The 114,233-nt window shown below is 72.1% G+C and carries 102 protein-coding genes, 5 tRNA genes, 2 pseudogenes and 1 riboswitch (2 of these 110 cut by a window edge); of the genes and pseudogenes, 30 read left to right on the forward strand and 79 right to left on the reverse strand.

Annotation, left to right across the window (positions count from 1 at the left end):
* The 4 genes from ACF1A5_RS20860 to rlmN all read right to left on the reverse strand — a co-directional run.
* Positions 1-349 carry the start of an ABC transporter ATP-binding protein gene (locus ACF1A5_RS20860; protein WP_392194351.1) on the reverse strand. It extends 671 nt beyond the left edge of the window, so only the first 349 of its 1,020 coding nucleotides appear in the window; the start codon lies at positions 347-349; its stop codon lies off the left edge, out of view.
* Positions 350-1,951 (reverse strand): ABC transporter permease, encoded by a 1,602-nt coding sequence (locus ACF1A5_RS20865; protein WP_392194497.1) that lies wholly within the window; start codon positions 1,949-1,951, stop codon positions 350-352.
* A 56-nt stretch (positions 1,952-2,007) separates the two neighbouring features.
* Positions 2,008-3,084, reverse strand: a complete 1,077-nt coding sequence (locus ACF1A5_RS20870; RefSeq protein WP_392194352.1) for a thiamine ABC transporter substrate binding subunit — start codon at positions 3,082-3,084, stop codon at positions 2,008-2,010.
* 92 nt (positions 3,085-3,176) lie between these two features.
* Positions 3,177-3,284, reverse strand: a riboswitch (TPP riboswitch).
* 85 nt (positions 3,285-3,369) lie between these two features.
* On the reverse strand, positions 3,370-4,476 hold the full coding sequence (gene rlmN / locus ACF1A5_RS20875; RefSeq protein ID WP_392194353.1) for a 23S rRNA (adenine(2503)-C(2))-methyltransferase RlmN: 1,107 nt from the start codon (positions 4,474-4,476) through the stop codon (positions 3,370-3,372).
* Positions 4,477-4,775: 299 nt separating this feature from the next.
* Between rlmN and ACF1A5_RS20880 the strand changes: the two genes are divergently transcribed.
* Positions 4,776-5,189, forward strand: coding sequence for a hypothetical protein (locus ACF1A5_RS20880; RefSeq protein WP_392194354.1), 414 nt, complete (start codon positions 4,776-4,778; stop codon positions 5,187-5,189).
* Between the two features lie 265 nt (positions 5,190-5,454).
* Positions 5,455-6,750: a PP2C family protein-serine/threonine phosphatase gene (locus tag ACF1A5_RS20885; protein WP_392194355.1), complete on the forward strand. Its 1,296-nt coding sequence runs from the start codon at positions 5,455-5,457 to the stop codon at positions 6,748-6,750.
* 125 nt (positions 6,751-6,875) lie between these two features.
* Here the strand turns inward: ACF1A5_RS20885 and ACF1A5_RS20890 are convergent, their stop codons facing one another.
* From ACF1A5_RS20890 to rpsB, 5 genes are all read right to left on the reverse strand, one after another.
* Positions 6,876-8,057 (reverse strand): phosphatidate cytidylyltransferase, encoded by a 1,182-nt coding sequence (locus ACF1A5_RS20890; protein ID WP_392194356.1) that lies wholly within the window; start codon positions 8,055-8,057, stop codon positions 6,876-6,878.
* Complete coding sequence (gene frr, locus ACF1A5_RS20895) at positions 8,057-8,614, reverse strand: ribosome recycling factor (RefSeq protein ID WP_356191161.1); 558 nt, start codon at positions 8,612-8,614, stop codon at positions 8,057-8,059. The genes ACF1A5_RS20890 and frr overlap by 1 nt, the downstream gene beginning before the upstream one ends.
* Positions 8,615-8,821: 207 nt before the next feature.
* On the reverse strand, positions 8,822-9,580 hold the full coding sequence (gene pyrH, locus ACF1A5_RS20900) for a UMP kinase (protein WP_392194357.1): 759 nt from the start codon (positions 9,578-9,580) through the stop codon (positions 8,822-8,824).
* Between the two features lie 203 nt (positions 9,581-9,783).
* Complete coding sequence (tsf, locus tag ACF1A5_RS20905; RefSeq protein WP_356191738.1) at positions 9,784-10,620, reverse strand: translation elongation factor Ts; 837 nt, start codon at positions 10,618-10,620, stop codon at positions 9,784-9,786.
* 151 nt (positions 10,621-10,771) lie between these two features.
* A complete protein-coding gene (rpsB, locus tag ACF1A5_RS20910; protein ID WP_392194358.1) occupies positions 10,772-11,695 on the reverse strand; it encodes a 30S ribosomal protein S2 in 924 nt (307 codons plus the stop codon).
* A gap of 350 nt (positions 11,696-12,045) precedes the next feature.
* On the opposite strand from rpsB, the pseudogene ACF1A5_RS20915 reads away from it, so the two are divergent.
* A pseudogene (locus tag ACF1A5_RS20915) lies at positions 12,046-12,669 on the forward strand (M23 family metallopeptidase); the annotation flags it as partial.
* Between the two features lie 293 nt (positions 12,670-12,962).
* On the opposite strand, the gene ACF1A5_RS20920 reads toward ACF1A5_RS20915, so the two are convergent.
* The 17 genes from ACF1A5_RS20920 to ACF1A5_RS21000 form a co-directional block, all read right to left on the reverse strand.
* Complete coding sequence (locus tag ACF1A5_RS20920; protein ID WP_392194498.1) at positions 12,963-13,520, reverse strand: TetR/AcrR family transcriptional regulator; 558 nt, start codon at positions 13,518-13,520, stop codon at positions 12,963-12,965.
* Between the two features lie 263 nt (positions 13,521-13,783).
* Entirely contained in the window at positions 13,784-14,620 is an 837-nt protein-coding gene (whiG, locus tag ACF1A5_RS20925; protein ID WP_392194359.1) for an RNA polymerase sigma factor WhiG, read from the reverse strand.
* Positions 14,621-14,893: 273 nt separating this feature from the next.
* Complete coding sequence (dprA, locus tag ACF1A5_RS20930; RefSeq protein WP_392194360.1) at positions 14,894-16,054, reverse strand: DNA-processing protein DprA; 1,161 nt, start codon at positions 16,052-16,054, stop codon at positions 14,894-14,896.
* The gene (locus ACF1A5_RS20935) at positions 16,051-17,676 is read right to left on the reverse strand and encodes a YifB family Mg chelatase-like AAA ATPase (protein ID WP_392194361.1); all 1,626 of its coding nucleotides are present in this window, start codon (positions 17,674-17,676) and stop codon (positions 16,051-16,053) included. The genes dprA and ACF1A5_RS20935 overlap by 4 nt, the downstream gene beginning before the upstream one ends.
* A complete protein-coding gene (locus ACF1A5_RS20940) occupies positions 17,676-18,038 on the reverse strand; it encodes a YraN family protein (RefSeq protein WP_392194362.1) in 363 nt (120 codons plus the stop codon). Before ACF1A5_RS20940 ends, ACF1A5_RS20935 begins: the two co-directional genes overlap by 1 nt.
* A gap of 130 nt (positions 18,039-18,168) precedes the next feature.
* Positions 18,169-18,477: a DUF2469 domain-containing protein gene (locus tag ACF1A5_RS20945; protein WP_003993268.1), complete on the reverse strand. Its 309-nt coding sequence runs from the start codon at positions 18,475-18,477 to the stop codon at positions 18,169-18,171.
* A gap of 56 nt (positions 18,478-18,533) precedes the next feature.
* Positions 18,534-19,010: an NUDIX hydrolase gene (locus ACF1A5_RS20950; protein WP_392194499.1), complete on the reverse strand. Its 477-nt coding sequence runs from the start codon at positions 19,008-19,010 to the stop codon at positions 18,534-18,536.
* A gap of 91 nt (positions 19,011-19,101) precedes the next feature.
* The gene (lepB, locus tag ACF1A5_RS20955; protein WP_392194363.1) at positions 19,102-19,884 is read right to left on the reverse strand and encodes a signal peptidase I; all 783 of its coding nucleotides are present in this window, start codon (positions 19,882-19,884) and stop codon (positions 19,102-19,104) included.
* A gap of 181 nt (positions 19,885-20,065) precedes the next feature.
* Positions 20,066-21,076, reverse strand: coding sequence for a signal peptidase I (lepB, locus tag ACF1A5_RS20960; protein WP_392194364.1), 1,011 nt, complete (start codon positions 21,074-21,076; stop codon positions 20,066-20,068).
* On the reverse strand, positions 20,964-22,058 hold the full coding sequence (gene lepB / locus ACF1A5_RS20965) for a signal peptidase I (RefSeq protein WP_392194365.1): 1,095 nt from the start codon (positions 22,056-22,058) through the stop codon (positions 20,964-20,966). The genes lepB (ACF1A5_RS20960) and lepB (ACF1A5_RS20965) overlap by 113 nt, the downstream gene beginning before the upstream one ends.
* Positions 22,051-22,866, reverse strand: a complete 816-nt coding sequence (gene lepB, locus ACF1A5_RS20970) for a signal peptidase I (RefSeq protein ID WP_392194366.1) — start codon at positions 22,864-22,866, stop codon at positions 22,051-22,053. Before lepB (ACF1A5_RS20970) ends, lepB (ACF1A5_RS20965) begins: the two co-directional genes overlap by 8 nt.
* 45 nt (positions 22,867-22,911) lie before the next feature.
* Positions 22,912-23,262, reverse strand: a complete 351-nt coding sequence (rplS, locus tag ACF1A5_RS20975) for a 50S ribosomal protein L19 (protein ID WP_356191714.1) — start codon at positions 23,260-23,262, stop codon at positions 22,912-22,914.
* 134 nt (positions 23,263-23,396) lie between these two features.
* A complete protein-coding gene (trmD, locus tag ACF1A5_RS20980; protein WP_392194367.1) occupies positions 23,397-24,230 on the reverse strand; it encodes a tRNA (guanosine(37)-N1)-methyltransferase TrmD in 834 nt (277 codons plus the stop codon).
* Positions 24,230-24,778 (reverse strand): ribosome maturation factor RimM, encoded by a 549-nt coding sequence (gene rimM / locus ACF1A5_RS20985; protein WP_392194368.1) that lies wholly within the window; start codon positions 24,776-24,778, stop codon positions 24,230-24,232. The genes trmD and rimM overlap by 1 nt, the downstream gene beginning before the upstream one ends.
* A gap of 81 nt (positions 24,779-24,859) precedes the next feature.
* Entirely contained in the window at positions 24,860-25,099 is a 240-nt protein-coding gene (locus ACF1A5_RS20990; RefSeq protein WP_030612780.1) for an RNA-binding protein, read from the reverse strand.
* A gap of 5 nt (positions 25,100-25,104) precedes the next feature.
* Positions 25,105-25,527: a 30S ribosomal protein S16 gene (gene rpsP / locus ACF1A5_RS20995; RefSeq protein ID WP_392194369.1), complete on the reverse strand. Its 423-nt coding sequence runs from the start codon at positions 25,525-25,527 to the stop codon at positions 25,105-25,107.
* A gap of 369 nt (positions 25,528-25,896) precedes the next feature.
* Entirely contained in the window at positions 25,897-26,493 is a 597-nt protein-coding gene (locus tag ACF1A5_RS21000; protein ID WP_356191701.1) for a hypothetical protein, read from the reverse strand.
* Between the two features lie 644 nt (positions 26,494-27,137).
* Here ACF1A5_RS21000 and ACF1A5_RS21005 point away from each other — a divergent pair.
* Positions 27,138-27,995 (forward strand): SAM-dependent methyltransferase, encoded by an 858-nt coding sequence (locus ACF1A5_RS21005; RefSeq protein ID WP_392194370.1) that lies wholly within the window; start codon positions 27,138-27,140, stop codon positions 27,993-27,995.
* A 25-nt stretch (positions 27,996-28,020) separates the two neighbouring features.
* Here ACF1A5_RS21005 and ftsH read toward each other — a convergent pair whose 3' ends face one another.
* The 6 genes from ftsH to ACF1A5_RS21035 form a co-directional block, all read right to left on the reverse strand.
* On the reverse strand, positions 28,021-29,964 hold the full coding sequence (gene ftsH / locus ACF1A5_RS21010) for an ATP-dependent zinc metalloprotease FtsH (protein WP_392194371.1): 1,944 nt from the start codon (positions 29,962-29,964) through the stop codon (positions 28,021-28,023).
* A 138-nt stretch (positions 29,965-30,102) separates the two neighbouring features.
* The gene (gene ffh, locus ACF1A5_RS21015; RefSeq protein ID WP_356191694.1) at positions 30,103-31,650 is read right to left on the reverse strand and encodes a signal recognition particle protein; all 1,548 of its coding nucleotides are present in this window, start codon (positions 31,648-31,650) and stop codon (positions 30,103-30,105) included.
* Between the two features lie 81 nt (positions 31,651-31,731).
* The gene (locus ACF1A5_RS21020) at positions 31,732-34,188 is read right to left on the reverse strand and encodes a [protein-PII] uridylyltransferase (RefSeq protein ID WP_392194372.1); all 2,457 of its coding nucleotides are present in this window, start codon (positions 34,186-34,188) and stop codon (positions 31,732-31,734) included.
* Positions 34,189-34,213: 25 nt separating this feature from the next.
* The gene (locus ACF1A5_RS21025) at positions 34,214-34,552 is read right to left on the reverse strand and encodes a P-II family nitrogen regulator (RefSeq protein ID WP_007493361.1); all 339 of its coding nucleotides are present in this window, start codon (positions 34,550-34,552) and stop codon (positions 34,214-34,216) included.
* Positions 34,549-35,889 carry an ammonium transporter gene (locus ACF1A5_RS21030; protein ID WP_392194373.1) on the reverse strand — a complete coding sequence of 447 codons (1,341 nt, stop codon included), beginning with the start codon at positions 35,887-35,889 and terminating at the stop codon, positions 34,549-34,551. The genes ACF1A5_RS21025 and ACF1A5_RS21030 overlap by 4 nt, the downstream gene beginning before the upstream one ends.
* A 357-nt stretch (positions 35,890-36,246) precedes the next feature.
* On the reverse strand, positions 36,247-37,731 hold the full coding sequence (locus ACF1A5_RS21035; RefSeq protein ID WP_392194374.1) for a hypothetical protein: 1,485 nt from the start codon (positions 37,729-37,731) through the stop codon (positions 36,247-36,249).
* A gap of 447 nt (positions 37,732-38,178) precedes the next feature.
* Between ACF1A5_RS21035 and ACF1A5_RS21040 the strand changes: the two genes are divergently transcribed.
* On the forward strand, positions 38,179-38,844 hold the full coding sequence (locus ACF1A5_RS21040) for a bifunctional DNA primase/polymerase (protein WP_392194375.1): 666 nt from the start codon (positions 38,179-38,181) through the stop codon (positions 38,842-38,844).
* A gap of 204 nt (positions 38,845-39,048) precedes the next feature.
* On the opposite strand, the gene ftsY is transcribed toward ACF1A5_RS21040, so the two are convergent.
* The gene (ftsY, locus tag ACF1A5_RS21045; protein ID WP_392194376.1) at positions 39,049-40,263 is read right to left on the reverse strand and encodes a signal recognition particle-docking protein FtsY; all 1,215 of its coding nucleotides are present in this window, start codon (positions 40,261-40,263) and stop codon (positions 39,049-39,051) included.
* A 219-nt stretch (positions 40,264-40,482) separates the two neighbouring features.
* Here ftsY and ACF1A5_RS21050 point away from each other — a divergent pair, with 219 nt between their 5' ends.
* A complete protein-coding gene (locus tag ACF1A5_RS21050) occupies positions 40,483-41,937 on the forward strand; it encodes a cytosine permease (protein WP_392194377.1) in 1,455 nt (484 codons plus the stop codon).
* A 117-nt stretch (positions 41,938-42,054) separates the two neighbouring features.
* A pseudogene (locus tag ACF1A5_RS21055) lies at positions 42,055-42,450 on the forward strand (LLM class flavin-dependent oxidoreductase); the annotation flags it as partial.
* 134 nt (positions 42,451-42,584) lie between these two features.
* On the opposite strand, the gene ACF1A5_RS21060 reads toward ACF1A5_RS21055, so the two are convergent.
* The 4 genes from ACF1A5_RS21060 to ACF1A5_RS21075 form a co-directional block, all read right to left on the reverse strand.
* A complete protein-coding gene (locus ACF1A5_RS21060) occupies positions 42,585-44,003 on the reverse strand; it encodes a sugar porter family MFS transporter (RefSeq protein WP_392194378.1) in 1,419 nt (472 codons plus the stop codon).
* A gap of 273 nt (positions 44,004-44,276) precedes the next feature.
* A complete protein-coding gene (gene smc, locus ACF1A5_RS21065; protein ID WP_392194379.1) occupies positions 44,277-47,831 on the reverse strand; it encodes a chromosome segregation protein SMC in 3,555 nt (1,184 codons plus the stop codon).
* 209 nt (positions 47,832-48,040) lie between these two features.
* Entirely contained in the window at positions 48,041-48,244 is a 204-nt protein-coding gene (locus tag ACF1A5_RS21070; RefSeq protein ID WP_018567931.1) for a hypothetical protein, read from the reverse strand.
* Positions 48,245-48,632: 388 nt separating this feature from the next.
* Entirely contained in the window at positions 48,633-48,914 is a 282-nt protein-coding gene (locus tag ACF1A5_RS21075; RefSeq protein ID WP_392194380.1) for an acylphosphatase, read from the reverse strand.
* Between the two features lie 169 nt (positions 48,915-49,083).
* On the opposite strand from ACF1A5_RS21075, the gene ACF1A5_RS21080 reads away from it, so the two are divergent.
* The 3 genes from ACF1A5_RS21080 to ACF1A5_RS21090 all read left to right on the forward strand — a co-directional run bounded on the left by ACF1A5_RS21080 (position 49,084) and on the right by ACF1A5_RS21090 (position 51,105).
* Positions 49,084-50,460 (forward strand): CAP domain-containing protein, encoded by a 1,377-nt coding sequence (locus ACF1A5_RS21080; protein ID WP_392194381.1) that lies wholly within the window; start codon positions 49,084-49,086, stop codon positions 50,458-50,460.
* Between the two features lie 21 nt (positions 50,461-50,481).
* A complete protein-coding gene (locus tag ACF1A5_RS21085) occupies positions 50,482-50,601 on the forward strand; it encodes an SDR family oxidoreductase (RefSeq protein WP_392194382.1) in 120 nt (39 codons plus the stop codon).
* Positions 50,602-50,709: 108 nt separating this feature from the next.
* Entirely contained in the window at positions 50,710-51,105 is a 396-nt protein-coding gene (locus tag ACF1A5_RS21090; protein ID WP_392194383.1) for a winged helix-turn-helix transcriptional regulator, read from the forward strand.
* A 234-nt stretch (positions 51,106-51,339) separates the two neighbouring features.
* On the opposite strand, the gene mutM is transcribed toward ACF1A5_RS21090, so the two are convergent.
* The 8 genes from mutM to recG all read right to left on the reverse strand — a co-directional run bounded on the left by mutM (position 51,340) and on the right by recG (position 58,996).
* Positions 51,340-52,245: a bifunctional DNA-formamidopyrimidine glycosylase/DNA-(apurinic or apyrimidinic site) lyase gene (gene mutM, locus ACF1A5_RS21095; RefSeq protein WP_392194384.1), complete on the reverse strand. Its 906-nt coding sequence runs from the start codon at positions 52,243-52,245 to the stop codon at positions 51,340-51,342.
* Between the two features lie 141 nt (positions 52,246-52,386).
* Positions 52,387-53,226 (reverse strand): ribonuclease III, encoded by an 840-nt coding sequence (gene rnc, locus ACF1A5_RS21100; protein WP_392194385.1) that lies wholly within the window; start codon positions 53,224-53,226, stop codon positions 52,387-52,389.
* Between the two features lie 7 nt (positions 53,227-53,233).
* Positions 53,234-53,407 carry a 50S ribosomal protein L32 gene (gene rpmF, locus ACF1A5_RS21105; protein WP_003951102.1) on the reverse strand — a complete coding sequence of 58 codons (174 nt, stop codon included), beginning with the start codon at positions 53,405-53,407 and terminating at the stop codon, positions 53,234-53,236.
* Between the two features lie 2 nt (positions 53,408-53,409).
* The gene (locus tag ACF1A5_RS21110) at positions 53,410-54,054 is read right to left on the reverse strand and encodes a YceD family protein (RefSeq protein WP_392194386.1); all 645 of its coding nucleotides are present in this window, start codon (positions 54,052-54,054) and stop codon (positions 53,410-53,412) included.
* A gap of 303 nt (positions 54,055-54,357) precedes the next feature.
* The gene (locus ACF1A5_RS21115; protein ID WP_392194387.1) at positions 54,358-55,443 is read right to left on the reverse strand and encodes a cell division initiation protein; all 1,086 of its coding nucleotides are present in this window, start codon (positions 55,441-55,443) and stop codon (positions 54,358-54,360) included.
* A 109-nt stretch (positions 55,444-55,552) separates the two neighbouring features.
* A complete protein-coding gene (gene coaD / locus ACF1A5_RS21120; protein WP_392194500.1) occupies positions 55,553-56,032 on the reverse strand; it encodes a pantetheine-phosphate adenylyltransferase in 480 nt (159 codons plus the stop codon).
* Positions 56,033-56,058: 26 nt separating this feature from the next.
* Positions 56,059-56,646, reverse strand: coding sequence for a 16S rRNA (guanine(966)-N(2))-methyltransferase RsmD (gene rsmD / locus ACF1A5_RS21125; protein WP_392194388.1), 588 nt, complete (start codon positions 56,644-56,646; stop codon positions 56,059-56,061).
* Positions 56,647-56,779: 133 nt separating this feature from the next.
* The gene (gene recG, locus ACF1A5_RS21130; protein WP_392194389.1) at positions 56,780-58,996 is read right to left on the reverse strand and encodes an ATP-dependent DNA helicase RecG; all 2,217 of its coding nucleotides are present in this window, start codon (positions 58,994-58,996) and stop codon (positions 56,780-56,782) included.
* Positions 58,997-59,161: 165 nt separating this feature from the next.
* Here recG and ACF1A5_RS21135 point away from each other — a divergent pair, with 165 nt between their 5' ends.
* Positions 59,162-61,009, forward strand: a complete 1,848-nt coding sequence (locus tag ACF1A5_RS21135) for an HSP90 family protein (RefSeq protein ID WP_392194390.1) — start codon at positions 59,162-59,164, stop codon at positions 61,007-61,009.
* Positions 61,006-64,089, forward strand: a complete 3,084-nt coding sequence (locus tag ACF1A5_RS21140) for a tetratricopeptide repeat protein (RefSeq protein ID WP_392194391.1) — start codon at positions 61,006-61,008, stop codon at positions 64,087-64,089. Before ACF1A5_RS21135 ends, ACF1A5_RS21140 begins: the two co-directional genes overlap by 4 nt.
* Before the next feature lie 130 nt (positions 64,090-64,219).
* On the opposite strand, the gene ACF1A5_RS21145 is transcribed toward ACF1A5_RS21140, so the two are convergent.
* Positions 64,220-66,094, reverse strand: a complete 1,875-nt coding sequence (locus ACF1A5_RS21145; protein ID WP_392194392.1) for a DAK2 domain-containing protein — start codon at positions 66,092-66,094, stop codon at positions 64,220-64,222.
* A 266-nt stretch (positions 66,095-66,360) separates the two neighbouring features.
* Between ACF1A5_RS21145 and rpmB the strand changes: the two genes are divergently transcribed.
* A complete protein-coding gene (gene rpmB / locus ACF1A5_RS21150; protein ID WP_003993230.1) occupies positions 66,361-66,546 on the forward strand; it encodes a 50S ribosomal protein L28 in 186 nt (61 codons plus the stop codon).
* Positions 66,547-66,727: 181 nt separating this feature from the next.
* Here rpmB and thiD read toward each other — a convergent pair whose 3' ends face one another.
* Together thiD and ACF1A5_RS21160 are read right to left on the reverse strand one after the other, a co-directional pair.
* Positions 66,728-67,531, reverse strand: a complete 804-nt coding sequence (gene thiD, locus ACF1A5_RS21155) for a bifunctional hydroxymethylpyrimidine kinase/phosphomethylpyrimidine kinase (protein WP_392194501.1) — start codon at positions 67,529-67,531, stop codon at positions 66,728-66,730.
* The gene (locus tag ACF1A5_RS21160) at positions 67,531-68,496 is read right to left on the reverse strand and encodes a thiamine-phosphate kinase (protein WP_356191636.1); all 966 of its coding nucleotides are present in this window, start codon (positions 68,494-68,496) and stop codon (positions 67,531-67,533) included. Before ACF1A5_RS21160 ends, thiD begins: the two co-directional genes overlap by 1 nt.
* 206 nt (positions 68,497-68,702) lie before the next feature.
* Between ACF1A5_RS21160 and ACF1A5_RS21165 the strand changes: the two genes are divergently transcribed.
* Entirely contained in the window at positions 68,703-68,936 is a 234-nt protein-coding gene (locus tag ACF1A5_RS21165) for an Lrp/AsnC family transcriptional regulator (RefSeq protein ID WP_392194393.1), read from the forward strand.
* 20 nt (positions 68,937-68,956) lie between these two features.
* Positions 68,957-69,439 (forward strand): DUF3515 domain-containing protein, encoded by a 483-nt coding sequence (locus ACF1A5_RS21170; protein ID WP_392194394.1) that lies wholly within the window; start codon positions 68,957-68,959, stop codon positions 69,437-69,439.
* A gap of 40 nt (positions 69,440-69,479) precedes the next feature.
* Here ACF1A5_RS21170 and ACF1A5_RS21175 read toward each other — a convergent pair whose 3' ends face one another.
* From ACF1A5_RS21175 to ACF1A5_RS21185, 3 genes are read right to left on the reverse strand one after another with little or no spacing between them, the layout of a single operon-like run.
* The gene (locus ACF1A5_RS21175; protein WP_392194395.1) at positions 69,480-70,637 is read right to left on the reverse strand and encodes a D-alanine--D-alanine ligase family protein; all 1,158 of its coding nucleotides are present in this window, start codon (positions 70,635-70,637) and stop codon (positions 69,480-69,482) included.
* 59 nt (positions 70,638-70,696) lie between these two features.
* On the reverse strand, positions 70,697-71,707 hold the full coding sequence (locus ACF1A5_RS21180; protein ID WP_392194396.1) for an NAD(P)H-dependent glycerol-3-phosphate dehydrogenase: 1,011 nt from the start codon (positions 71,705-71,707) through the stop codon (positions 70,697-70,699).
* Positions 71,704-72,510 (reverse strand): lysophospholipid acyltransferase family protein, encoded by an 807-nt coding sequence (locus ACF1A5_RS21185; protein ID WP_392194397.1) that lies wholly within the window; start codon positions 72,508-72,510, stop codon positions 71,704-71,706. Before ACF1A5_RS21185 ends, ACF1A5_RS21180 begins: the two co-directional genes overlap by 4 nt.
* 190 nt (positions 72,511-72,700) lie before the next feature.
* Here ACF1A5_RS21185 and cofC point away from each other — a divergent pair, with 190 nt between their 5' ends.
* Both cofC and ACF1A5_RS21195 read left to right on the forward strand, forming a co-directional pair.
* Positions 72,701-73,351, forward strand: coding sequence for a 2-phospho-L-lactate guanylyltransferase (gene cofC / locus ACF1A5_RS21190; protein WP_392194398.1), 651 nt, complete (start codon positions 72,701-72,703; stop codon positions 73,349-73,351).
* Positions 73,352-73,360: 9 nt separating this feature from the next.
* The gene (locus tag ACF1A5_RS21195) at positions 73,361-73,564 is read left to right on the forward strand and encodes a hypothetical protein (protein ID WP_392194399.1); all 204 of its coding nucleotides are present in this window, start codon (positions 73,361-73,363) and stop codon (positions 73,562-73,564) included.
* A 100-nt stretch (positions 73,565-73,664) separates the two neighbouring features.
* Here ACF1A5_RS21195 and ACF1A5_RS21200 read toward each other — a convergent pair whose 3' ends face one another.
* The 4 genes from ACF1A5_RS21200 to leuC all read right to left on the reverse strand — a co-directional run bounded on the left by ACF1A5_RS21200 (position 73,665) and on the right by leuC (position 77,024).
* Positions 73,665-74,318: an HU family DNA-binding protein gene (locus ACF1A5_RS21200; RefSeq protein WP_392194400.1), complete on the reverse strand. Its 654-nt coding sequence runs from the start codon at positions 74,316-74,318 to the stop codon at positions 73,665-73,667.
* Positions 74,319-74,454: 136 nt separating this feature from the next.
* Positions 74,455-74,685, reverse strand: a complete 231-nt coding sequence (locus ACF1A5_RS21205; RefSeq protein ID WP_392194401.1) for a hypothetical protein — start codon at positions 74,683-74,685, stop codon at positions 74,455-74,457.
* 308 nt (positions 74,686-74,993) lie between these two features.
* Complete coding sequence (gene leuD / locus ACF1A5_RS21210) at positions 74,994-75,587, reverse strand: 3-isopropylmalate dehydratase small subunit (RefSeq protein ID WP_392194402.1); 594 nt, start codon at positions 75,585-75,587, stop codon at positions 74,994-74,996.
* Positions 75,588-75,590: 3 nt separating this feature from the next.
* Positions 75,591-77,024 carry a 3-isopropylmalate dehydratase large subunit gene (leuC, locus tag ACF1A5_RS21215; RefSeq protein ID WP_392194403.1) on the reverse strand — a complete coding sequence of 478 codons (1,434 nt, stop codon included), beginning with the start codon at positions 77,022-77,024 and terminating at the stop codon, positions 75,591-75,593.
* Positions 77,025-77,209: 185 nt separating this feature from the next.
* Here leuC and ndgR point away from each other — a divergent pair, with 185 nt between their 5' ends.
* On the forward strand, positions 77,210-77,926 hold the full coding sequence (gene ndgR, locus ACF1A5_RS21220) for an IclR family transcriptional regulator NdgR (protein WP_189900496.1): 717 nt from the start codon (positions 77,210-77,212) through the stop codon (positions 77,924-77,926).
* A gap of 161 nt (positions 77,927-78,087) precedes the next feature.
* Here ndgR and ACF1A5_RS21225 read toward each other — a convergent pair whose 3' ends face one another.
* Positions 78,088-78,573 carry a DUF4188 domain-containing protein gene (locus ACF1A5_RS21225; RefSeq protein WP_392194404.1) on the reverse strand — a complete coding sequence of 162 codons (486 nt, stop codon included), beginning with the start codon at positions 78,571-78,573 and terminating at the stop codon, positions 78,088-78,090.
* 170 nt (positions 78,574-78,743) lie between these two features.
* On the opposite strand from ACF1A5_RS21225, the gene ACF1A5_RS21230 reads away from it, so the two are divergent.
* Positions 78,744-79,394: a MerR family transcriptional regulator gene (locus ACF1A5_RS21230; protein WP_392194405.1), complete on the forward strand. Its 651-nt coding sequence runs from the start codon at positions 78,744-78,746 to the stop codon at positions 79,392-79,394.
* 68 nt (positions 79,395-79,462) lie between these two features.
* Here the strand turns inward: ACF1A5_RS21230 and ACF1A5_RS21235 are convergent.
* The 9 genes from ACF1A5_RS21235 to ACF1A5_RS21275 form a co-directional block, all read right to left on the reverse strand.
* Positions 79,463-79,535, reverse strand: a tRNA-Glu gene (locus ACF1A5_RS21235).
* A 28-nt stretch (positions 79,536-79,563) separates the two neighbouring features.
* Positions 79,564-79,635, reverse strand: a tRNA-Gln gene (locus tag ACF1A5_RS21240).
* 21 nt (positions 79,636-79,656) lie between these two features.
* Positions 79,657-79,729 (reverse strand) — tRNA-Glu (locus tag ACF1A5_RS21245).
* A 61-nt stretch (positions 79,730-79,790) separates the two neighbouring features.
* Positions 79,791-79,863: transfer RNA gene (locus ACF1A5_RS21250), tRNA-Glu, on the reverse strand.
* A gap of 40 nt (positions 79,864-79,903) precedes the next feature.
* Positions 79,904-79,975, reverse strand: a tRNA-Gln gene (locus tag ACF1A5_RS21255).
* Between the two features lie 91 nt (positions 79,976-80,066).
* On the reverse strand, positions 80,067-80,804 hold the full coding sequence (locus tag ACF1A5_RS21260; protein ID WP_392194406.1) for an HAD family hydrolase: 738 nt from the start codon (positions 80,802-80,804) through the stop codon (positions 80,067-80,069).
* A gap of 106 nt (positions 80,805-80,910) precedes the next feature.
* Entirely contained in the window at positions 80,911-82,395 is a 1,485-nt protein-coding gene (gltX, locus tag ACF1A5_RS21265) for a glutamate--tRNA ligase (protein ID WP_392194407.1), read from the reverse strand.
* Complete coding sequence (locus ACF1A5_RS21270; protein ID WP_392194408.1) at positions 82,388-83,173, reverse strand: fumarylacetoacetate hydrolase family protein; 786 nt, start codon at positions 83,171-83,173, stop codon at positions 82,388-82,390. The genes gltX and ACF1A5_RS21270 overlap by 8 nt, the downstream gene beginning before the upstream one ends.
* Before the next feature lie 170 nt (positions 83,174-83,343).
* A complete protein-coding gene (locus ACF1A5_RS21275) occupies positions 83,344-83,532 on the reverse strand; it encodes a hypothetical protein (protein WP_392194409.1) in 189 nt (62 codons plus the stop codon).
* Positions 83,533-84,131: 599 nt separating this feature from the next.
* On the opposite strand from ACF1A5_RS21275, the gene ACF1A5_RS21280 reads away from it, so the two are divergent.
* The 8 genes from ACF1A5_RS21280 to ACF1A5_RS21315 all read left to right on the forward strand — a co-directional run bounded on the left by ACF1A5_RS21280 (position 84,132) and on the right by ACF1A5_RS21315 (position 94,646).
* Entirely contained in the window at positions 84,132-87,851 is a 3,720-nt protein-coding gene (locus ACF1A5_RS21280; protein ID WP_392194410.1) for a nitrate- and nitrite sensing domain-containing protein, read from the forward strand.
* A gap of 9 nt (positions 87,852-87,860) precedes the next feature.
* Entirely contained in the window at positions 87,861-88,274 is a 414-nt protein-coding gene (locus ACF1A5_RS21285; RefSeq protein ID WP_003973453.1) for a roadblock/LC7 domain-containing protein, read from the forward strand.
* A 111-nt stretch (positions 88,275-88,385) separates the two neighbouring features.
* Complete coding sequence (locus ACF1A5_RS21290; protein ID WP_019058642.1) at positions 88,386-88,784, forward strand: DUF742 domain-containing protein; 399 nt, start codon at positions 88,386-88,388, stop codon at positions 88,782-88,784.
* Positions 88,765-89,340, forward strand: a complete 576-nt coding sequence (locus ACF1A5_RS21295) for an ATP/GTP-binding protein (protein WP_356194935.1) — start codon at positions 88,765-88,767, stop codon at positions 89,338-89,340. The genes ACF1A5_RS21290 and ACF1A5_RS21295 overlap by 20 nt, the downstream gene beginning before the upstream one ends.
* 399 nt (positions 89,341-89,739) lie before the next feature.
* A complete protein-coding gene (locus ACF1A5_RS21300; protein WP_392194411.1) occupies positions 89,740-92,991 on the forward strand; it encodes a nitrate- and nitrite sensing domain-containing protein in 3,252 nt (1,083 codons plus the stop codon).
* A gap of 10 nt (positions 92,992-93,001) precedes the next feature.
* A complete protein-coding gene (locus ACF1A5_RS21305; protein WP_030948713.1) occupies positions 93,002-93,415 on the forward strand; it encodes a roadblock/LC7 domain-containing protein in 414 nt (137 codons plus the stop codon).
* Between the two features lie 96 nt (positions 93,416-93,511).
* Complete coding sequence (locus tag ACF1A5_RS21310) at positions 93,512-94,084, forward strand: DUF742 domain-containing protein (protein WP_392194412.1); 573 nt, start codon at positions 93,512-93,514, stop codon at positions 94,082-94,084.
* On the forward strand, positions 94,065-94,646 hold the full coding sequence (locus ACF1A5_RS21315; RefSeq protein ID WP_026248371.1) for an ATP/GTP-binding protein: 582 nt from the start codon (positions 94,065-94,067) through the stop codon (positions 94,644-94,646). Before ACF1A5_RS21310 ends, ACF1A5_RS21315 begins: the two co-directional genes overlap by 20 nt.
* A gap of 214 nt (positions 94,647-94,860) precedes the next feature.
* Here the strand turns inward: ACF1A5_RS21315 and ACF1A5_RS21320 are convergent, their stop codons facing one another.
* The 3 genes from ACF1A5_RS21320 to ACF1A5_RS21330 all read right to left on the reverse strand — a co-directional run bounded on the left by ACF1A5_RS21320 (position 94,861) and on the right by ACF1A5_RS21330 (position 97,566).
* Positions 94,861-95,058 (reverse strand): acyl-CoA carboxylase epsilon subunit, encoded by a 198-nt coding sequence (locus ACF1A5_RS21320; protein ID WP_392194413.1) that lies wholly within the window; start codon positions 95,056-95,058, stop codon positions 94,861-94,863.
* Positions 95,059-95,114: 56 nt separating this feature from the next.
* The gene (locus tag ACF1A5_RS21325) at positions 95,115-96,710 is read right to left on the reverse strand and encodes an acyl-CoA carboxylase subunit beta (RefSeq protein ID WP_392194414.1); all 1,596 of its coding nucleotides are present in this window, start codon (positions 96,708-96,710) and stop codon (positions 95,115-95,117) included.
* Between the two features lie 340 nt (positions 96,711-97,050).
* Positions 97,051-97,566, reverse strand: coding sequence for a hypothetical protein (locus ACF1A5_RS21330; protein ID WP_392194415.1), 516 nt, complete (start codon positions 97,564-97,566; stop codon positions 97,051-97,053).
* A 261-nt stretch (positions 97,567-97,827) separates the two neighbouring features.
* Here ACF1A5_RS21330 and ACF1A5_RS21335 point away from each other — a divergent pair, with 261 nt between their 5' ends.
* Both ACF1A5_RS21335 and ACF1A5_RS21340 read left to right on the forward strand, forming a co-directional pair.
* Entirely contained in the window at positions 97,828-98,436 is a 609-nt protein-coding gene (locus tag ACF1A5_RS21335; RefSeq protein ID WP_392194416.1) for a YceI family protein, read from the forward strand.
* Positions 98,437-98,894: 458 nt separating this feature from the next.
* Positions 98,895-100,430: a DUF1254 domain-containing protein gene (locus ACF1A5_RS21340; protein WP_392194417.1), complete on the forward strand. Its 1,536-nt coding sequence runs from the start codon at positions 98,895-98,897 to the stop codon at positions 100,428-100,430.
* Positions 100,431-100,649: 219 nt separating this feature from the next.
* On the opposite strand, the gene ACF1A5_RS21345 is transcribed toward ACF1A5_RS21340, so the two are convergent.
* Entirely contained in the window at positions 100,650-102,047 is a 1,398-nt protein-coding gene (locus ACF1A5_RS21345) for a hypothetical protein (protein ID WP_392194418.1), read from the reverse strand.
* Positions 102,048-102,229: 182 nt separating this feature from the next.
* Between ACF1A5_RS21345 and ACF1A5_RS21350 the strand changes: the two genes are divergently transcribed.
* On the forward strand, positions 102,230-102,913 hold the full coding sequence (locus ACF1A5_RS21350) for an SLATT domain-containing protein (RefSeq protein ID WP_392194419.1): 684 nt from the start codon (positions 102,230-102,232) through the stop codon (positions 102,911-102,913).
* A 172-nt stretch (positions 102,914-103,085) separates the two neighbouring features.
* Here ACF1A5_RS21350 and cimA read toward each other — a convergent pair whose 3' ends face one another.
* The 10 genes from cimA to pruA all read right to left on the reverse strand — a co-directional run.
* Positions 103,086-104,690: a citramalate synthase gene (cimA, locus tag ACF1A5_RS21355; protein ID WP_392194420.1), complete on the reverse strand. Its 1,605-nt coding sequence runs from the start codon at positions 104,688-104,690 to the stop codon at positions 103,086-103,088.
* A 281-nt stretch (positions 104,691-104,971) separates the two neighbouring features.
* Positions 104,972-106,273 carry an MFS transporter gene (locus ACF1A5_RS21360; protein WP_392194421.1) on the reverse strand — a complete coding sequence of 434 codons (1,302 nt, stop codon included), beginning with the start codon at positions 106,271-106,273 and terminating at the stop codon, positions 104,972-104,974.
* Positions 106,274-106,331: 58 nt separating this feature from the next.
* Positions 106,332-106,937, reverse strand: a complete 606-nt coding sequence (locus ACF1A5_RS21365; protein WP_392194422.1) for a TetR/AcrR family transcriptional regulator — start codon at positions 106,935-106,937, stop codon at positions 106,332-106,334.
* Between the two features lie 9 nt (positions 106,938-106,946).
* Positions 106,947-107,987 (reverse strand): agmatine/peptidylarginine deiminase, encoded by a 1,041-nt coding sequence (locus tag ACF1A5_RS21370; RefSeq protein ID WP_392194423.1) that lies wholly within the window; start codon positions 107,985-107,987, stop codon positions 106,947-106,949.
* 24 nt (positions 107,988-108,011) lie between these two features.
* A complete protein-coding gene (locus ACF1A5_RS21375; protein ID WP_392194424.1) occupies positions 108,012-109,694 on the reverse strand; it encodes an urease subunit alpha in 1,683 nt (560 codons plus the stop codon).
* On the reverse strand, positions 109,691-110,371 hold the full coding sequence (ureA, locus tag ACF1A5_RS21380) for an urease subunit gamma (RefSeq protein ID WP_392194425.1): 681 nt from the start codon (positions 110,369-110,371) through the stop codon (positions 109,691-109,693). The genes ACF1A5_RS21375 and ureA overlap by 4 nt, the downstream gene beginning before the upstream one ends.
* 220 nt (positions 110,372-110,591) lie before the next feature.
* Positions 110,592-111,680 carry a branched-chain amino acid aminotransferase gene (locus tag ACF1A5_RS21385; protein ID WP_392194426.1) on the reverse strand — a complete coding sequence of 363 codons (1,089 nt, stop codon included), beginning with the start codon at positions 111,678-111,680 and terminating at the stop codon, positions 110,592-110,594.
* Positions 111,681-111,965: 285 nt separating this feature from the next.
* Positions 111,966-113,009 carry a 3-isopropylmalate dehydrogenase gene (locus tag ACF1A5_RS21390; protein WP_392194427.1) on the reverse strand — a complete coding sequence of 348 codons (1,044 nt, stop codon included), beginning with the start codon at positions 113,007-113,009 and terminating at the stop codon, positions 111,966-111,968.
* Positions 113,010-113,156: 147 nt separating this feature from the next.
* Positions 113,157-113,288 (reverse strand): hypothetical protein, encoded by a 132-nt coding sequence (locus ACF1A5_RS21395; protein ID WP_356187910.1) that lies wholly within the window; start codon positions 113,286-113,288, stop codon positions 113,157-113,159.
* A gap of 328 nt (positions 113,289-113,616) precedes the next feature.
* On the reverse strand, positions 113,617-114,233 hold the 3' end of the coding sequence (pruA, locus tag ACF1A5_RS21400; protein ID WP_392194428.1) for an L-glutamate gamma-semialdehyde dehydrogenase. Its footprint extends 1,015 nt past the window's final position; only the last 617 of its 1,632 coding nucleotides appear in the window; its start codon lies off the right edge, out of view; it ends in the stop codon at positions 113,617-113,619.

Below are 114,233 nucleotides of genomic sequence, written 5' to 3' on the forward strand. Positions count from 1 at the left end.
GCAACTCCCCCACACGTGAAGCTCGTTCGCTCTTCTCCGCGCCGCGCATCCGCAGCCCGAACGCGACGTTGCCGCCGACGTCCCGCTGCGGGAAGAGCTGGTGGTCCTGGAACATCAGCCCGACCTCGCGCCGGTGCGCGGCCACCCCGGCCTGGTCCCGTCCGTCGAGCAGCACCCGTCCGGAGTCCAGCGGCTGCAGCCCGGCCACCGCCCGCAGCAGCGTGGACTTGCCGCTGCCGCTGGGGCCGAGGACGCACACGATCTCGTGCTGTGCGACATCGAGGTCGACGGCGTCCAGGACGGGCCGCCCGCCGAGGCGGACGGTCACGGCGGCCAGGCTCAGCAGCATCTAGAACTCCCCGCTCCGGTCGGTGCGCAGCCGCTCCAGGACGAGCAGCGCGGCCGCGCACACCACCATCAGAATCGTCGACAGGGCCATCGCCTGGCCGTAGTTGAGGTCGCCGGGCCGTGCGAGCAGCCGGGCCACGGCGACCGGCAGGGTCGGGTTGTCGGGCCGCGCGATGAACACGGTCGCCCCGAACTCGCCGAGCGAGACCGCGAAGGCGAACCCGGCGGCGATCAGCAGCGCCCGGCGCACCATCGGCAGGTCCACCTCGCGCCACACCCGCCACGGCGACGCCCCGAGCACGGCCGCCGCCTCCCGCAGCCGCGCGTCCACCGCCCGCAGCACCGGCAGCATGGTCCGGACCACGAAGGGGACGCCGACGAGGGCCTGGGCGAGCGGCACCAGGAGCCAGGAGGACCTCAGATCCAGCGGCGGCTCGTCCAGGGCGATCAGGAACCCGAAGCCGACGGTCACCGCGGACACCCCGAGCGGCAGCATCAGCAGCGCGTCGAACCCGCGGACGATCCGGCCGGCGTCCCGGCGGGTGAGCGCGGCGGCGGCGAGAGCGCCGATCAGCACGGCGACGGCGGTGGCGGCGACCGCGTAGGACAGGGAGGTGCCGATGGCGGTGACCGGCGCCACCAGGAAGGTGCCGCCGTCGGCGTCGGTCAGCGCCCGGTAGTAGCCGAGGCCGGGTGCTTGCAGCGACCGCTGCACGAGCACCGCCAGCGGCAGCAGAAGCAGCACCACGACGGTGCCGAGGACGCCCGCGAGGAGCGCCCACTGACCGGCCCCGCGGGGTCGGCGCGCGGTCATGGAGGCGTCGACGAGCTTCAGGGCCGCCTCCCGCCGCCGTACGGTCCGGGCGTGCACGGCGAGGATCGCGCCGACCGCCAGGAACTGGACGACGGTGAGGACGGCGGCGGTGGACAGGTCGAAGATCTCGGAGGTCTGCCGGTAGATCTCCACTTCGAGGGTGGAGAAGGTGGGGCCGCCGAGGATCTGCACCACGCCGAAGGAGGTGAAGGTGAACAGGAAGACCATGAGCGCGGCGGCGGCGACCGCGGGCGCGAGGGCGGGCAGGGTGACCTTGCGCCAGGCCCGCATCGGTGAGGCGCCGAGCATCCGGGCGGCCTCCTCCTGCCGCGGGTCGAGCTGGGCCCACAGACCGCCCACGGTCCGTACGACGACGGCGTAGTTGAAGAAGACGTGCGCCAGCAGGATCGCCCAGACCGTGGTGTCCAGCCGTACGCCCCACAGCTGGTCGAGGAGCCCGCCGCGCCCGACCAGGGCGAGGAAGGCGGTGCCGACGACGACCGTGGGCAGCACGAAGGGCACGGTGACCACGGCGCGCAGGACCTGCCGGCCCGGGAAGTCGAGGCGGGCGAAGACGTACGCGCCGGGCAGCGCGACCAGCAGGGTGAGCGCGGTGGAGGCGCACGCCTGCCAGGTGGTGAACCACAGCACGTGCCGGATGTCGGGCTGCCCGAGCACGTCCACGAGCCGCCCCAACCGCCAGACGCCGTCGACCCGGAGGCCGCGCCGGACGATCGCGGCCACCGGGTAGGCGAAGAACAGCGCGAAGAACGCGACGGGCACGGCCATCAGGCCGAACCGCGCCGCGTTCCCCGTGCGCACCGGCGCACGGCCCTCGCGCGGGGTCACTTCAGTACGAGCGACGTCCACGACTTGACCCACTGGTCACGGTCGGCGGCGATCTTGCCGGGGGCCATGGTCTCGGGGGCCTTGGCGGGCGGGCCGTACCGGGTGAACTCGGCGGGCACCTTCGCGCCCCCGACCACCGGGTAGACGAACATGTTCAGCGGCATGTCCTCCTGGAACCTCTTGGAGATCAGGAAGTCGACGAGCGCCTTGCCGCCCTTGTCGTTCTTCGCGTTGCTCAGCAGCCCGGCGAACTCGATCTGCCGGAAGCAGGTGCCGGTGGCGACCCCGGTCGGGGCGGTCTTCGGCCGGGGGTCGGCGAAGACGACCTCGGCGGGCGGGGAGGAGGCGTAGGAGACCACGAGCGGCCGGTCGCCCTTGGCCTTCCTGCCGGCCGCGGAGCCGGAGAACTCCCCGTTGTAGGCCTGCTCCCAGCCGTCGACCACCTTGACGCCGTTGGCCTTGAGCTTCTTCCAGTAGCCGGACCAGCCACCGTCGCCGTACTTCGCGGCGCTGCCGAGCAGGAAGCCGAGGCCGGGCGACGAGGTGGCGGCGTTCTCGGTGACGAGCAGGTTCTTGTACGCCGGCTTGACCAGGTCGTCGAAGGACTGCGGCGGGGTCAGCTTGTGCTTGCCGAACCACTCCTTGTCGTAGTTGACGCAGATGTCGCCGTAGTCGATCGGGGTGACCCGGTGCTTTGCCCGGTCGAGCTGGTAGGCGGCGCCGACCTGGTCGAGTCCCTTGGCCCGGTACGGCTGGAACAGCCCGTTGTCGAGGGCGCGGGACAACAGGGTGTTGTCGACGCCGAAGAAGACGTCGCCCTGCGGGTTGTCCTTGGTGAGGATGGCCTTGTTGACGGCCTGTCCGGCGTCGCCGTCCTTGAGGACCCTGACCTTGTACCCGGACTGCTTCTCGAACTCCTTGAGGACGTTCTTCGACACGGCCCACGCGTCGTGGCTGACCAGGGTCACGGTCTTGGTGTCGCCGCCACTGCCGCCCGCGGAACCGTTCGACGATCCGCAGGCGGACAGCGTGACGAGGCCGAGCCCGACGGCCACGAAGGTCTTGGTGTGCACTGGATTTTCCTCCTGGGGTTGGCCAGGAAGAGACGCGGCCCTGCCCGGGTCCGGCGGACGGTGTCCGCGGGTTCCCGGGCAGGGCGCAACAGCTCGAGTGAAGACCGATCTCCCTACCCAGAATGACCCGGGCGAGGTTCGGAGGGTCTGCGGCCCGATTGCCGCACTCTCAGCGCTGTGGCGCTCCCCTGTCGGAATATGAAGATGTTGATATATGGACGGCCTCAGACTACCCCCCGTCCCGGTGGCACAACCCGCCCCGTCCCGGTGGCAGCCGTCCGGCCGCTACCTCTCCGTGGCGGCGAGCTGCCCGCACGCCCCGTCGATCTCCTGGCCCCGGGTGTCCCGGATGGTGACCGGCACACCGTGGGCGGCGATCGCCTCGACGAAGGCCTTCTCGTCCTCGGGCCGGGACGCGGTCCACTTGGAGCCCGGCGTCGGGTTCAGCGGGATGAGGTTGACGTGCACGGGCTTGCCCTTGAGCAGCCGCCCGAGCCGGTCCCCGCGCCACGCCTGGTCGTTGATGTCCCGGATCAGCGCGTACTCGATGGACAGCCGGCGCCCGGACCTGGCCGCGTACTCGAACCCGGCGTCCAGCACCTCGCGCACCTTCCACCGGGTGTTCACCGGTACGAGGGTGTCGCGCAGCTCGTCGTCCGGCGCGTGCAGGGAGACGGCCAGGCGGCACTTGAAGCCCTCGTCGGCGAACCGGTGGATGGCCGGGACGAGACCGACGGTGGACACGGTGATCCCGCGCTGCGACAGGCCCAGCCCGTCCGGCTCGGGGTCGGTCAGGGCCCGGATGGCGCCGACGACGCGCCGGTAGTTGGCGAGCGGCTCACCCATGCCCATGAAGACGATGTTCGACAGCCGCGCGGGGCCGCCCGGGACCTCGCCGTCGCGCAGGGCCCGCATCCCGTCCACGATCTGGTGCACGATCTCGGCGGTCGACAGATTGCGGTCCAGACCGGCCTGGCCGGTGGCGCAGAACGGGCAGTTCATACCGCAGCCGGCCTGCGAGCTGATGCACATGGTCACCCGGTCCGGGTAGCGCATGAGCACCGACTCCACGAGGGTGCCGTCGAACAGCCGCCACAGCGTCTTGCGTGTGGTGCCCTGGTCGGTCGACAGGTGCCGCACCACCGTCATCAGGTCCGGCAGCAGCGCCTCCCGCAGCTTGGCGCGCGCCCCGGCGGGGATGTCGGTCCACTGCTCCGGGTCGTGCGCGTACCGCGCGAAGTAGTGCTGCGAGAGCTGCTTGGCACGGAACGGCTTCTCGCCGATCGCGGCGACAGCCTCCTTGCGCTCGGCAGGAGTGAGATCGGCAAGGTGCCGCGGCGGCTTCTTGGCTCCGCGCGGGGCGACGAAAGTGAGTTCTCCGGGCTTAGGCATGGCGGTACCAGTGTCGCAGATCCAATCGGGTGACCTGGGGGTGTCGCCGGCGACGACCGTCGTCGGCAGTCGTCACCGGGCGACCTCGGAGGGCCAGGGACGGCCCGGGAAGGGAGCCGGCCGCGACGGCGCCTCTCCCGTGTCACTCGTCCGCGCCGTCGGGGGCGACGGCGGGCCGCCCTCCGCTGAGGCTGGGACCTGACAGGGGTGCGGCGCGCCGCATCTTCGGAATCCCACTGACCGGACGGATCGCGGCACGGCGGACCCGCTCCGCCGAGGAAGGGAGGAGGGGTCTGCGCATGACACACCGCATCGCGATGACGCCGGAGGCCGCCTGGCCGGCCAGGTGGGCGGGGGTTCTGCTGTGTCTCGCGGTGGCCACCGTCCATGTCGTGGACCAGGGCGGCATCACGGCGACGAGGGACCCCTACTACATCGGCGTCGCCTACCACGTCCTGGAGGTCGCGGCCGTGGTCGCCGCAGCGCTGCTCCTGGTCGGTCTCGTCCGGCTGGGATGGCTGCTGGCGATCGGGGTCGCCGCCGGCCCTCTGCTGGGGTACGTCCTCTCCAGGGGGCCGGGACTGCCCGGCTACACCGAGGACGTCGGCAATTGGACGGAACCGCTCGGGCTGGTCAGCCTGGCCCTCGAAGGTGCCCTGCTCCTCCTGTCGGTGCCGCTCGCCGTGCGAAGCCTGCGCCGCGGGTCCCGCTAGACAGCTCGTTGCGCCTTTGACGCAGTCTCGCCGTGACCACCCACGAGCGGTCACGCCGACCACTGCCGGCACGCCTCCTGGCCCCGATCCCGGCCTCGGGTGTGCGGGGCGTGCATCCGGGGACCGCGTATGCGCCGAATGCGTACGTATTGGGTTGATCGGCCCTTTGAGGTGCCGATCGGCCCCTTGTGGTGGTGAAGTCCACCGCGTTCCCTGGAGGGACGGCGGGTGGGGCGTACGGGACGTGCGGCTGGAGGTGGTCGGAGTGCGGGACGTCATCGGCAGACTGGCGGGTGCCCGCGTCTGGCGTCATCCCGCGACCGTCACGGTGGCGCTGTCGCTCCTCCCGGTGATCCTGCTGGTGGTGGACATGCTGACGCCGGAGGACGTCCGCTTCGGCGCGCTGATGGTGGCGGCGCCCGCCCTCGCGGCCGTCTTCTGCAGCCCCACCGGCGTCCTGGTGGTGATCGCGGTGACCCTGCCCTGTGTGGTCGGCGCGTCCGCGGCGAACGACATACTCGACAGGGCCAACTTCCCGGTGCAGCTGGGCACCATCACGCTGATCAGCGTGGCCGCCCTGGCAGCCAGCGCCGTGCGGATGCGCAGGGAGCGGGAACTGGCCCGGTCCCGCTGGGTCGCCCAGGTCACCCAGCGCGTCCTGCTGCGCCCGCTGCCGTGCCGGCTCGGCCCCTTCGACCTCGCCTCGCTGTATCTGGCAGCCGACGAGGAGGCCGCCATAGGCGGTGACCTGTACGCGGTCGCCCGCTGCGGCTCGTCCGCGCGGATCCTGCTGGGCGACGTGCAGGGCAAGGGGCTGGCCGCGCTGCAGATGGTCAGCTATGTGCTGAACGACTTCCGGCACTCGGTACGCCACGGCAGCCCGCTGCCGGACGTGGTGCGCGAGCTGGAGACGTCCTTCCGGGAGGAGATGCGCGAACTGTGCGAGGCGGCCGACACCGCCCCCGGCCCGGGCACCGCGCGGGACGCGGACAAGGTCGCCGGCGTTCCGTACGGCACCGACGTGGTGATCGGCGCGGGCGTCCCGTACGACGCGGACGCGATTCCCGGCGCGGGCAGCCCGCCCGGCGAGGAGTCGTTCGTCACCGCGGTCGTGGTGGAGCTGCCCGACGACGGCCCCATGCGCCTGGCGAATCTGGGGCATCCGCCGCCGCTGCTCCTGCACGACGGGACGGTCCGCGCCCTGGAACCGAAGGTGCCGGTGCCGCCGCTCGGCCTCGCCGACCTCAACGGCGGGGACGTCGTGGTGGAGGAGGCGGACTTCCCGCCGGGCGCCACCCTGCTGCTCTACACCGACGGGGTGACCGAGGCCCGCGGGCCGTCCGGCGACTTCTACCCCCTCGCCGACCGGCTGCGGCGCTGGACCGCCCTGCCCCCGGACGCCCTGCTGACCGCCGTCCACGCGGATCTGCGGCGGTACGTGGGTGGTGCCCGGCTCGCCGACGACGTGGCCATGGTGGCGGTCCGGCGCTCCCCCGCCGCCGTCGCCACCGCCCCGGACCCGGGCCCCGACGCCCTCACGGCCGCGCTCCTGGAGAACTGACACCGGCGGAGAGCCACGGACGGAGCCCGACGGAAAGGGGAAGGGACCCGCGGCCACGGCCTCGCGGGTCCCTTCCCTCATGCCTTCCGCACGTACGGGTACGTACGGGTACGCGCCGTCCTCGGTCAGCCGCCCCCGACGAAGAGCACCATCAGCAGCCACACCACGGGGGCGGTGGGCAGCAGCGAGTCCAGGCGGTCCATGATGCCGCCGTGGCCCGGCAGCAGTGTGCCCATGTCCTTGATGCCCAGGTCCCGCTTGATCATGGACTCGCCGAGGTCGCCGAGCGTGGCGCTGGCGGCGACCGCCAGGCCGAGCAGCAGACCCTGCCACCAGCTGCCGCCGTCGATCAGGAACTGCATGCACAGCGCCCCGGCCACCATGGCGAAGGAGACCGCGCCGACCAGGCCCTCGCGGGTCTTGCCGGGGCTGATGCGCGGGGCGAGCTTGTGCGTGCCGAAGCGCCAGCCGACGGCGTACGCGCCGGTGTCGCTGACCACGGTCAGCAACAGGAACGTCAGCACCCGGAAGGGGCCGTCCTCGGCGGTGAGCATCATCGCGACGAACGTGGCCAGGAACGGCACGTAGAACGCGGCGAAGACACCCGCCGTGACGTCCCTCAGATAGCCCTCGGGCGGTTCCGTCATGCGCCAGACCAGGACCGCGAGCGCGGTCAGCGCCATCGCGACCCAGGCGCCCTCGGCGTCCCGGACGTATCCGGCGACCACCATCGCGGCACCGCCGACCGCGAGCGGGACGAGCGGCGCCCTGATGCCCTTGCGCTCCTCCAGCCGCTTGGTCAGCTCCCACAGCCCCACGACGACCGCGACGGCGACGACACCGACGAACACGGCCTTGACGACGAACAGCGACGCGATGATCACGACACCGAGCCCGACACCGACTCCTATGGCAGCGCCCAGGTCGCGGCCCGCGCTCTTCTTCTGCGGTGCGGGCGGCGCCGGCTGCGGGGCGTCGGGCATGGGCTCCGGATTCTGCGACGCCGGCCCGGGGAAGGAAGACGTCTGCGGCGTGTCGTAGGGCCGCGGCCGGACTGCGTCGTACGGCTGCGGCTGCGGCGGGTCGTCGGGGCGGAACAAGGGGCCGCTCAGCCGCGCGGCCCCCCGGTCGTCATCCTGGATTCCGCCGTGAACGGGCACGTCGGGCACGACGGGCATGGGGCGAGTCTGCTGGGCGTTGTGCGCATCGTACGCGGGACCCGCCGGGACGGCCCCCTGCACGGGTCCCTGGTCCGCGGACCCCCAGTACCCGGCCTGTTGCGGCGCTCCCCAGGAAGAGTCGTTCATCAGACCTCGAGCAGCTCCGCTTCCTTGTGCTTCAGGAGCTCGTCGACCTGCGCCACGTACTTCGCGGTGAGGTCGTCGAGCTCCTTCTCCGCACGGCGGCCCTCGTCCTCGCCGACCTCGCCGTCCTTGATCAGCTTGTCGATCGCGTCCTTGGCCTTGCGGCGGACGGAGCGGATGGACACCTTGGCGTCCTCGCCCTTGCCCTTGGCCACCTTGATGTACTCGCGGCGGCGCTCCTCGGTGAGCTCGGGGAACACCACACGGATGATGTTGCCGTCGTTGCTCGGGTTGACGCCCAGGTCGGAGTCCCGGATCGCCTGCTCGATGTTGCGCAGCGCGCTCTTGTCGAACGGGGTCACGACGGCCATGCGCGGCTCCGGCACGGAGAACGAGGCCAGCTGGTTGATCGGCGTCGCCGCGCCGTAGTAGTCGGCCACGATCTTGTTGAACATCGCCGGGTGCGCACGGCCGGTGCGGATCGCGGCGAAGTCCTCCTTGGCGACCACGACGGCCTTCTCCATCTTCTCCTCGGCCTCGAGGAGGGTCTCTTCGATCACCACTTGCTCCTGCGTGTCTGTGAGTAGGCCCGGCTGCTGTTCCCTGTCGGGGCGGCGGCCGGCTGCGTCGCGTCTTCTTCCTGCACGGTTCCCGACCGGCAGGACATTGTCCATCCCCCGGCCGGGTCCGTCCCGCCCGTCCCCGGGCAGGTGCCGTTCCGCGGACCGGACGACTCCGGTCGGTTCCGGAACCGGATGGTTCTGCGGTCAGTCCCGGCTGCCGTGGTCGCCCACGAGCGTGCCGATCTTCTCACCCTTGACGGCGCGGGCGATATTGCCCTCCTTCAGGAGCTCGAAGACGACGATCGGGAGCTTGTTGTCGCGGCACAGCGTGACCGCCGTGGCGTCGGCGACCTTCAGGTCGCGCGTGATGACCTCGCCGTAGCCGAGCGAATCGAACTTCACGGCGTCCGGGTTGGTCTTCGGGTCGGAGTCGTACACCCCGTCCACGCCGTTCTTGCCCATCAGCAGCGCCTCGGCGTCGATCTCCAGGGCGCGCTGGGCGGCGGTGGTGTCGGTGGAGAAGTACGGCATTCCCATACCGGCGCCGAAGATGACCACGCGGCCCTTCTCCAGGTGCCGCACGGCGCGCAGCGGGATGTACGGCTCGGCGACCTGGCCCATGGTGATGGCGGTCTGGACCCGGCTGTCGATGCCTTCCTTCTCCAGGAAGTCCTGCAGGGCGAGGCAGTTCATCACGGTGCCGAGCATGCCCATGTAGTCCGAGCGGGCGCGGTCCATGCCGCGCTGCTGGAGCTCGGCGCCGCGGAAGAAGTTGCCGCCGCCGATCACGACCGCGATCTCGGCGCCGTCCCGGACGACGGCCGCGATCTCACGGGCGATGGCGTGCACCACATCGGGGTCCACGCCCAGGCCCCCACCGCCGGAGAAGGCCTCGCCGGACAGCTTCAGCAGAAACCGGCCGGGTACTTTGCCGTCGTCGCTCTTCTGGGCCTTGGTGGTCATGGAGATCCCGCCTCTTTTACGTGGTGCACATGCGAAGAAGGCCATTGCCGGTGGGGAGTGTTTCGCATCCCATGCGCGGCAATGGCCTCCTCGTCAGATCTGCTGTCGTCCGTCACGCGCGCGTGCGTTCGTGACGCATCCGCGAGCCACACGGACGACTGCTGTCGACCCTATCCGGGTCGGGCGTCCGTCGCGGTACGGACTCAGATGCCGACCTTGATGCGCGTGAAGCGCTTCAGGGTGACACCGGCCTCGTCCAGAACCTTCTGGACGGACTTCTTGTTGTCCAGGGCGTACGGCTGGCCGAGCAGGGTGGCGTCCTTGAAGAAGCCGTTCAGACGACCCTCGACGATCTTGGCGATCGCGGCCTCGGGCTTGCCCTCGGCGCGGGTGGTCTCCTCGGCGATGCGACGCTCGGACTCGACGACCTCGGCCGGGACGTCCTCCTTGGCGAGGTACTTCGGCGCGAAGGCGGCGATGTGCTGGGCGATGCCCTTGGCGACCTCGGCGTTCGGCTTGTCGAACTCGACGAGGACACCGATCTGCGGGGGCAGGTCGGGCATCGTGCGGTGCATGTACGCGGTCACGTAGCCGTCGGCGAACTGCGCGAAGCGGTCCAGGACGATCTTCTCGCCGAGGTTGGCGTTGGCCTCGTCCACGAAGGCCTGGACGGTCTTGCCGGCCTCGATCTCGGAGGCGAGCAGGGCCTCCAGGTCGGCCGGGGAGGTCTTGGCGACGTGCTCGGCGATCGCCGTGGCGGCGGCCTGGAACTTGTCACCCTTGGCGACGAAGTCCGTCTCGCACTTCAGCTCGACGAGGACGCCGGAGGAGTTGTCGTCGGCGATGATCGAGACCACGGCGCCGTTCTCGGCGGAGCGGCCCTCGCGCTTGGCGACGCCCTTCTGGCCCTTGATGCGCAGCGCCTCGACGGCCTTCTCGACGTTGCCCTCGGCCTCGTCCAGCGCCTTCTTGCAGTCCATCATGCCGGCGCCCGTGAGCTCGCGGAGCTTCTTGACGTCGGCGGCGGTGTAGTTCGCCATGAGTCTGTGAGTCTTTCTCGAAGTCTGGAAGATCGAAGATCAGGGGGTCTGCGGTTCCCATGGAGAGGGAGGCCGCTGACGCACCGCTGGCCTACGGGTGAACGGCGGGAGCGGACTTCATGTCGGCGCTCCCGCCGTCAACGCCGACGGGTCAGGCCTGCTCGCCCTCGGCGGCCGGAGCCTCCGTGGCGGGGGCCTCCGCAGCAGGGGCCTCGGCGGCGGGCGCCTCGGCAGCGGGCGCCTCGGCAGCGGGCGCCTCGGCAGCGGGCGCCTCGGCGGCGGCGGGGGCCTCCTCGGCCTTCTTCTCGCCCTCGAGCAGGTCGCGCTCCCACTCGGCGAGCGGCTCGCCCGCCGCCTTCTCGCCCTTGCCCTCGGCCGCGGCGCCGGAACGGGCGATGAGGCCCTCGGCGACGGCGTCGGCGATCACGCGGGTGAGCAGGGTGACGGAGCGGATCGCGTCGTCGTTGCCCGGGATCTTGTAGTCGACCTCGTCGGGGTCGCAGTTGGTGTCGAGGATGGCGACGACCGGGATGTTGAGCTTCCGGGCCTCACCGACCGCGATGTGCTCCTTCTTGGTGTCCACGATCCAGACGGCGCTGGGCACCTTCTGCATCTCGCGGATACCGCCGAGGGTCTTCTCCAGCTTGGCCTTCTCCCGGGAGAGGACCAACAGCTCCTTCTTGGTCAGACCGGAGGCCGCGACGTCCTCGAAGTCGATCTGCTCGAGCTCCTTGAGGCGCTGCAGACGCTTGTAGACGGTCGAGAAGTTGGTGAGCATGCCGCCCAGCCAGCGCTGGTTGACGTAGGGCATGCCGACGCGGGTGGCCTGCTCGGCGATGGCCTCCTGCGCCTGCTTCTTCGTGCCGACGAACATGACCGTGCCGCCGTGGGCGACGGTCTCCTTGACGAACTCGTAGGCGCGGTCGATGTACGACAGCGACTGGAGCAGGTCGATGATGTAGATGCCGTTGCGCTCGGTGAAGATGAAGCGCTTCATCTTCGGGTTCCAGCGACGGGTCTGGTGACCGAAGTGGACGCCGCTCTCCAGCAGCTCCCGCATCGTGACGACGGCCATGGCCGTATCTCCTTGAATTTCTCGGTTGTGCCGCGGATGCCGGACGGCTTCCGCGCCTGACGCCCACAACGCGCCGTGCCGCTGAGGACCGAGAGGCGCTGACACCGACCGTCTCCGGCCAGGATGTCGGGGCGTGCGAAGTCGACCCGGTGACCCGGATCGCCACCAGAAGTGTACGGGACCCGGGAGGCCCCGGGTGACGCCGCTGTCCACAACCGGTGGGTTGTCCACAGATCCCGGCCGTGATCGGCGGGGTGCGGGACGGTGGGCGCATGGATCACATGCGGACGAGGACGACGAGTCGGGCGGGCGGATCGCGGGGGTCGCGCCGATCGCTGCTCGGTGCGGTGGTGAGTGTGCTGGTGTCGGTGAGCGTCGTGGCGTCGGCGGGGTGGACGGCTTGGGCGGGTGGTGGCGGCGACGACAGCGGCGGTGGTGGCGGTAGGGGCGGCGGTCCGGCACCGCCGCCCGGGTCCGCGGCCACGGCGGATCCGGGCGCGTCGGTCCCGGGGGCGCCGGTCCCGGCCGTGGGGCGCGCGTGGCCCGTGGGCGTACGTCCTCCGGTCCTGCGGGGCTGGGAGCCGCCGGCGACGGTGTACGGCCGGGGGCATCGCGGGGTGGACCTCGGCGCGCCGGCGGGTGGTCCCGTACGGGCGGTCGCCGCGGGCCGGGTGCTCTTCGCGGGGCGGGTCGCGGGCCGCGGGGTCGTCTCCGTGGCACTCACGGGCACGGGAGAGCCGCCCTTGCGGACGACCTACGAACCGGTTCGGGCGTCGGTCGCCGAGGGCACGGAGGTGACGGCGGGCGAGGTGGTCGGCACGGTCGAAGCGACGGGTTCGCACTGCACGGCCCCGTGCGTGCACTGGGGCCTGCTCCGAGGCGACACCTACCTGAACCCCCTGAGCCTGCTCCCGCCGTGGCTGCTCCACCCGGGCCCGTCGAGACTGCTGCCGGTCCTGGGAGTGCCGCCGCCCCGCGCCGGGACGAGCACGGGAGCGGAAGGAGGGTCAGGGACAGGGGCGGGGGCGATGCCGCCGGCCCGGTGAGTGCTCCGCCAGGGGCGAGCGGCCCGGCGCGGAGGTGATACCGCCGGTCCGGTGAGTGCTCCGCCAGGGGCGAGGCTGGAGCGGGAGTCCGCCGGCCGCCCGCGGACTGCGGCGAGTGCTGCTCGGTGGGGACGGGTGCCGCGGGGCGAGGGACGACGGCCGTCGGGCGCTGGGCCGCGTGGGCGAGCGCGCGGAGGCGGTGCGGCCGGCGTCCGTGCGGGTCAGCCGCGTACGCCCCTGAGGGCCATGCTCACGGCTGCCTCCGCGATGGCCGCCGGATCCTCCGCCGCGCCCAGCTCGATCCGGCGCACGGCCGCGTCGACGACTCCCTGGAGCAGCATCGCCGCCAGCCGGGGCTGGGCGTGCCCCAGTTCGGCCAGCGCCTCGACGATCATGGCGATCAACCCACCGTGCGCGGCGCGGATCTTCTCCCGGGCCCCCGCGTCGAGCTCGCTCGCCGAGATCGCCACGACGGCTCGGTGCCGCCGGTCCCCGACCAGCTCCAGCTGCTTGCGGACGTACGCCTCGACCTTGGCCTCCGGGCCGGCCGCACGCTCCATCGCCGCCGAGACCTCCGCCGCCCACAGCGGGAAGTCGGCCGCGCACAGTTCCTCGACCACGGCGGCCCGGGACCGGAAGTACTCGTACACCGACGAGCGCGCCAGTCCCGTCCGCTCGGCCAGGGCCGGGAAGGTCAGCGCCTCCGTCCCGCCCTCGGACAGCAGGGTCCGCGCCGCGTCCAGGAGGGCGGCTCGCTGCATCGACCGGTGCTCGGCCACGGAGGCCGCTCGAATCCTTGGCACGTCGACCACTGTACGGACGCGCCCCGCACGGCGGGAGCGCCTTGGGACGACCCGCCCCGGGCTTCGCCCCGTTCACCCCGACGGGCGGGCGGGCGAGGGCACGACGGCCGGAAGGCCGGAAGGCCGGAAGGCCGGAAGGCCGGAAGGCCGGAAGGCCGGAAGGCCGGAAGGCCGGGACGTCCTGGGCGGCGGGTGGTACCGGCACCGACGGTGGGCGGACTTGGGGCGGCCGCTGGTGATCAGCGGCCGAAGCTCGCCAGTTTCGCCCGCAGCTGGAGCACCGACTTGGTGTGGATCTGGCTGACCCGGCTCTCGGTCACCCCGAGCACGTTACCGATCTCGGCGAGCGTGAGGCCCTCGTAGTAGTACAGCGTGACGACGGTCTTCTCACGCTCCGGCAGGGTGTTGATCGCCCGCGCCAGGAACCGCCGCAGCTCGCGGTCCTCGGCGACCTCCACCGGGTTGTCGGCGGCGGTGTCCTCCAGCGTGTCCATGAAGCTCAGCCCGTCCTCGCCGCCGACGTGCAGCAGCTCCTCCAGGGCCACCACGTTGGCCAGCGACAACTGACTGAACACGGCGTGGAGTTCGTCCACCGCGATGCCCATCTCGGCGGCCACCTCCACCTCCGTCGGCGTGCGCCGCAGCCGCGCCTCCAGGGTCGCGTAGGCCCGCTCCACGTTGCGCGCCTTCTGCCGGACCGACCGCGGGATCCAGTCCAGCGCCCGCAGCTCGTCGATCATCGCGCCGCGGATCCGCGTGATCGCGTAGGTCTCGAACTTGATCTCGCGGTCGACGTCGAACTTCTCGATCGCGTCGATCAGCCCGAAGACCCCGGAGGACACGAAGTCCGCCTGCTCCACATTGGGCGGCAGCCCCACGCTGACCCGCCCCGCCACGTACTTCACCAGGGGCGAGTAGTGCAGGATCAGCTGCTCCCGTAACCGGTCGTCCCCCGTCGCCTTGTACGACCGCCACAACTCGTCGAGCGTCGAGGGAGCGGGCGGCCGCACGCTGCCACCGTCGCGGGCGGCTGGGGGGATCGCCGCCCGGTCGGACCCGGAGGTGTGCTGGGGCATTCGTCGCCTTGTGCCGTTCTGCCGTGGAGTGCGGGAGCCTGGGTGAGGGTGTCGGTCTGGTGCCGGCATCGGGTTTCTGTGTCGGAATCCTCGTGAGCGTAGCGTGACTGGGGTGTCGCGGTGCGCGAACGGCGGGGCGCGAGGCGTGCGCAGATTCGTTCCGTTGGGTGTCCCGCGCCGGTCGCGCCCGTCACCGCCGGTGACCGACACCACTCTCAACTGCGGTGATTCCGCCAGCCGTCGGCATTCCCCCGGACGGCCGAACACGCTCGGTCAGCACTCGCTCCGCCCGGCTTGAACGGAGATCATCGCCTGGCGTGTCAACTTCCAGCCGTCGCCCTGTCGTTCGACATACCCAAGTGATCGGAGTTCGTACAGTCTCGCGATCGCGTCGTCCGGGGTGGTCCGGGCCCCGCGCGCGACCTCGGCCGCCGTGGCCGCACCGCGGCCGGGCAGGGCGGCCAGGACCTGCCGGGCGTCCGGTTCCAGCAGGTCACGGGGCAGCACCGGCCCGCGCCGGTCCGGTGCCAGCTCGCCCATGTCGCCGACCAGCTCGATCACCTCCGCGGCGTCCCCGACCAGTCCCGCTCCGTCGCGCAGCAGCTCGTGCACCCCGGCGGAGAGGACGCTGGTGGCCGGTCCGGGGACCCCCATGGTGTGGCGCCCCAGCCGCCGCGCCGCCCGCGCGGTGACCAGCGAACCGCTGCGGTAGGCCGCCTCGACGACCACGGTGCCGCGGGTGAGCGCCGCGATGACCCGGTTGCGGACCACGAACCGGCTCGGCGTCGGATGCTCGCCGGGAGGCAACTCCCCCACCACCAGGCCCTGTTGGGCGATGCGGGTGATCAGCCCGGTGTGCCCGCGCGGGTAGGGCCGATCGACACCGCAGGCCAGTACGGCGACGGTGGCGCCGCCCGCGCCGAGCGCGCCGCGATGGGCCGCACCGTCGACGCCGTAGGCCCCGCCGGAGACCACGACCCAGCCGCGCTCGGCCAGACCGGCCGCGAGGGTGGCGGCCATGTGGGCCCCGTACTCCGTGCAGGCCCGGGCGCCCACCACCGCGACCGAGCGCAGCGCCCATATCCGCAGGCTGGGCCTGCCGCGCACCCACAGCCCCGTGGGGCGCGCGTCCCCCAGGTCGTCGAGCTGCGCGGGCCACTCGGTGTCGCCGGGCCGCACGAACCGCACGCCGGCGCTCCGCGCCAGATCCAGATCCCGCTCGGGCGCGGCGCGGACGGCCCGCGCGCGCAGCCCCGCCCAGCGCTTGTCCGACACCCCGGCCGGGCGCGGGCCGTCCTCCCGCAGCCGGCGCGCCACCTCCACCGCCCCGAACTCGCGCACCCACCGCCCGCCCACCTCGTCCCCGGGTTCGAGGACCCGGCCGAGGAAGACCCGGGCGAGCAGTTCGGCGTCGGGGCCGTCCTCGGTGCTCACGTCAGCGCTCCGATCGCCATCGGGACGCCCCGCGGCACTCCGGTGCGCAGGTGCAGGGCCAGGGCGACGTCGGTCGCGTCGGGCCGGTCGTGGCCGACGAGGTCCGCCACGGTCCAGGCGACCCGCAGGACGCGATCGAGACCGCGGGCGGTCAGGACGCCGCGCTCCAGATTCCGGTCGGCCTCGTCCAGCGCGCCGGGTGCCGCGTGCCAGCGGTTGCGCAGCTCCCTCCCGGGCACCTCGCTGTTGGTGCGCCAGGGCGTGCCCGTGAGCCGTGCCGCCGCGCGTTCCCGGGCGGTACGTACCCGGTCGGCGACCGTCGCCGTGGACTCCCCGGCGGCGCCGCGCCGGCTGAGTTCGGCCCGGGTGACCGGGTCGACCTCGACCCGGAGGTCGACCCGGTCGAGCAGCGGGCCGGAGATCCGGCCCTGGTAGCGGCGGATCGCCGAGGGCGGGCACTCGCACAGGGAGTCGCGCAGCGAGAAACGCCCGCACGGGCACGGGTTGGCCGTGAGCACCATCAGGAACCGGGCCGGGAACCGCACGACCCCGGCGCTGCGGGCGATCACGACATGACCCGCCTCCAGGGGCTGGCGCAGGGCGTCGAGCACCCGGCCGCTGAACTCCGGGGCCTCGTCCAGGAACAGCACGCCCCGGTGGGCCAGCGACACGGCGCCGGGTCGGGCCACGCCGGGGCCGCCGCCGACCAGGGCCTGCATCGTGGCCGAGTGGTGCGGGGCGCAGTAGGGGGCCGTGTCGATCAGCGGTCTGCCGGGTGGCAGCAGTCCGGCCACCGAGTGCACCGCCGTGACCTCCAGCGACTCCGCGCGGCCGAGCGGGGGCAGGACGGCGGGCATCCGCTCCGCGAGCATGGTCTTGCCCGCGCCCGGCGGTCCCTCAAGGAACAGGTGGTGTCCCCCCGCCGCGGCGACCTCCACCGCCGTACGCGCCGAGGACTGGCCGACGACGTCGGCGAGGTCGTGCCCGTGGTCCTGCTGCGCGGCGCCCACGCTGTGCATGCCGGTGGCCGCGCCGGTGCCCGGCACGCGCAGGCCGGCCAGGAGCGGGTCCGGACGCCCCCGTTCCTCCGGCTCCTCCTCGGGGACGGGCTCGTCGGTCAGCACGGCGATCAGTTGCCGCAGGCTGCGGACGCCGAGCACGGAGACGCCGGGCACGAGCGAGGCCTCGGCGGCGGCGCACTCGGGTACGACCACCTGCTCGTACCCCGCGTCCGCCGCGGCCAGCACCGCGGGCAGGATGCCGCGCACCGGGCGGACCCGCCCGTCCAGACCCAGCTCTCCGATCATCACGATGTCGGCGAGGACCCGTGGGTCGATCCGCTCCGCGGCACCGAGCACCGCGCAGGCGACGGCCATGTCGAAACCGCTGCCGGCCTTCGGCACCGAGGCCGGGCTCAGCCCCACCGTGAGCTTCTTCTGCGGCCACTCGGCGCCGGAGTTCGCCACCGCCGCCCGCACCCGGTCGCGGCTCTCCGTCAGGCTCTTGTCCGGGAGGCCGACCAGGGTGAAGGCCGCGACGCCGGGTTCCAGGTCGGCCTGGACCTCGACGACCACGCCCTCGACGCCGACGAGGGCGACCGCACACGTTCGGGCGAATCCCATCAGGACACCCCCCGCGCGTGCTCGACCACGGGCGCGCCGCGCCGGGGCAGGACGATGCCGACCAGGTCGATGCGGACGCCGCCCGGAGGGGCCCCTCCGTGCGTGTGGATCCAGCGCTCGGCCAGGCTCCGCAGCCGCTCGGCCTTCTGCGGCGTGATGGCGGCCATCGGCCGGCCGAAGGCCCCCGCCCTGCGGGTCTTCACCTCGCAGACGACCAGGGCGTCGCCGTCCCGGGCGACGATGTCGATCTCGCCGGTCCGGCCGCAGCGCCAGTTGCGCGCCAGGACCGTCATTCCGCCCTCGGCCAGCCGTCGCGCGGCCAGCCGCTCCCCGTACCTGCCGAGTGCACTGCGTGCGTTCATGTCGGCACCACCTCCGGCGCCCACGGTCACGCATCCGCTCCGAAGGAGTGGATCTTGGTGGGCTACCCGGCGGTTGTGGACAACTCCGTCACTCACACGGGTGAGCGAGGCGAGAGACGGAGACCGGCGATCAACCGCTCGGCAGCTCCAGGTCGCTCTTGTTCAGCTCCTCGATGTTCACGTCCTTGAACGTGAGGACGCGTACCTGCTTCACGAAACGGGCCGGCCGGTACATGTCCCACACCCAGGCGTCCGCCATGGACACCTCGAAGAACACCTCACCCTGGACCGAGTGGACCTGCATCTCGTAGTCGTTGGTGAGGTAGAAACGCCGCTCGGTCTCGATCACGTATTTGAACAGACCGACGACATCGCGGTACTCCCGGTAGAGCTTCAGCTCCATCTCGGTCTCGTACTTTTCGAGGTCCTCGGCGCTCATGGCATGTTCCCCTTCAGCCGTGCGGTCCCCCCATTGTGCGCCAGTCCCGCGGAGCCCTAGACGATTTCCGTGTCCAGGGTTACGGGCCCGGCCGGCGGACCTTCGTCGAGCAGTGTGCTCAGCAGCTCGGCGAGTCTGGTCGGATACACCGTCTCATGCGCCCGGGTCAGTTCCCGGCACGTCCACCAGCGCGCTCCGGAGACACTGCGCCGCTCCAGCTCGGTGAGGGCCACCGCCGCGGTCGCCGTCTGGGTCGTACGGGCCAGGTAGTACCACTCGTCCTGGTCCCAGCGTCGGCCCGCGAACGGGAACGAGCACGTCCGGCGCCACAGCACCGGACCGAGCTCGACCTCGGTGATACCCGTCTCCTCCGCGAGTTCCCGGAGAGCGGCCTCCTCGCGCGTCTCCTCGCCCTCCAGACCGCCGCCGGGGGTGAACCACCAGTCGTCGGCCGGATCGTCCGGCTCGTGCCCGTGCAGCAGGAGGATGCGGTCCTCGGGGTCGAGCAGGACCACCCGGGCCACCCTCCGCAGCCCGCCGCCGTCCCCAGCCGGGTCGACCCCATTCTCCGACGCCGAAGCCGGTTCCGCCCCGCCCGTCGAGGCCGAAGGCGTGTCCGCCGCCTCAGCGGGCACCGGCGGGCTCCGTCCGGCCACGGCTCCGCGAGCCGCCCAGCAGCTTGGCGATCGGGCCGTAGGCGCCACCGGCGAGAACGAGGGCGGCCCCGACGACGATGAGGAGCACCATCGTGCGCAGCGGGCCGGGCTGGGACAGCGTGCCGAGTGCCTGGAAGCCCGAGGGACGCTCCAGCATGCCGTTCATGGGCCAGACGACGGCCTCGACCCGGGCGGTCACGGCGTCGCGGGAGACGGTGCCCTTCGCGGCGTCGGTGAGGTGGGCGGTGGAGTCCAGGGAGCCCTGCCGCTCGTCGCCGAGCAGGAACAGACGGCCCTCGGGCACCTTCACCGTCGGGAAGTTCGTGGCCTCGGCGAGACCGCCCTTCAGATAGGGCTCGTCGATCCGCTTGCCGTTGACGGTCAGCTTGCCCTGCTTGCAGCAGGAGACCGTGTCGCCGCCGACGGCGACCACGCGCTTGACCACGGGGGCGTTGGTCACCCAGGACTTGTCGGTGAAGACGACGACGTCGCCGCGGCGCACCTCGTCGCCTGCGACGCGCTGGGCCAGCACACGGTCGCCGATGTTGATGGTCGGCGTCATGGAACTGGTGGGCACGGTGTACGGGCGGTAGACCACCGCCGCCCACGCGAAGCCGGCGAGGAACAGCACCAGTCCCAGTGCCACCGCCACCCCGGACAACCGGTGTCCGGTCCTGCTGCCCGCCTGGCCCGTGCCGGTGCCTGTGCCGCCGCTGCGCGGGGCCGTACGCGTCGTGCTCTCGCCACCCATGGACCCGCACCCTACCGGGCGGTACCGGAACCGGGCAGCCCCTCTTCCGGTACCCGGGCCACAAGCTCCACAAGGGTTTCACGGGAAGGGGCCGCCGAAGCGGAAGCCCGGGACACGCGCATCCGCGGGGTCGCGGCGCCGGCGCCCCGCGGGCCCCGCCCAGGGCCCGAGGCCGGTCGGCTCAGCGGTTCCCTGCCGCCGTCGTGGTCCGGGCCTTCCAGGGCTCCGCCGCGCCGGTCCGCCTGCGCCGCCAGAGGACCACCGGAAGCACCGCGGTGAGCGCCACGCCCTGCGGGGCCACCGTCAGCGCGCCGGCCGCCGAGGGCTGCTGCAGTCCCTGCTGGTCGAAGGTGTCCGGTACCGGCAGGGTGCCCCAGCGGTTGATCGGCCAGGCCTTCACGATGGCGCGGCCGACGACCTCGTTCACCGGGACCATGCCGTGGTGCCTGTCGTTCTGGTTGTAGCGCGAGTCGCGCGAGTTCTGCCGGTGGTCGCCCATCACCCAGATGTAGCCCTTGGGCACCGTGACCTTGAACTGGCCGCCCTGGTCGTCCTGGCTGCACGGGGTGTTGCCCGCGTACACGTAGGCCTGCTCGTCGAGCGCCTTGCCGTTGACCTTGAGCGGGCCGGTGCCCTCGCACTCGACGGTGTCGCCGCCGACGCCGATGACGCGCTTGATGAGGTCCTTCTCCTCCGCGGACGGCATGAGGCCGATCCAGCTGAGGAAGGTCTGCAGCGCGTTGGGGCTGCTGGTCGGCTCGCCGGCCAGCCAGTCGTCCGGGTCGTGGAAGACGACGACCTCGCCGCGCTTGGGCTCGGAGCCGAACCACGGGGTCAGCTTGTCGACCAGGACGCGGTCGCCGCGCTGCAGGGTGTTCTGCATCGAGTCCGAGGGGATGGAGAACGCCTGCACGAGGAAGGTCTTGATCAGCAGCGCGAGCACCAGCGCGATACCGATCAGAATGGGCAGCTCCTTCCAGAAGGAGCGTGGCTTGTTCCGCTGCCGGGACCCGCCGCCGGTGCCCTGTTCATCGCTCTGGTTCTGCTCCGTCACCGTGCCGTCCTCGCGTGTTCCGGACTCACTCCCGGAGGTCACGGCGTTGTTCGCGGCGGACACCGCCGCTTCCACGGGACGTCCGCGGTGCTCCTCGCCGTCGTGTCCGGACCGTGCGCCAACCGCCACATCCCCCACGCCAACTCCTTACTCCGTGCCGCCGCCCGCACCGTGCCCGGCGCAGGCCCACCACTCCCATAACGAGCGGGAGTTCCGCAGGGGTCGGGAGCTGAACCGATCCGTTCGGATGGTCGGGATCAACCCTATGCGACAGCCGGGCGGCGGTGGTCGACCCGGCCGCCGCGTCGGACACCGAGGCGAAGGTCGGCGGTTCTTTCAGCGTGGTCCAGTGGCCCACCGGCCAGCCGATGAACATGGCCCGGCCGACCACGGAACTCTCGGCCACCGTGCCGCCGTAGGCGGTGTCCTGGTGGGCGCGGGAGTCGGCGGAGTTGCCCCTGTGGTCGCCCATCACCCACAGCCGGCCCGGGGGGACGGTGATGTCGAACCGCGCGTCGGACGGGGCGTTGCCCGGAAAGAGGTAGCCTCCCTCGTTCAGGGGAACGCCGTTGACGGTGACGCGTCCCTGGGCGTCACAGCACTTGACGTGGTCACCGCCGACGCCGACGACCCGCTTGATGAGGTCCTTCTCGTTGTCGGACGGCAGCAGGCCGATGAAGGTGAGCCCCTCCTTGACCTGCTTGACGACGACGGGGTCGTTCTTCGGCGGGGTCTGCTCGCCCGCCAGCCAGCCGCCCGGGTCGTGGAAGACCACGACGTCGCCGCGCTGGGGCTTGGAGCCGAACCACGGGGTCAGCTTGTCGACCAGGACGCGGTCGCCGATACGGATCGTCTGCTCCATGGAGCCGGACGGGATCACGAAGGCCTGGACGAGGAAGGTCTTCAGCACCAGCGCGATCAGGACGGCGACGCCGACCAGAAGCGGTATCTCCCGCACGGCGGAGCGCCTGCGCTTCCGCTTGACCTTGCGCTGGAGCTTGCGGCGCTCGGCCCGGCTGCGGCCGCCGACGGCCGGGGCGCCGGCGCGCCGGGCCCCGGTGGGCAGGAGGTTCTCGGCGGCGCCGACGGAGACGCCGCGTGGTTTGCCGCGGTTACCCATGCGCGCCGTCCGCGGTCCTCGGCCCTGCGGACGCGGCGGCGTGCCGCGGCGCGGACCCGGGTTCGTCCGCCGCGGCCACCGGCCCGCGCACGGGGGCGGGCGCGTCCGCCGCGGCGGGTACGCGCGCGTAGGCGCCCGGGCGGTGCAGGCGGGTCCAGTGGCCGAGCGGCCAGACGATCGCCTCGGCCCGGCCGATCACGGCACCGACGGGGATCATGCCGCCGCCGGGTGAGCCGAGGTGGTCACGGGAGTCGCGGGAGTCGCTGCGGTGGTCGCCCAGGACGAACAGGGTGCCGTCGGGCACGACGACGTCGAAGGGCACCGTGGAGGGGCTGTCGCCGGGGTGGAGGAACGTCGACTCGTCGACCGACCGGCCGTTCACCCGGATCCTCCCGTCCTTGTCACAGCAGACCACGTGGTCTCCCCCTACGCCCACGACGCGCTTGATGTAGTCGGCGTCCCCGAAGTACCCCGTGCCGTCGAACACGACGACATCGCCCCGCCGCGGCCCGGCACCGAAACGGTACGCCAACTTACTTACGAGAACGCGGTCCCCGATCCTCAATCGCTGCTCCATGGATCCGCTCGGAATCTGGAACGGTTGCGCGACGAAGGTGTTGAGGAGCAGCAGAGAGGCCAGACAGACGAACACGGTCAGGGTGATCCGCCCGCCCGGCAGCCAGCCCGCGACGCGTGACACCAACGGAAAACGCGACCGGTCCTCCGGTCCCTCGGTATCCGGGGTGTTGCCGGATCCACAGGGGCGGGAGGAGCGGTCGCGCTCAGTCGGCTGTGCTTCGGTGTCCATCGGGGCCAGATGCTATCCGGCCCCGCCGCGGACTCCGGGAGGCGCTCAGCTGTCGCGCTTCTCCTTGATCTTCGCGGCCTTGCCGCGCAGCTCACGGAGGTAGTACAGCTTGGCGCGACGCACGTCACCGCGGGTGACGAGCTCGATCTTCTCCACGATCGGGGTGTGCACCGGGAAGGTGCGCTCGACGCCGACAGAGAAGGAGACCTTGCGGACCGTGAAGGTCTCGCGGACGCCGGCCCCCTGGCGGCGGATCACCACACCCTTGAACTGCTGGACACGGGAGCGGTTGCCCTCGATGACGCGCACGTGCACGTTGACGGTGTCGCCCGGACGGAACGCGGGGACGTCCTCGCGCAGCGACGCGGCGTCGACGGAGTCGAGCAGGTGAGACATTTCGTCTGCTTTCTTCGCTGATGCCACAGGTCATCAACGGGAACTAGATGTTCGGGATGAGCGCTGTGCCCGTCGGGGCGGGCGTCGTGTCCCCCTGTGGCAGGGGCGCACGCCGGACGGCGCACAACAGCGGCCTATTCTTCCACGCCCCTGGTCCTGCGCCAAAATCGGCCGTACCGCTCCCCTTCCGGGTCCGGTTCCCAGCCCAGGATGGACAGCATCTCCCGGTCCTTCTTGTCGAAGGCCGCGGGGTCGCAGTGCTCGATGAGGTCGGGCCGGTTCGCGGTCGTGCGCTTCAGGGCCTCGTCGCGGCGCCAGCGGGCGATCTTCCCGTGGTGGCCGCTGAGCAGCACGTCCGGGATGTCCCGGCCGCGCCACTGGGGCGGCTTGGTGTGGACGGGGCCCTCCAGGAGGCCGGCCATGGCGCCGGGCGCGAAGGAGTCGTCCCGGTGGGACTCGGCGTTGCCGAGGACGCCGGGCAGCAGGCGGGCGACGGCCTCCGTGACGACCAGCACGGCCGCCTCGCCGCCGGCGAGGACGTAGTCGCCGATGGACACCTCGTACACCGGCATCCGGGTCGCGTACTCGTCCATCACCCGCCGGTCGATGCCCTCGTAGCGGGCCGGTGTGAAGATCAGCCAGGGGCGTTCGGAGAGCTCCACGGCGAGTTTCTGGGTGAAGGGACGGCCGCTGGGCGTCGGGACGATCAGGGCCGGCTCCCGGGCGCCCGTCTCGTAACCGTCGGCGAGGACCGTGTCCAGGGCGTCGCCCCAGGGCTCGGTCTTCATGACCATGCCCGGGCCGCCGCCGTAGGGCGTGTCGTCGACCGTGTGGTGCCGGTCGTACGTCCAGGTCCGCAGGTCGTGCACCCGCACGTCCAGTTGCCCGCGCGCGCGGGCCTTGCCGACCAGGGAGACGTTCAGCGGTTCGAGGTACTCGGGGAAGATCGTGACGACGTCGAGCCGCATCAGGACCCGTCCTCGTCCCGGGAGGACACGATCTCCGCCCTGTCGTCGATCAGGCCGGGCGGCGGGGCGACGACCGCCCGCTGCTCCTCCAGGTCGATCTCGGTGACGATCTCCTGCACGAACGGGATCATCACCTCGCTGCCGTCGGGCCGCTCGACGATGAACAGGTCCTGCGAGGGCAGGTGGGAGATCTCCGTGATCCGTCCGACCTCCGTGCCGTCCTCGGTGACCACGTCCAGGTCGATCAGCTGGTGGTCGTAGTACTCGTCCTCCTCCTCGGGCGTCTCGGCCGGGTCGACCTCGGCGATCAGGAGGGTGTTGCGCAGCGCCTCGGCGGCGTTGCGGTCGCGTACGCCCTCGAAGCGCAGGAGGAGGCGGCCGCTGTGGACACGGCCGGATTCGATGGTGAGCGGTCCGGCGGAGGCCGGGTCGGTGGCGAGGACGGCGCCCGGCCCGAGCCTGAGCTCCGGCTCGTCGGTACGCACCTCCACGGTGACCTCGCCCTTGATGCCGTGGGCGCGGCCGACGCGAGCGACTACCAGCTGCACTTCTACAGGTCTCCGTTCATACGACAGCGGGCCGGGGACGGCCCAGTGGCCCTCCCCGGCCCGAGCCGGTTGCGATAAGCGTCAGCGGACGTCGTCCACGTCGACGAGGTCGACCCGGACGCCGCGGCCGCCGATGGCGCCCACGACGGTGCGCAGGGCGCGTGCGGTGCGGCCGTTGCGGCCGATCACCTTGCCGAGGTCGTCGGGGTGGACCCGGACCTCGAGCACGCGTCCGCGACGCAGGTTGCGCGAGGCGACCTGCACATCGTCAGGGTTGTCGACGATGCCCTTCACGAGGTGCTCAAGCGCCTCTTCGAGCATGTTGCTCAGGCCTCGGTGGACTCGGAGGACTCGGCGGGGGCCTCGTCCTTCTTCTCGGCCTTCTTCTTCGGGGTGATCGCCTCACCCTTGCCCTCGTCCTCGCCGCCGAGAGCCTCGAACGACGGACGCGTGGCCTTCTCCTGCGGCTGCAGCAGCGGGGCCGGGGCGGGCTCGCCCCTGAACTTCTGCCAGTCGCCGGTCTTCTTCAGGATGGCGAGCACGGGCTCGGTCGGCTGGGCGCCGACGGAGAGCCAGTACGCCACACGCTCGGCGTTGACCTCGATGCGCGAGGGGTTCTGCACCGGGTGGTACAGACCGATCTCCTCGATGGCCCGGCCGTCACGGCGGGTACGGGAGTCGGCGACGACAATGCGGTAGTGAGGCGAACGGATCTTGCCCAGACGCTTCAGCTTGATCTTGACTGCCACGGGAGTGGGTTCTCCTGGTTTGACGTGGTGGGGCACTGCGGAAATGCCGCGTGGGGCTGCGGTACCCGAGTGGCCCGACGGACGCGTCAGCCGGAGGAGAGAGGGGTCCTGTGCGGCTGTCGAGTACAGCTTGCCATTGTGCCACACCCCAGGGGGGCCCTTTCCCCCGAGGGCCGGTAAGGGCAAGCGGGCATGCCTGAGGAGCACCCGGCGCCACGGCGACGGCCGTACGCCGGCTGCTCACCCCGGCACCCAGGGTGCCCTCCGCGCCCGCCCGTGCCGTCCCGCGGCACGAGCCCGCGCGGGACGGCGCGGGCCGGCCGGCCCCGCCGCAAGCACCGACCGCGGCTGCCACGAGCAGCCGCGGTGTCAGCTTGCCGCCGCGCCGACCACTTCGGGGATGCGGAACGGCTTCCCGCAGCCTCCGCACACGATCGGCGCCTGGGCCAGCACCGACGGGACGACCCGTACGTTGCGGCCGCAGTCACAGACCGCCTTGACCCGGACTCCGCCGCCGGAGGAGCCGTGGCGGGCGGCCGGGCCGCGGAAGCTGCGGGCGGTGTCGGCGGCGGTCGCCGCCGTGTGGGCCTTCAGCGCGCGCTGGAGGCGCTCGATCGTCGGGCGGTAGCGCCGCTTCGCCTCGGGGCTGAGCGTGACCAGGGAGAAACCGCTGCTCGGATGCGGCTCCTCGGGGTGGTCCAGGCCCAGCTCCTCGGCGATCGCGAGGAACCTGCGGTTGTGGTAGCGGCCGGCGCGCGAGGTGTCGCGGACTCCGCGCGCGGCGGCGATGCCGTGGACTGCCTCGTGGAGCAGTCGTTCGAAGGAGAGTTCGTGACCGCACGCGGACGACGACTCTCCGATCAGGGACTCAGGCGCGGCAAGGTCCGGCAGCTCGGGGTGGTACCGCTGAATGTCGGCCCACGCCTGTGCCAGCTCTGCGGCGAGAACAGGTGGTGTCGTGCTCACGTAATGACAACGAGCCTCGGTGCCGCTGTGTTCCTATTCCGGGGCATCCCAAATAATTTGCACGTACCCGTCAGTTGCCGCTGATGCGTGCTGACGAGGGCGGGTGCGCTGATCTGCGGAGAAGCCTCACAGCTCGTACCAAGCTGGTGCGTAGTTCCGCGTACGTCCCGCGCGTAGGAGATTCGTACGCTCCGGTGCGATGGCGACCGGGCGGTGCGCAAGAGGCGTTTCGGTCGCTCTCCGACCAGGAGGGGACACCTCCGTCAGCGCGCGCGACGACCGCGACGTTACCGGGTGCGCCGCCGGCGTGGGGCACCGCCCCGGGAACGGCGGGCGGACAGCACGGGGACCTTGGCCGAAACCGCGTGGCCGTCCCCGACCGCGCGAGGGGCCTCGGGGACAGTGCGTCTCGCGGCGGCAAACGCGACTCGACGTCACCGCGGCGTGTCCTTTTCAGGCCATTCGTATTACCGGAATGTGAAATATCGCCACTGGCATGTGCAACCCTCAAGCCGGGCCCCGCAACCCCTGGACGCACGGGAAGGCGCGGAGTTTGCTGGCCTACGGGAGTGCGAGCGCACTGCACGGGGGCCACAGGAATCGGGCACAGCGGCAACTCTCGTCGGCGATTGGGGCGCTTATCCATGACACCTACGCTCGTGCGACAGCACGTACGTCACGCGGGACGGTCGCCCCGCGTGGATCAGCGTGCACGCGCGCGTGACTGGTCCGAGATCCAGGAGCGGATGCTGGTTCCGCTCTACGAGTCCGTCTACGAACGTCTGGAAGTGGGCGCGGGCACGCGGCTGCTCGGGCTCGGCTGCGGCTCCGGGCTCGCCCTGCTGATGGCGGCGTCCAGAGGGGCGGCGGTGACCGGTGTCGACTCCGGCGGCCCCGAACGGCTCGCCCTGGCCCGGCAGCGGCTGCTGCCGCAGGCGTGGGACCGGCGCCCGCGCGCGGGGGTCCGGATCGTCCACGGGTCGCCCCGGGACGCCGCCGACGCGGAGGGCCCCGCGTTCACCGTGGTGACCGCCTTCGAGCCCATCGGGTGCCTGGCGGGCGACGCGGAGGGGATGGGCGAGCTGCTCGCCGCGGCGACCCCGCTCGCGGAGCGCGGGGCGGCGGTCGTACTGGCCGGCTGGGGCCCGCCGGAGCGCTGCGCCACGGCGTCCGTGCTGCGGGTGGCGGCGAGACTGGCCGACCCGCAGCGCGGTCCGAGCGGCTGGCGGCCCACCCTGCGGGACGATCTGGAGGAAGTGGCCCAGCGGGCCGGACTGCGGCCGGACGGGTCCGGCCGGGTCTCCTGCCCCTTCGGCTACGCCGACGTGGACAGCGCCGTGCGCGGCCTGAGGTCGACCGGGCTGTTCGACGCGGCGGACGGGGCGACCGACCAGCCACAGGTCGACAAGGAGCTGACGGAGGCGCTGCACGCGCACCGGCGGCAGGACGGCACGGTATGGATGCCGAACGTGTTCCGCTACCTGATCGCGCGAACCCCATGAGACCCGTGCCGGTACGACCTACGGACTAGGTCGTGTCCGCGTCCTTCTTCGCGTTCGTGCGCGGGATTCCGGCGATCCGGTAGGCGTCGGCCTCCTCCAGGGTCTCGTTCTCCAGCAGGGACTCCGTCAGGGCGTCGAGCTGCCGGCGGTGGACCCGGAGCTTGTGGCAGGCCTCGTCGTAGCACTCCTCGACGAGACGCCGCATCTCGTCGTCGATCACGTCCAGGGTCCGCGGGGCGGCCGACAGCCCGTACGCCTGCTGCGCGTCGCTCGGCAGGGCGGACAGCCGGCCCACCCGCTCGCTCATGCCCCAGCGGGCGACCATGCCGCGCGCGATGTTGGTGACCTGTTCCAGGTCGCTCTCGGAGCCCGTGGTGACCACCCCGTAGACCACGTACTCCGCCGCCATGCCGCCGAGGGCGCCGATGATGCGGCCGCGCAGGTACTCCTCCGAGTGCGCGTACCGCTCCGACTCGGGGGTCGAGAGCGTCACGCCCAGCGCCCGGCCGCGGGGCACGATGGTGACCTTGCGGACGGGGTCGGCGCCGGGCTGGAGCATGCCCAGCAGGGCGTGCCCGCTCTCGTGGTACGCGGTGCGCCGGCGGTCCTCCTCCGGCATCACCAGGGGCCGCTCGGCGCCCAGCTGCACCTTCTCCAGCGCCTCGGACAGGTCCGACTGGGTCACCGTCTCCTGCTTGCGCTTGACCGCGAGCAGGGCGGCCTCGTTGGCGAGGTTGGCCAGGTCCGCGCCGGTCATGCCCGGCGTCGTACGGGCCACCTGGGCCAGGTCCACGTCCGGGTCGAGCGGGATGTGGCGGGTGTGGATCGCGAGGATCGACTCGCGCCCGGCGCGGTCCGGCGGGGAGACGTTGACCACCCGGTCGAAGCGTCCGGGCCGGGTCAGCGCCGGGTCGAGGATGTCGGCGCGGTTGGTCGCCGCGATGACGACCACGCCCTCCGAGCCGGAGAAGCCGTCCATCTCGGTGAGGATCTGGTTGAGGGTCTGCTCGCGCTCGTCGTGGCCGCTCACCGAGGCGCCGCCGCCGCGGACCCGGCCGATGGTGTCGATCTCGTCGATGAAGATGATCGACGGCGCCACCTTGCGGGCCTCGGCGAACAGCTCCCGCACGCGGGAGGCGCCGACACCGACGATCATCTCGATGAACTCGGACGCGGAGGCGGAGAAGAACGGCACGCCCGCCTCGCCCGCCACCGCGCGCGCCAGCAGGGTCTTGCCGGTGCCGGGCGGGCCCGCGAGCAGCACGCCGCGCGGCATCTTCGCGCCCATCCTGCGGTAGGCGTCCGGATGTTCCAGGAAGTCGACGACGTCGTCCAGCTCGCCCTTGACCTCGTCGATGCCGGCCACGTCGGCGAACGTCGTGCGCTGGGTGCCCGGCCGCAGCTCGACGGGTTTCGGCGGGGTCTTGCGGCCGAGCATCCCGCCCGGACCGCCGAGGCCGCCGGGACCGAACCGCCGCGCGATGAAGATCCACAGCGCCACCAGCACCGCGATGGGGATCAGCGAGATCAGCAGGTTGGACAGGAGGCTGCGCTCCTGCACGACCGGCTGCGCGGTCACCGTCACCCCGTGGCTGCTCAGGCTCTGCCAGAGCCGGTCCTGCGCGAAGGCCGGGCGCTGGGTGCGGAACTTGGTGTACCGCGCGCCGCCGTCCGGATTGGCCCGCGCGGTCTTGAGCTCCCCCTGGATCGCGTCGCCCTTGGAGTAGATCCTGGCGACGTTGCCGGCGTCGACCTGCCGGCTGAACTCCGTGTACGAGACCGTCGGTTCGTTGCCCCGGTTGAAGTAGGTCAGCCCCACGTAGGCCAGCAGGAAGACCACGACCGCGGTGACGAGCAGGCCCCACCACCGCATCCTCCTGCCGCCCGGCCGCCTGGGTGTCTCCTCCGGGGTGCCCTCGGTGCGCCACGGCCGGTCGGGGCCGTCACGGCGCGGCGCGGCATCGCTCATACCTCGGACGGTACGGCACCCGCGGGGTCCCGGCACGCGCTGAGGGCGCTCCCCCGGGGACCCGCGGGGCCCCGGCACGCTTCGAGGGCGCCCCCGTGGACCGGGGGCGCCCTCGACGTCGTCGGGCCGCGGTGCGCGTCAGCCCATGAACTTCTTGAACTCGTCCGGCAGTTCGAAGTCCTGACCGCCCTGCTGCGGCAGCCCGAGGGCGCCGCCCTGGGCCGCGGCGGCGCGGCGGGCGGCCTCCTCCTGCTCCTGCTGCTTGCGCTTCATCGGGTTGCCGGAACGCTGCTTGCCCTTGGCCTTCTTCGGCTGCTTCTTCGTCCGGCCGGGGCCGCCGCCCATGCCCGGGATGCCCGGCATACCGGGCATCCCGCCGCCCTGGGCCATGCGGGACATCATCTTGCGGGCCTCGAAGAACCGCTCGACCAGGTTCTTCACGGCGCTGACCTCGACGCCGGAGCCCTTGGCGATACGGGCGCGGCGGGAGCCGTTGATGATCGTCGGGTCCTGGCGCTCGCCCGGGGTCATCGACTTGATGATCGCGGCGGTGCGGTCGACGTCCCGCTCGTCGAGGTTGTTGATCTGGTCCTTGATCTGGCCCATGCCCGGGAGCATGCCGAGCAGCTTGGAGATGGAGCCCATCTTCCTGACCTGCTCCATCTGGGCCAGGAAGTCGTCCAGGGTGAAGTCCTGGCCCTTCTTGGACGCCAGCTTGGAGGCCATTTTCTCGGCCTCTTCCTGGCTGAACGTCTTCTCCGCCTGCTCGATCAGGGTGAGCAGGTCACCCATGTCGAGGATGCGGGAGGCCATCCGGTCCGGGTGGAAGGCGTCGAAGTCGTCGAGCTTCTCGCCGTTCGACGCGAACATGATCGGCTTGCCGGTCATGTGCCGGATCGACAGGGCCGCGCCACCGCGGGCGTCGCCGTCGAGCTTGGAGAGCACCACGCCGTCGAAGCCGACGCCGTCGCGGAAGGCCTCCGCCGTGTTGACGGCGTCCTGACCGATCATCGCGTCGACGACGAAGAGGATCTCGTCCGGCGAGACCGCGTCCCGGATGTCCGCGGCCTGCTGCATCATCTCCTGGTCGATGCCGAGGCGGCCGGCGGTGTCCACGATCACGATGTCGTGGACCTTGGTCCGGGCGTGTTCGATGGAGTCCTTGGCGACCTTGATCGGGTCACCGACGCCGTTGCCCGGCTCGGGCGCGTACACGGCGACGCCGGCGCGCTCGGCGACGACGCTCAGCTGGTTGACCGCGTTCGGGCGCTGGAGGTCGGCGGCGACCAGCAGCGGCGAGTGGCCCTGCTCCTTGAGCCAGCGGCCGAGCTTGCCCGCGAGGGTGGTCTTACCGGCACCCTGCAGACCCGCGAGCATGATCACGGTGGGCGGCTGCTTGGCGAAGCGCAGGCGCCGGGTCTCGCCGCCGAGGATGGTGACCAGTTCCTCGTTGACGATCTTCAGGACCTGCTGGGCCGGGTTCAGGGCGCGGGACACCTCGGCGCCGAGGGCACGCTCCTTGACATTCTTGATGAACGCCCGGACGACGGGCAGCGCCACGTCCGCCTCGAGGAGCGCGATGCGGATCTCGCGCGCGGTGGCGTCGATGTCCGCCTCGGAGAGCCGTCCCTTGCCGCGCAGGTTCTTGAAAGTCGCTGACAGGCGATCGGAGAGAGTGTCGAACACGGCGCTCGCGGTCCTCGGGGTCGGGGATGGCTGGGAGAATCGCCCTCCAGGGTATCCCGGCCTGACAAAACCGGGTCACGGTCATGCGCGCAGCGTCTCCTCCAGCCGCCGTGCCACGGACGCCGCCTCCTCGCCCGGCAGCGGGAGACCCGCCGGACCGGTGACGTAGAAGGCGTCCACGGCGTTGGCGCCCAGGGTCGACACGTGCGCGCTGCGCACCCGGACCTTGGCGTCCTCCAGCGCCCGGCCGATGCGGAACAGCAGCCCGGGCGCGTCCTGGGCGCGGACCTCGATCACCGTGGCGTGCCGGGAGGCGGCCGGCGCGACCTTCACGCGCGCGGGGGGCGGCACCACGCCCCGGCGGCGCGGGTAGGCCGCGTCCCGTTCGGCGAGGCGGCCCGCGATGTCCAGGGAGCCGTCGAGGGCGCGCACGAGGTCGGCACGCAGCCGGGTGGCCTGGGGCAGGGAGCCGTACTCGGCGGCGACCCGCCAGTTCAGGAGCAGCACGGCGCCGTCGTCGACGTCGTGCGGGAGCTCAAGGGCGCGCAGCTCGGCCGTGCGGACGGTGAGCCGGTGCATCGCGAGGACACCGGCGACCGAGGGCAGCACGCCGGGCTGGTCGGGGACGGCGATGAGCAGTTCCACGCCGAGCGGCTCGGGCTCCCGCGCGGCGGCCGCCTCCCCGGTGGGCGGCTCGGTCTGGGCCCGCAGCGTCAGCACGGGGCCGCCGGTGCGGATCGCCTCGACGGCGAGCCGCTCCTGCTCGGCGGTGGGCGCGGCGGTGGGCTCGGGCTCGTCGGGCACGTCCCCGGCGAGGACCGCGGAGGCCCGCCGGACCAGGTCCGCGACCAGGGAGCCGCGCCAGGACGACCAGGCGGCCGGGCCGGTGGCGAGCGCGTCGGCCTCGGTCAGCGCGTGCAGCAGTTCCAGGGTGCTGTGGGTGCCGACCGCCTCGGCGACCGAGCGGACGGTGGCCGGGTCCTCCAGGTCGCGCCGGGTGGCGGTCTCGACGAGCAGCAGATGGTGGCGGACGAGGGTGGCGAGCACGGTCACGTCCGCGCGGTCGAAGCCGACCCGGGCCGCCACGTCCTTGGCGATGATCTCGCCGGCCACGGAGTGGTCGCCGGGCCAGCCCTTGCCGATGTCGTGCAGCAGCGCGGCGACCAGGAGCAGGTCGGGGCGGCTGACGCGGCGGGTCAGCTCGGAGGCGCGCACGGCGGTCTCGATCAGGTGCCGGTCGACGGTCCACAGGTGCACGGCGTTGCGCTGCGGGCGGCAGCGCACCCGCTCCCAGTCGGGCAGCAGGCGGGTGACCAGGCCCTCGGCCTCCAGGGCCTCCCAGACGTCGACGGTGGGACGGCCGGAACCGAGCAGGGTGACGAGCTGCTCGCGGGCCTCGGCGGGCCAGGGCGTGGGCAGCGGGCGCACGGAGGCCGCCATGCGCCGTACGGCGTGCAGGGAGAGCGGCAGTCCGGCCTGCGCGGCGGCGGCCGCGGCGCGCAGCGGAAGCACGGGGTCGCGTTCGGGGCGCGCGGCGCGGGCGAGCACCACCTCGCCGTCCTGCTCCACGACCCCCTCGGCCAGCGGCGACCGCTCGGCGCCCGGTTTCCCGCCTCCCAGCATGGCGCGCAGCCTCGGCCGCACCGCGCGCGACCTGAGCACCCGCCCCACCTCGCGCCAGGTGACGTCACTGGCGTACGAGATGACCCGGGCCGATTCGTAGACCTGCCGCAGCAGGGTGTCGGCGTCCAGCAGGCCCAGCTCGGCCGCGACCTGGTCCTGCTCCTGGAGCGCGAGCCGGTCGGTGGCGCGCCCGGTCGTCAGGTGCAGGGCGTCGCGCACGTCGAGCAGCCGTCGGCGGGCGTCGGCGAGGCCCTCGCGCGGGGCGTCGGCCAGCCAGGAGGCCGCCACGGCGCGCAGGGCGGTGGCGTCGCGCAGGCCGCCACGGGCCTCCTTCAGGTCGGGCTCCAGCAGGTACTGGAGCTCGCCCTGGCGTTCGGCGCGTCCGGAGCACAGCTCCTGGAGTTCGGGAAGACGTTTCGGCGCCTGGTTGCGCCAGTCGGCGAGGACCGCGGTGCGCAGGCCCGCCGTCAGGCCCAGGTCGCCCGCGATGTGCCGGGCGTCCAGCAGGCCCAGCTGGACCTTGAGGTCCTCGCCGGCCGTCCTGCGGGCCTCGGCCGGGGTGCGGACCGAGTGGTCGAGGTCGAGGCCGAGGTCCCAGACCGGGTACCACACGCGGTCGGCCAGGGCGGCTACCGCGCCGGAGTCGCCGCCGTCGTGCAGCAGGAGCAGGTCGAGGTCGCTGCGCGGGGACAGCTCCCCGCGGCCGTACCCGCCGACGGCGACCAGGGACACCCCGCGCAGCGCCCCGGCCCCGGAGGTGAACAGGCCGGCCAGCCAGTCGTCGGTCAGTTCGGCGAGGGCCGCACGGCGCGGCGGCCCGGACCGCGCCCCCTCGGTGAGGAGGCGCAGCCGGGCCGCCGCGTACCCGCCGGGTCCCGAGTCCTCTGCTTCGTTCCGCACGTTCGTACTCGTCACCCAGCGACTCCTGTCCTTCAGCCGTTCAGAGCGCGTCCGGGCCGCGCTCGCCGGTCCGCACCCGGACGGCCGTCTCGACCGGGAGGGACCAGACCTTGCCGTCACCGATCTTGCCCGTGCGGGCCGCCTTGACCACGACGTCGATCAGCTGCTCGGCGTCGTCGTCCTCGACCAGCACCTCGATACGGATCTTGGGCACCAGGTCGACGGTGTACTCGGCACCGCGGTAGACCTCGGTGTGTCCCCGCTGACGACCGTAGCCGCTGGCCTCGGTGACCGTCAGGCCGTGGACGCCGAAGGCCTGCAGGGCCTCCTTGATCTCGTCGAGCCGGTGGGGCTTCACGACGGCGGTGATGAGCTTCATGCGTCCACCTTCTTGCTCTGCGCGGCTGCCGGGGCCGGGGCTGCGACGGTGCCGATGACGCCGCCACCCGCACCGCTGAAGTCGTATGCGGTCTCGGCGTGCTCGGCCTGGTCGATGCCGGAGATCTCCTCGTCCTCGGCGACCCTCATGCCGATCGTCTTGTCGAGGACGAAGGCGAGGATCGCGGAGGCGATCAGGGAGTAGGCGAGGACCGCGAACACACCGGCGCACTGCTTCCAGAACTGGTCCAGGCCGCCGCCGTAGAAGAGGCCCTTGACGTCGGACTGGCCCTTGCCGCTGGCGAAGAGGCCGATCAGCAGGGAGCCGGCGATCCCGCCGACCATGTGCACGCCGACCACGTCGAGCGAGTCGTCGTAGCCGAACCTGTACTTCAGGCCGACCGCCATGGCGCACAGGACACCGGCGATGGCGCCGACCGCGATCGCGCCGAGCGGGGAGACGGCGCCGCCGGACGGGGTGATCGCGACCAGGCCGGCGACCGCTCCGGAGGCGGCACCCAGCGTGGTGAACGCGCCGTGCCGGATCTTCTCGTAGGCGAGCCAGGCGAGCATGGCCGCGCCGGTGGCGACCTGGGTGTTGACGAACATCAGCGGGCCCACGCCGTCGTCGTTGCCGAGCCAGGAGCCCGCGTTGAAGCCGAACCAGCCGAACCACAGCAGGCCCGCGCCGAGCATGACCAGCGGGAGGCTGTGCGGGCGCATCGGGTCCTTCTTGAAGCCGACGCGCCTGCCGATGACGAGGATCACGCCGAGTGCCGCCGCACCCGCGTTGATGTGGACCGCGGTACCGCCGGCGAAGTCGATCACCCCGAGCTCGAAGGCCCAGCCGCCCGTGCCCCAGACCCAGTGGGCGACCGGGAAGTACACGACCGTGACCCACAGCACGAGGAACAGGGACCACGCGGTGAACTTCACGCGGTCGGCCAGCGCACCGCTGATCAGGGCCGGTGTGATGATCGCGAACATCAGCTGGAACATGGCGAAGACGAAGACCGGGATGGTGTAGCCCGGCCAGAGGTCCGTCTTGCCGATCCCGCTGAAGCCGACGTAGTCGGCGGTCCAGCCGAGGAGCGAGCCCTTGTCGGTGCCGAAGGCCATCGAGAAGCCGTACAGCACCCACAGGACGGTCACTATGCCCAGGCTGATGAAGGACATCATCAGCATGTTCAGCGTGCTCTTGACGCGGACCATGCCTCCGTAGAAGAAGGCGAGGCCCGGGGTCATCAGCATCACCAGGGCGGAACAGATCAACATGAAGCCTGTGTTGGCGGACGACAGCTTGGGTGCGTCCGCCGCAAGCATGATGGCTGGTGCCATCGGCGTCTCCTCGTCGGTTGGTACGGCCCCGTGCGGGCGAAGCCTGAGCGGTGCGGTCTGTTGAGGGGTGGGCCGGTTATGCGCCCTGAGATTGGCGCAGCGCGGTTTCGGTCGACGCCCCTCGTTGTTTCGCCGCAGTGACGAAGGCGCCCTGCGTGTTACGCGTGGATGAATTGCGAGATGCCCGGCCGCGCGATCGTTATCGTGGCGCAACCTTCTCCGCGGGAAGGCAGCACCCTTCTCCGCGGCAAAAGGAACCGGCCGCGGCGGCCTTCCGATGACCTGGCATGGGGGAGCCGAGTCGGGCAGTTCGGGAGGGCCGGCCGCGGCCGGGGTCTGGTGGGTCCGGGTGGGGGGTCAGACCGCCTCGGCGGTCTCCGGCAGCTCGACGGCGAGCTGCTCGGTGAGATCGACGACCTCGGCGAGATCCCCGTAGTCGCGCACCGCGTTGTCGACGGTCTTGCGGATACGGGTGTTCACCCGCTCGGAGCGGACCTTCTTGGCGATCCGCATGGCCCGCGTCGCGTACTCCGTGCTCTGCTCGGGCTCGCGCCGCAGCAGGTGGACGGTGGCCATGCCGATCAGGTTCAGCGCGTACGACCGCTGGTGCTCAAGGTCGTCGGCGAAGAGCTGCACGGCCTTCTCCATCAGCGGCTCGGCCAGCGAGGCGTACGTGGGGCTGCGGCCGGCGACGTAGGCGAGGTCGCGGAAGGAGTGGGAGTTCTCGCCGTGCAGCTCGGCCTCGGAGAAGAAGCGGATCCAGTCGGGGTCCGGCTCGTCCCAGTCCCCGGCGTCGGCGAAGGAGTCCTCGGCCATCCGCACCGCCCGCTTGCACCGGCCGGGCTGGCCCATGTTGGCGTAGGCGCGGGCCTCCATCGCATACAGCATGGACTGGGTGCGCGGGCTCGCGCAGTCGCGGCTGCCGTACTGCGCGAGGTGGATGAGTTCCAGGGCGTCCTCGGGGCGGCCGAGGTGGATCATCTGGCGGCTCATGCTGGACAGCACGTAGGAGCCGAGCGGCTTGTCGCCGGCCTCCTTGGCGGCGTGCAGGGCGAGCACGAAGTACTTCTGCGCGGTGGGCTGGAGCCCGACGTCGTAGCTCATCCACCCCGCCAGTTCGGCCAGTTCGGCGGCGACCTTGAACAGGCGGCGGGTGGTGGCCTCGGGCTGGGGCTCCTGGAGGAGGTCGGTCACCTCGTGCAGCTGGCCGACGACCGCCTTGCGGCGCAGGCCGCCGCCGCACTGGGCGTCCCACTGGCGGAACATCACGGTGGTGGACTCCAGCAGCTCCAGCTCGGGCCGGGAGAGCCGGCCGGGGCGGCGGACGGCGGCCGGCGGCTCGGGCTCCTGGAGCGGGGCGGGCGGCGAGGGCACGAGCCAGCGCTGCAACGGCTCGATGAGGGACGGGCCCGCGGACAGGGCCAGCGAGCTCCCGAGGAAGCCGCGCCGCGCCAGCATCAGGTCGCTGCGCGAGAACTCGCTGAGCAGGGCCACGGTCTGCGGGCCCGTCCACGGCAGGTCGACCCCGATCGCGGAGGGCGACGGGCGGGCGGCGCGCAGGCCGAGGTCCTCCACCGACACCACACAGCCGAAGCGCTCGGAGAACAGCTCCGACAGGATCCTGGGAATCGGCTCGCGCGGGTTCTCCCCGTCCAGCCAGCGCCGTACGCGCGAGGTGTCGGTGGAGATGTGGTTGGCGCCCAACTGGCGTGCCCGGCGGTTGACCTGGCGCGCCAGCTCGCCCTTGGACCAGCCGCTGCGCACGAACCAGGAGGTGAGCAGCTCGTTGGGGCGCCTGTCCGCGCTCGCAGCGTTCGTCCCGCCACCGCCGTTGCCGCTCACTGGAACGCCCCCATCCCTGAGACCACTTGTCGCCGAGTGCGCCAAGCCCTATCAGAATGCCCGTCAATACGGCCGTCCGTCCGCCGCTTCTCACCCTTCGAACGGACTGCCGACTTGCCTCCGGCATACCCACGAGTGCACGTGCCCCAGGCCTCGCACACTCACAGTAATCCTACGATCACCCGTCCAGCCACAGCGATCCCGGAAACGCCACCATTCGCCACCCCTTCGAATGAACTCTCGGTGGCCGTGGCGCGATTCACTTGACATAGGACAACAGCGAGCGGGCGGAGCGGTGCACAGGAGGGCGCGCACCGCCGAACGCACCACCCAGGGCGCTGCCGGGCGCCGCCTGGACCCGGCCACGCCGGGGAGGGAGTGTGGACGGAGAGTCACGATCCGCTTCCGCCTCGTAACCATAGAGGCGCCGGAGCCGTTGGAGGGGGCATGGGGTTCACGATCGGCGGGATGCGCGAGATCCGCTCCGGCACGCGGCGGCGCGGCCGGTCGTACCGCTCGGCGGAGGAGTGCACGGCGGTGGCCGAGTACACCGGGCTGTGGGGCTGGCCCGTGGTGCGGGGCGCGCGGACCGCCGGCGGCGCCTGCTCCTGCGGCCGCGCCGACTGTCCCGCACCGGGGGCCCACCCCCTGGACTTCGCGCCCGAGATCCCGGCCGGGGCCACCCTCGACGAGGTGAGCAGGGCCTGGGCGGAGATGCCCGGGGCCGCGGTGATGCTGACGGTCGGACGCGCCTTCGACGTGATCGAGGTGGCCGAGCCGGCGGGGCGGGGCGCCCTGACCCGGCTGGAGCGCATGGGTCTCCCCCTCGGCCCGGTGGCCGCGACGCCGGACGGGCGCGCGCACTTCTTCGTCGCCCCCGGCGCCGCCGTCGAACTGACCGGGTTGCTCTACCGCATGGGCTGGGACGACCCCGGCTCCCTCGACCTGCGCGGCCTGGGCCCGGGCACGTACATCACGGCACCGCCCTCCGACCGGGGCGGCCTCGGCCCGGTGCGCTGGCTGCGCCCACCCGCCCTGGACACGGCCCAGCCCCCGGAGGCCCGCCTGCTCCTGGGCACCCTGGCCTACGTGGCGCACCGGTCTCGGGCGTAGCCCCGCAGGACGGCGGGGACCCGCCGGCTGCCCTTCCGGCCCACCGGCCCTTCCGACCCACCCCGTCCCGCTCCGGCACCCGGGAACCGCCCGCGAGACGGCACCCGCGGACGGGCACCCGTCCCGCACCCCCGGACACGGCGACGGCGCCCGCCCCCGACTGGACCCCGGGGACGGGCGCCGCGCGTGGGGCGACGGGTTCGGTCAGTCGCCGATCAGGGCGTCCACGAACGCCTCCGGCTCGAACGGCGCCAGGTCGTCCGCGCCCTCGCCGAGCCCGATGAGCTTCACCGGTACGCCCAGCTCGCGCTGGACCGCGACCACGATGCCGCCCTTGGCCGTGCCGTCGAGCTTGGTCAGCACGATGCCGGTGATGTCGACGACCTCGGCGAAGACACGGGCCTGCACCAGGCCGTTCTGCCCGGTGGTCGCGTCCAGCACGAGCAGCACCTCGTCGAGCGGGGCGTGCTTCTCGACGACGCGCTTGACCTTGCCGAGCTCGTCCATGAGACCGGTCTTGGTGTGCAGCCGGCCGGCGGTGTCGATGAGGACCACGTCGGCCCCCATCTCCTTGCCCTCCTTGACCGCGTCGAAGGCGACGGAGGCGGGGTCGCCGGCCTCCGGGCCGCGCACGGTGTGGGCGCCGACCCTTTCGCCCCAGGTCTGGAGCTGGTCGGCGGCGGCCGCGCGGAAGGTGTCCGCGGCGCCGAGGACCACGCTGCGGCCGTCGGCCACCAGGACCCGGGCGAGCTTGCCGGTGGTGGTGGTCTTGCCGGTGCCGTTGACCCCGACGACCATCACGATGCCCGGCTTGCTGGTGGGCGGCTCGGTCCTGACCGTGCGGTCCAGGTCGGTGCCGACCAGCGTGAGCAGCTCCTCGCGCAGCAGACCGCGCAGCTCCTCGGGGGTGCGGGTGCCGAGCACGCGGACGCGCTCGCGCAGCCGGTCGACGAGTTCCTGGGTGGGCTGCACGCCGACGTCGGCGGTGAGCAGCGTGTCCTCGATCTCCTCCCAGGTGTCCTCGTCGAGGTGCTCGCGCGACAGGAGGGTGAGCAGGCCCTTGCCCAGCGCGTTCTGCGAGCGGGAGAGCCGGGTGCGCAACCGGACCAGCCGGCCCGCGGTGGGCTCCGGCACCTCGATGACGGGTGCCGGGAGCAGGTCCTCGGCGGTGGGCGGCTCCTCCACGGCCACGGGAGCCGAGTCGCCCGGAAGGTCCACCTCCTCGATCGTTCGCCGCGGCTCTTCGCGCGGCGTCTCGGCCTCGTCGCCGACGTGCGGCTCGGCCGGGGGGGCGGTGATGTCGGGCGGCGCGGGGGGCGGCGGGGGCAGCGACTTTCTCCGTCGGCTGCCGACGATGAGCCCGCCGAGTGCGCCGAGCACGACCACGGCGATGACTACAGCAAGGATGACGGTTTCCATAACCCGTCCAGTATCAGCCATGGGTTGCGGCGACACCCTGCTTGTGCCTGCGCCGAGGAGACAAACACCACTTAAAGGCACGAGTCGGATCAAAGTACGATGGATCCTCTCGCGTCCACCCGCGTGGAGCCGCGACGTCCAGTCCCCCAGTCTCCCCGTCTCTCTCCCCACGACCGCACCTCCCCTGTCCCCACGACCGAGGCACGGAACCACTTTTTTATGCGCAAGACCGCCGAGACCGAAGGCGCCCTGGAGACCCGCGGCATCGAGCAGGTGCCCGACCACGACCGCACCGCCAGGACCCGCGAACTGTTCCCCACCTGGGTGGGTGCCAACATCAGCGTGCTGCTGCTCACGATGGGCGCGAGCCTCGTCGTGGCGTACCACCTCGACGTCTGGCAGGCGCTCGTCGTCGCCGCCGCGGCGCCCGTCGTGTCGTACGGGCTGGTGGGGCTGATCGGGATCGCGGGCAAGCGCGGCGGGGCGCCCGGCATGGCGCTGTCCCGCGCGGCGTTCGGGCAGCGCGGGAACCTGCTGCCCGGTTCGCTGATCTGGGTCGCCCGCTGGGGCTGGGAGACGATCAACGCGGTGACCGGCGCCTACGCGATGCTCACCATCCTGAAGATCCTTTTCGGGCTCGGCGCGAGCGGCGTGCTGGACATGGTCATGCTGCTGGCGTTCGTCGTCGCGACCTTCGCGATCTCCGGGCTCGGCATCAACGCCGTGCAGAAGTGCAACAAGTACGCGACCTACCTCTTCGGTCTCTTCTCGGTCCTGGTCCTCGGTCATCTGGTGGTGCGCACCGACTGGTCCGCGGTCGTCGGCCGGCCCGCCGGGTCCACGGCCGCGGTGATCACGGGCATCGGGCTGATCGCGGCGGGCGGTGTCAGCTGGATCCCGTCGGCGCCGGACTTCACCCGCTACCTGCCGCGCACCGCCTCGTCGAAGGCGATCGTGGGCACCACGGTCGGCGGCGCCGGCCTCGTCGTCCTGCCCATGGTGCTGATGGGCGCGGTGATGGCGGTCTCCACGCCGGACCTGGCCTCCGCCGCCGACCCGGTCTCCTTCCTCGGCGAGATCCTGCCGACGTGGCTCGCGGTGCCGTACCTGCTGATCGCCCTGATCGGGATGCTGCTGATCAACTCGATGTCCATGTACTCGGCGGGCTTCACCGCGCAGACCCTCGGCTTCCGGGTGCCGCGCCACTGGGCGGTCTCGGTGAACGCCGTGATCTCGCTCGCCCTCGGCGGTGTCCTGATGCTGGTGGCGACGAGCTTCCTGGGCTCGTTCATCGCGTTCCTGTCACTGCTCGCGGTGGCGTTCTCCGCCTGGGTCGGCGTCTTCGGCGCGGACATGCTGCGGCGCGCGGAGTACGACGGCCGTGCCCTGGCCGACACCACGCGCACCAGCGCCTACTGGTACCGGGGCGGCTTCTCCCCCGCCGCGGTGACCGCCTGGGCGGCCGGCCTGGGCGCGGGCCTGATGTTCACCACCTCCGACTGGTTCACGGGCCCGCTGGCCCGGAACAACGTCGTCGGCGAGTACGGCCTCGGCTGGGTCGCCACGATCGTGATCTCGGGCCTGCTGTACACGGTGCTGCCCAAGCCCGCGGTGGTGGCGGCGCCCGCCGGCACGCCGGAGCCCGCCGAGGAGCGGGCGGGCGTCGGCGCCTGACCCCGCCCCACCGGCCGGCCCCCGACCCGAACGGCACGTCCGCCGCCGAGATCGCAGTCGGACACTCCGTCAGTTGACGTCCCCCTGCACACCCGCCCGGTGACGGGGGACGTCGCCATGCCCGTCACGGCCGTCCGTTTCGACCTCGTCGAGACCGCCGGCACCCCGGCCTCGCTCAGCCCGTGCTGCCGGGCGGCCGCCGAGAGGGCCGCGTACGCCGGCGACCGCGGGATCGCCGTGGTGCTGACCGAGGAGCACCACGGGGTGGCGGACAACTGAGGGCGGCATGGCTGCCCTCGCCGTTCGCCCTCGCCGGTGCCGTGCTCGGCGCGACCCGGCGGCCCGCGGTCACGGTGGCGGCGGCGATCGGCCCGCTGCACGACCCGACGGGTGAGCCCTTCACCTTCCCGGGCCGTACCCACCGTGCGGGTCACCCCGCGCCCGTACTCGGACCCGCACCCGCGCCCGCACCTGGCGGGCGGACCCTCCCGGGCCGCCCCGAGGTCCGGCGCGGTCTGCGCCTGTTCCGCGAAGACGCACTGCCCCGGCTCGATGCGTGAGCCGGGGCAGTACGTCCTACGGGGTTCGAGGAGAGGGGCAGCGGGGACTTGGCCCGTCTCCTCGAGTCAGTGGGCCTCTGGCGAGGCTCAGCCCATCTCCTCCAGCGACTTGCCCTTCGTCTCCTTGACGAACTTCAGGACGAACGGGATGGAGAGCGCGGCGAAGACCGTGTAGATCACGTAGGTGCCGGACAGGTTCCAGTCGGCCAGCGACGGGAAGCTCGCAGTGATGGCCCAGTTGGCGATCCACTGCGCGGCGGCGGCCACGCCCAGGGCGGCGGCACGGATCTTGTTCGGGAACATCTCGCCGAGCATGACCCAGACGACCACACCCCAGGAGAGGGCGAAGAAGAGGACGAACAGATGGGCGGCGATCAGGGCGATCCAGCCCTGGGTGGCGGGCAGCTTGCCGCCGACCAGGTCGTGGGAGAAGGCCCACGCCTCCAGCGCCAGACCGAGGGCCATGCCGACCGAGCCGATGAGCGCGAGCGGCCTGCGGCCGACGCGGTCCACGAAGATCATCGCGATCACGGTGCCGAGGATGTTGATGATCGACGTGGTGAACGAGTAGAAGAACGAGTCCGTCGGGTCGACGCCCACCGACTGCCACAGCGTCGAGGAGTAGTAGAACGCGACGTTGATGCCGACGAACTGCTGGAAGACCGACAGGCCGATGCCGACCCAGACGATCGGCTTGAAGAAGAAGCCGCCGCCGAGCAGGTCCTTGAAGCTCGACTTCTCCTCGCGCTTCATGGCGGTCTCGATCTCGGCCACGCGGGCGTTCAGGTCGGCGTCCTTGCCCTCGACCTCGGCGAGGATCTCCCGGGCGCGGTCGCGCCGGCCGACGGAGATCAGGAAGCGCGGGGACTCGGGAATGGCGAAGGAGAGCAGCCCGTACAGGACGGCCGGGACGACCATCACGCCGAGCATGACCTGCCAGGCCTCCAGGCCCCACAGGTTGCCGCGCTGGTCGCCGCCGGCGGCGTTGAGCAGGCCCCAGTTGACCAGCTGCGAGATGGCGATGCCGACGACGATCGCGGCCTGCTGGAAGGAGCCGAGGCGGCCGCGGTACGCGGGCGGGGCGACCTCGGCTATGTAGGCCGGGCCGATGACCGAGGCCATGCCGATGGCGAATCCGCCGACGACCCGCCAGAAGGCGAGGTCCCACAGCGAGAAGGGCAGCGCGGAACCGACGGCGCTGACCGTGAAGAGGACGGCGGCGATCTGCATGCACCGGATGCGGCCGATGCGGTCGGCTATACGGCCGGCGGTCGCGGCGCCGACGGCGCAGCCGATGAGGGCGATGGCGATGACCTGGGCCAGCGCCGCGGAGCCGACGTCGTAGCGGTCCCGGATGGCCTCGACCGCGCCGTTGATCACGGAACTGTCGTAGCCGAAGAGGAAACCGCCCATCGCGGCCGCCGCCGCGATGAAGATGACGTGCCCGAGATTCTCGGGTTGAGCCGTCCTGGCTCCTGACTTGGGGGCCTGCGCTGTGCTGGTCACGTGTACTCCTCGGGCCACCGGCAACGCTGCCGGGGGTGGGGGGTCTGCCCTTCGGGTTCGTGAGACCTGAAGGTAAAAACAACGTTGCAGAGACTATGCCTTCAAGTTTCGAAGTCAATAGGGCAGACGCTGTGAGCTTCCCCGGAACGTGTGTCGGCCTTGTGTTCAAGTAGTGAACTCAGATGGGACTCTCGGCCCGTCTACCCGGAAGTCCCGGGGGCACACGGGGGCTCCGCGGCCGCCGGGGCGGGAGCACCCGAAGCGGGGCCGTGGTCAGCGCAGACGCTGGGAGATGACCTTCGACACACCGTCGCCCTGCATGGAGACGCCGTACAGCGCGTCGGCGACCTCCATCGTGCGCTTCTGGTGCGTGATCACGATGAGCTGCGAAGCCTCCTGCAGCTCCTGCATGATGCGGATCAGCCGCTGCAGGTTGGTGTCGTCGAGGGCGGCCTCGACCTCGTCCATGACGTAGAACGGGCTCGGCCTGGCCTTGAAGATCGACACCAGCAGCGCGACCGCCGTCAGCGACCGCTCCCCGCCGGAGAGCAGGGACAGCCGCTTGACCTTCTTGCCCGGCGGACGCGCCTCGACGTCCACGCCGGTGGTGAGCATGTTGTCGGGGTCGGTCAGCACCAACCGCCCCTCACCGCCCGGGAAGAGGCGGCTGAAGACGCCCTCGAACTCGCGGGCGGTGTCCCGGTAGGCCTCGGTGAAGACCTGCTCGACGCGCTCGTCGACCTCCCTGACGACCTGGAGCAGGTCGGCACGCGTCTTCTTCAGGTCCTCGAGCTGCTCGCTGAGGAACTTGTGGCGTTCCTCCAGCGCGGCGAACTCCTCCAGGGCCAGCGGGTTGACCTTGCCGAGCTGCTGGTAGGCGCGCTCGGCCGCCTTGAGCCGCTTCTCCTGCTCGGCGCGCGCGTACGGGCGGGGCCGGTTGCGCGGGTGCTCCGGGTCCTCCGGCAGCTGCTCCCCCTCGGCGGGCGGTGAGGGCGGCACCAGCTGGTGGGGGCCGTACTCGGCCATCAGCCCGGCCGGTTCGACGCCGAGCTCCTCCAGCGCCTTCGTCTCCAGCTGCTCGATCCGCAGCCGCTTCTCGGCGCCGAGCACCTCGCCCCGGTGCACCGAGTCCGTCAGCTTGTCGAGTTCGGCCTTGAGGTCGCGTCCCTCGGTGCGCGCCCGGGCGAGCTCCTGCTCGCGGCGGGCCTTGGCGGCCTCGGCGGCGGCCCGCTCCCGCTCCGCACGGCCCAGCGACACCTCGACGTGCGCGAGGAGCTGCCGGGCGCCGGAGGCGACGGCCTCGGCGACGGCCGCCTCGTGGCGCAGCCGGGCGCGCCGCTGCTCGGCGCGCGCGCGTGCCTCACGTTCGGCGCGGGCGGCCCGGTCCAGGGAGTCGGCCCGGCCGGCCAGGCCCTTGACCCGCTCCTCGTGGGTACGGGCCTGGAGGCGGGCCTCCATCTCTGTCTGGCGGGCGTTGGCGCCGTCGGCGGCGAGCCGGTCCCGTACGGAGGTGTCGGGCTCCTCCTCGATCGGCATCTCCTCGGCGACGGCGAGCCGTTCGGCGAGTTCCTCCACCTCCTGGCGGGCCTTGTCGAGCGCGTCCTGGGCCCGGGCGGCCGCCGCCGCCGACCGCTCGGCCTCGCCGGCCGCGCCGCGGGCCTGCCCGGCGAGCCGCCCGAGCTGCTGCGCGACGGCGGACTTCTCCCGGTCGGCGGCCCGGCGCCGTTCGCCGAGCTCCTCGACCAGCGCGGCGCACTCGGTGCGCTGCTCGGCGGCCCGGGCCTGGGCGGCGGTCAGCTCCTCGCACCGCACGGCCAGTTCCGCCAGTTCGGCGGCGGCCTCGTCGACGGAGGCCTGCACCTCCAGCAGGCTGGGGGCCCCGGCCGAGCCGCCCTGCGCGAAATGCGCCCCGAGCACATCGCCCTCGGCCGTCACGGCGGTCACACCGGGCCGCGCGAAGACCAGCTCCTCGGCGTCCTCCAGGGTGCCGACGACGACGGTTCCGCGCAGCAGCCGCCGTACCGCGGGCATCAGTTCGGCGGGGCCGCGGACCAGGTCGGCGGCGCGGGGCGGGCCGTCGGGACGCTCCTGCTCCGGTACGTCGTCGGGGGCGCCGGCGACGAGCAGCGCCGCGCGTCCGGCGTCCTGCTTGCGCAGCAGGCGGATCGCGTCCGCCGCCGCGGAGGGGGTCCGCACCGCGAGGGCGTCCGCGGCCGCGCCGAAGGCCGCCGCCAGCGCGACCTCGTGCCCCGGGGTGACCGTCAGCAGCTCGGCGGCGGGGCCCAGCAGTCCGGTGAGCCGGTCCCGGGCGCCGAGCAGCGCGCCCGTGCCGTCCTTGCGGCGCAGTCCCATGGCCAGGGCGTCGTGCCGGGCCTGGGTCGCCGCCCGGCTGCGCTCGGCGGCGGTGACCGCCTCGCGGGCCGCCGTGAGGCCGGCCTCCGCCGCGGCGAGCCGCTCCTTGGCGGCCTCCTGCCGTGCGGCGAGCTCCTCGTCGCCGGCGTCGAGTCCGTCGACCTCGGCCTTGAGCGCCTCGTACTCCTCCTGGGCCGAGCCGGCGCGGTCGCGCGCCTCGTCCCGTGCGGCGGCGAGCCGGTCGATCTCGGCCTGGGCGGAGGCGGCGCGCGAACGGGCCGCGCCGACCTGGCCGCTGAGCCGGGCGAGCCCCTCACGGCGGTCGGCGATGGCGCGGGCCGCGTCCTTCAGGCGCCGCTCCTCGAGGGCGAGCTCGCGCTCCAGCTCGGCGCGGTGGGCGACCGTGTCGTCCAGGGCGCGCTGGGCCGCCTCCAGGGCCGCCTCCAGTTCGGCCTCCTGCTCGCGGATGCGGGCGGCCTCGCGCTCCATGTCCTCCGGGTCGCGTCCGCGCCGCTCCTCAAGGGGCGCGGAGGTGGCGCTCTTGACCCGGGCGTCGGCCAGGGAGACGGTGCCGCGGACGCGTTCGGCGAGCTGGGACAGGTCGTACCAGGTCTGCTGGGCGCGCTGGAGACGCGGGGTGAGCCGCCGTACCTCGTCCTCGAGCCGGGCCTCGCGCTGGAGGGCACCGCGCAGGTCCCGCTCGGCGGCTTCCTTGCGTTCCTTGAGCGCGGCCTCGTCGGCGACCTCGGCCTGGAGCGCCTCCCGCAGCCGTACGAGGTCGTCGGCGAGCAGGCGCAGCCGGGCGTCGCGGAGGTCAGCCTGGATCACGGCCGCGCGGCGGGCCACCGCGGCCTGGCGGCCGAGCGGCTTGAGCTGACGGCGCAGTTCGTCGGTGAGGTCCTGCACGCGGGCGAGGTTGGCCTGCATCGCGTCCAGCTTCCGCAGCGCCTTCTCCTTGCGCTTGCGGTGCTTGAGGACGCCCGCGGCCTCCTCGATGAAGGCGCGGCGGCCCGTCGGGTCGGCGTGCAGGACGGAGTCGAGCTGGCCCTGGCCGACGATGACGTGCATCTCGCGGCCGATGCCGGAGTCGGACAGCAGTTCCTGGATGTCGAGCAGCCGGCAGGTGTCGCCGTTGATCTGGTACTCGCTGCCGCCGTTGCGGAACATGATCCGCGTGATGGTGACCTCGGCGTACTCGATGGGCAGGGCCCCGTCGGCGTTGTCGATGGTCAGGGACACCTCGGCGCGGCCGAGCGGGGGGCGCCCGGTGGTGCCGGCGAAGATGACGTCCTCCATCTTGCCGCCGCGCAGCGACTTGGCGCCCTGTTCGCCCATGACCCAGCTGAGCGCGTCCACGACGTTGGACTTGCCCGAGCCGTTCGGTCCGACGACGCACGTGATGCCCGGCTCGAACCGGAGCGTGGTCGCCGAGGCGAACGACTTGAAGCCGCGGAGGGTCAGGGCCTTGAGGTGCACGCCGCCGGACTCTACCCGCCGCCGATGTCCCGCTCCATGAACCCGCGGTTTCACCGGTGAACGTGCAGGGCACACCAAACGTTAAAGACGGTGAAAGGATGCACGGGGGCAAGAAAGAAAGAAGGGACGCCGAAGCGTCCCTTGCAACTCTGACAACTGAGCGGTTGATACGGGCAGCCCAACCACTGTGTCGGGGTGCGATGCAGTGATCAGGTGAGCGCAGGCTCCGCCTGGTGTGCGTCGACGCGCTCCATGATCCTGTCGTGAGAAGCGGCAGCCGCCAGCGCGTCGTTCTCCGCCTGGATGCGTACGAGTTCGGATTCCAGGTCCTGGACGCGCTGCTGGAGCCGTCGCATCTCGGCGAGGAGTCGAGGGTCGGAGCCGCCGACGTAACCGAGAAGCGCCTTTGCCATGATGGATGGTCCTCCACACTGAGTGACCGACCGAGCCGGTGTGGGTCGTGAGGGATTTGCACCCGGAGTGCTTGGCACTGTTGAGTTCGTGCTGCCGTTCATCCATGCCAAACAGCTAAGGTGCGCGGGTTTTCAGCGTCTCACCAAAAAGTTTGACGGTCAACACGATCACGCCCCGTATCGACGGGCGTCCCGGGGGCGCGCGGCCGGAAAGGCGGCGCGACTGCTCCTGCGGGGCCCCTCGGGGCGTGGCGATCATCCTGCCGTGCGGAGCGCGCCGCGGCAAGCCCTTCTCGGCAACGACCTGCCCTTTTCCGCTCCGGGCCTGCTTCCGGCAGATGCCCCCGGCACGCGACTCCGCTTCCGGGGTGCTCCGGGCGGGTCGGGCTCAGCGCTCGACGAACCCCTCGTAGTCGCCGCGGGGTGTGTCCCAGATCTCGGTGACTCCGTCGACGCGTCCGGGCGTGTCGCCGCCCTGGAGCCAGGCGAGCAGCCGCTCGCAGCCGTCGCGCGGGCCCTCGGCGACCACTTGGACCCGTCCGTCGCCGAGATTGAGAGCAAAACCACGCAGGCCGCCGATCTCCAGGGCCCGGGCCCGGGTGAACCAGCGGAAACCCACACCCTGGACGTGTCCGCGCACCCACGCGGTCATCCGTACATCCTCGCTCATGGGTGCAACCTAACGGGCCAATGTCTCCGGGGGCACTTCCTCCCTCCGCGCCATGCGGTACCGTCCCCACCCAATGAATCTCATATGAAACTCACTCGATCGAGTGAGTTGGGTTGACCCTGACGGCTCCGCGTCCGGGTCGACCGCTGGGGACGAGGAAGGCCAGGACATGGGACGCCACCGACATTCGGACTCGGACGCCGGCCGCGCCGCCAGGGGGACCACGGAGACATACGGCGCGTACCCGCAGGGCCAGGACGACCTCTGGGCCGCGTACCCGCAGGGCCACGACTTCCGGGATTCGTACTCGCCCGGCTACGACCTCGGGGGCCCGCACTCCCCCAGCCACGACTTCCGGGACGCGTACTCCCCCAGCCACGACCTCCGGGACCCGCACTCCCCCAGCCACGACTTCCGGGACGCGTACCCGCCCAGCTACGACCTCCGGGACGCGTACCCGCACGGAAGCGGCCTCCGGGACGTGTACGCGGACGGAAACGGCCTCCGGGACGTGTACGCGGACGACGACCGCATGGGCATCGCGCCCTACCTCAACCCGGACCTGTACGCCGACGCCTACGCCAAGGCCCAGGAGTACCTCTTCACGCCGAACGAGCCCCACGCCCGCTCCGCCGACACCGTGGCCTTCCCGGCCGAGGGCTTCTCCCCCGCGGAGGGTCCGCGCCGGGGCGGCGGGCACCGCCGCCGGAAGAAGGCCGCCGCCACGCCCGTACGCTCGGGCCTGCTCGGAGTCTCGGCCGCCGTCGCCATCGGCACGGTGGCCGTGGCGACCGGAGCGGTGCCAGGTCTGGACAACTACAAGCTGGGCGGCGGGAGCACCAGCGGCGCCGACGCGGTGCAGGCCGCGGGATCGCCGACGAACTCGGCCTCGGAGCAGGGCGGTACCTCGGGCAGCGCCCAGGACCGGACCGGGGGCTCGTCGACCAGCCGTGACGCGGACCGGGCCCCCGCGCCGGGGCAGTCCGCCTCCGGCTCGGCCTCGGCGTCGGCCTCCGCCGCGCCGTCGGCCCCGCCCACCGGGTCGCCGTCGGTGAAGCCGACCACGGCCGCGCCGAGCCGGACCAAGCAGCCCAAGCCCAGCACGCCGGCCCACAAGCCCCCCAAGGCGGGAAGCAAGAACCAGGCCCCCCCGGCGGCGGTCTCCCAGCAGGCGGCCGCCGAGGCGCAGGTGCTCGAGCTCGTCAACGAGGAGCGGGCGAAGGTGGGCTGCAGCCCGGTGACGGCGAACAGCGCGCTGACCGAGCTGGCGGAGAACTTCAGCAAGGCCATGGCCGACCAGGACTTCTTCGACCACACCGACCCCAGCGGCGCCTCGCCGTGGGACCGGGCCGCGACGCTCGGGATCACCGGCCTCGGCGGCGAGAACATAGCCCGGGGCCAGGCGGACGCGGCGGCGGTGATGGAGGCCTGGATGAACAGCCCCGGCCACCGCGCCAACATACTGAACTGCGACTTCAGGACCCTGGGCGTGGGCGTCCACTTCGGCTCCGGCGGCCCCTGGTGGACACAGGACTTCGGCTATTGAGATAGCCGCAGGTCAGGGGCCTTGGCACTCCGTTACGCGGAAGCGTCCGCGATCGCGGCCACCGTCGCCCACCTGGCGAGTCCGGACGGCCCGTGCATCACCGGAGCATCGATCCATGTCGACGGTGGCTTCACCGCCTGACACGCGAATCGACCCCGCAACCAAGCAGGGCCAGGGCCCGGCCGACTTGCGCTAACTCATGGTTAGCGCAAACTGCGGGGCAGCGCTGCGTTCGCGTACGCTTGGGGTATGAGCATCGCGCAGGAGTGTACGGAGGAACAGAACCTCCCTTACAACGTGTTCGCCAAGGCCTGTCCCTCGCGCGGCACGCTGGAGCACGTCACCGGCCGCTGGGGTTCGCTCATCCTCGGCGCGCTGCACGAGGGCTCCCTGCGCTTCAACGAGCTGCGCCGCCGCGTGGACGGCGTGAGCGAGAAGATGCTGTCCCAGACGCTGCACGCGCTGGAGCGCGACGGGCTGGTGCACCGCGAGGCCCAGCCGACGAACCCGCCCCGTGTGGACTACGAACTGACCCCTCTCGGCCACGAGGTCGCCGGGCGGCTGCTGGCCCTCATCCACTGCGTGGAGGGCCGTATGGACGACGTGCTGGCGGCACGCGAGGCGTACGACGCCCGCCGGGTCTAGGACCTGTCCGGCCGGTCCCGTCCAGGGCCTTTCTTTCGGATCAGGCCGGCTCGGGCCACGGTGCCTTCCGAGGTGCCCGAGCGGGGTCTGGTGCGTGCAACTGCAAGGCGGAGGAAGGAGTCGACGCGGAGCGTCGGCGAGTGACGACAACGCGGCTGGCGGTGCCCCTGCTCGAAGAGTTTGGGGGAGTGCGTGCCGGACCCGCAACCCACGGCAAGATCCGAAAGAGAGGCCCTAGCTCGCGGCGGGACCGTAGGGGCCGGGTGGGATGCGGACGGTCCTGAGGCGTTCGCGCGGTGCCCGCTGGCACTTCGGGCAGAAGTAGCTGGAGCGGTTCATCCACGGGCGGCGGCGCATCGGGGTGGCGCAGCGGCGGCAGGGCAGGCCCTCGCGGCCGTAGGCGTCCAGGGAGCGGTCGAAGTACCCGGACTCGCCGTTGACGTTGACGTACAGGCTGTCGAAGCTGGTGCCGCCCAGGGCCAGGGCCTGGTTCATCACGTCCCTGACGTGGCAGAGGAGTTCGGCCGTGCGCGGTCGGGTGAGGGTCGCGGTGGGGTGCTCGAAGTGGATGCGGGCCCGCCACAGCGCCTCGTCCGCGTAGATGTTGCCGACCCCGCTGATCAGCGACTGGTCCAGCAGCGCCCGCTTGATGGTGGTGCGCTTGCGGCGCAGCGCCCGGAGGAAGGCCTCGTCGTCGAAGAGCGGGTCGAGGGGGTCCCGGGCGATGTGGGCGATGACGTCGGGCAGCCCGTCGGGGGTGGTGTCGTGCAGCGAGAGCCCGCCGAAGGTGCGCTGGTCGACGAAGCGCAACTCGGTGCCGAGGCTGTCCGCGAACCGGATGCGGATGCGCAGGTGCTTCTCGGCGGGCGCCTCCCGCGGCTGGACCAGCAGCTGGCCGCTCATGCCGAGGTGGGCCAGGATCGCCTGGCCGGAGCCCTCCAGGGGGAGCCACAGGTACTTGCCGCGGCGGTGGGGCGTGCCGATGCGGTGGCCCTTGAGGCGGTGCGCGAAGTCGTCCGGGCCGGCGAGATGCCGCCGGACCGCGCGCGGGTGCAGCACCTCGACGTCGGCGACGGTCCGGTGGGCGACCCACCGCTCCAGGCCCCGCCGTACGACCTCGACCTCGGGCAACTCGGGCATGGACTCCCCCGTTCTCCGCGGGTCCGCGGCTGCGCGGCGCTCGGCCGCGGGGCCGCCGGCCCTCCTGTACGACCGAGCGCCCGGCCCCGGGCAGGGGCGGGCGCTCGGGTGCGCTGTGCTGCGGAAGCGGCGTGCGCCGGGTCAGGCGGAGGCCGACTCGGCGTCCGCGCTGTCCTCGGCGGCCGCGACGGCCTCGGCCGCCGCCTTGGCACGCTCGTCCGCCGCGGCCCGGATGGACCGCCAGGCGGACTCGGCGGCCTGCTGCTCCGCCTCCTTCTTGCTGCGGCCGGTGCCGGTGCCGTACGAGACGCCTCCGACGCGGGCGGCAGCAGTGAAGGTCTTCTCGTGGTCGGGGCCGGTCTCCGTGACCAGGTACTCGGGCACGCCGAGCCCCTCGGTCGCGGTGAGCTCCTGGAGGCTGGTCTTCCAGTCCAGGCCGGCTCCGAGGTTCGAGGACTTCTCGATCAGCGGATCGAACAGGCGGTGCACCAGCTCGGAGGCCGCGTCGAGGCCCTGATCGAGGTAGACCGCGCCGATCACCGCTTCCAGGGTGTCGGCGAGAATGGACGCCTTGTCCCGGCCGCCCGTGCCCTCTTCACCACGGCCGAGCCGGATGAAGGAACCCAGGTCGAGGCCGCGGCCGACCTCCGCCAGCGCACGCGAGTTGACCACCGCGGCCCGCAGCTTGGCCAGCTGGCCCTCGGGCAGGTCGGGGTGGGTGCGGTACAGCGTGTCGGTGACGACGAGACCGAGGACGGAGTCCCCGAGGAACTCCAGGCGCTCGTTCGTCGGCAGACCGCCGTTCTCGTACGCGTACGAACGGTGGGTCAGCGCACGCACCAGAAGGGCGGACTCGAGCTGGTAGCCGAGCCGCCCTTCCAGAAGCGTGTGGGACGAGGCCGTGTTGTCCGACTTTTTCCGGGCGGTTGGTTCCGCCTTGGCGTCATCCGCCTTCTTGGCAGTGGACACGGTGCCTCTCACCAGCCGCTCAGACCTCGAGGACCTGGCGCTTGTTGTAGGTGCCGCACGACGGGCACGCGATGTGCTGCTGCTTGGGCTCGTGGCAGCGCTCGCACGCAACCAGGGTGGGGACCGCAGCCTTCCACTGCGACCGGCGGTGGCGCGTGTTGCTGCGCGACATCTTCCGCTTCGGAACAGCCACGGCTACTTCTCCTGCTTCTCGTCGACGCCCGCTTCGGCGCCGCTCATCTCGTCCTTCTCGCCGTCTTCGAGTGAACCGGCGAGTCCCTGCAGTGCCGCCCAACGGATGTCGACGGCGTCATGGTGGTGCCCCGGGTCGTCCGCGAGCCGCGCTCCGCACTCGGAGCACAGTCCCGGGCAGTCTTCCCGGCACACCGGCTGCATCGGCAGTGCGAGCACCACCGCGTCACGCAGCACGGGTTCGAGGTCGAACAGGCCGTCCTCGAGGAAGAGCCTGTCCTCGTCGTCCTCGGCGTCGTCGCCCGGTTCCGCGATCACGCGGCCCCGGTCGTCGGCGTCAGGGTACGAGAACATCTCCTGGAAGTCCGCGTCGAGCTCCAGCTCGACCGGCTCCAGACACCTTACGCACTCCCCCTCGGCCTGTGCACGGGCGGTGCCGGTGACGAGCACACCTTCCATGACCGACTCGAGTCGGAGTTCGAGCTCCACCGGGGCGCCTTCCGGCACTCCGACGACCCCCTGGACGCCGAAGTCCTTGGGGGCCGGGATCGAGCGGGTGAGCCGCTGCAGCGCACCGGGACGCCGTCCCAGCTCGTGTGTGTCGAACACGAGTGGGTTGCGGTGGTCGAGGCGGGCTTTGGAGGCCATTCCTGCTTTCGATCTTCTGAGCTCAGAGGGACACTGCCCCACGGTGTCGCCGGGCAGCGCTGATCGCGGGCTTATGCGCGACCGAAGAGCCAGGATACTGGACCTTTCGCTGTCGGCCCAATCCGGGTGGGCGCTCCCGGCCCGCACAGACGTCACGCCGCGGTCCGCGGGTGGTCCCTGGGCGGCCGGTCAGCGGTCCCCGGGCGCTTGGGCCCTCTCTTTCGGATCTTGCCGGGGTCGCGGCGTCTGGCACCTCGGAAGGCACCGTCGCCCGGAGCCGGACTGATCCGAAAGAAAGGCTAGCTAGAGGCCGCGTTCCCGCTCGTAGGCTCGCATCTGCTCGGGCGTGATCATGCTGGTGTCGAAGAGGCTGGTCTCGTCGAGGGCGTAGCCCTGCCCCTGCTGGGCCTGGTGCGGCTGATGGGCCTGGTCCTGGGCCTGGTGCTGGTCGTACGCCCCCTGCCCGCCGTCGTACCCCTGATAGGCGTAGGGGTCGGCCTGCTGGTAGCCGTACGGGTCCGGCTGGGCGTACTCCTGCTGGTAGCCGCCGTAGACGTCCTGCTGCTGGTAGCCGTAGGCGGCCTGCTGGTCGTACTGCTGCGCCACGGCGGGCTGCGGCGGCACGGCCGGCTGCTGCGGCACGGAGGGCTGCTCGGCCGGGGTGTCCTGCTCGGCGAGGGCCGCGAGGTCGGCCAGGTAGTCGGCGTCGCTGGAATGCTGGAACGTCGTGGTGTCGTCGGCGAGGGCACCGAGGTCGTCGGTGGCGATCCGGCCGTGCAGCTTCTGCCGGCCGCGGCCGACCGCGTCCAGGGTCTTGGCGAGGACCGCCTCGAAGGCGCCCAGCTTGGCGTCGACGTACGCGTCCGCGTCGCGGCGCAGGGTGTCCGGGTCGTGGCTGCGCTCGGGGGCGTCCTCGTCCTCGTAGCCCTGCTCGTCGAGGCCGGGGCCGGTGCCGAGCAGCTTCTCGCGGCCGCGGCCGACCGAGCCGAGGGTCTTGGTGAGGACGACCTCGAAGTTGGCGAGCTTGGAGTCGACGTAGTCGTCGGCCTCGGCGCGGATCTCCTCGGCCTCGGTGCGGGCCTCGGTGAGGATCCGGTCGGCCTCGGCCCGGGAGCGGCGGGCGATCTCGGTGTCCGAGATCAGCGAACCGCGCTCGGCGTGCGCGCCGTCGATGATCCGCTCGGCCTCGCGCCGGGCCTCCTCCACCATCTGCTCGCGGCCGCCGATGAGCTCCTGGGCCTGCGCGAGCGAGCCGGGCAGGGCCTCGCGCACCTCTTCGAGCATCGCGAGCAGATCGGCGCGGTTGACCACGCACGAGGCCGACATGGGCATGGACCGGGCGCTGGAGACCGCTGAGACGATCTCGTCGAGCTTCTTCTGCACGTCCACCGTGTGCTCGCCACTCTCTACCGATGTGTTGGAGACGGACGGGACGACTGTACGGCCATGGTGCGGCCGCGGGACACCGGGTGACGGCCCGTCAGCTCCCGCCGGGCCCTCAGTCCTGCTTCAGGCGTTCGCCGAGCGCTGCGAAGACCTGCGGCGGCACCAGGTGGGAGACGTCGCCGCCCCAGGCCGCGACCTCCTTCACCAGGGAGGACGACAGGAAGCTGTAGGTGGGGTTGGTGGGCACGAAGAGGGTCTCGACGCCCGTGAGGCCGATGTTCATCTGGGCCATCTGCAGCTCGTAGTCGAAGTCGCTGACCGCGCGCAGGCCCTTGACGATGGCGGGGATGTCGCGCTGCTTGCAGAAGTCGACGAGGAGGCCGTGGAAGGCCTCGACCCGGACGTTCCCGAACTCGGCGGTGACCTGGCGGATGAGGTCCATCCGCTCGTCGATCTCGAACAGGCCCTTCTTGGACTTGTTGATCATCACGGCGACGTAGACCTCGTCATACAGCCGGGACGCGCGGGCGATGATGTCGAGGTGTCCGTTGGTGATCGGGTCGAACGACCCGGGACAGACGGCGCGGCGCACTAGTGATCCCTCGCTCTCCGGTCCGGTCATCGTGCGTCTTCGCACGTAGAGGCGGCGCGACCGTACCAAAACGTTCCCTCGCCGTAGCGACGGGCCCGGACCGCCTCGAAGCCGTCCGGCCACCGGAATTCGCCGCCTCTGGTGCTGCGCTCCACGGTGACGAGGGCTTCCTCCGCGAGCCACCCCTGGGTGCGGAGTGTGAGCAGAATCTCGCGAAGATCGTCGTCGGAGACGGCGTACGGCGGATCGAGGAAGACGATGTCGTACGGCTCGGCCGGGGGCGGCGACTGGACGATCTGTTCCGCTTTGCCCGCCCGCACCTCGGCGCCGGGCAGGCCGAGGGACTTCACGTTCTCCCGGACGGTGCGGGCGGCGCGGGCGTCGGCCTCGACGAGGAGGGTGTGCCCGGCTCCCCGTGACAGTGCCTCCAGGCCCACCGCGCCGGAGCCCGCGTACAGGTCGAGGACGCGCTCGCCGCGCAGCGGGCCGCCGAGCAGGGACTGCCAGGTGGAGAAGAGGCCCTCGCGTGCGCGGTCGGAGGTCGGGCGGGTGCCGGTTCCCGGCGGGACGGCCAGGCGGCGTCCGCCGGCTGCGCCGGCGATCACGCGGGTCATTTGGGGTCCTTGGTCGTGGGCTGGTGACAGGTCCAGTCTGGCAGGCGGAGGTGGGGGGTGCCGCGCCTCCTGCGACGGCCGCGGGACCGACGTGACCGCCCGCGCGGTCCGCGCGCGCTCCCGGGCAGGGCCGTCACCCCTTCTCCAGGTACTGCTCCCTCTCGTCGTCCAGCAGGGCGTCCAGCGCTGTCCGCAGACCGGGGAGCCGCTCCAGGCCGGGGTCGGCGGCGACGAGCGCTGCGGCCTCCTCGCGGGCCTCGGCGATGATCTCCTCGTCCTCGATGACGGCGAGCACGCGCAGGCTGGAGCGGGCGCCGGACTGGGCCTGGCCGAGGACGTCGCCCTCGCGCCGCTGTTCGAGGTCGAGGCGGGAGAGCTCGAAGCCGTCGAGGGTGGAGGCGACCGCGTTCAGCCGCTGACGCGCGGCGCTCGCCTCCGGCATCTCCGTGACCAGCAGGCAGAGGCCGGGCGCCGAGCCACGGCCGACGCGGCCGCGCAACTGATGCAGCTGGGAGACCCCGAAGCGGTCCGCGTCCATGATCACCATCGCGGTGGCGTTGGGCACGTTGACGCCGACCTCGACGACCGTGGTGGCGACCAGGACGTGGGTCTCGCCGGCCGCGAAGCGGCGCATGACCGCGTCCTTGTCGTCGGGCTGCATCCTGCCGTGCAGGACCTCGACCGTGAGGTCCTTCAGCGGTCCCCGGGCGAGCTGCTCGGCCACGTCCAGGACGGCCAGCGGCGGGCGCTTCTCGGCCTCGTCCTCCGGGGACTCCTTCCGGGCGCCCTTCTTGGGGTCGTCCTCCTCGTCGCCGATGCGCGGGCAGACCACGTAGGCCTGGTGGCCGCCCGCCACCTCCTCGCGCACCCGCTCCCAGGCCCGCGCCAGGAAGTGCGGCTTGTCGGCGGCGGGGACGACATGGCTGGCGATCGGCGAGCGCCCGGCCGGGAGCTGGTCCAGGACGGAGGTCTCCAGGTCGCCGAAGACCGTCATGGCGACCGTGCGCGGAATCGGCGTGGCGGTCATGACGAGCAGGTGCGGCGGCTGCCTGCCCTTGCCGCGCAGGGCGTCGCGCTGCTCGACGCCGAACCGGTGCTGCTCGTCGACGACGACCAGCCCGAGGTCGTGGAACTGCACCTTGTCCTCGATCAGCGCGTGCGTGCCGATCACGATGCCGGCCTCGCCGGTGGCCAGGTCGAGCAGCGCATGGCGGCGGGCGGCCGCGCCCATCGAACCGGTGAGCAGCACCACCTTGGTCGCGTGCTCGGCGCCGCCCAGCATTCCCCCCTCGGCCAGCTCGCCCATCATCTCGGTGATCGACCGGTGGTGCTGCTGGGCCAGCACCTCGGTGGGCGCGAGCATCGCGGCCTGGCCGCCCGCGTCGACGACGGCGAGCATGGCGCGGAGCGCGACCATCGTCTTGCCGGAACCGACCTCCCCCTGGAGCAGCCGGTGCATCGGGTGCTCGGTCGCCAGGTCGTCGAAGATCTCCTTGCTGACCTTGCGCTGGCCGTCGGTGAGGGTGAAGGGGAGGCGGTCGTCGAAGGCGGTGAGCAGGCCGTCGCTCCTCGGTTCGCGGGGTACGGCGGGGAGCTGGGCGTCGGCGTACCGGCGGCGGGCTAGGGCGACCTGGAGGACGAAGGCCTCGTCCCACTTCAGCCGGGCGCGGGCCTCGGCGATGTCCGCCCTGGTGCCGGGGCGGTGGATCTTGAGCAGGGCCTCGGGGAGGGTGACCAGGCCGCGTCCGGCGCGCAGTGATTCGGGCAGCGGGTCGAGCGCCTCCTGCGCGCCGGGCAGCACGGTCTGGATCGCCTTGCCGATCTTCCAGGACTCCAGCTTGGCCGTGGCGGGGTAGATGGGGATGAGGGCGCCGGCCCAGGTCTCGGCCGTCTCCTCCACGCCGTCGCCGTCCGCGCGCAGCAGCTCGTAGGCCGGGTGGGCGAGCTGGAGGCGCCGGTTGAAGACGGAGACCTTGCCCGAGAACATCGCGCGGGTGCCCGGCAGGAGTTCCTTGTGGGGCTTGTGCACGCCGTTGCCGAAGAAGACGAGCTGGAGGCGGCCGCTGCCGTCGGTGATCGTCACCTCCAGGCGCTGGCCCTTGCCGCGGGGGGCCCTGGCCGAGGCGAAGGTGTGCAGGCGGGCGTCGGCGACCTGGGCGACCACGGTGACGTGCTCGTCCATGGGCAGGTCGGCGAGGTGCGTGAGCTGGCCGCGCTCCTCGTATCTGCGCGGGTAGTGGTGGAGGAGGTCGCCGACGGTGAGCAGGCCGAGGTGCTCGGCCATCACCTTCGCGGTGGCGGGGCCGAGCACCTTCTTCAGTGGTTCTTCCAGTGCGGGCACGAGATCCATTGCACACCACCGCACCGACATTGCCGTATACGTCTTGGGAAACCCCTGGTCAGACGGGTCGTCGGCGCTCTAGGATGACGCGCTCCGGCCCTCTCGCGGTCACCTCCCCACCAGGGGCCGCCCTACCCCGCGCCGTCCCGAAGTCCCCCCACCGGCGCTGTGACGATGGACTCCCAGATCTCACAGTCATCCCAGGAACCTCAGCCGGCCCACACCTTCCAGGTCGATCTGCGCGGCCTGGTGGACCTGCTCTCGCACCACCTTTACTCGAGCCCCCGGGTCTATCTGCGCGAGCTGCTGCAGAACGCGGTGGACGCCGTCACCGCCCGGCGGGCCGGGGACCCCGGTTCCCCGGCCCGCGTACGGCTGTCCGCGGAGGACGGCACGTTGCGGGTGGAGGACACCGGCATCGGTCTCACCGAGTCCGACCTGCACGACCTGCTGGCGACCATCGGCCGCAGCTCCAAGCGGGCCGAGGGGCTGCAGGAGGCCCGCTCGGACTTCCTCGGGCAGTTCGGCATCGGCCTGCTGGCCTGCTTCGTGGTCGCCGAGCGGATCCGGGTGGTCAGCCGCAGCGCCCGTGTGCCCGGCGCGCCCCCCGTCGAGTGGACGGCGCGCGACGACGGCTCGTACACCGTGCGGACCCTGCCGGACGAGGCCCGCCGCGAACCCGGCACGACCGTGCACCTCCAGGCCCGGGCGGGAGCGGCCGAATGGCTCGCTCCGGAGCGGGTGCTGGAGCTGGCGCGGGACTTCGGGTCGCTGCTGCCGTACGACGTCCGGGTCGGCGACACCCCGGTGACGGACCTGCCCGCCCCCTGGGACCGGTCGTACGCCTCCCCCGCCGCCCGCCGGGTGGCGCTGGCCCGGCACTGCCACGACCTGTTCGGCTTCACGCCGCTGGACTCGATCGGCCTGGACGTGCCGCTCGCCGGGATCCGCGGGGTGGCGTACGTGCTGCCTTCGGCGGTCAGTCCGGCGCAGCGGGCGGGCCACCGGGTGCACCTGAAGGGGATGCTGCTCACCGAGCGGGGCGAACAGCTGCTGCCCGACTGGGCGTTCTTCGTGCGCTGCGTGCTCGACACGGACAGTCTGCGGCCGACCGCCTCGCGCGAGTCGCTGTACGAGGACGAGACGCTGGCCGCCGTGCGGGAGGCGCTGGGCGAGAGGATCCGCTCCTGGCTCACCGGCCTGGCGGCGGGCGACCCGGAACGGCTGGCCGCGTTCCTCGCCGTGCACCACCTGGGCGTGAAGTCCCTCGCCCGGCACGACACGGAGATGCTGCGCACGATGCTGCCGTGGCTGCCGTTCGAGACGACCGACGGGCGGCTGTCCCTGGAGGAGTTCGCGCAGCGGCACCCCGTCGTGCACTTCACGCGGACGGTCGAGGAGTACCGGCAGGTCGCGCCGATCGCCTCCGCGCAGGGCATCGGCGTGGTCAACGGCGGCTACACGTACGACGGCGAGCTGGTCGAGGCGCTGCCGTCGGTGCGCCCGGGGACGGTGGTCGCCGAGCTGGACGCGGACACCGTGACCGCTCATCTGGACGCGGTCGACCCGGCCGAGGAGCTGGCCCTGTCGGGCTTCCTGGCGGCCGCGCGGGCCAGGCTCGACCCGCTGGGCTGTGACGTGGTGCTGCGCGCCTTCCATCCGCTGTCGGTGCCCGCGCTGCACCTGGACGACCGGGCGGCCCGGCACGAGCAGGCCCGCGCGGACGCCGAGGCGGAGGCGGACGACCTGTGGGCGGGCATCCTCGGCTCGCTGCGCGGCGGCGCCCCGCGCGCGCGTCTGGTGCTCAACCACCTCAACCCGCTGATCCGACGGATCAGTTCCCTGGGCGACGCGGACCTCGTCGGCACGGCCGCGGAGTCCCTGTACGGGCAGGCGCTGCTGATGGCGCAGCGCCCGCTGCGCCCGGCCGACTCGGCGCTGCTGAACCGCGCGTTCCTCGGCCTGCTGGAGTGGGCCACCCACAGCGACGGCGGCGACTCGGCGGAGGGCGGGACCCGATGAGCTCGATCACCGACTTCGACGCGCTGCGCCGGGCGATGGCGGACAACTCCGGGCAGCCGGAGGGGCCTGCGCGCAACGCGCGCGCGGAGCACCTGCTCGCCGAGGCCGAGCGGTTGGGCATCCCGCTCGCCGTGATCGAGGCGCTGGGGCACCAGCTGCAGGTCTACAACTACAGCTCCGAGAAGGACAAGATGTTCGTCCCGTTCGCGCGGCTGCTGCGCATGTGGGACGAACATCCCGAGGACTTCGACGAGTACGAGGCGCACGGGCTGCACTGGTTCTTCAAGTGGATGTCGGCCGGAATGCTGGACCAGCCGCACGTCCCGCTGGCCTCGATCGAGAAGTGGCTCGGCGAGATGGAGCACCGCTACCGGCTCGCCGGGTACTCCGAACGGGCCGTGCGCAGTGCCGAGTTCAGCATCGCCGCGCACGTCGGCGACCTCGCGCGGGCCGAGCGGGCGTACGCGGCGTGGCTGGCGGCCGACCGGGACCGGATGGCCGACTGCCACGCGTGCGAGCTGCACGCGCAGGGCTGGTGGCAGGCGGAGCGCGGCCGGGACGCGGAGGCGATCGAGCTGTGGCGGCCGGTCCTGGAGGGCGAGTTCACCTGCGCGCACGAGCCGCACACCGCTCTGGCCTCCTCTCTGACTCCGCTGCTGCGGCTGGGCCGCCTCGACGAGGCCCGCGCCCACCATCTGCGGGGCCTGCGGCTGGTGCGGCCGATGGAGAGCATGCGCGGCGCGTACGCCGACCACGTGGAGTTCTGCGCCCTGACCGGCAACGAGGCGCGCGGTCTGGAGCTGCTGGCGGAGCGGCCGGCGTACTTCACCGACTCCGGGCATCCGCGCAGCAAGCTGGACTTCCTGGCGGTGGTGGCCCTGCTGATGGACCGGGTGACCGAACTGGGCATGGCGGGGCAGCCGGTGCCCGGTCCGGCCGGGCGGACCTGGACGGCCGGTGAGCTCGCCGGGCACGCGCGTGCCGAGGCCGAGGCGCTCGCCGCCCGCTTCGACCGGCGCAACGGCACCGCGTACGTGAGCGGGCAGGCACGCGCGCGCATGGCGCAGCGCCCCCTGGTGGACCGGCTGCCCCTGGGCGTGCGCACGGCGCGGACGGCCACGGACGCGGCGGTCCCCCGGGTGGAGCGTGCGGCCGCCGCGGAGCCGGAGGCGGCCGGCCTGCCCGCGCTGCTCGCCGAGGCGCGGCGGCTGTCGGACACACTGCGGCCGGAGGCCGTGGAGGCGTGGGCGGCCGTCGCGCGGGCCGCCCGGGACGCCGATCTGGACGCCCGCGACCGCGCCGAGATCGCCGACCACGAGGCGATGGACCGGGGACCGGAGGGTGCCGGGCTGTTCGAGCGAGCCGCCGAGTTGTACGCGGAGGCGGGCGACCCCGGGGAGGCGCTGGCCGCGCGCTCGCGGGCGGCGTACGTCCGGGCGCTGACGGGTGCGGTGGACGAGGCGCTCGCCGCGGTCGCCGAGCCGTACGACCGTGTCCTCGCGCTGTACGCCGAGGACGGCACCGGTCTGCGGCAGACGGCGTCCGTGCTGATCGGGCGGGCGCGGATCCTGATGCGCCGGGTGCACGGGGCCGGCGGCCCGGTCGCGCCGGAGGACCTGGCCGCCGCGGCGGCCGCCGCCCGGGAGGTGCTGGCGCTCGTCGAGGGGCGCGCCGGGGACGACGTGCGGCTGGCGTCGCGGACCGCCGAGGCGCGGGCGATGCTGGCGGAGGTCGCCGTGCACGCCGAGGACATCCGTTCGGCCGCGGAGCTGTTCGCGCAGTCCGCGGCGGAGTACGTGGACGCGGGGCTGCCGTGGCTGGCGGTGGAGTACGAGGCCCGGCTGGCCGGGCTGTCGTACCACCTGGGCGATCCGGCCCAGGCCGAACGGGCGCTGCGGGCGGCCCTGGAGCACGGCGGGCCGCACCTCGAGCCGGCCGGGCGGGCCCAGCTGCACCTCCAGCTCGCCGAGGTGCTGGGTGGGCGCGGGCGGGCCGAGGAGGCCGCGGACCACGCCCTCGAGGCGGCGCACTGGGCCGACGAGGCCGGTGAGGGCCCCGGGCTCGGCGCCTGGGCCCGGCAGCAGCTCGGCGGGCTGCTGCTGCGGCTGGGGCGGTGGGCGGAGGCCGCGGAGGTCCTGGAGTCCGCGCTGCTCGACCTGTCCGCCGAGACGCACGGCGACGGGGCGGTGGTGCAGACGCAGTGGTGGCTCGGGGACTGCCTGAGCGAGCTCGGGGAGCACCGCGCGGCCGCCGAATGCCGGCTGCGGGCGGCGGAGATCGCCCGGCACTGGCCCGAGCAGCAGGACCACGCCACGCTCGCCCACCTGGCCGCCGAGTCGCTCGGGCACGCGGGGCTCCTCGCCGAGGCGGACCGGGCCTACGCGCGCGCGGGCGAGCTGTGGGGCTCGCTCGGCGACGTCCACGGCCTCGTACGCTCCCTGCGCGCCCGCGCCTGGCTGGCCCTGCGCGCGGAAGGGGAGGGGGAGGCTGAGGGGGACGGTGCGCCCCGGCGCGAGGCCGGCCCCGGGCGTGAACCCGATGCGGGCACGGACGGGGTGGACGGGGTGGAGGGGCCGGGCGGCGGCACGGACCAGGCGCGCGAGCTGATGGCCGCCGCCGTCCGGGAGTGCGGGACCGCGCTGGACGCCGTGGGCGACGACGACGGGGCGCGGCAGCGGCTCCTGGGCGAACTCGCCGGGACGCACCGGCAGTTCGGCGATCTGCTCGCCCGTTCCGTCACCGAGGGCGTGGCGGACGACGCGATGCGGGACACCTTGGAGGAGGCCCTGTCCGCCATGGTCCGGGCCGTGGAGGTGTTCGCCTCGCTGGGCGGGGTCGCGCTGCACGAGCGGACCGACGCCGAACTCGCCGCCGGCCGGCTGGCGTTCGACCTGGGCCGACCGGCCGCCGCGGCGGACCACGCGCGTACCGTGCTCGACGCGTACGACGCGTACGACGGCGCCGAGGATTCCGGGAACGCCGACGACGGGGACGGCGGGGGTGGCCGGGACGGGACCGTACGGGCGCGGATCGCCGCGGCGCAACGGCTGCTGAGGCTGTCGGAGGCCGAGGACGAGTGATGCTCCCGCCCGGGTGCCGGGTGGTGTGTCGTCCCGAAGGGGGCGCGGCACGCCGCCCGGCCCCCGCGGGTCGAGCCCCGCGGACCGTCCTCCGCGGATCAGGCCGCGCGGCCCGGCCGCCCCCGGTGGCTCACTCCACCCCGATGAGCAGAAGGGAACCCTGCCGCCCGCCCCGGTACACCACCGTGTCCACCGCCAGGAACGACTCGCGCACCCGGGCCTCCAGGGCCACCGCGAGCGAATCGGCGGCTGGGGCTTCGTCGCCGAGGACCAGGGTGACCAGCTCGCCGCCCGCCGCGAGCATCCGGTCGAGGACGGTCCAGGCGGTCGCCGTGACGTCCGAGCCGATCACGGCCACGTCGCCGTCTATCAGACCGAGGACGTCACCGGCCTGGCAGATGCCGGCCGTGGTCCAGGACTGGCGCTCGGCGACGGTGACCTCGGCGTAGCGGGTGGCGCCGGCCGCCGAGGTCATGGCGACGACGTCCTCGTCGAAGCGGCGCTCGGGCTCGTGCACGGCGAGGGCGGCGATGCCCTGGACCGCGGAGCGGGTGGGGATGAGCGCGACACGGACGCCCTCGCCACGGGCCTGCTCGGCCGCGGCGGCCGCGGTGTGCCGCAGCTCGGCGTCGTTGGGCAGCAGCACCACCTCGCGCGCATGGGCCCGGCGCACGGCCTCGAGCAGCTCCCCGCTCGCGGGCGGCTCCCCCGGCCGGGCCGGGACGGTGATCGCCCCCGCCTCGGCGTACAGCCCGGCCAGGCCCTCGCCGGGCACGACGGCCACCACGGCGCGCTGGGCGCGCTCGCGGGGCGGCCGTTCGGCGCCGGTGGTGTGCACGTCGCCGGCCGCGAAGTGGGTGATCCGGATGCGGTACGGCCGGCCGGCCTCCACCCCCGCCTCCACGGCCGCGCCCGCGTCGTCGACGTGTACATGGACGTTCCACAGCCCGTCGCCACCGACCACGACCAGGGACTCCCCGAGCGCGTCGAGCCGTGCGCGCAGCCGGTCCACGGCGGCGTCCTCGGCCTCCAGGAGGTAGATCACCTCGAAGGCGGGGCCCCGGTCGTCCGGGCCGCACGCGCCGGGAGCCTCCCGGCCGGACGCGGCCACGCGCGCGTGCGCCCTGGCCGCGCCCTCGGTGCGGCCGCCCTCCGCGTCCTCCCCGCCCGGCGCCTCCGCGTGATCCGCGTACGGATGCGCCCCGGCGGAACGGTCGGTCACCTCGTCGTCCACGCGCGCGTGCGGCACGTTCGCCTGCGCGACCGCCGTCCACGCGGCCCCCGCCGCCGGAGTCTCCCCGGTGAGCGTCTCCACCAGAGCCGCCAGCACCGTCACCAGGCCCCGCCCGCCGGCGTCGACCACTCCGGCGCGCTCCAGGACCGCCAGCTGGCGCGGGGTCGCCGCGAGGGCCGCGCGCGCCCCCTCGTAGGCGGCCCGCGCGACGGTGCCGCAGTCGCCCTCGGCACCGGTGGCCGCTTCGGCGGCGGCCGAGGCGACCGAGAGGACCGTGCCCTCGACCGGGTGCGCCACGGCCCGCCGGGCGGAGTCCGCGGCCTGCCGCAGGGCGAGCCGCAGGCCCCGCTCGTCGGTGTGAGCGCTCTCACCCTCGGCGGCGAGCACCTGCGCCATACCGCGCAGCAGCTGCGCCAGGATCGTGCCGGAGTTGCCCCGCGCCCCGATGAGCGCCCCGTGCGCCATGGCCCGCACGGCGTCGGCCAGCGACGGCCCGGCGCCGGCCCCCCGCCCCCGGCGGGACGCACCCTCCCCGGTTCCTCCGGCGGCCCCGCCGGACCCGGCTTTCCCGCCGTGCACCTCGTGGGCCGCGAAGACGGCCTCCACCGCGGCCACGGCGGACTCGACGGTGAGATACAGATTGGTGCCGGTGTCCCCGTCGGCCACGGGGTAGACGTTGATCGCGTCGATCTCCTCGCGCGCCCGGCCCAGCGCCCGCAGCGCCAGACCGCACCAGGTGCGCACCGCGAGCGCATCGAACGTCTGCGGCACCTGCGCCTCCCTGAGCTGCTGGACTGGACGCAGCGTAGACCCCGGGGTGGTGCCGGGCGGAAGAGGGCGGCAGCGGGCCCGGGTGCCGCCATGGTAGTTTCGCTGTACGGACGCAGTCGTTGTATGCTGCTCCGGTTGCCCGATCCTGGTCGGGCTTTTCCCCTGGCAACGCCCTTCAGATCTCTGAGCCCGTACTGGAGCCCAGGATCTCGATCCCGGCATGCCGGGATCAACCGTAAGTGGATCTGAAGTCTTTGGAGTGACCCGTGGCTGCCAACTGCGACGTCTGCGGCAAGGGGCCGGGCTTCGGCAACAACATCTCGCACTCGCACCGCCGTACGTCCCGTCGCTGGAACCCGAACATCCAGCGTGTGCGTACCGTGGTCGGCGGGACGCCGAAGCGCGTGAACGCCTGCACCTCGTGCATCAAGGCCGGCAAGGTCTCGCGCTGACGCTCAGCTGAGCGCGCGGCCCACGCCGGTTCGCCGCACAGAGCCGGTCCACCTCGGGTGGACCGGCTTTTTGCCGTGCCCGGACTTCCGTCCCCCGGCCCTCCGCCGGGGGCCTCGACCGGCCTGCCCTCCGCCGTCCCGGCGGGCACACGCCGTTCACGCCGGGACGGGCCCGGCGTCCCTAAGAGGAGCCCGCGTTCCGCGCCCCGAGCGCCCAGCCGTGGTCCACGGGACCGATGCCGCCGCCGAGGGGGAACCCGGCCGCGATCGCGCCGGTGACGTACTCCTTGGCCGCCGTCACCGCCTCGGGCACGGTCCGCCCCTTCGCCAGCTGCGCGGCGATCGCCGACGCGAGGGTGCAGCCGGTGCCGTGCGTGTGCCGGTTGTCGTACCGGGGGGCGCGCAGCCAGTGCTCCTCGGAGCCGTCGCTGAGCAGGTCCACGGCGTCGCCCGCGAGGTGACCGCCCTTGATCAGCACCCAGCGCGGCCCGTACTCGAGCACGGCCCGCGCCGCCTCGCGCAGCTGCTCCTCGGACTCGACCCGCACGCCGGTCAGTTGCGCCACCTCGTCGAGGTTGGGCGTGGCGACGGTCGCCGCCGGGAGCAGCCGGGTCCGTACGGAGTCCAGCGCGGAGGCGGTCAGCAGCGGGTCCCCGTGCTTGGAGACGCCGACCGGGTCGACGACCGCGGGGGCGTCCGTGCCGTTGATCAACTCCGCCACCGCCTCGACCAGTTCCGCCGAGGCGAGCATCCCGGTCTTCACGGCCTGGACGCCGATGTCGTCCACGACGCTGCGGTACTGCGCCCGGACGGCCTCCACCGGCAGCTCCCAGACGCCCTGCACACCGCGGGAGTTCTGCGCGGTCACCGCGGTGATCACGCTCATGCCGTGCACGCCGAGGGCGAGCATCGTCTTCAGGTCGGCCTGGACGCCGGCGCCGCCGCCGGAGTCCGAGCCGGCCACGGTGAGCACCCGGGGCGGGATCACTGCTCCACGTCCCCGAAGTGGTCCCAGCCGCCCTGCCGGGTCCACGGCGCCCCGTCGACCGTGACCTGGGGCAGCGCCGAGGGGTTGAGCACCTCGCCGATCACCTTCCAGCGGGCGGGCAGCTTCACGTCCGGCGGGAAGGTCGCCACGATCGCGTGGTCCTCTCCCCCGGTCAGCACCCACTGCAGCGGATCGACGCCCACGGCCTGCCCGATGTCGTTCATCTGGGAGGGGATGTCGATGGCGCCGGAGCGGATGTCGATGCGGACCTTGCTGGCCTCCGCGATGTGCCCGAGGTCCGCGATCAGCCCGTCGCTGACGTCGCACATCGCGGTCGCGCCGAGCCCGGCGGCCGCGGGGCCCGCGTGGTACGGCGGCTCGGGGCGGCGGTGCGCCTCCACGAAGGCGCGCGGCGAGCGGAAGCCGCGGGAGAGGACGGCGTACCCGGCCGCGGACCAGCCCAGCCAGCCGGTCACCGCGACGAGGTCGCCGGGTTGTGCGCCCCCGCGCGTCACCGGCTCGTGGTTGCGCAGATCGCCCAGGGCGGTGATCGACACCATGATCGTGTCGCCGCGCACGACGTCGCCGCCGACCACGGAGGCGCCCGCGACCTGGCACTCGTCGCGCAGCCCGTCCATCAGTTCGGTGGGCCAGGTGACCGGCAGCTCGGCCGGGACGACCAGGCCGAGCAGCAGCGCGGTCGGCACCGCGCCCATGGCGGCGATGTCCGCGAGGTTCTGCGCGGCCGCCTTGCGGCCCACGTCGTACGCCGTGGACCAGTCGCGGCGGAAGTGCCGGCCCTCCAGGAGGATGTCGGTGCTCGCCACGACCCTGCGGTCGGGTGCGGCGACCACGGCGGCGTCGTCGCCGGGGCCGACCCGGACCGCCGGGGTGGTGGTGAGACGGGAGGTGAGCTCCCTGATGAGCCCGAACTCCCCCAGCTCACCCACAGTGCCCTTCATTGCCCTTCCGCCCCTTCTGTGCCTGTCCGTTCCCACTCGCGCGTCATCACGGTCCTCGCTACGGTCGAGGTGACCGTCCACTTCTGTCGTACCCGCACCCGGGCGCGCGGGCCGCGGCCCTCGCGGGTCTCCCCGTGGCACGCGGCTACGCGATACCGTGGCGTTCCTTTTCCCCACATGATCCTCGTGGCCGCCCTGGAGGTTCCGTGGTACAGGCGTACATCCTGATCCAGACGGAGGTCGGCAAGGCGTCGACCGTCGCCGAGACGATCAGCAAGATCCAAGGAGTCCTCCAGGCCGAGGACGTCACCGGACCCTACGACGTCATCGTGCGCGCCCAGGCCGACACCGTGGACGACCTCGGCCGCCTGGTGGTCGCCAGGGTCCAGCAAGTGGACGGCATCACCCGCACCCTGACCTGCCCGGTCGTGCATCTGTAGCCCCCGTCTACCCTTGGCCGGTGAACTCTTCGCGTCACCGGCTCATCGGTCTGCCCGTCCTCGCCGTGCTGATCACCGCCGCGGGCTGTTCCTCAAGCGACGACAGCGCCACCGCGGCGGTTCCCAGCCCGGGCCCGGCGGTCACGAAGCTGTGCCGGAACCTGGACAGGGCGCTGCCGGGAACGGTGGACGGACTGGAACGCCGGGACCCCGCGCCCGCCTCCGCGCTGACCGCGGGTTGGGGAAGCCCGGCGATCATACTGCGCTGCGGTGTCGAGCGGCCCGCCCGGATGACGGACCCGGACGCGGACGGCGCCGAGGTGAACGGCGTGGGCTGGCTGCTGGAGAAGCGGGGCGACGGGTCGTTCCGCTTCACCACCACGCTGCGCAAGGCGTACGTCGAGGTGACGATCCCGAAGGAGCGGACCGGCCACGGCGTGGCCCCGCTCGTCGGCCTGGCCCCGGCCGTCAAGAAGGCGATCCCCGAAGGGATCGCCTCCTGAATGAAGTCGGCAATGAAGCCGGCAATGAAGCCGGCGCCGCTCAGCGCAGACCGGTCGACCGGCGCAGGGCCGCCTGGATCAGGCGGTCCACCAGCTCCTCATAGGCGACACCGCTGGCCTGCCACATCTGCGGGTACATCGAGATCGGCGTGAAGCCGGGCATGGTGTTGATCTCGTTGATCACGAACTCGCCGTCCTCGGTGAGGAAGAAGTCCGCGCGGACCAGGCCCTCGCAGGAGGCCGCCTCGAACGCCTCCACCGCGAGCCGCTGCACCTCGGCGGTCTCCTCGGGCGTCAGCGGGGCGGGCACCAGACCGGGCGTGGAGTCGATGTACTTCGCCTCGAAGTCGTAGTACGCGTGCGTCTCGGGCGGCGGGATCTCGGCCGGGACGGAGGCCCGCGGGCCGTCCTCGAACTCCAGGACGCCGCACTCGATCTCGCGGCCGCGCAGGGCCGCCTCCACGAGCACCTTCGGGTCGTGCCGCTGGGCCTCCTCGATCGCCTCGTCGAGACCGGAGAGGTCCTCGACCTTGGTGATGCCGATCGACGAGCCCGCGCGCGCGGGCTTCACGAACAGCGGCCAGCCGTGCTCGCCGGCGAAGTCGACGATCTTCTTGCGGGCCGCCGGCCGGTCCCGGGCCCACTCGCGCGGCCGGATCACCACGTACGGGCCGACCTTGAGCCCGAACGAGGTGAACACCCGCTTCATGTACTCCTTGTCCTGGCCGACGGCCGAGGCGAGCACACCCGAGCCCACGTACGGCACGCCGGACAGCTCCAGGAGACCCTGGAGGGTGCCGTCCTCGCCGTACGGGCCGTGCAGCACGGGGAAGACCACGTCGACCTCGCCGAGCGCCTTGGGCACCGAGCCCGGCTCGCTGTAGACCACTTCGCGGTTGGCCGGGTCGACGGGGAGGATCACGCCGCCTTCGGTCGACTCGGCGAGCTCCTCGACGCTGGGCGTACGGCGGTCGGTGATCGCCATGCGCTCCGGGTCGTCCGCGGTCAGGGCCCAACGGCCGTCGCGCGTGATACCGATCGGCAGAACCTCGTACTTGGTCCGGTCGATGGCACGCAGCACCGCTCCGGCGGTGACCACGGAGATCCCGTGTTCGGAACTGCGCCCGCCGCACACGACGGCCACGCGCGGCTTGCGGGACGGCTGCTCAGGGCTCTGGGGGAGGTTCTCGGTGCTCATATCGCGATGAGAGTACCCGTTGGTAGGGCCGGGAGACAGCGTTGGACCGGCGAGGTCGCTCAGCGTCGTTCCGGCTTGGCGCTGCGCGACATCAGCTCCTTGAGGGCGACCACCGGCGGCTTGCCCTCGTGGACGATGCCGACGACGGTCTCGGTGAGGGGCATGTCGACGCCGTGCCGGCGGGCCAGATCCAGCACCGACTCACAGGACTTGACACCCTCGGCGGTCTGCTTGGTGACCGCGATGGTCTCCTGCAGGGTCATGCCCTTGCCTAGGTTGGTGCCGAAGGTGTGGTTGCGCGACAGCGGCGAGGAGCAGGTCGCCACCAGGTCGCCCAGGCCCGCGAGTCCGGAGAAGGTGAGCGGGTCGGCGCCCAGGGCCACGCCCAGCCGGGTGGTCTCGGCGAGGCCACGGGTGATGAGCGAGCCCTTGGCGTTGTCGCCGAGGCCCATGCCGTCCGCGATGCCGACGGCCAGCCCGATCACGTTCTTCACGGCGCCGCCGAGTTCGCAGCCCACGACGTCGGTGTTGGTGTACGGGCGGAAGTAAGGGGTGTGGCAGGCGGCCTGGAGCCGCCGGGCGACCGCCTCGTCGGTGCAGGCCACCACGGCGGCGGCCGGCATCCGGGCGGCGATCTCCCGGGCCAGGTTCGGGCCGGTGACCACCGCGATGCGCTCGGGGCCCACCTTGGCGACGTCCTCGATCACCTCGCTCATCCGCATGGCGGAGCCCAGTTCGACGCCCTTCATCAGGGAGACGAGGACGGTGCCGGGGGCGAGCAGCGGCGCCCACTCGGCGAGGTTGGCGCGCAGGGTCTGCGAGGGGATCGCGAGGACGGTGAAGTCGGCGTCCCGGGCGGCCTCGGCGGGGTCCGTCGTGGCCCGCAGATTCTCCGGGAGTTCGACGCCGGGCAGGTAGTCGGGGTTGGTCCGCGTGGAGTTGACCGCCTCGGCGAGGTCGGCGCGGCGGGCCCAGAGGACCACCTCGCAGCCGGCGTCGGCGAGGACCACGCCGAAGGCGGTCCCCCACGATCCGGTACCGAAGACGGCCGCCTTGACCGGCTTGCTCACGTGCCCTGCCCCTCTTCCTGTACGACTTCCCGTGCTTCCCGTCCCGCCACGGCGGCTCTGCCGTGGGTCTGCGCCTCGGTCCTGCGGCGCTGTTCCAGCCGCTCCCGGCGCGGGTCGTACGGGACCTCGGGTGCCCGCTCGCCGCGGATCTCCTCCAGGAGCCGGGTGATGGCCGCCATGATCGTGTCCGTGGCGTCCTTCAGCAGCTCGGGGGTCATCTCGTGGTCGTAGAAGCGCGACAGGTCCACCGGCGGGCCGGCCAGCACGTGGTGGGTCTTGCGCGGGAGGAAGTGCGGCTTCTTGGTGTAGGGCGGCAGGATCTCGTTGGCGCCCCACTGGGCGACCGGAATCACCGGGCACTTGGTCTGCAGGGCGACACGGGCGGCGCCCGTCTTGCCGGTCATCGGCCAGAGGTGCGGGTCGCGGGTCAGGGTGCCCTCGGGGTAGAAGGCGACGCACTCGCCGCGTTCCACGGCGTCGATCGCGGCGCGGAAGGCGCTCAGCGCGTCCGTGCTCTCGCGGTAGACGGGGATCTGCCCGGTGCCGCGCATCGCGGCACCGACGAATCCCTTCCTGAAAAGGCCGCTCTTCGCGAGGAATCGCGGCACTCGCCCGGTGTTGTACTGAAAGTGGGCGTAGGCGAAGGGATCGATGTGCGAATTGTGGTTCACCGCGGTGATAAATCCGCCCTCGGCCGGAATGTTCTCCATTCCTCGCCAGTCCCGCTTGATCAGAACCACCAGCGGCGGTTTGCAGATCACCGCTGCGAAGCGGTACCAGAAGCCGATTCTGCGGCGGGGCACGCGGACACCTTCCTCTAGAGCCTGGGGAGCCGCACAAGTGTCACCCCGGGCCGCCGGTCTGTCGAGAACACCGTACGCCCGCCCGTCACCCACCACCGCCCTCGGAGGAGCTTCGCACCCCTCACCCCGACTCCCGCCCACTCGGATGCGCCAGGGGACAATGTCCGGGACAAGAAAGGGGCGAGCCTTCGTGCAGTGGACCTTGGTCATCCCGCTGAAGCCCCTGACCCGGGCGAAGAGCAGGCTGTCGGACGCCGCGGGCGACGGGGTGCGGCCGGCCCTGGCGTTGGCCTTCGCCCAGGACACCGTGGCGGCCGCCCTGTCCTGCCCGGCGGTCGGGGGTGTGGTGGTCGTCACGGACGACGCCGTCGCCGGGCCGGAGCTGGCGCTGCTGGGCGCCGGGATCGTCCCGGACGAGCCGCGCGGCGGGCTGAACCCGGCACTGGCGCACGGGGCCGCGGTGGTGCGCGCGTCGCGTCCCGAAACTCCCGTGGCCGCCCTGAACGCCGATCTCCCGGCGCTGCGTCCGGCGGAATTGGCCCGGGTGCTGGAGGCCGCCGCCGGATTCCCGCGCGCTTTTCTCCCGGACGCCGCGGACCTCGGCACGACCTTGCTGGCGGCCGGACCGGGGCATGCCCTGCTCCCGGCCTTCGGCCCGGCCTCACGGGCCCGCCACCGGGCGTCCGGCGCGGTGGAACTGGCGCTGGAGGCGGTGGACTCCGTACGTCAGGACGTGGACACCGGTGCGGATCTGCGGGCGGCGCTCGCGCTCGGGGTGGGACCGCGGACGGCGGCCGCTGCCGCGCGACTGCCGGAGCGGGTGCGGGTCACCGGGCAGTAGGCTGCCGTCATGCAGGCGACCGCATACACGTACGACCCCGAAACCCGCAGCGGGCAGGTGCTCCTGGACGACGGGACGCCGGTGCCCTTCGACGCGCCGGCGTTCGACGCGGGGGGTCTGCGGCTGCTGCGCCCCGGGCAGCGGGTGCGGATCGAGACGGAGGGCGCCGACGGCACCCCGCGGATCACGCTGGTGACCCTGCAGACCTTCTGAGCGGGCCGAGCGGGCACGTCAGGGCCGCCGGACGCGCCGCGGGCCGGGCTCCCCGAGGAGTCCGGCCCGGCGCGTGAGGACCCGTGTGCACCCGCGTGCCCTACTTGCCGCGGGCCGTGGTCTTCTTGGCGGTGGTCTTGCGGGCCGTCGACTTCTTGGCCGGGGCCTTCTTGGCCGTGGCCTTCTTGGCGGGGGCCTTCTTGGCCGTCGTCGCCTTCTTGGCCGTGGTCTTCTTCGCCGCGGTCTTCTTGGCGGCGGCCGCCGTGGTCTTCTTGGCGGTCGTCTTCTTGGCCGTGGTCTTCTTGGCGCCGGCCGCGGTCTTCTTGGCCGCGGCCTTCTTCGCGGCGGCCGTCTTCGCCGCACCCGTCGCCTTCTTGGCGGCGGCCTTCTTGCCGGCGGCCTTGGCGATGGTGGCCGTGGGGCCGGTGAGGCTGCCCTTGGGCGCCTTCTTCACGGCGATGTCGTGCTTCGGGAGCTTCTTGGAGCCGCCCACCAGGTCCTTGAAGCCCTGGCCGGCCCGGAAGCGGGGAACGGAGGTCTTCTTGACCCGGACCCGCTCACCCGTCTGCGGGTTGCGGGCGTAGCGGGCGGGGCGGTCCACCTTCTCGAAAGACCCGAAGCCGGTGACCGAGACCCGGTCTCCCCCGACCACCGCACGGACGATGGCGTCCAGCACCGCGTCGACGGCGTCGGCGGCCTGCTGCCGGCCGCCCATCTTGTCGGCAATCGCTTCTACGAGCTGCGCCTTGTTCACGTCTTCCCCTTCGGAGACCTCGCCAGAACGATAGTGTTCAAGCTTTTTCGCACGTTAGGCAGATATATACCGCAAATCAAACACGAAACGGGCTAATCACCCTTGTGCCGCAACGGACTCGACGGTCTCGGCCGGTTCAGCGTTCCTCTCCGGGGAGTCGACCCTCGTCGAGGTCTGCCGTGAACCGGTCCAGACGCCTTGCCGCGTCGGCGAGATCGTGCTTGGCCGCGGCCGTAATGACCAGCAGCTTCCGGGTCAGCGCCATCCGTACGCCCTCCGGGACTTGCAGTGCGCGCACTCTTCCGTGCGCTTCCTTCAGCTGGGCCGCGACCGCCGTATAGAGCTCGAGTTGGCCGTCGTTGTCCATGCACAGATTGTGCCATCTGGGGCGAGTTGTCGCCTGCCCAGGGGGCAACTGCCGCCGCAAACGGCCTCACGAGTTTCTGCGTCGGTCGGGGCCTGGGAAGTCGCCTACCCCGGCAACACCCTGCATAACGTGGGACGTTGGGGCCTGGCACGGCGGCGCGCCGGGGCGCGGGAGCCGAAAAAGGCCGTACCCCCGATCGGGGTGATCGGGGGCACGGCGGGGGGTCTTGCGATGGCCGAAACTCGACTTGCCCGGAGGCGATCGGCGCTTTCTCAGCGGTGGATCATCGCCCAGGGGCCGCGGCCGGGTCAGACCGGCAGGGTCCGCGGCTTGAACGACGGGCGCTTCGCCTCGTACGCGGCGATGTCGGCCTCGTTCCGGAGGGTGAGGGAGATGTCGTCCAGCCCGTTCAGCAGCCGCCAGCGGGAGTTCTCGTCCAGCTCGAAGGAGGCGGTGATGCCCTCGGCCCGCACCTCACGCGCCTCAAGGTCCACAGTGACCTCAGCCGTGGGGTCCTTCTCGGTGAGCTCCCACAGCGCGTCCACGATCTTCTGCTCCAGGACCACCGTGAGCAGGCCGTTCTTCAGCGAGTTGCCCCGGAAGATGTCCGCGAAGCGGGAGGAGATCACGGTCTTGAAGCCGTAGTTCTGCAGTGCCCAGACGGCGTGCTCGCGGGAGGAGCCGGTGCCGAAGTCGGGGCCGGCGACCAGGACCGTGGCGCCCTGCCGCTCAGGGCGGTTGAGCACGAACTCGGGGTCCTTGCGCCAGGACTCGAACAGCCCGTCCTCGAACCCGTCGCGCGTGACCTTCTTGAGCCAGTGGGCGGGGATGATCTGGTCGGTGTCGACGTTGCTGCGGCGCAGCGGGACGGCCCGGCCGGTGTGGGTGGTGAAGGCTTCCATGATTCAGACTCCAGCGGGCGTTGCGGCGGCGTCGACGTCGGTCAGGTCGGCCGGGGAGGACAGGTGGCCCAGGACCGCCGTGGCGGCCGCGACCTGCGGCGACACCAGGTGGGTACGGCCGCCCTTGCCCTGCCGGCCCTCGAAGTTGCGGTTGGAGGTGGAGGCGGAGCGCTCACCGGGGGCGAGCTGATCGGGGTTCATCCCGAGGCACATCGAGCAGCCCGCGTGCCGCCATTCGGCGCCGGCCTCCTTGAAGACCACGTCCAGGCCCTCGGAGACGGCCTGCAGCCCCACCCGCGCGGAGCCCGGGACGACCAGCATCCGTACGCCGTCGGCGACTTTGCGGTCTTTCAGGATCGCGGCTGCGGCCCGCAGGTCCTCGATGCGGCCGTTGGTGCAGGAGCCTACGAAGACGGTGTCCACCTTGATGGAGCGCAGCGGCTGCCCGGCCTCCAACCCCATGTATTCCAGGGCCTTTTCGGCGGCCAGGCGCTCCGATGCGTCTTCGTACGAAGCCGGGTCGGGGACGGCGGCCGAAAGCGGCGCGCCCTGGCCGGGGTTGGTGCCCCAGGTGACGAACGGCGACAGCTCGGCGGCGTCGATCACGACCTCGGCGTCGAAGACCGCGTCGTCGTCCGTGCGCAGCGTCCTCCAGTACGCCACCGCGGCGTCCCAGTCCTCGCCCTCGGGGGCGTGCGGACGGCCCTTGAGGTAGTCGAAGGTGGTCTCGTCGGGGGCGATCATGCCCGCGCGGGCGCCCGCCTCGATCGACATGTTGCAGATGGTCATGCGGGCCTCCATCGAGAGCTTCTCGATGGCGGAGCCGCGGTACTCCAGGACGTACCCCTGGCCGCCGCCGGTGCCGATCCTGGCGATGATCGCCAGGATCAGGTCCTTGGCGGTGACGCCGTCGGGCAGTTCGCCCTCGACCGTGATCGCCATGGTCCGCGGGCGGGTCATCGGCAGCGTCTGGGTGGCCAGCACGTGCTCGACCTGCGAGGTGCCGATGCCGAACGCCAGCGCGCCGAAGGCGCCGTGGGTCGAGGTGTGCGAGTCGCCGCAGACGACGGTCGTGCCCGGCTGGGTCAGCCCGAGCTGCGGGCCGACGACGTGCACGACGCCCTGCTCGACGTCGCCCAGCGGGTGCAGCCGGACACCGAACTCGGCGCAGTTCTTGCGCAGCGTCTCCAGCTGGGCGCGGGAGACCGGGTCGGCGATGGGCTTGTCGATGTCGAGGGTCGGGGTGTTGTGATCCTCGGTCGCGATGGTGAGGTCGAGGCGGCGCACGGCGCGCCCGCTCTTGCGGAGGCCGTCGAAGGCCTGGGGGCTGGTCACCTCGTGCAGCAGGTGCAGATCGATGAAGAGGAGATCGGGCTCGCCCTCGGCGCGCCGGACGACATGGTCGTCCCAGACCTTCTCCGCGAGTGTCCTACCCATCGCTTTCCCTCCGGCCGGACGCGAACGCGCCGGCCCAACTAGAGATCTTGAGGAACGGCACCCGCGCCCCCCTCGGGTGTCCGCAGCCGGACCCGTGGATCCACGGGCCGCTGTGACTTCCAGAGTGGCGTGTTCCACGGAAAATTGAACTTGCGTTTCACAGAGTGAGACGCAAGTATCGTTGCATGGACAACAGTAGCGGCGTCGGCGTTCTGGACAAGGCAGCCCTCGTCCTGAGCGCCCTGGAGTCCGGTCCGGCCACCCTCGCGGGTCTGGTCGCGGCGACCGGACTGGCACGACCCACGGCCCATCGGCTGGCCGTGGCCCTGGAACACCACCGCATGGTGGCGCGCGACATGCAGGGCCGGTTCATCCTCGGCCCGCGCCTCGCGGAACTGGCCGCGGCGGCCGGCGAGGACCGGCTCCTCGCCACCGCGGGCCCGGTGCTCACCCATCTCCGGGACGTCACCGGCGAGAGCGCGCAGCTCTACCGGCGCCAGGGCGACATGCGCATCTGCGTCGCCGCGGCGGAGCGCCTGTCCGGCCTGCGGGACACGGTCCCGGTCGGCTCGACGCTCACGATGAAGGCCGGGTCCTCGGCGCAGGTGCTGATGGCGTGGGAGGAGCCCGAGCGGCTGCACCGGGGCCTGCAAGGGGCCCGCTTCACGGCGACGGCCCTGTCGGGTGTACGGCGCCGCGGCTGGGCCCAGTCCATCGGCGAGCGCGAGCCGGGCGTCGCGTCCGTCTCCGCGCCCGTACGCGGCCCCTCCAACCGCGTGGTGGCCGCCGTCTCGGTCTCCGGGCCCATCGAGCGCCTGACCCGCCACCCGGGCCGGATGCACGCCCAGGCCGTCATCGACGCGGCCGGCCGCCTCTCCGAGGCCCTGCGCCGCTCCGGCTGACCACCGGGCACCCCGCCACCGGGACGGGCCGGCCTCAACGCCGCGGCAGGCCCACCCGGCAGGATCCCGCCCCACCGACACACGGCGCGACCGGCCGGCTCCGGACCCTCTCGGGACCCGGAGCCGGCCGGTCGCGTGTGCGGGGTCGGGCGCCGCACGCCTCACGACATCCGCAGCCGCTCCGCGGCCCGGTCGCCACGGCGGCCGACCGGGACCACGCCCGTGGCCCGGCCCAGGCCGTACTCCGGCATGTTCATGTAGATCGACTCATGGGACCCGGCGGGCACGACATAGGTCTCGTGCCAGAAGCCGACCTTGCCCCTGCCCTCGCGCAGCCGCCGGTTGAAGGCGGCCCAGGCCGGCCGGTGGCCGCGGTCCGGCGCCGAGGCGTAGGCGAGGAGCTTCTCCTTCGACTCCCAGTACTGCACGAGATACGCCTCGCGGACCCCGCCCAGCAGGGACTTGTACCCGAGCAGTCCGCTGCCCTCCTCCCGCGAGAGCTCGGCGAGCATCGGCCCTATGGCCTTCGCCGTCGGAAGCCAACTGCGCACAGCGGCAAAGCTGTTGATGCGCATCCCGATGAGGAAGACGACCACGCCGTCCTCGCTCGCCGCGGTCATGCGCCCTTCGATCGGCTCGGCACTCATGAAGTCCCCCACTCCTCGTCCCTGTTCCGGCCCTGGCCCCGTCCGGGGGCCGGGTCCGCCCACATTGGTTGGATAGCGTTGCTATCCATGCTTGGATAGTGGCACTCTCCGATGCGCGGCGCAAGAGGAGAGCGCGAGAGAAGACGGCAAGGAAGCGGGTGCGGTACGGAATGCGACTGGCGGAGCTGAGCGCGCGCAGCGGGGTGTCGACGGCGACGATCAAGTACTACCTGCGCGAGGGCCTACTGCACCCGGGCCGCCGGATCACCGCCACCCAGGCCGAGTACGACGAGGAGCACCTGAGGCGGCTGCGACTGGTGCGGGCGCTGATCCAGGTGGGGCGGATCCCGGTGAACTCGGCCCGTGAGGTGCTGGCCGCCCTCCAGGACGAGGACCTGGACCGCAACCGGCGTCTGGGCACCGCCGTATGGGCCCTGCCGCACGGCCCGGCGCCCGACGAGACCGACCCGGCCACCGAGGCCGCCCGGCGCGGCGCCGACGCGCTCCTGGACCGCCTCGGCTGGTCCTGCGGCCGCTCCCCCGGCGAGCCGGTGACCGCGCCGGCGTACGGCATGCTGGTGACCGCGATCGCCGCGCTGTCCCGGCTCGGCTACCCGTGCGCCGTCGACGACTTGGAGCCCTACGCCCGCGCGATGGAGCGGATCGCCGTCACCGACCTGGACCTGGTGGACCGCTACGGGACACCGGACGAACAGGTGGAGGCCGCGGTGGCGCTGACCGTGCTGTACGAGCCCGTGCTGCTCAGCCTGCGCCGGCTGGCGGAGGCCGAGGAGTCGGCCCGCCGGTTCGGCGCGCGGTGAGGGAGCGCGCGATGAGGGAGGCGGAGAACGCGGAAGGGCCCTCCCGAGGGAGGGCCCTTCCGACTGCGTACCCCCGACCGGATTCGAACCGGCGCTACCGCCTTGAGAGGGCGGCGTGCTAGGCCGCTACACAACGGGGGCATGGACACTGCGTTTCCGCAGGTCCGAGCTGGTCTACCTGGACTCGAACCAAGACTAACTGAACCAGAATCAGTCGTGCTGCCAATTACACCATAGACCAATGATGGTTTAGACCAGTCAGTACCCCCGACCGGATTCGAACCGGCGCTACCGCCTTGAGAGGGCGGCGTGCTAGGCCGCTACACAACGGGGGCCCTAGCGATCCTGCATCGAGGGCAACGGGAGCGACCCGGTTGCCTTCGCGGGAAGGATCTGTACCCCCGACCGGATTCGAACCGGCGCTACTGCCTTGAGAGGGCAGCGTGCTAGGCCGCTACACAACGGGGGCTCGCGGATATGATCCGCGTGGTGCAGATGAGCTCTGCGAGCTGGCCTACCTGGACTCGAACCAAGACTAACTGAACCAGAATCAGTCGTGCTGCCAATTACACCATAGGCCACTGGAACGCAAGCCCCGGAGGGGATCTTGTTCTAGCGTTGCGCCCCCGATTCCGGCCTTTCGGCCCGCTCCCCGGCGGCGCAGGAAGAACATTACCCGAAGGTGGACGGGGCTCCAAAACGGGTATCCGTGGTGACGATCGCGGGGAGTTCGGCGAGGGACGCGATCCGGTGCCACCGCGCGGGTGCGCCGGCCTCGGCCGTGTACACGCCACCGCGGTCGATCCACACCGACACCAGGCCTGCCTCGGCGGCGCCGCGCCCGTCGATCTCCGGGTGGTCCCCGACGTAGGCGACCTCGTGCGGGAACAGCTTCAGCGCCTCGCACACGGCGAGGAAGGCGCGGGCCTCCGGCTTGGACACGCCGAGCTCGGCGGCGCACAGGACGGCCTCGAACCGGTCCCGGAGGCCCAGGGTACGCAGCTTGTGCTCCTGGACGTGCAGGCTGGAGTTGGACAGCACCGCGTGCCGGTGGCTGGCGGCGAGCGCGTCCAGGGCGGGCAGCACGTCCGGGAAGAGGGCCCAGGCGGCCTCGTAGTGACCGATGTAACGCCGGAACCAGTCGTCGGCCTCGCCGTCGGACAGCTCCGGGCGGCCGAGGAAGACCCGCACGCGGTCCCGGCGCTGCCCCTCGAAGGTCACCTCCCCGGCCGAGAACCGCGCCCACTGCGCGTCGGTGATCCGCCGCCAGTGGGAGAGGGCGTGGTCCGCGGACTCGTACCCGTCCAGCAGCCCCTCGGCCGCCAGGTGCTCGCGCATTCCGGCGCGGTCCGCGGTCGTGTAGTCGAAGAGGGTGTCGTCGACGTCCCAGACGACGGCCTTGACGCTCATGCCCCCACCGTAGGCGAAGGCGCCCCCGCAGTCGGCGGGAGCGGCGGCGGGCCCGGCCCGCGGCGGAGCGCCGCGGACCGGGCCCGGTGTCCGGTGGTGGTCCCGCCTACGCGGCGAGCCTGGCCAGCGCCGCGTCGATGCGGGCCAGCGTCCTGTCCTTGCCGAGGATCTCCAGCGACTCGAAGAGGGGCAGGCCGACCGTACGGCCGGTGACCGCGACACGGACCGGGGCCTGCGCCTTGCCGAGCTTGAGGCCGTGGGCCTCGCCGGCGGCCAGGACGGCCTCCTTGAGGGACTCCGCCGAGGTCCAGTCCGCCGACTCCAGCTTCTCCCGGGCGGTGCGCAGCAGGGCGTCCGAGCCCTCCTTCATCGCCTTGGTCCAGGAGGCCTCGTCGAAGACCGGCTCCGGCAGGAACAGGAAGTCGACGTTGTCGGTGATCTCGGACAGGACCTTCAGACGGGTCTGGGCGTGCGGGGCGATCGCCTGCCACCGCGCCTCGTCGAAGTCCTCCGCGGCCCAGGGGGCGGCCGGGGCCTGCAGCCACGGGCGGCAGCGCTCCGTGAAGTCCTTGACGTCCAGCATCCGGATGTGGTCGGCGTTGATCGCCTCGCACTTCTTCAGGTCGAAGCGGGCCGGGTTGGGGTTCACGTCCCCGATCTCGAAGGCCGCGACCATCTCCTCGACGGAGAAGATGTCCTGGTCGGCCGAGAGCGACCAGCCGAGCAGGGAGAGGTAGTTGAGCAGGCCCTCGGGCAGGAAGCCGCGCTCCCGGTAGAGGTTGAGGCTCGACTGCGGGTCGCGCTTGGACAGCTTCTTGTTGCCCTCGCCCATCACGTAGGGCAGGTGGCCGAACTCGGGGGTGCCCTTGGCGACGCCGAGCTCGGTCAGCGCCTTGTAGAGGGCGATCTGCCGCGGGGTGGAGGAGAGCAGGTCCTCGCCGCGCAGGACGTGGGTGATCTCCATCAGGGCGTCGTCGACCGGGTTGACCAGGGTGTACAGGGGGGCGCCGTTGGCCCGGACGATGCCGTAGTCCGGCACGTTCTCCGGGGTGAAGGTGAGCTCGCCCCGGACCAGGTCGGTGAAGGTGATCGTCTCGTCGGGCATCCGGAAGCGGACGATGGGCTCCCGGCCCTGGGCCTTGTACTCCTCGACCTGTCCGTCCGTGAGGTCGCGGCAGTGGCCGTCGTAGCCGGAGGGCCTGCCGGCGGCGCGGGCGGCCTCGCGGCGGCTGTCCAGCTCCTCCTGCGAGCAGTAGCAGTGGTAGGCGTGGCCGGCGTCCAGCAGCTTGCGGGCGACGTCCCGGTAGAGGTCCATCCGCTGCGACTGGCGGTACGGGGCGTGCGGGCCGCCGACCTCGGGGCCCTCGTCCCAGTCGAAGCCGAGCCAGCGCATCGCGTCGAGCAGCTGGTTGTAGGACTGCTCGGAGTCCCGGGCCGGGTCGGTGTCCTCGATGCGGAAGACCAGGGTGCCCTGGTGGTGCCGGGCGAACGCCCAGTTGAACAGGGCCGTGCGCACCAGTCCCACATGGGGGTTGCCGGTGGGCGACGGGCAGAAACGGACGCGTACGGGAGAGCCTGGTGCGCTAGCCACGCTTGACAACCTTGTTGGTGAGAGTGCCGATGCCTTCGATGGTGACGGCGACCTCGTCGCCGACGTTGAGGGGGCCGACCCCTGCCGGGGTGCCCGTGAGGATCACGTCGCCGGGCAGCAGCGTCATGGCCTCGGAGATGTTGACGATCAGATCCTCGATGGGGTGGATCATCTCGCTGGTGCGCCCGAGCTGGCGCTGTTCGCCGTTGACGGTGAGCTGCACGGTCAGGTCGGACGCGGCGGCGAGGTCGAGGTCCGTCTCCACCCAGGGGCCGAGCGGGCAGGAGGTGTCGAACCCCTTGGCCCTGGCCCACTGCTTCTCGCGCCGCTGCACGTCGCGGGCGGTGACGTCGTTGGCGCAGGTGTAGCCGAAGATCACGTCCTTGACGCGCTCGCGGGGCACCTCGCGGCACATGCGGCCGATGACCACGGCCAGTTCCGCCTCGTGGTGCAGTTCCTGGGAGAAGGGCGGGTACTGGATCTCGTCGCCGGAGCCGATCACCGAGGTGGACGGCTTGAAGAAGGCGAACGGGGCGTCCGGCACCTCGTTGCCCAGCTCGCGGGCGTGCTCGGCGTAGTTGCGGCCGAAGGCCACGACCTTGTTGGGCAGAACCGGCGGCAGGAGCCGGACCTTGCTCAACGGCACCTTCGTGCCGGAGAGCGCGAAGTCCGCGAACGGGATGCCCTTGACGATGTCGAGGACGAGCTCGTCCGGCCTGTCGCCCTCGACCGCGCCGAAGGCGACGTTCCCGTCGATGGAGAATCTGGCGATGCGCACGGGATCCTTGCGCCCCTTACCTGAACTGGCTGGAGTCTGACGATCCAGGCTAACGCGGCAGGACCCCCGCCACCTCGCGCATGACCCCCGCAGCAGGAAGGGGCGCCCCGGTCCCGGGACGCCCCTGCCGTCGTGCCGGCCGTTTGAGCATCCGCCGGCCGGCGTGCGTACTACTGGGCGACGGACGCGGCGACGGGGACCTCCATGAGGACGGTGCGCCGCGGGTTGGCGGTCTGCTCGGGGAGGGTGACGGAGTGCTCCGGCTGTTCCGGCGTCTGCAGTGCGTCGGCGTCCTCGAGGTGCACCAGAGTCGTGCGCCGCGGGTTGGCTATGGTGCGGAACATCAGCGTCGTCTTCACGGTTGTACGAGGCCCTGTCGTGTACGGCGCCGGGAGGTCGCGGGACCCCCGCGGGCGCGGGTTGTCGGGTTTGCCATCTCTGTAAAGCGCCAGGCTAAACATGCAATTCCCGGCCGAAGACGTGAAGAGCCCGTGATCTACGTGTGAGTTTGCTCACTAGCCCGCCGACATTCGGTGCAATTCCGACGCGCCTTTCGTCTCGACAAAACAGACATTGCACCCCTGAAGCCTTCATTCCGCTCCTGATCATGGCGACTGGGACACCATCCGCGACTCGCGGAATCGTAGCGATATGCCCGCAATGTTCGAGATCACTTTCCACCACGGGTGACGCTGCACTCACGGGGTGTCACGGAGGTCACAGCTAGGTCCACGAGCCTTGTTGGAGATCCGGCACTGTGCTGGAATGCCACGGACCGCCGCGGGATCGAGCCGGCGCGCAGGGGGCGCAACGCAGCGCCGAGTGGCGGCGAGATTGGGGGAGCCAGCGCCGGTCACTCACGACCACCCTGGGGCGCGTGTTCAGGACGCTCCCCACAACGCCGACACCGTCCTTCCGTTCGCGCGGAGGGGCGCCTGGTCCAGAGGTTGCGACGCTAGTGCAGGGACGTTTCAAGAGGGATGGCAGCGCTTCGGCGGAGCCGGAGCCGCACGGCGGGACCGACCGTGGTTCCTCGCCCCAGCACGCCCAGAACCCGGGCTCGGCCCCGTCCGGCGACGGCGGAGAGCGCGCCGGGCGATCCAGTGTCTCCGTGTCACCGTCGGAGAGCCCCGCTCCGCCGGTGAAGCCCCCCAAGGGCCCGTCGGGCCCCGGTTCGCGCGTGGCCCTGCGCAACTGGCGCATCTCCACGCGCCTGGTGTCGCTGCTCGCGCTCCCGGTGGTCGCGGCCACCTCGCTCGGTGCGCTGCGCATCAACCAGTCCATGGACGACATCCAGCAGCTCGACAACATGAAGCTGCTGACGGACATGACCAAGCAGGCCACCGAGCTGGCCGCCGCGCTCCAGGAGGAGCGCGACCAGTCGGCCGGCCCCATGGCGCACGGCCTGAAGGCGACCGACTACACGGTCAAGGGTTACCGGGACAAGACGGACCGCGCCAAGTCGAACTTCCTCAGCGCCTCCGAGGAGATCGACGCCGCGAGCAAGGACGGCAACCTCCTCGGCGTCCGCGACAGCCTCGTCGGCCTCGCCAGCGAGCTCAACAGCCTGGGCAAGATCCGCCAGGACGCCTACCAGGCCAAGGACAACTCCACCCAGACCGTGGAGGCCTACCACCGGCTCATCACCGAACTGCTCAGTCTCTCCCAGGACATGGCCGAGGCGACCAGCAACCCGGAGATGATCCAGCGCACGCGTGCCCTGTCGGCCTTCTCCTCCGCCAAGGAGTACGCGTCCGTGCAGCGCGCCGTCATCGCGGCGGCGCTGCCCTCGACCAACACCACCACGGGCAGCCTCTCCGAGAACGACCGGCTCTACGCCGAGTCGGCCCTGGAGAGTCAGAAGTCCGAACTCAGCAGCTTCCGCAACATCTACGGCGACGGCGCCGAGGAACTCGTCAAGCCCATCGACGAGGGCAACCCGACGATCGAGGCCGCCGACATCTACGCCCGCCGCGCCCTCGGTTCGGGGGACGGCCTGGGCGGTCTGCAGAAGCGCTCGTACCGCGACTGGGTGGACGACAGCTCGACCAAGATCGAGCAGATGAAGAAGATCGAGCACACGCTGCTCGAGGACATGGAGCAGAAGGCCCGCGAGCTGCGCAGCGCCACCGAGCGCGACGCGATCATCTCCGGTGCGCTGATCCTCCTCGTCCTCGGCGTGTCGCTGGTCGGCGCCTTCGTCGTGGCCCGCTCCATGATCCGCTCGCTGCGCCGGCTCCAGGAGACCGCCACCAAGGTCGCCCAGGACCGTCTGCCCGAGCTGGTCAAGCAGCTGTCCGAGTCCGACCCGCAGGACGTCGACACGTCCGTGGAGTCGGTCGGTGTGCACTCCCGGGACGAGATCGGCCAGGTGGCCGCGGCCTTCGACGACGTGCACCGCGAGGCGGTCCGCCTCGCCGCCGAGCAGGCCCTGCTGCGGGGCAACGTCAACGCGATGTTCACCAACCTCTCGCGCCGCTCCCAGGGCCTCATCCAGCGTCAGCTGTCGCTCATCTCCGAACTGGAGTCCCGCGAGGCCGACCCGGACCAGCTCTCCTCGCTGTTCAAGCTCGACCACCTCGCGACGCGCATGCGCCGTAACGGTGAGAACCTCCTCGTCCTCGCGGGTGAGGAGCCCGGCCGCCGCTGGACCCGCCCGGTCCCGCTGGTCGACGTGCTCCGCGCCGCCGCGTCCGAGGTGGAGCAGTACGAGCGCATCGAGCTGGCCGCCGTGCCGACCACCGAGGTCGCCGGCCGCGTGGTCAACGACCTCGTGCACCTGCTCGCCGAGCTGCTCGAGAACGCGACCTCCTTCTCCTCGCCGCAGACCAAGGTCAAGGTCACCGGTCACGCGCTGCCCGACGGCCGCGTCCTGATCGAGATCCACGACACCGGCATCGGCCTCTCCCCCGAGGACCTCGCGGCGATCAACGAGCGGCTCGCCTCGCCGCCCACCGTGGACGTCTCCGTCTCCCGCCGCATGGGTCTGTTCGTGGTCGGCCGTCTGTCGCAGCGCCACGGCATCCGCATCCAGCTGCGCCCGTCCGACTCCGGTGGCACGACCGCGCTGGTCATGCTGCCCGTGGACGTCGCCCAGGGCGGCAAGAAGCCCGCTCCGGGCAAGCCCGGCGCTCCCTCCGCCGGTGGTCCGGCCGCCGCGCAGGCCGCGGCCGGTGCCGCCGCGGCGCGTCGCCAGGGCGGTCAGCAGGGCGGCGGTGCCGGCCGGCTCGGCGCCGGTCCCGGTCCGCGCGGCCAGGTGGGCGCCGGCCAGGGTTCGCGCGCCGCGCTGCCCGGCACGGGCGGCCGTCCCGGCGGGCCGGGCGGTCCGCGCGGGCCCCAGGGTCCGGCACAGCAGCAGGGCCGTTCGTCCGCCACGTCCCCCTCCTCGTTCGACCAGGGGATGTCCCCGGCGCCGGGCGCAGGTGCCGGCTTCGGTGGGCAGGCTCCCGCCGGAACCCAGGGCTTCGGCGACGGCCAGCAGCGCCAGGACGTCTTCGGCGGCGGCCGCGGTGCCGTGCCCCCGCAGCGGTCGAACGGCGCCGACCAGGCCCGGCAGCAGCAGCAGCTGCCGCCGCGCGGCGGCCCGCGCGCGGAGCTGCCCGGCGGCAACCCGCCGTCCCGGTCCACGGGATGGGGTGACGACCCTGCCGCGCTCGACGCGCCGCGCGGCCACGACGAGCAGGGTCCGGCGCACACCTCCCGGATGCCGCGGGTCGACGACCGGCAGGGGCCGGGCGCGACCGCGGAGCTGCCCGTGGTCCCGCGCCACGGCGACCAGCAGGGTCCGGGCTCCACGTCCGAGTTCCCGCGTCCCGACTTCGACGCCCCGCGTCCGGGCGGCGCGCAGAACAACGGTCAGTTCGGCGCCGACTCCGGGCAGGGCACCGGTTCCTTCGTGCGCCAGGACGTCTACGGCCAGTCGGCGCCGCAGAACAACCCGTCCTCCACCGGCCAGTACGCCGCCCCGCAGGGGTACGGCAGCGGTTCCACGGGCCAGTACGCCGCCCCGCAGGGGTACGGCAGCGGTTCCACGGGCCAGTACGCCCAGCCGGGGTACGACAGCGGTTCCACGGGCCGGCACTCCCTGCCGGGCCGTCAGGACCCGTCGTCCACCGGCCAGTTCGAGCGGCCCCAGTCCGGCGGCTCGGGTGCCGACCTCGGCGCCCAGCGTCCGTCGGCCCCGCAGCGTCCCGCCCGTCGCGAGCCCGAGGCCCTTCCGCCGGCCGCGGGTCCCGGCGACGGACGGACGCCGCTGTACGACACCCTGGAGACCAACTGGTTCCGCGGCGGCGACCGCCAGCAGCAGGGCAACGGCTCCGCCGCGGCCCCGGCCCCGGCCCCGCAGCAGCCGCAGGCCTCCTCGGCCCCCCAGCGTCCCGCCTCCGCGCCGTGGCGCAGCTCGCCGAACGACGATCTCGTCCGGCAGGCAGAGCGCGTACGGCAGCCGGCGGCGGGCGGCGTCACCACCTCCGGCCTGCCGCGCCGGGTGCCACGGGCGAACCTCGTCCCGGGCACGGCTCAGCAGCAACAGCACCAGAGCGGTCCGCAGGTCTCGCGTGCGCCTGACGACGTACGCGGCCGGCTGACCAATCTCCGTCGGGGCATCGCACAGGGTCGTCAGGCCAACTCCGGCCAGACGGGCAGCTATCCCAGCCCCACTCACCAGCAGGAGCGTTAGTTGAGCCCGATGAGCCAGGCGGCACAGAACCTCAACTGGTTGATCACCAACTTCGTGGACAACACCCCCGGGGTGTCCCACACCGTCGTGGTTTCCGCGGACGGACTCCTTCTGGCGATGTCCGAAGGGTTCCCGCGCGACCGCGCCGACCAGCTCGCGGCCGTCGCGTCCGGCCTCACCTCGCTGACCGCCGGGGCTTCCCGGATCTTCGAGGGAGGCAACGTGGCGCAGACGGTCGTGGAGATGGAGCGCGGCTTCCTGTTCCTCATGTCCGTCTCGGACGGGTCGTCCCTGGCCGTTCTCGCGCACCCCGAGTGCGACATCGGCCTCGTCGGCTACGAGATGGCGCTGCTCGTCGACCGCGCCGGGGCGGTACTGACGCCCGACCTGCGTGCCGAACTACAGGGCAGTCTGCTCCACTGACCGGCCCCGGTACCACCCACCTCACCAAATCACCGTCCGGCCGCCACAATCCCCCCACCGGCCCCGTCCGACGGCTTGACTGACCGACTTGCTGTCCCGCCCGGAGGATTCATGACCCCGCCCACCGCCTCTCATGATCCGTACGCCGAGCCGTACGGGGACGAGGGCGACCAGCCGCTGGTACGTCCCTATGCGATGACCGGCGGCCGGACCCGGCCGCGCTATCAGCTCGCCATCGAGGCGCTGATCAGCACGACGGCCGACCCGGCAGCGCTGATGGGACTGCTCCCGGAGCACCAGCGGATCTGCCATCTGTGCCGCGAGGTGAAGTCGGTCGCCGAGGTTTCGGCACTGCTGGCCATGCCGCTCGGTGTGGCCCGGATCCTCGTCGCGGACCTGGCCGAAGCCGGGCTGGTGGCCATCCACCAGCCGGGCGGCGACGAGAACAACGGCGGCGCACCGGATGTGACGCTGCTCGAAAGGGTGCTCAGTGGACTTCGCAAGCTCTGACGGAGGCCGGGCGACCACCTCCGCGAAGATCGTGGTGGCGGGTGGCTTCGGCGTGGGCAAGACCACGTTCGTGGGTGCCGTCTCGGAGATCAACCCGCTGCGCACGGAGGCCGTCATGACGTCTGCTTCGGCAGGCATCGACGACCTGACCCACACCGGGGACAAGACGACCACGACGGTCGCCATGGACTTCGGCCGTATCACCCTGGACCAGGACCTGATCCTGTACCTGTTCGGTACACCGGGCCAGGACCGCTTCTGGTTCATGTGGGACGACCTGGTCCGCGGCGCCATCGGCGCGGTGGTCCTGGTGGACACGAGGCGGCTCGCCGACTGCTTCCCGGCCGTGGACTACTTCGAGAACAGCGGCCTGCCCTTCGTGGTCGCGCTCAACGGCTTCGACGGGCACCAGCCGTACAACCCGGAGGAAGTGCGCGAGGCGCTGCAGATCGGCCCGGACGCCCCGATCATCACGACCGACGCCCGCCACCGCGCGGACGCCAAGTCGGCGCTGATCACCCTGGTCGAGCACGCCCTGATGGCGCGACTGCGGTAACGCCCGGAAGTCGTTTCAGGTAGCACCCAAGTCGAAAGATCCATACGGCAGTTGTCGTAGCAGCACCGGAGCCGACTGTGTCCTTTGACACGGTCGGCCCCGGTGTTCATAACGTTTCGGCAGAGGAATCCGGTGGTGTGGCCACGCGTCGCGCACATCCGGTGTCGCTGCGCGCACAATCGCCCCGCCTTTTGGCGGGGCTCGCTCTTTATGACCGATTTATCTGGGGTTTACACGGCGCGCTCGTCACGTTTCCGCTGTTTGGAAGAGCGCTGGCTGACGTGCTGGAATGCCTGAACTGCCCAATAGTCAAAGACGTACTCATCAGTCGAGTCGTATCTGGGCTCTGAGACACTGCGGCACAACGTTGGTGCCGACCGCCGAGAGGTTGTTGGTCGAGTGAGGCGAAGCAAGAACGGCCCCGAGCCGTCGGCCCGGGGCAACTTCACCCCGCCGCCGCGCGGTGCGGCGCCCGCACCCGTGCCCGGGTCGGAACCGACGGCCGCTCCCGCTCCCAGCGGTGGCCGTTTCTCCCCCCGCAACTGGCGGGTGCCGACCCGACTGAACGCGATCCTGCTCATACCCGTGCTGGTCGGCCTCGTCATGGGCGGCTTCCAGGTCAAGAGCTCGATCGACACCTGGCAGGAAGCCCAGGACGCGGAGAAGACCGCGCGCCTGGTGCAGGCCTCGCTGTCCTACGCCAACGCCCTCTACAACGAGCGCGACATCACCGCCACTCCCCTCCTCCAGGGCAAGGGCCAGAACAACGCGACGGTCACCGAGGCCCGCCGGCTCACCGACAGGGCCGCCGACGCCTTCGACCAGGCCGCGCAGGGCGCGCCGCAGTCGCCCGGTGTCGAACGCCGGCTGAAGCTGTTCCGCGAGACGGAGCCCGGACTGGCGCAGTTGCGCGCCGCCGCCTACAGCCCCACGCTCACCGGCGTGCAGACCGAGGAGGGCTACGTCCGGATCGCCCACCCCCTGATGGAGTTCGCCAACGAGCTCGGTCTGGGCACCGGCAACATCACCTCCTACGGCCGTACCGTCTACGCCATCTCGCTGACCAAGGCCGCCCTGTCGCTGGAGCGGTCCATCGGCATGCACCTGCTGCTCAAGCCGGGCCCCGACGCCCCCAACATGGCCAGCCAGCGCACCGCCCTCGCCTCGTACGCCTACCTGGAGGGCATCGCCTCCGAGGAGTACCGCGGCGGCGGCACCCAGGGCGACTCCGACAAGCTCGACGCGGCCCTGAAGCAGGCACAGATCCAGGGCGCGGCGATGGCCAAGCAGGCCAAGGCCAAGGACCCGAACTACGTCGCGCCGCCGGCCGACCCGCAGAAGATGGTCGGGGCCGTCGCGTCGCTGCAGAGCACGAGCGCGACCGAGCGCCTCGCGCTCGCCCGCAGGGGGATCACCCCGCAGAACTGGTGGGCGGCCAACACCCTCAGGTTCGACGCCTACGAGAAGATCGAGTCGGACATGGCCGACAAGGCGGTGAACGAGGCCTCCAACATCGCCGACGACGCCCAGCGGTCGACGTTCATCACCAGCGCGATCGTCCTGGTCGCCCTGCTCGCCGCGTTCATCCTGGCCGGCATGGTGGCCCGCCAGATGAGCCGCTCCATGCGCCAGCTGCGCAACGCCGCCTTCGGCATCGCCGAGCAGCGCCTGCCGATGCTGGTCGACCAGCTCTCGCGCACCGACCCCGGCCGGGTCGACACCCGGGTGGCCCCGATCCCGATCACCTCGACCGACGAGATCGGCGAAGTCGCCCGCGCCTTCGACCAGGTCCACCGCGAGGCCGTCCGGCTCGCCGCCGAGCAGGCCCTGCTGCGGGGCAACATCAACGCGATCTTCACCAACCTCTCGCGCCGCAACCAGTCGCTGATCGAGGGCCAGCTGACCCTGATCACCGACCTGGAGAACAACGAGGCCGACCCGGACCAGCTGGAGAACCTCTTCCGCCTGGACCACCTGGCGACCCGTATGCGCCGCAACGGCGAGAACCTCCTCGTCCTCGCGGGCGAGGAGCCCGGCCGCCGCTGGGACCAGCCGGTCCCGCTGGTCGACGTGCTGCGCGCCGCCTCCTCCGAGGTGGAGCAGTACGAGCGCATCGAGCTCTCCGGCGTCCCGGAGGCCGAGATCCACGGCCGCGCCGTGACCGACCTCGTGCATCTGCTCGCCGAGCTCCTGGAGAACGCCACCACGTTCTCCTCGCCGCAGACCAAGGTCCGCGTCACCGCGACCCGTCTCCCCGACGGACGCGTCATGATCGAGATCCACGACAAGGGCATCGGCCTGACCGCCGAGGACTTCGCCGACATCAACCACAAGCTGGCCAACCCGCCGACCGTGGACGTGGCGATCTCCCAGCGCATGGGCCTGTTCGTGGTCGGCCGCCTCGCCGACCGGCACGGCATCCGCGTCCAGCTGCGCCCCTCCGGCGAGCAGGCCGGCACGACCTCGCTGGTCATGCTGCCGGACGCGATCACCCACGGCGGTGGCGGCGAGCAGGCGCTGAATCGCGACGAGTTCACGGTGTCGCAGATCATCCCGGAGCAGCAGTTCCAGGGTGAGGACTTCAGCGGGCTGCAGCCGCCGATGCGGACGGCCGCGGAGCTCGGCTTCGACGACAGCCGCTACGAGGTCCCGGACGACATCCGCGACCTGGACCCCGTCGGCCGCTCGCTGATGCGCGAGGAGCGCCGCGCCGCCCTGGAGGCCCAGACGCACGGGGAGCAGACCGGGCAGGAGACCTCCGAGACACCCGCGTACACCGACGGGCCCACCGGCGGTCAGGCCCTCGACACCGGTCAGGTGCCCTACCCCGAGCAGCAGGGCGGGTACGACGCGCAGACGGCGTACGGCGACCAGGGGCAGAGGGCGTACGAGGAGCAGCGGAGCGCGTACGAGGAGCCGGGCCGGCCGTCGTACGACGACCAGTACTTCGCGCCGAACGGCGGCCTGCCGCAGACCAACGGCTACGCCCCGAACGGCGGTTACCCGGGGTCCGCGTATGCGGAGCCGGCGCAGGACGAGCAGGCGCAGGCGCACGGCGCCGCGTCGGACACGTACGGCGCCTTCGCCGAGCAGCCCTACCAGGACGACTGGCCCCAGGGCAACGGCTACCGCAACGGCTACCCGGACCAGTACGCTCCGGAAGCGGAATCTACGCAGGCCGCTGACGTGAGCGAGCCGGACCGCGTAGGCTTCGACCGTCCGGGAACGGCCCCCTCCGCCGTCCACGAGCTGACCGACGCCGGGCTGCCCCGCCGCGGATCCACCGCGAGCGGTTCGAACGGCGCGCGGCGCGTGAACCAGGAAGCGCCGGCCCCCACCCCGGAGAGCAACGGCGACAGCGACTGGCGTTCGGCGAACGACGAGCGCTGGCAGCAGGCCTCGCAGCTCCGGAAGCCCAAGGCAGGCGGGGTGACCTCCTCCGGTCTGCCGAGACGGGTGCCCAAGGCCAATCTGGTCGAGGGGACCGCGGAATCGACCCCGCAGGGCGGCCCACAGGTCTCCCGCGCCCCCGAGGACGTCAGGGGCAGGCTGAGCAACCTGCGCCGGGGCGTGCAGCGGGGACGCAGCGCAGGAAGTGAAAAGAACGGCCAGGGCTTCGGTCCTGACAGCACCTACAACCAGGAGCGTTAGTGTGAGCCCGATGAGCCAGGCGGCACAGAACCTGAACTGGTTGATCACCAACTTCGTGGACAACACCCCCGGGGTGTCCCACACCGTGGTGGTCTCCGCCGACGGACTCCTTCTGGCGATGTCCGAAGGCTTCCCCCGCGACCGCGCCGACCAGCTCGCGGCCGTCGCCTCCGGTCTGACCTCGCTGACCGCCGGTGCTTCGCGCATCTTCGAGGGCGGCAGCGTGAACCAGACAGTTGTGGAGATGGAGCGGGGATTCCTCTTCCTCATGTCCATCTCCGACGGTTCGTCGCTCGCGGTTCTTGCACACCCCGAGGCGGACATCGGCCTCATTGGGTACGAGATGGCTCTTCTGGTGGACCGTGCGGGCACGGTTCTGACCCCGGATCTCCGTGCGGAGCTCCAGGGGAGCCTTCTCAACTAACAGTCGGACGGTGCGTTTTGGCGTCCCGGGGCCGTAAGGTTTCGGGACGCGGCTTCCACAAGGTTGGAGCCCGGCGCAGTCGGAGGAGGAGAGAGAGTGGCAACCCCCCCAAGCGGTTCGTCTTCGGGCAACTGGTCGTACGGCCCTGCCCAGGGTCAGGGCGACGGTCCCGTGAACCCGTACAACTTCCCCTCCGCCCCGAGCCACCGGCAGCCGTACGCGCCCCAGGGCCCCGGCCCTTCGCCGTACGATCAGCCGCCGGCGCCGCGCATCCAGCCGGTGGAGCCGCAACGACGTACCCCTGAGCCGGCGCCCGCCGGGGCGTCGAACAATCCCCTGGTGCGCCCGTACGCCATGACGGGCGGCCGGACCCGGCCGCGGTACCAGCTCGCCATCGAGGCGCTGGTCCACACCACGGCGCAGCCGCACCAGATGCAGGGCCAACTGCCCGAGCATCAGCGGATCTGCAATCTGTGCCGCGAGATCAAGTCGGTGGCCGAGGTCTCGGCCCTGCTGACGATCCCGCTCGGCGTGGCCAGGATCCTCGTCGCCGACTTGGCGGAGGCGGGCCTGGTCGCCATCCATCAGCCCGGCGGCGACGAGAACGCCGGTGGACAGCCAGACGTGACACTGCTCGAAAGGGTGCTCAGTGGACTTCGCAAGCTCTAGCGGCGGTCCTTCCCGCTCCACCACCTCCGCGAAGATCGTGGTGGCGGGCGGCTTCGGCGTGGGCAAGACCACGTTCGTGGGTGCCGTCTCGGAGATCAACCCGCTGCGCACGGAGGCCGTCATGACGTCTGCTTCGGCAGGCATCGACGACCTGACCCACACCGGGGACAAGACGACCACGACGGTCGCCATGGACTTCGGCCGAATCACCCTGGACCAGGACCTGATCCTGTACCTGTTCGGTACACCGGGCCAGGACCGCTTCTGGTTCATGTGGGACGACCTGGTCCGCGGCGCCATCGGCGCGATCGTGCTGGTCGACACGAGGCGGCTCGCCGACTGCTTCCCCGCCGTCGACTACTTCGAGAACAGCGGCCTGCCCTTCGTCATCGCGCTCAACGGCTTCGACGGCAACCAGCCGTACAACCCGGACGAGGTGCGCGAGGCGCTGCAGATCGGCCCGGACACTCCGATCATCACGACCGACGCCCGCCACCGCGCGGACGCCAAGTCGGCGCTGATCACCCTGGTCGAGCACGCCCTGATGGCGCGACTGCGGTAGGTCCGCGCGACGGACAAGGCGGGCGGCCCTCCCCGGCTCGGGGCGGGCCGCCCGCCTTTTCCCTGCCGGCACGGCGGCACGACGGCACGACGCGGCACGGCGGCGCGCTAGATCGCGAGCGAGCGCGAAGCGGGCACGGCGAAAGGGCCCCTCCTCCGGGAGGGGCCCTTTGCGCGTGCGTGCGGGGGCGGCCGGTCGTGATGCCGGCCGCGGCTCACCCGTGCCAGCTGTGCGGGGCGCGGAAGCCGTTCTCGCGCTCCAGGCGGCGCCAGGCGGCCTTGGGGCGGCGGCGGTGGGCGGAGGTCGTCTCGGCGGGGCGGGCCGCCGCACGGGCCAGGAGGAGCGCCGTGATGGCGGCGACCTCCTCGGGCTCGGCGTGGCCCTTCTCGACGCGGATGTCGGCGTTGTCCATGGGTTCAGTCTCCGTGGATGAGGGGTCCGCGGCATTGCCGCGGTGCGTCCGCCCGGTTACTGGGGCGGGTTGCCGTGCTTGCGGGAGGGCAGGTCGGCGTGCTTGCTGTGCAGCATCGCCAGGGACCGGATGAGCGTCTCGCGGGTGCCGGCCGGGTCGATCACGTCGTCCACCAGGCCGCGCTCGGCCGCGTAGTACGGGTGCATCAGCTCGGCCTTGTACTCCTTGACCATCTTCTGACGCATCGCCTCGGGGTCCTCGGCCTCGGCGATCTGACGGCGGAAGATCACGTTGGCCGCGCCCTCCGCGCCCATCACGGCGATCTCGTTCGTCGGCCACGCGTAGGTGAGGTCGGCACCGATCGACTGGGAGTCCATGACGATGTAGGCACCGCCGTACGCCTTGCGCAGGATCAGCGAGATCCGCGGCACGGTGGCGTTGCAGTAGGCGTAGAGCAGCTTGGCGCCGTGCCGGATGATGCCGCCGTGCTCCTGGTCGACGCCCGGGAGGAAGCCGGGCACGTCGAGAAGGGTGACGATCGGGATGTTGAAGGCGTCGCACATCTGGACGAAGCGCGCGGCCTTCTCACTCGCCTCGATGTCCAGCACGCCCGCCAGCACCTGGGGCTGGTTGGCGATGATGCCGACGACCTGACCGTCCATCCGGGCCAGCGCGCAGATGATGTTCCGCGCCCAGCGCTCGTGGACCTCCAGGTACTCGCCGTCGTCGACGATCTCCTCGATGACCTTGGTCATGTCGTACGGGCGGTTGCCGTCGGCCGGGACCAGGTCGAGCAGGATGTCGGAGCGGCGGTCGGCCGGGTCGGAGCTTTCCGTGCGGGGCGGGTTCTCGCGGTTGTTCTGCGGCAGGAGGGAGAGGAGGTAGCGCACCTCGGCGATGCACGTCTCCTCGTCGTCGTAGGCGAAGTGGCACACCCCGCTCGTCTCGGCATGCACGTCCGCGCCGCCCAGACCGTTCTGCGTGATCTCCTCGCCGGTGACCGCCTTGACCACGTCCGGACCGGTGATGAACATCTGCGAGGTCTCACGGACCATGAACACGAAGTCCGTCAGCGCCGGACTGTAGGCCGCACCACCCGCGCACGGGCCCAGCATCACCGAGATCTGCGGGATCACCCCGGAGGCCCTGGTGTTGCGCTGGAAGATCCCGCCGTACCCAGCGAGCGCCGAGACACCCTCCTGGATCCGGGCACCCGCACCGTCGTTCAGCGACACCAGCGGCGCACCCGCCGCGATCGCCATGTCCATGATCTTGTGGATCTTCGTGGCGTGGGCCTCGCCCAGCGCACCCCCGAAGACCCGGAAGTCGTGCGCGTACACGAAGACCGTACGGCCCTCCACCGTGCCCCAGCCGGTGACCACACCGTCCGTGTACGGCTTCTTCGCCTCCAGCCCGAAACCGGTCGCCCGGTGCCGGCGCAACTGCTCGACCTCCTGGAAGGACCCCGGGTCCAGGAGCAGCTCGATCCGCTCCCGAGCGGTCAGCTTCCCCTTGGCGTGCTGCGCCGCGGTCGCCTTCTCGCTGGGACCCGCCACCGCCTGCGCACGGATGTCGTGCAGTTCGGCGACCCGTCCGCGCGCGTCCGTCGGCTCGCCGGTCGGCTCACCCGTCGTCTCATCCAAAACGGTCATGTAGTGACCTTACGAAGCGCACCAAGGAAAGCGAGCCGTTGACTCCGTACAGTCTCCGGCCCGTTTTCCTGGTACGAGTGAACAGAACCTCCGGCGCTTGCAGCCTTTCCGACTGCTCAGAGGCCCTCGCCGTTGTCGGGGTCGCACAAAGTCATGGGGCGAGAGTCGAGTCACATTCAGGGGTGGCACATGCCATCGCCAGAGTGACACGCAGACCCGTACGGCGTCGTCCGTCCGCGGCACCCGCCCCCGGCCGACACCGTCGGCGAGCACGGACACCGGGTGCCGGTCGGCGGCGCGGGCGGTGGCCCGGCGGCGCCGGCGACCGGCCGGGTGGCGGTCAGCAGCCGCCGCAGTTGTAGTAGAGGACGTCCCAGTGCGTGCCTTCATCGGCGTAGATGTTGCCGGAGCCGGACTTGTACTGCGGGGCGCCGTCGCCGCGCAGGCCGATGTAGGTGAAGTTGTTCTTGATGTAGCTGGTGACGCAGGTGTTCTTGCCGTAGTCGAGCTTGTAGCCGTTCCAGTGGGAGTAGGTGCCGGAGGCGTGTCCGGTCTCCGTCCCGCCGGTGATGTTCAGCGCGCAGCCGCCGGCCCGCTTCAGGGTCTGAGCCCCCTGGGCGGTGGCGAGGTTGAGCTGCTCGAAGGAGGTACAGGTGGAGTTGTACCGGTCGGAGCAGTTGCCGGAGGAGGACCAGGTGATGCCGACGTCGCGGAACATCTGGGTGGCGGTGGCGTGGCTGATCTTGGTGACGGCGAAGGCGTCGGTGGCGGTGCCGAGGACGGCGACGCCCGGGGCGACGACGAGGGCGAGGGCGGTCAGGACGGCGCGGGCGCGGCCGGTCTTGGCTTTCTTCATGGGGGAACCCTTCCTGCGGTTGGCCGTGTGTGCTGCGGGGCGGCTGTGCAGGTGGTGCAGGGAGATGGTGCCCGAGGTCTACGCGCGTCTGCCAGAGGACGAACCGGACGACCGCGCGATGCTCCGCACGTCCCGGAAAGGGACCCCCCGGATTAAGTTGAAAGTCGAACGGAATAGGTCTACGGTCGTCAGTGTTCAGATCATTGAACATTCAACATCCTCGGCCGCCGCGCCGGGGCCATCCCTCCCAAGGAGCACGTCATGGGCATCTTCGGCCGCAAGAGCGACACCACCGCCCCCACCGGCACCCCCGCCGCGGTGAGCCCGGACCTCGCCGCGCTGACCGGTGACTACACCATCGACCCGGCCCACTCCACGCTCGGCTTCGTCGCCCGGCACGCCATGGTCACCAACGTCAAGGGCAAGTTCAACGACTTCTCCGGCACCCTCCACCTGGACGGCTCCGACCCCGCCAAGTCCACCGCCTCCCTCGACGTCACCATGGACAGCATCGACACCGGTTCCGCCGACCGCGACGGGCACCTGAAGAGCTCGGACTTCTTCAAGACCGGGGAGTTCCCGGCCATGACCTTCCGCTCCACCCAGGCGGAGGCCCTGGGCGGCGACGACTACCGCATCACCGGCGAGCTGACCATCCTCGGCGTCACCAGGCCGCTCACCATCGACCTGGAGTTCAACGGCGCGGCCAAGGACCCGTTCGGCAACGAGCGCGTCGGCTTCGAGGGCAAGGCCGAGATCCTGCGCTCCGAGTGGGGCCTGACCTGGAACGCGGCGCTGGAGACGGGCGGCGTGCTGGTCTCCGACAAGATCAAGCTGAACTTCGACATCTCGGCGATCAAGAACGCGTGAACCCCCGGCCTCCGGTCCCGGCCCCGCGGCCGGCGAAGAGGTCCCGGCCGCCCGCACACCTCCGAAGCGCCCGCCCGCCACTCCCCGCACCGGGGAGGGCGGGCACTTCGGCTTTCCGGCTCCCTCCCGGGGCCGGTCGTCCCGGCTCCTCCCGGGGCCGATCACCGGATCACCGGGCCGATCGCCGGATCACCGGGCCGACTGCCTGATCCCAGGGCCGGTTGCCGGGTCCCGGGGCCGGTGATCTACTCGTTAGTAGGCCAGGCCGCACTCACAGCCCCCGCCGGATGCGACGAAGCACGGCGAACGCAGCGGCCCGTCGGTCCACTCGGCCCACAGGAGAGACAGCCACGGGGAGAAACCGGGACGCGTCCGCGACGGTCGCCGCTGCGGCTCCAAGGCGGGGGTTGATCCGGCGTACGTGCCGTGCTGCCAGCGACAGGGAGAGGAGCGCGGCGATGACCTCTGCAGCCGCCAACAAGAAGCCCGCCCAGCGACTGCGCGACCAGCTCACGAGCGTGTCGTCGACCCTCGGCCAGGCGGCGACGGCGACCGGCAGAGCCACGGCGGACGCCGTGCGCCACCCCGGCACCGTCGTGGACCGCGCCCGCAGGACCTCACAGGCGCTGCCGCTCATGTGGGAGGCGGTGAAGCCCGTCCTCACCGGGCGCGTGAGCGACTGGCGCCGCGAGTACGCCTACACGCTCGGGGAACAGGCCTTCGTCTACGGCTTCCCGTACATCTACTACGCCGGGATCCGGCACCGCTGGGTGACCCAGGAGCCGGAGAACGAGATGACGCCGTCCGCCGCGGTCAACCAGTTCTGGCACGGGCGCACGCTCTACGACGCGTCCGACCGGGAGGGCCTGTCCCCCAACAACGACACGCTGTACTCGTTCGCCTGGGTCGACCTGACCGAGGAGCCCGTCGTCCTCTCCCACCCGGACATGGGCGACCGCTACTTCACCTTCGAACTCGTCGGCGTCACCTCCGACAACTACGACTACGTGGGACAGCGCGCCACCGGTTCGCAGGCCGGCCACTTCGCCCTCGTCGGGCCCGGCTGGACGGGAGACCTGCCCGAGGGGCTGCGCCGCACGGCCACCGCCCCCACCCCCTGGGTCCTGGTCGTGGGCCGCACCCTCGTCGAGGGGGCGCAGGACCTCCCGGCCGTGCACGCACTGCAGGCCCAGTACCGGCTGACCCCGCTCAGCCAACTGGGCCACAAGGACACCCTCCTCCCGGAGCGCCGCGACGTCCTGGAACCGGTCGAAGCGGACCAGGACCCGCTCGGGCCGTGGAAGACGCTGAACGCGATGCTCGCCGAGAACCCCCCGCCCGCCCACCACGAGCTGCTGCTCAAGCAGTTCGCGGAGATCGGCGTCGGCCCCGGACTCGACGTCGAGGCCCAGCCCGAGGCCGTCAAGCAGAGCCTGATCCGGGCCGCCGCCGTGGGCGTGCCGATGCTCGAACAGCAACTGCTCAGCGGCGAGTGGGCCCACGTCGTCAACGGCTGGCGCTACCCGCCCCCGCAGGTGGGCCGGTTCGGCGACGACTTCCTGCGCCGGGCCGGTGAGCAGGCCCTGGTCGGTATCGCCGTCAACGACCCGGCGGAAGCGGTCTACCTGGTCGCCTTCCACGACGGCCAGGGCGAGAAGCTGTCCACGGGCCGCTACGAACTGCGCTTCGAACCGGGGAACCTGCCCCCCGTCGACGCCTTCTGGTCCCTGACCGTCTACTCGGAGGACCGCAACCTGGTGCCCAACCCGATCGACCGCTACTCCATCGGCGACCGCACCCCCGGCCTGGTCACCAACCGCGACGGAAGCGTGACCATCCACCTGCAGCCCGAGGCGCCCCGCCCCGACCGGGAGCCCAACTGGCTGCCGACCCCGGAGCAGGGCATCTGGTACATCACCCTGCGCATGTACCTCCCCCGGCCGGAAGTCCTCGACGGGCGATGGGAGTGCCCGCCGGTCCACCGCGTCACCTGACGGCGAACTCGAACGAGACCACCTCCCCGGGGCTGCGCTCCCTGTCACGCCCCACTGGTCCGCCGACGCGGCGACCGGCAAGGCCTCGCCCGTGCTCGGTCCCGGCGGGCGCGTCCGCGAGGCGCACCTCGGCGGGGCCGCTGTCGTGCACCCGTCCTCGCCGTCTCCCCCGCCGTCCGGGCCGCGTTCGCCGGGCACGCGCGCGCGGCCGGGGCGGGTTCAGAAGCCTCCGCCGAAGTCCCCGCCACCGCCACCGAAGTCGCCTCCGCCGCCGTCGCCGAAGCCGCCCGAGAAGTCGCCGGGGTCGAAGTCGGCGCCGGAGACGTCTCCGCCCTCGTAGCCGCCGAAGTCGCCGTAACCGGTGCCGTAGTCGGCCGCGTACCCCGGGGTCGCCATCGCGCTGCCGAGCAGGGTGCCGACCAGCAGGCCGGGCAGGATGCCGCCGCCGAAGTAGCCGCCCGCCCAGGGGCCGTAGGCCGGGCCCGCGTCCCAGTAGGGGCGGCGGCCGTAGTCGGTGTCGACCTCGCGGACGTGCGGGTCGCGTCCCTCGGCGAGGCGGACCTGGTCCGCGGTACAGACCGGGACCTCGCGGGGAGCGCCGCCCGGGGGCGTCCAGGCGGCGTCGGCGACCGAGGGGCCGTGGCGCGGGTCGAAGAAGCAGGGCGGCCGGCGCTCGGGCAGGGGCCGTCCCTCGCGGCGGGCGGCGAGTTGCGCGAGGGAGAATCGCCCGTCCTCCAGGGCCTCGGTGACCGCTTTGACGTCCTCGGGCCGGCGGGCGTCGGCCATGTACTGCTTGGCCTGCTCGTAGGCGTCCAGCGCCCGCTCGTAGTCCGCCCGCATGGCGTCGTCCGCCCCCGCCTCGGCGGGGTGGAAGTCCAGGCGGTCCAGTTCCTCGCCGAAGGCGGTGATGTCCTCGTCGACGACGATCCGCAGCCGCTCCAGCGCGGCCCGCTGCTCGGCCTCCCGGCGGCGCCGGTTGCGGCGGACGAGGGCGTAGGCGCCGGCACCGCCCGCGACCAGGACGGCTCCGGCGGTGATCAGCGCGCCGGTCGACATCCCGCTGCCCTGGCCGGAGGTGCCCCCGCTCCAGGTGGCGGGTGCGGAGCCGCGCAGGGTGGGCAGGGCCCGGTCGGTGAAGTCGGTGAGCTGCGTTCTGGCGTCCTCGCCCCGCACGCTGGTCACGAGGTTGCGCACGGCGTTGCGCGGCATGACGGAGGAGTCGGCTCGGGCGTCGAAGCGGTCGCCGAGGCGGATGGCGTACAGGCCGGTGACGCCGGTGGCGGTGCGCAGGTCGGCGAAGAGGTTCCGGGTCGGGTACCCGGCGGGCAGGACGGCGACGAAGAGGGGCTTGTCCGCGTCTCTGATCTTCCGGGCGAGGGCGGCGGCGTCCGTGGCGGACAGCTGTCCGGAGGCGGCCGGATCGACGTAGACGGGATTCCTGCGCAGGGCCTCGGCGACCGCGGAGACGCTGGTGGAGGTGGTCGCCGAGGCCGTGGCGCCGGTGGCCGCGGCGGCCCGCGGGGTGCCGGGCTGCGGGACGGCCAGCGCGACCGGTACGGCGACCGCGAGCGCGACCAGCCACCGGGGAAGGACTCGGGTCAGGACGACGGCCTTCATGATGCGAAACTACCGGAATCCGGTCGCATCCGGTCATCGACGGCTCTCGGGGGGCGAGCACGGGAAACGGCGCACCGGAAGTGGCGGCCGGCAGGGCCCGCCCCGCGCGCGCCCTCGCTACCATGCGGTGCTGCCGGTGGCGGGCCCGCGGCCGGCACCGGCGCTGGGGAAGGCGGAGGGGCGTGTTCAACAGACAGAAGGACTCGGACATGCAGGTGTCCGAGCTCACCGGGCTGGACCGCTCACGCACCCGCGCGGAGGCGCTGGCGGAGCTGTTCCGGCACGCGGAGAGCGAGGTGCACTCGGCGATCGGCTGGTACCTGGCACGGCGGCGCGGTCCGTCGCTGTGGTCCCGCTCGCTGCGCGCCCTCGCCGGGCTGCTGGGCATCGCGGGCACGCTCACGCCGCTGGTGCACGCGGCGAGCCCGTCGGCCATAGGGCCCGAATGGGGTTTCGTGTTCCTGGCCGGCGGCGCCGGGTGCGTGCTGTTCGACCGGGTCTTCGGCTTCTCCGCGACCTGGACCCGCTACATCAGGACCCAGCTCGCCCTCCAGCAGGTGCTGAAGCGGGCGCAGACGGAGTGGACGCAGGGGTTCCTGCGCATCACCGACGCCCCCAGCGACAAGGAGCAGGCCGCGCTGCTGGGGATCGTCGAGCGGCTGCGCATGGACGCCCACCGGCTGATGGAGGAGGAGGCGGCCGCCTGGGTCGGCTATCTCGCCGAGGGCGTCGAGGAGCTGACCCGGTCCACGACGCAGACCGCCGGCCACCGGCCGCCGTCCTCCGGGCTGCTGCGGCTGGACCGGTCCGGCGGACGCGACCGGCCCGGCGACCACCTGCCCCGCGCCCGCGACGCGGCGCTGTAAGGCGCCGGGCGCACCGGCCCACGGTCCGTCAGGCGGGTCGGCACACCATCCACCGGGCGGGTCGGCCCACGATCCACCGGGCGGGCCGAACCGCGCACGCCCGCCCGGCCGTCCCGCCGGCCCGGCATTTGCCGCTCCCGCCCGGCCGTTGCCGCTCCCGCCGGCCCGAGGCCTACGCGGCCGGCTCCACGCCCGCGCGCAGCAGGCCGTAGGTGTACGCGTCCTCCAGCGCCTGCCAGGACGCGGCGATGACGTTGTCCGCCACGCCCACGGTGGACCACTCGTCGCGGCCGTCCGAGGTGGAGATCAGCACGCGGGTCGTGGACTGGGTGCCGTGCTTGCCCTCCAGGATGCGGACCTTGTAGTCGACCAGCTCGAAGGCGGCCAGCTCGGGGTAGATCTTCTCCAGGGCCACCCGCAGGGCGCGGTCGAGGGCGTTGACTGGGCCGTTTCCCTCGGCCGTGGCGACGATGCGCTCGCTCTTGGCCCACAGCTTGACCGTGGCCTCGTTGGCGTGGGTGCCGTCGGGGCGGTCCTCGACGATCGCCCGCCAGGACTCCACCTCGAAGTACTCCAGCGGCCCGCCCTCGGCCTCGGTGCGCAGCAGCAGTTCGAAGCTGGCGTCCGCCGCCTCGTAGGTGTAGCCCTTGAGCTCGCGCTCCTTGACCCGCTCGACCACCCGGCCGACCAGCTCGCGGTCGCCGCCGAGGTCGACGCCGAGTTCCTTGCCCTTCAGCTCCACCGACGCCCGGCCCGCCATGTCGGAGACCAGCATCCGCATGGTGTTGCCGACCTGCTCGGGGTCGATGTGCTGGTACAGATCCGGGTCGACCTTGATCGCGGAGGCGTGCAGCCCGGCCTTGTGCGCGAAGGCGGATACACCCACATAGGGCTGGTGCGTCGAGGGCGTCAGGTTGACGACCTCGGCGATGGCGTGCGAGATGCGCGTCATCTCGCGCAGCCGGCCCTCGGGCAGCACCTGCTTGCCGTACTTCAGCTCCAGGGCCGCCACGACCGGGAACAGGTTGGCGTTGCCGACCCGTTCGCCGTAGCCGTTCGCCGTGCACTGCACGTGGGTGGCGCCGGCGTCGACCGCGGCCAGCGTGTTGGCGACCGCGCAGCCGGTGTCGTCCTGGGCGTGGATGCCGAGGCGGGCGCCGGTGTCCGCCAGGACGGTGGAGACGACCGCCTGGACCTGGGCGGGGAGCATTCCGCCGTTGGTGTCGCACAGCACCACCACGTCCGCGCCCGCCTCCGAGGCGGCCCGGACGACGGCCTTGGCGTAGGCGGGGTTGGCGCGGTAGCCGTCGAAGAAGTGCTCGCAGTCGACGAAGACACGGCGGCCCTCCGAGCGCAGGTGGGAGACCGTGTCCCGGACCATCTCCAGGTTCTCCTCCAGCGTGGTGCGCAGCGCCAGTTCCACATGCCGGTCGTGCGCCTTCGCCACCAGGGTGATCACCTCGGCACCGGACTCCAGGAGCGCCCTGACCTGCGGGTCGTCCGACGCCCTCGTGCCCGCGCGGCGGGTGGCGCCGAAGGCGACCAGGCGGGCGTGCCGGAACTCGATCTCCTGCCGGGCGCGGGCGAAGAACTCGGTGTCCCGCGGGTTGGCTCCGGGCCAGCCGCCCTCGATGAAGCCCACGCCGAAGTCGTCCAGGTGCCGCGCGATGGCCAGCTTGTCGGCGACGGTGAGGTTGATGCCCTCCCGCTGGGCGCCGTCGCGCAGGGTGGTGTCGAACACGTGGAACGCATCGGCCGGTTGGCTGGTTGCGGTCATGGTCTCAAGGCTCCTGTTTTGGATCTCGGTCTTACCGGAATGACCGGCTCCACCGTCCCCCCATCATCCCTCGCGCTCCGCTCCCGGCTGAAGGTGGGCCAGAAAACGAAAAACCTCTCGCGGGTGCGAGAGGTCTGCGCGCGGGTCGAGGACACGATGGCCGCCCGTACCTGGTCGTACGAGACGGTCACTGCGGACCGGCGCGCCTGCTGCCCATAATCATGGCGAACGAGAGCACGGGGGCAGTCTGGCACAATCCGCCCCCGCGCTCACCGACCGTCTCAGGATGCGGGCGTCAGTCGAGACGACTCGGCTGCCCGCACCCGGGTGAGGTCGAGGTCCTTCGTCTCCCGCATGGTGAGGTAGACGACGAGGGAGACGGCCGCGCAGGCCGCCACGTACCAGAAGAAGCCGGACTCGGAGCCGGCGTTCTTGAACCACAGGGCGACGTACTCCGCGGTGCCGCCGAACAGCGCGTTGGCCAGGGCGTACGGGAGAGCCACGCCGAGCGCGCGGACGCCGGTCGGGAACAGCTCCGCCTTCACGCAGGCGTTGATCGAGGTGTAACCGGTCACGATCACCAGCGCCAGCAGGGACAGGCCGAGGGCCGGCCAGAAGCTCCCCGCGTGCCCGAGCAGGGTCATGACCGGCACGGTCAGCAGGGTGGAGCCGACGGCGAAGGTGATCAGCAGCGGGCGGCGGCCGATCCGGTCGGACAGCCGGCCGGCCAGCGGCTGGAGGCAGGCGAAGACGATCAGCGCGGTGAAGGAGACCAGCGTGGCGGTCTGCTTGGGCAGGCCCGCGGAGTTCGACAAGTACTTCGTGAGATACGTGGTGTACGTGTAGTAGGCGACCGTGCCGCCCATGGTCAGGGCCATCACCAGCAGCGCCTCCCGCCGGTGCCGCCACAGCGCGCGCAGCGTGCCGCGCTCCTCGCCGCCGGTGGCGTCGGCCTCGTAGACCTCGGTCTCCAGCATGCTGCGGCGCAGGTAGAAGACCACGGCCGCGCCGAGCGCGCCGACGACGAACGGAATGCGCCAGCCGTAGCTGTGCAGCGCGTCGTCCGACATGGTGCGCTGCAGGACGATCTGCAGGCCCAGGCCGACGATCTGGCCGGCGGTCATGGACACGTACTGGAAGCTGGAGGCGAAGCCGCGCCGGCGCGGGTCGGCGGCCTCGGTGAGGTAGGTGGCGCTTGCCGCGTACTCGCCGCCGACCGAGAGGCCCTGGAGCAGGCGGGCGAGGAGCAGCACCAGCGCCCCGCCGTAACCGGCGACCGCGTACGTCGGCGCCACCGCGATGAGGATCGCGGACGCGGACATCAGGGTCACGGTGAGGGTCAGCGCGGCCTTGCGGCCTCTTCTGTCGCCGACCCGGCCGAGCAGCCAGCCGCCGACCGGGCGCATGAAGAACCCGACCGCGAAGATGCCCGCGGTGTTCATGAGCTGGGCGGTCGGGTCGCCGTCGGGGAAGAAAGCCCCGGCGAAGTAGGTGGCGAAACTGGCGTAGACGAACCAGTCGTACCACTCCACCATGTTCCCGGCCGAGCCGATCCAGATCCTCTTCCAGTGCTGTTGTCCCATGAGGCGTACCTGCCCCGGCCGGGCACAGGTGACCCTCCCAATGGGCCGTTCGGCGGCGTCACTTGGCGGGGCGGCCCAGCGATTCGTCCAGGAACTCCCTTACGTGACCGAGGACCTGCTCCCGGCCGGTGCCGCGCAGCCCGATCGCCACGTGGATGGAGAAGCCGTCGAGCAGGGCGCGCAGCCGGATGGCGAACCGGTCGGCGTCCACGGGGCGGAACTCGCCGCGCGAGACGCCCTCGGCGATCAGGGCGACCAGGTCGCGGTGCCAGGCGCCCTCGATGGCGGCCTGCCGGTCGCGGGCGGCGTCGTCGGCGTTCTGCGAGCGGTTCCAGACCTCCAGCCACAGCGTCCAGTGGGGGTCGCGGTGGCCGTCGGGGACGTACAGGCCGACGTAGGCGTCCAGGCGTGCGCGGGCGGGGGCGGTGCGGGCGAGCAGCCGGCCGCGTTCGGCGCCCAGGCGGCCCTCGCTCCACTCCAGGGTCCGCAGCAGCAGCTCGTCCTTGGAGTGGAAGTAGTACAGCAGGTGGCCGCTGCTCATGCCGACCGCGCGGCCGAGCGCCGCCATGGTGAGCTTCTCCAGACCGCGCTCGGCGATCATCTCCATGGCGGCGGCGAGGACCTCCTCGCGCGGCGGGGCCGCCTGCCTGCGCCCACCGGCCATCCGCTGCTCCTAGCTCCTCGGCTGCTGCTGGGTGATGCAGTGGATGCCGCCACCGCCGGAGAAGATCGTACGGGCGTCCACCAGCGTCACCGTCCGCTCCGGGAAGAGCCGCCGGAAGATGCCGGCCGCGAGTTCGTCGCGCGGGTCGTCGAAGCCGCACAGCACGACGCCGCCGTTGCAGAGGTAGTGGTTGATGTACGAGTGGTCGGCCCAGTGGCCGTCCGCCTCCAGCACGGTGGGGGCGGGGACCTCCACGACCTCCAGGCGGCGGCCGCGCGCGTCGGTGGCGGACCTCAGGATGCCGATGACCTCCTTCGACACCTCGTGGTCGGGGTGCGCCGGGTCCGGCTGGTGGTGGGCGACGACGACGCCGGGGCGGGCGAAGGCGGCGACGATGTCCACGTGGCCGAGGGTGCCGAAGCCGTGCGGCGGGTAGTCGCCGGTCAGGCCGCGGGGCAGCCAGATCGCCTTGCGGGTGCCGAGGTGGGCGTGGATCTCCGCCTCGACCCGCTCCCTGGTCCAGTGCGGGTTGCGTTCGGGGCCGAGCTGCACGGTCTCGGTGAGCAGGACGGTGCCCTCGCCGTCGACGTGGATCGCGCCGCCCTCGTTGACCAGCTCCGAGGCGTACGTCCGCGCGCCCGCGAGGTCCGCGACGTGTGCGGCGATCTTCGCGTCGTGCTCCCAGCGGGCCCACCCCTGGGCGCCCCAGCCGTTGAACGTCCAGTCGACGGCAGCGAGTCGGCCCCGGCCGCCGGTGAGGAAGGTGGGGCCGATGTCCCGCATCCAGGCGTCGTCCAGGTCGCGCTCGACGGTGTCGACGCCGGGGCCGAGCAGTGCCTGCGCGTACGCCGACTGGCCGGGGCGGCAGACGACCGTCACCGGTTCGAAGCGGAGGACGGCACGGGCCACCGAGGCCCAGGCCCTGCGGGCGAGGACGAGGTCGTCGGGGTCGTCGAAGGTCGGGTTGGGGCCGGGCCAGGCCATCCAGGTGCGCTCGTGCGGCGCCCACTCGGCGGGCATGTGGAAGCCGTCGGCGGCGGGGGTGTTCATACGCGGTCCTCGGCTCCTTGAACCTCAGAGGAAATAAAGGCGGCTGAGGGACACCGAGTCGGCCGGCGCGGAGCGGACCGGCTCGCCGTCCAGGGTGACCAGGCCGGTCCGCTGATCGACGTCGACCGACCCGGTACGGGAGTTCAGGCGCAGGTCGGCGGGGCCTATGCCGCGGGTGCCGCGGACGGCGACCCTTCTTCTGCGGGTCGGCATCCGGTCGTGGCCCTGCTCCAGGGCGGCCCGGGCGACGAACGCGACCGAGATCTCGGCGGGGGTGGCCCCGTGCGCGCCGAACTGCGGCCCCAGTACGAGGGGTTCGCAGGTGTCGGTGGCCGCGTTGGGGTCGCCGGTCACGCCGTACGCCGGGAAGCCCGCCTTGAGCACGAGCTGCGGCTTGGCCCCGAAGTACTCGGGGCGCCACAGCACGATGTCGGCCAGCTTGCCCGGCTCGATGGAGCCGACCTCGTGCCCGAGGCCGTGCGCGACGGCCGGGTTGACGGTCAGCTTGGCGATGTAGCGCAGCACGCGGGCGTTGTCGTCGTCCGGGCCGTCCCCGTCCAGGGGGCCCAGCTCGGCCTTCATCTTCCCGGCCATCGCGAAGGTGCGCCGCACGGTCTCGCCCGCGCGGCCCATGCCCTGCGCGTCGGAGGAGGTGATGCCGATCGCGCCCAGGTCGTGCAGCACGTCCTCGGCGCCCATGGTTCCGGCGCGGATGCGGTCGCGGGCCATGGCGGCGTCGCCCGGCAGGTCGGTCTTGAGGTCGTGGACGGAGACGATCATGCCGTAGTGCTCGGCGACCGCGTCCCGGCCGAAGGGGAGGGTGGGGTTGGTGGAGGAGCCGATGACGTTCGGGACTCCGGCCATCTTCAGGACGTTCGGCACGTGGCCGCCGCCGCAGCCCTCGATGTGGAAGGCGTGGACGGTGCGTCCCTCCAGGACCCGCAGGGTGTCCTCGACCGACAGGCACTCGTTCAGCCCGTCGCTGTGCAGGGCGACCTGCACGTCGTGGTCCTCGGCGACTCGGAGGGCGGTGTCCAGGGCACGGGTGTGGGCGCCCATGTCCTCGTGCACCTTGAAACCGCAGGCGCCGCCCTCGGCGAGGGCCTCCACCAGCGGGGCGGAGTGGGAGGACGACCCACGGCCGAGGAAGCCGATGTTGACCGGCCAGGCGTCGAAGGCGCCGAACGCGTGCCGCAGCGCCCAGGGCGAGTTGACGCCCACGCCCCACACCGGCCCGAACTCCTGGCCGATGATCGTGGTCACGCCGGAGGCGAGCGAGGCCTCCATGACGCGCGGGGAGAGCAGGTGCACATGGGTGTCGACGGCCCCGGCGGTGGCGACAAGCCCCTCGCCGGACACGATCGACGTGCCGGTGCCCACGACCACGTCGACCCCGTCGAGGGTGTCGGGGTTGCCGGCCCGCCCGACGGAGTGGATCCGGCCCTCGCGGATCCCGATGGAGACCTTCCGGATCCCCTGCACGGCGTCGATCACGACGACGTTGCTGATCACGACGTCGCAGGTCTCGCGGACGGCGGCCGCCTTCAGGTGCAGTCCGTCGCGGGCCGTCTTGCCGAACCCGGCGAGGAACTCGTCGCCCGGGCGCTGGGCGTCGGACTCGACGCGGATCACCAGCCCGGAGTCGCCGAGCCGGACGCGGTCGCCGGCGCGGGGACCGTGGGTGGCGGCGTACTCGTACGGGTTCATCGCGCGACTCCCAGATATCCGCAGGCGGCGGCCCTGCGCAGGGCCTCCTCCTTCGCCCCCGGCGCGTCCAGCGGCCCGTCGACCAGCCCCGCGAACCCGATGGCGACGCGGTCGCCCCCGATCGGCAGCAGCCCGACCTCGACGCGCTCGCCGGGGCCGAAGCGGACGGAGGAGCCCGCGGGCACGGCGAGCCGCATCCCGTAGGCGGCGGCCCGGTCGAAGTCGAGCCGCGGGTTGGCCTCGAAGAAGTGGAAGTGGGAGGTGACGGAGACCGGCACGGTCGCGGTGTTGGTGACCGCGAGGCGGACCGCCGCCTCGGGCTCGGCGTGCTCCGGGCCCGGCAGCAGAGCGCCCGGCCCCCGCTCCCCCAGTCCGCCGCCGATGGGGTCGCAGACCACCGCCAGCCGCGAGCCGTCGTCGAAGACGGCCTCGACGTGCACCTCCGTGACGACGTCCGCCACGCCGGGCAGCACGTCGTCGGGGCCGAGCACCGCGCGGGCCCGCTCTACCGCCTCGGCGAGCCGGGCGCCGTCCCGGGCCGCCTCGCAGACGGTGTCGGCGATCAGGGCCGTGGCCTCCGGGACGTTGAGCCTCAGGCCGCGCGTCCGGCGGGACCGGGCCAGCTCGGCGGCGGAGAACAGCAGCAGCCGGTCACGCTCGGTGGGGGTGAGTCTCACGTCGCGGCACCTCCTTGCCCATGCTTTCCGGTGTCCGGAGTTTAGAGCAGCACTCTAAACGCAGAACCTGTGCAAAGGGAAGAGGAGAGCGCCAGTGCAGGGCCATTGGCTGCGATCATATTGAGTGTTACTCAAAGTGCGTCGCGAACCCGAAAAGGCCGTCCCCCGGCCGCTCGTGGGAGCGGCCGGAGGACGGCCCGAGGGAGAACCGGGGCGGGACTCAGCCGATGCGGTGCATCCAGCCGTGCTTGTCCTCGGCGGTGCCGCGCTGGAGGTCCAGGAGGGCCTGGCGGAGCTTCAGCGTGACCTCGCCGGGCTCGCCGCCCGACTGCTGCCACTCGCCGGACGCGCGCTTGACGGTGCCGACCGGGGTGATGACGGCGGCCGTGCCGCAGGCGAAGACCTCGGTGAGGGTGCCGTTCTCGGAGTCGCGCTGCCACTGGTCGATGGAGACGCGGGCCTCCTCGGACTCGTAGCCGAGGTCGCGGGCGACGGCCAGCAGCGAGTCGCGGGTGACGCCCTCCAGGATGGAGCCGGTGAGCGTCGGGGTGACGATCCTGTCGCCGTACACGAAGTACAGGTTCATGCCGCCCAGTTCCTCGACCCACTGGTGCTCCACGGCGTCGAGGTAGCAGACCTGGGCGCAGCCCTTGGCGGCCGCCTCGGCCTGGGCGAGCAGGGAGGCCGCGTAGTTGCCGCCGGTCTTGGCGTCGCCCATGCCGCCGGGGACGGCGCGGACCCGGTCCTCGGAGACCCAGATGGAGACCGGCTTCACGCCGCCCGGGAAGTAGGCGCCGGCCGGGGAGGCGATGACCAGGAAGAGGTACTCGTTGGCGGGCTTGACGCCCAGTCCGACCTCGGTGGCGATCATGAACGGGCGCAGGTAGAGCGACTCCTCGCCGCCGTGCGGCGGCACCCAGCCCTGGTCCTGCTGGACCAGGGCGTCGCAGGCCTCGACGAAGGTCTCGACGGGCAGCTCGGGCATGGCCAGGCGGCGGGCGGAGGCCTGGAAGCGCTGGGCGTTCTTGTCGGGGCGGAAGGTGGCGACGGTGCCGTCGGGCTGGCGGTAGGCCTTCAGCCCCTCGAAGATCTCCTGCGCGTAGTGCAGGACGTGAGTGGCGGGGTCGAGGGAGATCGGCGCGTACGGGACGAGCTGTCCGTCGTGCCAGCCCCGGCCCTCCGTCCACCTGATCGTCACCATGTGATCGGTGAAGTGGCGGCCGAACCCGGGGTTGGCCAGGATCGCCTCCCGCTCCGCGTCGGAGAGCGGGTTGGCCGAGGGCTTGAGCTCGATCGTGGGCGTCGTCATCAGTGGTTTGTCCTTCACCGGTTGTCGTGACGGGCCGCGCTCACGCCCGTACGGCCAGTGGCCGGTGCTAGGACGTCCGAACATTCCCTCATACCGCGGCTCCGCGTTCGATTATCGCGCGGAGCCGGCAGCGGAAGAAAACGGGGTGAATGCGGGCCCAGGGGTTGATGGTGGCACCCGGCGCCGCATACGAAAAGCCGCCGGGTGCGGATGCGACCCGACGGCTTCGAATGGGATTCCCCCCTCTCCTCGGAGCCGGGGGAGTTTTCGAGTGGCGCGGCCAGGTCAGCCGGCTACTCGCACGGCGAGCGCGTCGCCGATCTCGGCGGTGCTGCGGGCGGGCAGCCCGCCGCGCTCCGCGAGGTCGGCGGAGACCGCCTCCTCGATCCGGGTCGCCTCGTCCTCGTAGCCGAGGTGGCGCAGCAGCAGGGCGACGGAGAGGACCGTGGCGGTGGGGTCGGCCTTGCCCTGGCCGGCGATGTCCGGGGCCGAGCCGTGGACCGGCTCGAACATCGACGGGAACGCGCCGCTCGGGTTGATGTTGCCGGAGGCGGCGACGCCGATGCCGCCGGAGACGGCCGCGGCGAGGTCGGTGATGATGTCACCGAAGAGGTTGTCGGTGACGATCACGTCGAAGCGCTCGGGCTGGGTGACGAGGTAGATCGTCGCCGCGTCGACGTGGATGTACTCGGTGGTGACCTCGGGGAACTCCTCGGCCACCCGGTTGAAGACGTTCGTCCACAGGTGCCCGGCGAAGGTCAGCACGTTGTTCTTGTGGACCAGCGTGAGCTTCTTGCGCGGGCGGGCCTGGGCGCGGGCGAAGGCGTCGCGCACCACGCGCTCGACCCCGTAGGCCGTGTTGACGGACACCTCGGTGGCGACCTCGTGCTCGGTGCCCTTGCGGATGGTGCCGCCGTTGCCCGTGTAGGGGCCCTCGGTGCCCTCGCGGACGACGACGAAGTCGATCCGCGGGTCGCCCGCGAGCGGGGTGGCGACGCCGGGCAGCAGCTTCGAGGGGCGCAGGTTGACGTGGTGGTCGAAGGCGAAGCGGAGCTTGAGCAGGAAGCCGCGCTCCAGGACGCCGGACGGCACCGACGGGTCGCCGATGGCGCCGAGCAGGATGGCGTCGTGCCGCTGGAGCCGCTCCAGGTCGGCGTCGGTGAGGGTCTCACCGGTGGCGTGGTAGCGCCGGGCCCCGAAGTCGTACTCCTCGGTCTCGAGCTTCACGTCCTGCGGGAGGACGGCGGTCAGGACCTTCAGGCCCTCGGCCACCACTTCCTGGCCGATGCCGTCACCGGGGATCACTGCGAGATCGATGCTGCGAGACATGTCGGCACCCTACTCCGCGTCCCATGAGATGACACGGGACGTCCATCATTCGGACGATGGGAGCGGCCACGGGGGCGCGGGCGGGGTACACGAAGGCCGCGCCCGCGCCCCGTGCGGGCGCGGCTCCCGGCTGGTGGACGCGGCGGCTCAGTGGCCCGTCTGGCCGCCGTTGTCCCGGCGGTCGAGGGCGCGCTGGAGCGCGGCGGCGGCGTTCTTGCGGTCGGACTCGCTCGTACGGGAGTGGTGGCGGACTCGGCGGCGGACGGTCGTCTCGGCCATGGGAAATCGACTCCTTCGACAAGCAGGGAGCGCGGAAAGGAAGTTTCGAGACTCCCCCACGGCCTGATGGGCCTGGGTGATGCCGATTCAGTGGCGGGGAGCGGCGCCGCAGGGGTTACCTGCTCGGGGCCCGGCTCACGCCCGCCGTTCGCTGGATCGAGCGAGACGTTCGGCTCCTACAAAGCTAAGCGAGGACGGCTTCTCTGTCTCCACAATTACTCGGACTTCCTACTATCTGAGACGACGGCCTCCCGGCGGGCACGGAAACGCAGACGGGCCGGGCCCCGTCCGTGTGGACGGGACCCGGCCCCGCGTACCTGCCGGTGTGTCAGCCCATGTGCGGGTAGCCGTAGTCGGTCGGCGGGACCAGCGTCTCCTTGATGGCGCGGGTCAGGGTCCAGCGCATCAGGTTCTGCGGGGCGCCGGCCTTGTCGTTGGTGCCGGAGGCTCGGCCGCCGCCGAAGGGCTGCTGGCCGACGACCGCGCCGGTCGACTTGTCGTTGATGTAGAAGTTGCCGGCCGCGTAGCGCAGCCGCTCCATCGTGTACGCCGCCGCCGCGCGGTCGTTGGAGATGACGGACCCGGTCAGCGCGTAGTCCGACACCGCCTCCATCTGGGTGAGCATCTCGTCGTACTTCTCGTCCTCGTAGACGTGGACGGCGAGGATCGGGCCGAAGTACTCGGTACGGAAGACGTCGTTCTCCGGGTCGGTGCACTCGATGACGGTCGGTCGGACGAAGTAGCCGACCGAGTCGTCGTAGGTGCCGCCCGCGACGATCGTGCAGGCCGCGTCCTCCTTGGCCCGGTCGATCGCCGCCTTGTTCTTCGCGAAGGAGCGCTCGTCGATGACCGCGCCGATGAAGTGCGACAGGTCGGTGACGTCACCCATGGTCAGGCCGTCGACCTCGGCGGCGAACTCCTCCTTGAAGCCGGAGTTCCAGATCG

This window comes from Streptomyces sp. NPDC014864 (assembly GCF_043081525.1).
Taxonomy (GTDB): domain Bacteria; phylum Actinomycetota; class Actinomycetes; order Streptomycetales; family Streptomycetaceae; genus Streptomyces.

Coding starts and splice junctions, on each gene's coding strand:
- ACF1A5_RS20865 (WP_392194497.1), bottom strand. CDS start 1,951: ATGGCCGTGCCCGTCGCGTTCTTCGCGCTGTTCTTCGCCTACCCGGTG.
- rlmN (WP_392194353.1), bottom strand. CDS start 4,476: ATGCCTAAGCCCGGAGAACTCACTTTCGTCGCCCCGCGCGGAGCCAAG.
- ACF1A5_RS20880 (WP_392194354.1), top strand. CDS start 4,776: ATGACACACCGCATCGCGATGACGCCGGAGGCCGCCTGGCCGGCCAGG.
- ACF1A5_RS20890 (WP_392194356.1), bottom strand. CDS start 8,057: ATGAACGACTCTTCCTGGGGAGCGCCGCAACAGGCCGGGTACTGGGGG.
- pyrH (WP_392194357.1), bottom strand. CDS start 9,580: ATGACCACCAAGGCCCAGAAGAGCGACGACGGCAAAGTACCCGGCCGG.
- tsf (WP_356191738.1), bottom strand. CDS start 10,620: ATGGCGAACTACACCGCCGCCGACGTCAAGAAGCTCCGCGAGCTCACG.
- rpsB (WP_392194358.1), bottom strand. CDS start 11,695: ATGGCCGTCGTCACGATGCGGGAGCTGCTGGAGAGCGGCGTCCACTTC.
- whiG (WP_392194359.1), bottom strand. CDS start 14,620: ATGCCCCAGCACACCTCCGGGTCCGACCGGGCGGCGATCCCCCCAGCC.
- ACF1A5_RS20935 (WP_392194361.1), bottom strand. CDS start 17,676: ATGGGATTCGCCCGAACGTGTGCGGTCGCCCTCGTCGGCGTCGAGGGC.
- ACF1A5_RS20940 (WP_392194362.1), bottom strand. CDS start 18,038: ATGAACGCACGCAGTGCACTCGGCAGGTACGGGGAGCGGCTGGCCGCG.
- ACF1A5_RS20945 (WP_003993268.1), bottom strand. CDS start 18,477: ATGAGCGCCGAGGACCTCGAAAAGTACGAGACCGAGATGGAGCTGAAG.
- lepB (WP_392194363.1), bottom strand. CDS start 19,884: ATGGGTGGCGAGAGCACGACGCGTACGGCCCCGCGCAGCGGCGGCACA.
- lepB (WP_392194365.1), bottom strand. CDS start 22,058: ATGGGTAACCGCGGCAAACCACGCGGCGTCTCCGTCGGCGCCGCCGAG.
- lepB (WP_392194366.1), bottom strand. CDS start 22,866: ATGGACACCGAAGCACAGCCGACTGAGCGCGACCGCTCCTCCCGCCCC.
- rplS (WP_356191714.1), bottom strand. CDS start 23,262: ATGTCTCACCTGCTCGACTCCGTCGACGCCGCGTCGCTGCGCGAGGAC.
- trmD (WP_392194367.1), bottom strand. CDS start 24,230: ATGCGGCTCGACGTCGTCACGATCTTCCCCGAGTACCTCGAACCGCTG.
- ACF1A5_RS20990 (WP_030612780.1), bottom strand. CDS start 25,099: ATGCTCGAAGAGGCGCTTGAGCACCTCGTGAAGGGCATCGTCGACAAC.
- ACF1A5_RS21005 (WP_392194370.1), top strand. CDS start 27,138: ATGACACCTACGCTCGTGCGACAGCACGTACGTCACGCGGGACGGTCG.
- ftsH (WP_392194371.1), bottom strand. CDS start 29,964: ATGAGCGATGCCGCGCCGCGCCGTGACGGCCCCGACCGGCCGTGGCGC.
- ACF1A5_RS21025 (WP_007493361.1), bottom strand. CDS start 34,552: ATGAAGCTCATCACCGCCGTCGTGAAGCCCCACCGGCTCGACGAGATC.
- ACF1A5_RS21030 (WP_392194373.1), bottom strand. CDS start 35,889: ATGGCACCAGCCATCATGCTTGCGGCGGACGCACCCAAGCTGTCGTCC.
- ACF1A5_RS21040 (WP_392194375.1), top strand. CDS start 38,179: ATGGGGTTCACGATCGGCGGGATGCGCGAGATCCGCTCCGGCACGCGG.
- ftsY (WP_392194376.1), bottom strand. CDS start 40,263: ATGGAAACCGTCATCCTTGCTGTAGTCATCGCCGTGGTCGTGCTCGGC.
- ACF1A5_RS21050 (WP_392194377.1), top strand. CDS start 40,483: ATGCGCAAGACCGCCGAGACCGAAGGCGCCCTGGAGACCCGCGGCATC.
- ACF1A5_RS21070 (WP_018567931.1), bottom strand. CDS start 48,244: ATGGCAAAGGCGCTTCTCGGTTACGTCGGCGGCTCCGACCCTCGACTC.
- ACF1A5_RS21075 (WP_392194380.1), bottom strand. CDS start 48,914: ATGAGCGAGGATGTACGGATGACCGCGTGGGTGCGCGGACACGTCCAG.
- ACF1A5_RS21080 (WP_392194381.1), top strand. CDS start 49,084: ATGGGACGCCACCGACATTCGGACTCGGACGCCGGCCGCGCCGCCAGG.
- ACF1A5_RS21090 (WP_392194383.1), top strand. CDS start 50,710: ATGAGCATCGCGCAGGAGTGTACGGAGGAACAGAACCTCCCTTACAAC.
- mutM (WP_392194384.1), bottom strand. CDS start 52,245: ATGCCCGAGTTGCCCGAGGTCGAGGTCGTACGGCGGGGCCTGGAGCGG.
- ACF1A5_RS21110 (WP_392194386.1), bottom strand. CDS start 54,054: ATGGCCTCCAAAGCCCGCCTCGACCACCGCAACCCACTCGTGTTCGAC.
- rsmD (WP_392194388.1), bottom strand. CDS start 56,646: ATGACCCGCGTGATCGCCGGCGCAGCCGGCGGACGCCGCCTGGCCGTC.
- recG (WP_392194389.1), bottom strand. CDS start 58,996: ATGGATCTCGTGCCCGCACTGGAAGAACCACTGAAGAAGGTGCTCGGC.
- ACF1A5_RS21135 (WP_392194390.1), top strand. CDS start 59,162: ATGGACTCCCAGATCTCACAGTCATCCCAGGAACCTCAGCCGGCCCAC.
- ACF1A5_RS21140 (WP_392194391.1), top strand. CDS start 61,006: ATGAGCTCGATCACCGACTTCGACGCGCTGCGCCGGGCGATGGCGGAC.
- ACF1A5_RS21160 (WP_356191636.1), bottom strand. CDS start 68,496: ATGAAGGGCACTGTGGGTGAGCTGGGGGAGTTCGGGCTCATCAGGGAG.
- ACF1A5_RS21175 (WP_392194395.1), bottom strand. CDS start 70,637: ATGAGCACCGAGAACCTCCCCCAGAGCCCTGAGCAGCCGTCCCGCAAG.
- ACF1A5_RS21195 (WP_392194399.1), top strand. CDS start 73,361: ATGCAGGCGACCGCATACACGTACGACCCCGAAACCCGCAGCGGGCAG.
- ACF1A5_RS21205 (WP_392194401.1), bottom strand. CDS start 74,685: ATGGACAACGACGGCCAACTCGAGCTCTATACGGCGGTCGCGGCCCAG.
- leuD (WP_392194402.1), bottom strand. CDS start 75,587: ATGGAAGCCTTCACCACCCACACCGGCCGGGCCGTCCCGCTGCGCCGC.
- leuC (WP_392194403.1), bottom strand. CDS start 77,024: ATGGGTAGGACACTCGCGGAGAAGGTCTGGGACGACCATGTCGTCCGG.
- ndgR (WP_189900496.1), top strand. CDS start 77,210: ATGGACAACAGTAGCGGCGTCGGCGTTCTGGACAAGGCAGCCCTCGTC.
- ACF1A5_RS21225 (WP_392194404.1), bottom strand. CDS start 78,573: ATGAGTGCCGAGCCGATCGAAGGGCGCATGACCGCGGCGAGCGAGGAC.
- ACF1A5_RS21230 (WP_392194405.1), top strand. CDS start 78,744: ATGCGACTGGCGGAGCTGAGCGCGCGCAGCGGGGTGTCGACGGCGACG.
- ACF1A5_RS21260 (WP_392194406.1), bottom strand. CDS start 80,804: ATGAGCGTCAAGGCCGTCGTCTGGGACGTCGACGACACCCTCTTCGAC.
- ACF1A5_RS21285 (WP_003973453.1), top strand. CDS start 87,861: ATGAGCCAGGCGGCACAGAACCTCAACTGGTTGATCACCAACTTCGTG.
- ACF1A5_RS21290 (WP_019058642.1), top strand. CDS start 88,386: ATGACCCCGCCCACCGCCTCTCATGATCCGTACGCCGAGCCGTACGGG.
- ACF1A5_RS21305 (WP_030948713.1), top strand. CDS start 93,002: ATGAGCCAGGCGGCACAGAACCTGAACTGGTTGATCACCAACTTCGTG.
- ACF1A5_RS21320 (WP_392194413.1), bottom strand. CDS start 95,058: ATGGACAACGCCGACATCCGCGTCGAGAAGGGCCACGCCGAGCCCGAG.
- ACF1A5_RS21325 (WP_392194414.1), bottom strand. CDS start 96,710: ATGACCGTTTTGGATGAGACGACGGGTGAGCCGACCGGCGAGCCGACG.
- ACF1A5_RS21330 (WP_392194415.1), bottom strand. CDS start 97,566: ATGAAGAAAGCCAAGACCGGCCGCGCCCGCGCCGTCCTGACCGCCCTC.
- ACF1A5_RS21335 (WP_392194416.1), top strand. CDS start 97,828: ATGGGCATCTTCGGCCGCAAGAGCGACACCACCGCCCCCACCGGCACC.
- ACF1A5_RS21340 (WP_392194417.1), top strand. CDS start 98,895: ATGACCTCTGCAGCCGCCAACAAGAAGCCCGCCCAGCGACTGCGCGAC.
- ACF1A5_RS21345 (WP_392194418.1), bottom strand. CDS start 102,047: ATGAAGGCCGTCGTCCTGACCCGAGTCCTTCCCCGGTGGCTGGTCGCG.
- cimA (WP_392194420.1), bottom strand. CDS start 104,690: ATGACCGCAACCAGCCAACCGGCCGATGCGTTCCACGTGTTCGACACC.
- ACF1A5_RS21360 (WP_392194421.1), bottom strand. CDS start 106,273: ATGGGACAACAGCACTGGAAGAGGATCTGGATCGGCTCGGCCGGGAAC.
- ACF1A5_RS21365 (WP_392194422.1), bottom strand. CDS start 106,937: ATGGCCGGTGGGCGCAGGCAGGCGGCCCCGCCGCGCGAGGAGGTCCTC.
- ACF1A5_RS21370 (WP_392194423.1), bottom strand. CDS start 107,987: ATGAACACCCCCGCCGCCGACGGCTTCCACATGCCCGCCGAGTGGGCG.
- ACF1A5_RS21375 (WP_392194424.1), bottom strand. CDS start 109,694: ATGAACCCGTACGAGTACGCCGCCACCCACGGTCCCCGCGCCGGCGAC.
- ACF1A5_RS21385 (WP_392194426.1), bottom strand. CDS start 111,680: ATGACGACGCCCACGATCGAGCTCAAGCCCTCGGCCAACCCGCTCTCC.
- ACF1A5_RS21390 (WP_392194427.1), bottom strand. CDS start 113,009: ATGTCTCGCAGCATCGATCTCGCAGTGATCCCCGGTGACGGCATCGGC.
- ACF1A5_RS21395 (WP_356187910.1), bottom strand. CDS start 113,288: ATGGCCGAGACGACCGTCCGCCGCCGAGTCCGCCACCACTCCCGTACG.